This is a genomic window from Pseudomonas sp. BP11-1-1, from assembly GCF_052112105.1.
Lineage (GTDB): Bacteria > Pseudomonadota > Gammaproteobacteria > Pseudomonadales > Pseudomonadaceae > Aquipseudomonas > Aquipseudomonas alvandae.
Window position 1 is genome coordinate 283,543 of record NZ_JAUTYU010000004.1, and the last position, 115,343, is coordinate 398,885.

Below are 115,343 nucleotides of genomic sequence, written 5' to 3' on the forward strand. Positions count from 1 at the left end.
GCCGGGCTGCATATCTGCCACATGCTCGGCTACCGCAACCTGCAAAGTGCCCTGGACCTGGTCACCGACAACAGCGCCAAGGCCATGAACCTGGGCGAGCGCTACGGGCTGGAGCCTGGCCGTCCGGCGAACCTGCTGGTCCTCTCGGCCGACAGCGACTACGAAGTGATCCGCAGCCAGGGCCTGCCGCTCTACTCGATTCGCAACGGTGAAGTATTGATGAAGCGGCAGATGCCGGTGGTGGAGTTCGGGCCGCAGCTGGACTGAAATCACCAATACCTGCAGGAGCGAGCTTGCTCCGGGCGGCGATCCGACGATAGCGGTCTGTCCGTTGACAGCGATGTGACCGACCGGGCGCTATCGCGAGCAAGCTCGCTCCCACAGGGGACCTCAGTCGTGCACTGATTTTGCGCCCGCCGAATATCTACTGTGGGAGCGAGCTTGCTCGCGATGGGGTCATTGGCCGCGCCGCACCAAACAATCTGACCCGCACCAGCTCCCCCGCCTCTTCTTCCAGCAGAATCGGCGCAGTCCCGCCCGGCATCACGACCCTGACCACCCCGGCCTTCACCCAACCCACCCGCCACGCGGCACTGGCCACGGCGCTGGCGCTGGTGCCCGACGACGCGGTAGGGCCTTCGCCCCGCTCGAACACCCGGGCGGCGATTTGTCCTTCGGCTTCGAGCCGCGCCCATTGCAGATTGATCCCTGCCAGACAAGGAACTCCCGCCCCGCCCGGCGCCGCATAGGCAATGTCGGTCAGGACCCGCGACAGGGCCCGCGCGCGCATCTGCGCAAGGCTGGGCAACGCCGCCGCATCATCGAGCAAAGTCACACAGTGAGGATTGCCGATGCGCACGAACTGGCTGTAGCCCCACGCCGTGTTCAAGGCGTGAAGCGCTGGAACACGGCTCACTTCGCACGGGCCGAACATCACGTTTTCGACACCATGGGCGGCCACGGCCCGTGGTCCGAACAGCGGCGCGCCCAGGTCCAACCAAAAACCCTGGACACCTTCGAATTCAGCAGTGCGAACCGAGGTCTGCACCGGTGAGACGCCTTCAGTTTTGTCGTGATGAACCTGCAGCAGACATTCACCGTCGCCCACCAGCAAACCTCGCTCCTGCAAGGCCATGGAAAAAATCGTCAAGCCATTGCCGCTACGCTCGGCAAGCGTCCCGTCGGTATTGACGATCAACACGTCAAACGGCGGTGCGTCCTGAAACGGGCCGATCAGCAGGCCGTCACTGCGATGGGCCTTGGCATCCGGCGGCGCTTCGCCCGGCGCCCATGCACAAAAAGCCTGCACAGCGGCAGCGCTCCAGGTTTCTCGGGTTTGCGCAGCCTGGGCAGCAGACGATGGCAGGTCGATCCCCAGGGCACGGACTTGCCGTGGCGAAACGACGCCATAGATATTGCCGCGTGCATCGTAGAACTGTGCCATGGACAAACCCGGATCGATCAACAAGGGCCGTTACTGTATGCCGGCGAAGACTACGAGGGCAAAGCTTGCCGGACACCCTGGCATTCGCGTCGGCACCTTGAGGTCGCAGTGAGGTCAGTGGATATGCAAGCATAGGCGCCTGCTCGCAACACCGTACCGCACGAAAGCCAAGGACGTTTCATGACCGCGATTCCCCCTCCACCCACGTTTGCTCCAGGCCGCCTGGAACAGATGTCCACCCGCATCGCCTACCTCATCGCCGGGATCGGCATCGCCGCCTGGGCGCCGCTGGTGCCTTACGCCAAGGTGCGGGCGAACCTGGACGAAGGCACCCTGGGGTTGCTGTTGCTGTGCCTTGGGGTCGGGTCGATCCTGGCGATGCCGATTTCCGGCGCCCTGGCGGCACGGTTCGGCTGCCGTCGGGTGCTCTGTGGCGGCACGCTTTTGGTCTGCCTGGCATTGCCGCTGTTGGCAACGATGAGTTCCCTGCCATGGCTGGTGGCGGCGTTGTTTTTGTTCGGCGCCGGGCTCGGCACCGTGGACTCCACCGTGAACCTGCAAGCGGTCATCGTCGAGCGCGCCAGCGGCAAGACCATGATGTCGGGTTTCCACGGCATGTTCAGCCTCGGCGGGATCATCGGCGCGGCCGGCGTCAGTGCGCTGCTCGGCCTGGGGCTTTCACCGCTGGTGGCGACGCTGGCGGTCAATGCCGTGCTGTTGGTGGCGCTGTTCAAGGCGGCGCCGCACCTGCTGCCCTACGGCAGTGAAAGTTCAGGTCCGGCGTTTGCCATTCCCCACGGCGTGGTGCTGTTTATCGGCATCCTGTGCTTCATCGTATTCCTGGCCGAAGGCGCGGTGCTGGACTGGAGCGCCGTATTCCTGGCTAGCGAGCGCGCGGTGGATACCGCCTATGCCGGGTTGGGTTATGCCGCGTTTGCCTTGACCATGACCGTCGGCCGGCTGACCGGCGATTCGGTGGTGCATCGCCTGGGCGCCAAGCGCGTGATCATCTACGGCGGGTCGATCGCGGCGGCGGGTTTCCTGATCGCCACCGTCGCACCGATGTGGCAAGCGGCGCTGCTGGGTTATGCATTGGTCGGCGCCGGGTGTTCGAACATCGTGCCCGTGCTGTACACCGCCGTCGGCAAACAGACATTGATGCCCGAAGCCATCGCCGTGCCGGCCATCACCACCATCGGCTATGCCGGCATCCTCGCGGGGCCGGCATTGATCGGGTTTGTTGCCCATGGCAGTAGCCTGGGTATTGCGTTCGGGTTGATTGCACTGTCGTTGGTGGCGGTGGCGGCCAGTGGGAAGGTGTTGAAGGTCTGAGGTCTTGCAGATTTCCCCGTGGCGAGGGAGCTTGCTCCCGCTCGGCTGCGAAGCAGTCGTAAACCGATGTATGCGGTGTGCCTGAAGCTCCGCGTCCAGCAGGTTTTAGGGCCGCTTCGCGGCCCAGCGGGAGCAAGCTCCCTCGCCACAGGGGTACGCCTCAACCTTGGAGCTGGATCAAAACCCCACGCTCGCCTGCACGAAGAACGTACGCGGCGCGCCGACGTAGATGCCCGAGTTGTTGTCGCTGGAACGGGTGTAGTACTGGTGATCGAACAGGTTCTTGACCCCGGCGCCGACTTTCAGGTTCGACAATTGCTCGCCGAAGTCGTAACCGGCCCTTACGTTCCAGAGCATGTAGCCAGGCATGTCGCCATACCGACCATCGGCGTTACCGTCGGTGATGTAGTTGTCGCTGAAGCTGCCGTCAGGATTGACACTGTTGCCCGGTGAACGCTGCTTGGACTGGGCGAAGCCGTCGAGGTTGTAGGTCCAGCGATTGACGTCGTAGCGCAGGCCAACGGTGGCCACCTGGCGAGAGTAGAACGGCAGGTCGCGGCCCTTGAAGCTTGGGATATCCCCTTCATAAGTCGCGCGGGTGTAGGTAAAACCAGCACTGGCGGTCAGGCCCTCGAGGCGCGGGTCGAGCGCGGCCATGTCGTAGTGCACCGAAGCCTCCAGGCCCTGGTGCTTGGTGGCGCCCATGTTGGTCCAGCCGACGTCGTTGCTGATGTACTGCAATTCGTCATCGAAATCGATGTAGAACAGCGTCACCTCGCCGCCCCACACGTCATCGTTGTAGCGCGTGCCGATTTCGTAGGTCTTGGCCTTTTCCGGGCTCAGGCCATTGGCGGTGTTGTTGCCCTCACCACCCTGGCCCAATTGGAAATACTGCAGGCTGCCAAACGAGGTTTCGTAGTTGGCGAACAGCTTCCAGGCATCGGACAGGTGATACATCACGCTCAAGGCCGGCAGCGGTTCGTTGCTGTCGATGCTGCGGCGCTTTTCCTGCACGGGATTGCCAGCGGTGTCGAGCACCGGGCGGTCGTGCCATTCGGTGCTGATGCGTTCGAATCGGATGCCTGGGGTGATGGTCCATTTGCCGACGTCGATCTTGTCATCGATGTAGACCGCGTGGGCTTCGGTGCCACCGGTGCGGTCCTGGTAGACGTGGCCATCGGAACCCGGCCGCACCACCGGCTCGTTGTTGCGCAGCGCCAGGCGGCTGGCCTCTTCGTGCATGCCTTCCTTGAGGTAGCGGTAACCGACACTGGCTTCCTGGGTGGTGGGCCCGAAATCAAACACATGGGAAACCCGAGGCTCGATGCCGAAGGTGTAATACGTGCGCGGGTAGGACACCAGGTTGCGCTGGTCCCGGTTAGCGATTGTGCTGCCACGGTAGCTGTCGGAGTAGTAGGTCAGCACCTCGGCCTGGGTGCGATCGCTGATCTCGCGAATCCACTTGAAGGACACGTCCTTGCGCCGGCCGCTGAAGCTGTCCCAGTCGCGGTCGGACTGGTACGGGTCGGCGTCGTACTGGGCCTGGGTCAAGCCGCCAGGCATGTCGGCCTTGGCGTCGTAGTAATGGAAATTCAACGAGAAGTCATCGACATCGGTCGGCGCCCAATGGGTCTTGAGAATGACGTCGTCGATGTCGTTGCCGTTATTGCTTTTGCGAAAACCGTTGCCGTTGACGCCGGAATACAACAGCGCCACGCCCAGGCCGTTGTCAGCGGTGCCGCCGAGAAACGCCGTGTCGATGTGCTTCCAGCCGCCGCGCTGGGATGTTTCCAGGGTGCTGCCGATTTCCCCGGTGGCTTTTTCAGGAATGGCGCGGGTGACAAAATTGATCACCCCGCCGACGTTCTGCGGCCCATAGCGCACCGACCCGGCGCCGCGCACCACGTCGATGCTGTCCAGGTTGCCGGATGAAATCGGCGCCATGGACAGTTGCGGTTGGCCGTAGGGCGCGAACGCCGCAGGTACGCCGTCGATCAACACCGTGGAGCGTGGCGACAGGCGCGAGGTGAGGCCGCGCACGCCGACGTTCAGGGAAATATCACTGCCACCCGTGCCGTTGGCGTCCTGCACTTGCACACCGGGCACGCGACGCAGCACATCGCCAACGTTCATCGCGCCCTGCTCGACCATCGCCTCGCGACGGATCACCGTCCGCGCGCCGGCGTGGTTCTGCACCACTTCGGCATTGGCATCGCCGAGCCAGTCGCCAACCACCTGGATGTCGGTGGTGCCCAGTTCCAAAGGGCCCGCCGTGGGCGCCGGCAGAATGGTCACCGAGCCTTCATCGATCTGGTATTGCAGGCCGCTGCCCCGTAACAGTTGGCTGAGCGCCGCCTCCGGGGACAAGGTGCCTTCCACCGCCGGGGCTTGCTTGCCGGCCACCAGCTCCGGGCTGAAAAATACTTGCAACGAGGTCTGCTGGCCCAGCTGGCTCAGCGCCTGGCCCAAGGGTTGCGCCTGGATATGGATGGCTGTGGCGACCTGGTCGGCAAAGGCCTGGGGCAACCCGGCGCTGACAGCCAGGCTCAGGGCCAGCGGCAGCCAGCGTACGGGAAGGCGTTTGTTGTTTTTGGCGAAAGTTTTCACGTCGAACCTTGTCCTGTCGAATCGCAAGAATACGCGTCTGTTAATGCAAACCAGTTGCAGTTGGACAAGAAGACGAAGAACTCGAAAAAAACCTGAATCTATTTCGAAATTATTTCCTGGCTGCCGTCATCCAGCGTGCGCACGGCCACCGGCAGGATGTTTGGCAAGGCCTTGAGCAGCGCCTCGGGATTGTCCGAACGAAACACGCTGGTCAGGCGCAGGTTGCCCACCGATGCACTGGCAACCCGCAGGGGCTTGGCGCGATAACGGGACACTTCCTCGGCCACTTCACTTAACGGCGCATTGTTGAACACCAGTTTGCCGTTGCGCCATGCGGTGACTTCACCGGCATTGATCGCGTACGGCGCCGCGACCTTGCCCCGGGCATCGATCCGGGTGCCGAGGCCAGCCGTGAGGTTGACGGGCATGTCGCGACCCTGGACCCGGACGCTGCCCTGCTCCACCGCCACCCGGGAACCGTCGGCATCACGGCGCACATCGAAGCGCGTACCGGTAACCGTCACCTGGCCGTTGCCCGCGTCCACGGTGAACGGACGTCCCGTGTCATGCTCAACGCTGAACAGCGCCTCGCCCTCGACCAGTTCCACCCGGCGTTGGTGATGGGCGAACTGGACACGCACGTGGCTACGGCTGTTGAGGTCGATCGCCGAACCATCCGGCAAGGCGACATGCCGACGCTCACCGAGCGCGGTGGCAAATTCGCCGCTGTAATCGCCCGCAGCGTCCAGGCCACTGAACAGCCCCAACCCGACCGTCACCGCGAGCAACCCCGCGGCCACGGCAAAACGCAGCAGTGGTCGGCGCTTCGCACGTTCGGCGGGGCGTTCGCACAACGCTTGCAGACGCTCCTTGGGCAGCAGATCCGTCGCGCTCCAGATGCCTTGGAGCAGTTGAATCTCGTCGCGATGGTTGGGATGTTCGCTCAACCAGGCATCGAAACGCTGACGCTCCTCGACGCCCATCACCGGGTTTTGCAAACGCACGAACCATTGCGCCGCCTCGTCGCGAACCCTGCTCTGCCCGCACGGGCATTCACGGCTATCCATCATGGAAGGGTCCTGTGGCTCAGGTGGAAGAAGACGACGGGTCATTGTCCTGGCCCGTCCAGGCGATCCCGCAGATGGCGCAGGGTGCGGATCATATACTTTTCCACCATGTTTTTTGACAGCCCCAGGCGTTCGGCGATTTCCGCCTGGGTCAGGCCCTCGATCTTCTGCCAGACGAACACCGTGCGGCAGTTGGCCGGCAGTTCAGCCAGTGCTTGCTCGATGGAGTCCGCCAGTTGGATCGCGTGCATGTAGTGCTCCGGGTCGCTCGCAAGCGATGGGGTGTCGAACGCCACTTCCTCCAGGGCGCCCCGTCGATCTTCACGCCGATAGCCGTCCACCGCAATGTTGCGCGCCGTCTGGTGCAGGTAGGCCCGTGGCTGCTCCACTTGCGCCGAATCGGATTCGAGCACCCGCACGAAGGTGTCGTGGGCCAGGTCCTCGGCCTGCTGGCGATTGCGCAGGCGACGGGTCCAGGTGCCGATCAACTCTTCGTAATGCTCGAAAAAGCCGGGTCTGCGGGGCAGCTTGGGGATCATCGCGGCGCGCTGTGGGGACGGGATGTGAATAGTAATGGTTACTATTAATAGGAAGCAAACGCCGCCCGACCGGCTGGCACCAAAATAAAAGTGTGGGAGCGAGCCTGCTCGCGAAAGCGGTGTGTCAGTCAATAACTTTTATTGACGGTCGGTCCGCCTTCGCGAGCAAGCTCCCACAGGGCAGGTCAGAACCGGCACACCGCCGCCGCTCCCGTGTCGGTCGGCATGACATGCTCGGGCGGCACTACTACGACTTCGCCGCCTTGGCGGGTCACGGCCAGGATCAACTCATCAAGCACATCGGGTACCTGCTCATCGCCCGTCTCGTCGATCAGCAGCCGGCCTTTGTCCAGGTCGAGCTGCCCAGGAACCTGGCGCTCCGCCTCCACCAGCAACAGCGCGACGCGGCCTTCCCAGGCGGCCTTGGCGATCTCCGCCAGTTTGTCCAGCGAGCGCCCCTGCCCCACCGCGACGCCATAACGATTCAAGCTGTCGACAACGCGGTCAGCGTGGCTGTGGGCCATGAGTTTCGAGCAGTGGACACGCAACTCCTCCACACTCAATCGCGAAGGATCACCGTCGATGCCCTGCGCCAGTACGTTCGGGTTGTGACTGACGGCACGGAACACCGCCTGGTTTTCCGGCAGGGCCACCAGAATCATCGGCAGGCCCGACGGTTGCGAATGGTATTGCAGGATGGCTTTGTCCACGGCGCGGAAGAACCGTTCGCGGTCCAGGTTGATTTCGTCCTGCTTACCGCCGCCGGCGGCCTCATGCATCATCGCATCGCCGCGTTCGCCGCTGCGGCTGAAACCATTGGGAAAACCCTGCTGGTCACCCGGCGTCAGCTCGTCACCGAGCGCCTCGTTCTGGTTGCGCGGCACCTGTTCGGCCAGTTCGATTTTTTCCAACTGTTCCGAGGAGCCTTCATAGAGCCAGACCTCGTTGCGGGTCAGGCACAGCGCTTGATAACGCTCGGTAGACTGGACCAGGCGCAACAACGGCTTGAGGTAAGGATGGCTGTTGGCGAAGGCGCATTGCGGCACGCGCTGGCTCACCGAGATGACTTTGAAATAGTCACGGGCGCCAAACACTGCGATGCCGTCGCGGTTGGAATTCCAGAAACCCTGGTCCTCCACCAGCGCCAGGAATGGCTCGAGCAAAGGCGCGCAGTCCATGTCCGGGTGTTGCTGTTCCAGTTGGGTCTGCAGGTCGCGCACCAGGTTCTTGTAGCGGATCGGGTCCTGGCTGCGCTCGGGGAATGTGCGGTGGGTGGGCATGTACAGCGAAAGGCTCGGCTGTTCCTCGAACGCCAGGAGCTCGGCCAGTACTTGCCGGCTGAAGGGTTGATGAGCGGTCATGATCGCCTCCTTATTCTTTGCCACGAGCCTCTTGGTTTTCGAGGAAGTCTTCCTCCAGCATCGCGTCCACCATTTCGGGTGGCGCTTCATCGGTGGGTGCGGTCACACGTCCCATCGACTCGACGGCGGGGCTGAGCTTGCCGATCTGATGATCGAGCGCATGCAGCATCTTCTCGGCGGCGCCCTCCACGGCCAGTTCGAGGCTCTCGGCCTTGTGGCTGACCGACATCGGCGAAAGTCCTTGCATGCGCGCCTCGATCTGGCAGCGCTTGTCGGCGGCGCCGCCCTTCTGGGCGTTTTCGTCGCTGACGTGGATTTCGATGCGGGCCAGTTGGTCTTCGAAACGCTGCAGCGCCTCCACCACCGTACTGCCAACCCACTCCTGCAGACGGGCGCTGCCTTCGATATGGTTACTGTTGACTTGAACTTGCATGATCGACTCCTTTGCAAAAGACGGCTGGCGCCGCCTGTTGTAGGTAGAAGAAGATCAAACGGGCGAAGTTCCCGGCGCGGGATGACTGGAGCCTGAGCGGCTGATGATGACCTCTGTGGGAGCGAGCCTGCTCCCGCTCGGCTCTGTAGGAGCTGGCGAAGCCTGCGATCTTTTGATCTTTGATCTTTGATCTTTGATCTTTCGCTCCAGAATGCATTGGCAGTGAAAAGATCGCAGCCTTGCTTCGCTCGGCAGATCCTACAGCGCAACCCAGCGGGAGCAAGCTCCCTCGCCACGGGGGCTACGGTGCTGCGGCTAGCGTGGAGGCTGGGGCGGCTCGATGTCATCCAGTGCTCGATTGGCCAGTAGCGTTCCCAGCTCGATCAATTGCTGAAGCCCCAACGCCACATGCCGCCGCGACCCTTCCAGGTCGAAGGCCAGGTCGTTGGCCATGGCATTGGCTGAAGCCAGGGTTTCGCTGAGGGTGGTCAGTATGGATTCGGTGTTGAGCCCCTCGGCCACGGTAAAGATCTGGCCGTCCTGGGTGTCGGGCTTGACTGGCTTGTTGGGCGATAAGTGGATGTCGAGTGCTCGATCGGCCGCTTCGCGACGTTCTGCTGAGTCGAGGCGGGTGTAGGCGGAAAGATCTTCGGCTTTTCTTGGGGGGTTGGGGGTGTTCTTGACCATCTTGAAACTCCTGACTTGATAGTGAGCTCACCCACCTCGTGACCAAACGAGGGTGGTGGGCTATACGCAGGTTGGTCAACCGGGAAGTCAGGTACCCGGCGCACTCGAGAGTGCCCCGCGCACAGCCCGCCGCAAAGCATACCGACAAAAGCGCCGAGATGCTGAGTTGCGCATGTGCGCCTGACTTGGAACAGGTGACCAAACCCGGTCGCTGATTTTGCAGCGACGGACAAAGCCTATCCTCACCGCTTCCGAACCACCAACCGACACGACTTGTCAGAAATTTCCGGCTCGCCACATTTTTTGTAGGAACACCCTCCCCCGTGGCGAGGGAGCTTGCTCCCGCTCGGCTGCGCAGCAGACGCCGCTTCTCAGCTCAGAAACTCTGGGGTCGCTTCGCAACCCAGCGGGAGCAAGCTCCCCCGCCACGGGTTTGCGTGTTCAGCCAGGTTGATCTCATAAAAAAAGACCCGCACTAGGCGGGTCGTTTTTTTGTTTTGGAGGAGATCAGAACTGCGGCGTGTACTTCACCGTGAACATCAAGTTACGCGGATCGCCAAAGTTGTTGTTGCCATTGAGCTGGTTGTAGGCCGGCGTGATGTAGGTCTTGTCGAACAGGTTGTTGGCATTGAGCGCCAGATCGATCTCTGACGTCAGCTTGTAGCCGACACGGGCGTTCCATACGGTGTAGCCCGGTACGTCATAGTTGAGATCGTAGACCTGCGTATGGCTTTGGGTGGTGAAGCCCAGGCCGGTGCTGACACGGCTCCAGTCGCCGGTGAACTGGTAGTTGCCCCAAACGCGCAGCATATGTTTCGGCGTCCAGGTACTGAAGATGCTGCCTTCGTTGGTCGGATCTTCGAGGTATTTGGTCGTGTTGTAGGTATAGCCCGCGAACAACTGCAAGTTGTCTACCACTTCACCGCTGATTTCAGCCTCGATGCCCTGACTGCGCACCTTGCCCGAGGCTGTCGAGCAACCGAAGCCACCACACCCCGAACCGCCGTCATTGACGGCACGGTTTTCATGATCGTAGCGGAAGACAGCCAGGGAAGTATTGACCCGACCGTCCATCAACTCACCTTTAAGACCCACCTCGTAATTGGTGCCGACGACGGGCTTAAGCACGGAGCCGCTGGCATCAACGTTAGTCTGCGGCTGGAACACATCGGTATAGCTGGCGTACACCGCCCACTCGCGGCTCAGGTCATAGACGATACCGGCATAGGGCGTGACCACGCCGGTTTCGGTTGAGTAGCTTGGCGTGTTGCGTGTAATTCCGGCTGCGTTTTCATTTTTCGACTTGTAGCTGAAGTCGTACCAGCTGACCCGGGAACCCAGGATCAGCGTCAGGTCGTCTACCGGCTTGACGCGCCAGGTGCCGTACACGCCTTTCTGGCGCACGTCGTATTTGCTGAGGACGCCCAGGCCGCCCGCAGCGATCAAGCTGTCGTAGCTGATGTCCGGGCGATCATTATCAATGTCGAAGATCGAGTCGCTGGTGTTGTTGAAGGTACGGGCATATTTATCATCCGTCTCCAATTGCGAGAAGTTGCCCCCCAGCATGACCTCCTGTTCCATCGACAAGGCTTCGAACTTGCCGGTCAGGTTCATGTCGAGACCGGCCTTGGTGGACTGGAAGTCGGTCAGGAAGTCGGCATATTGCACGCCACTGCCATCGGGCAAGAGACCACCGCCTCGTTGGACCCGCTGGTTCTTCGCCTGGTTATCCTCGCTCATGTACACGCCCCCCACCTTGAAGGCCCAGTCCTCATTGAAGCGATGCTCCAGATCGGCATAGTAGGTGGTGACATCGATTTCAGAACGGTTCCAGCGCGCGCCAGTGTAGGTGGAGCGCGACACGTCCGGCATCGAGCCATCGGCGTAGCGCGGCAAACCACGGATGTTGCCGCGCGACTCGCCATTGGATTGGCTGACCGCCAAGCCCAGGGTGGTGTCTTCGCTCAGGTCAACGTCCAGCGCGCCGTACAGCGAATGGGTCTTGCTCCAGGCATGGTCAACGAAGGAATTGCTCTGGTCTTCGTCGAGGACGATGCGGCCACGGACATTGCCGGCGTCGTTCAGCGGGCCGCCAGCGTCCAGTTGCAGCCCGTAGTGATCCCAGGAGCCAGCCTTGCCGGTCAGGGTCACGGTCGGTGCGCTCTGGCCACGCTTGCGCACCAGGTTGACGGCGCCGCCGGGGCTGCCGGTGCCTTGCAGCAGGCCGGAGGCGCCACGGAGGATTTCCAGGCGGTCGTAGAAAATCAGGTCCTGGGTCGCCCAGTTGCCCAGCGAATAGGTGTTACGCGGGATCGGCACGCCGTCGTACTGCCAGTCGTCGATCTGGAAACCGCGCGACGACAGGATCATGCCCTGGCCGACGCCCTGCAGGCCGACGATGCCGGTGGTCTGGTTGACGGCGTCCTTGAGGTTGACCAGGTTCTGGTCATCCATCTGCTTGCGCGTCATCACGGTGATCGACTGGGGAATTTCCTTGAGGGTGTGGGTGCCCTTGCCGATCGTCACGGCATTGCTGGTGTACGAGTGGCTGCCTTCGGTCGTCGCATTCAACTGTTCGGCGTTGATCGTCGTCGCGCCCAGCTCCAGTCCCGCGCTGCCGGAACCCTTCACCAGCATCAAGGTGTTGCCCTCGAGGCTGTGGCGCACGCCGGTGCCCTTGAGCAACTCGGTGATGGCGGCCTGCGGGCTCATCTTGCCGCTGACGCGATTGCTTTTCAGGCCGGCCAATTCGTCGGCGTTGTAGATCACTTGCTGGTTGGTCTGTTGGCCGAACGCTTGCAGCGCCTGCGGCAGCGGCTGTGCAGGGATGTTGATGCTGACGGCCTCCGCCATCACCTGGGCGCTCAAGGACAATGCACCGACCAGACCCAGGCCCGACAACACCCGGCGCGAACGCAGGCCGCGAGACATGACAAGTGCCTTGAACAGCGGTTTCAACTCATGAATTGCCGACATCGTGCTCTCTATTATTGGTAGAAGTGAAAAGTCCATGGGGGCCGAATGGCCTGCCGTTCGCCAGCACGGTTTAGCGGCTGACCGGCCCCTCCCCGGGCACGGTCATCCGGCTGGACGACAGCGAAATTTTTCCTGGACACAACCGGCGCCTGGGCTGCCCTGCCCGAGCCGATTTGCCCGCATACCCTAGTAAGACGCAGCACCTGGGAAAAACCGGAATGAGTTTATTTATCATTCGCGAAAAAAAATAAAAAAAAGCCGGCGCTTGTTGGCGCCGGCCTTTTGTTCTTGCCCTGTCAACTACCTTGCGCCGCCTTGGCGGCTTGCAGTTGCCGAGCCTGCTCAGTCAGACGAGCCTTTTCCTCAGGGCTCATCGCCTCCATGCGCAGGCGTGCCTGGGCGATTTTCTCCAACTGCCCCGGGCTGCTCTCCTGCGACCGCAAGGCCGTCGCCAACGAAGCCACGGTCGGATGATCGAAGACCAGCCCCGGATGGATGTCGCACTGCAGCAGCTTGCGAATGCCGGCCACCAACTTGATCACCAGCAACGAATGACCGCCGGCGGCGAAGAAGTCGCGGTCAATGCCCAATCGTTCAATTCCGAGCAGTTGCGCCATGCGCGCAGCGAGCAATTGTTCGAGTCCGTCACGGGGTCCGGCGCCCTCTTCATCGCCCGTCGCGACTGCCAACTGCTGCAACGCCTGGCGATCGATCTTGCCGTTGGCCAACCGAGGGAAGCGTTCGATCAGGTGCCAATGCTGCGGCACCATCACGCTGGGCAAGCGTGCGTTCAGTTGCGCCCGCGCGGCATCCAGCACTTCCGAAGGCAAGCCTTGCGATGCCACGATAAATGCCAGCAAACCCTGCTCGGCCGGTAGCACCAGCGCCTCGCCCACCTGCGGCACGCGCAGCAGCTCGGCCTCGATCTCCGCCAGCTCGATGCGGAACCCGCGCACCTTGACCTGCTGATCGCGCCGCCCTTGCAGCTGAATCCCGCCGTCCGAGCGATAACGCGCCAGGTCGCCCGTGCGGTACAGGCGCTGCGCCGGATCGAACGGGCTCTGGATGAACGTCTGCCCGTCGGCCTCCGCATTCAGATAACCCCGGCACAACTGCGCGCCGCCCAGGTACACCTCGCCCAGCACGCCCACCGGCGCCAGCCGCCGCTCGGCGTCCAGTACGTAGACTTGGTTGTTGCCCAGCACCTGGGTCAGCGCCGAGCAGTCATCGTCGCCCTTCAATGACAACGGATGAATCATGACTCCGACGGTGGCCTCGGTCGGCCCGTAGTGGTTGAACACTCGGCAATCGCTGCGCAACCGGGCGATGCGGTCGATCAACGTCGGGGCAACCGGCTCGCCGCCGAGCACCAGGGTGCGCGGCAATATCGCTTGCTCGCTGTCGAGCAACGCCGCGAGGTGCGACGGCACGATCTTCAGGCAATCGATCTGTTGCTGGCGCATGAACGCGGCAAACAGCGCGCCGTCCTGCATCTGTTCGTCGCCAGCGACATGCAGGGTCGCGCCATTGAACAACGCGCCAAACAGCGCCGTGTTGCCCAGGTCCGCCGCCACGGTGGAGCTGAAGGCCACGTGTCGGCACTGATCCAGCGCCAACGCCTGGCTGGCCTGGGCGGTGTAGTTGAGCAATTGCCGATGCTCGATCACCACACCCTTGGGCACCCCGGTGGAGCCGGACGTGAACAACACATAGGCGATGTCGTTGCCCTTGGTCGCCAGCGCCGGCAACGTCGCGTTCGCCGGGCTGAGCCCGGCCAATGCCAGCGCTGTGTATGGCTGGTCCTGCCACGCCGGCAGATGCGCCGCATCGGTGAGCACCACCGCGGCGCCGGCCTGTTCCAGCATCAATGCCTGACGGGCCTGGGGCCATTGGGTATCCAGCGCCAGATACGCGGCGCCGATGCGCCAGCTCGCCAGCATGGCGATCACCAGCTCCGCCGAGCGCGGCAAGGCCAGGGCGACAATCGAACCTTCGCCCAGACCTTGGCCCCGGAGGCCGAGGGCCACGCGCTCGACCTGTGCGTTTAGCCGACCGTAGCTCAAGGACTGATGGGCGTCGGTCAGCGCGATGGTGTCCGGCGTATGGAGCGCCAGGTCGGCAATGCGCTGGGGTAGATAGCGGTTATCCGCCAGTGCCTGCATCGGCGGGTTGATCGACCGCAGGCGCGATTCCTCGCTGCGGCCCAGCAGGTTGAGCTGCGCCAGCGGCGTTTGCGCATCCGCAGCGATAGAGGCCATCAGCACATCGTATTGTTCCAGCACGGCGCTGGCGGCGGCTTGCGAGTAACGAGCGTCGGCGTAATGCAGGTCGATCGCGACCAGCTGCTGGGCATCGTCCAATTGAACCTTCAGCAGCAGCTCAAGCGGATCAGTCTGCACAAGCGAAGATCCCGTCCACTTCAGACCGCCGTCGCTGTGGACGAAACTTGCCCGAGCGACCGCGAAACCGTAGGCCGGATTCGCCGCGTCCGGCGCCAGCTCCGGCGTCCAGTATTCCTGCCAGGTACGATGCGATTCGAGCCGCGTGGCCAACTCCCCCAGCCACTCGCTGAACGGCGCAGTGGCGGGCAACGGTACGCAAAACGGCAAGGTTTTCTCGAACACGCCAATGCCACCGGCGAAGTAATCGTAATCGCTGCGGCTGTCGTGACGCACGGCTACAAGTGCCTGATCGGAGCCGCTCAAGCGTCCCAGGAGCAGCCACCACGCACCTTGCAACAACGTCGTCAACGGTTGCCCAAGCTCATCGGCCAAGCGCTGCAAAGCATCGCGCCGGGCCGGTTCCAAGGCCAATGACACACGCGCATCGGCGGTCCCGCTGCCGGCGCGGCGTGCCGCCAGCCACGGCGTGTCGATCTGCGTCTGCAAGCCTTGCAGATGCTGCTGCCAATAGGTCCTCGCGGTGGCGGCATCTTCATCCAGCACCACTTCGCTGCGCCATTCCAGGTACTGGGCGAACTCGCCCGGCGCTTCGTCTTCCGATACCTGGCCCGCGTAAGCCTGGCGTACCTGTCCAAGCAGCAGGTCCATCGATGGCGCATCGGCACTGTAGCGGGCGATGCCCAGCAGCAGTTGCCATTGCCGTGGCGCCAGACGATAAAGCACCGCCTGGACGCCGGCCGATTCGCCGACTACGAACGCCTGGCCCAGGGTTTCGTTGATCTGCGCCTGGACCTCTTCAGCAGGTTGCTCGCTTGGGTTTATCGTCAACGGGAAGCGCCCGGCCTGGGCCACCTGACGCAGGCCGTGGAAACCGGCGACCTTGACCAACCGTGCCAGCAACATCGGCTGCTGCGCCGCCAGTGTGTCGAAGGCGCCGTGCAATCGTTGCGGATCAAAGTCGCCATCGATGATCACGCTCACCCAGCGCAGGGCCTCGCCACAAGTCACCGTGCCCGACAATTGTTCAAGCGCCCGCTGCTGCTCGGGCGTCAGGGCGAAACCCGCGTCCTGCGTGTCCATCATCACCTCGTTCATGCTCCGGTTTCCTCGGTATTGAATGCGCCCCGGGCAGATTGCCCAACGGTCGCTGGCCGTTGCAGGCTGGCGTGGTCGTACATATCGCCCATAGCGACGACGATTTTGCGAGGTCCTTCGAATGGGTCGCGGGCGTGGGCCACCAGCATGTTGTCCAGCAGGATCACATCGCCTTTCTGCCAGTCGAAACGCACCGCGCAGGCTTCGTACAACTCGCCGATACGCGCCATCACCTCGTCTTCGATCGGTGTGCCGTCGCCGTAATAGACGTGCCTAGGCATGCGCTCCAGGCCGTACATCGACAACAGGTCTTGGCGCACGTCCGGCTCCAGCCAGTAGATGTGATGCAACTGCACTTGGTTGAAGAAGGATTTTTCCCCGGTGATCGGGTGTGTGATGATCGCCGGCCCCGGCGTGCGGGTCTGCAATTCGTCGTCGTCGAGCCAGCGCCACTGGATACCGCCGGCCCGGCATCGGGCTTCCACTTCGAGACGATTTTCGGTCTTGAAGAAGTGCTGCCACGACACGTCGAGCTTGTCGGTGAAGGTGCGCACGTACAGCAGCCCTTTGTCCTCGAACTTTTCGCGAAGGTCCGCCGGCAGTTTCTCGTACATCAGGCGGCAGTCCACCACCGGGGTCGCGCCGCCCACGGGCGCGGCCTGCTCGCAATAGAACATCTGCTTGCGCGGCCAACGGTCCTGGTGGGAGCTCTCGTTGTGGAACAGGATCATCTTGCGTTCCGGGTACGGCGTGGAGCGGTAGGTGTTCTTGCCCCCTTCCTTCTTCGGCAAGTCGCCGTACTGGCCGTACAGCCCCGGTTGAATCGCTTCGGCGAACGCTTCGAAGCCCTGGATGCCGTCCAGCGCGAATCCACGAAACAGAATGCCGGCGTGTTCGGCCAGTTTCTGTTCGATCAAGGGTCGGTTCTGCCGGATCCACTCGATGACGTCCAGGTGCGGCTCGCCGGGCTCCAGCATCAGCGGGAAACGTTGTGGCGCTGCCACCAGCGATTCACGCACCAGCGCCGGACGCGGCCGCGCGGCCGGTGTCGCCGAGCGCTTGAGGAACTTGCCCAGTTTGTCGGCCTTGGGCCCCGGGACGTTGGCCGGCGTGGCGGCTGTCGCCACGTTGTCGACTGGCATGCTGATAGCTCCCAATTGAATGTCCTGATCAGCGACGATCTGTTCCAGCAGGGTCGTCCAGGCCCGGATCAGGTACTGGACGCGCTCATGTCCGAACAAGCGTGTGGCGAACTGCCAATTACCGCGCAATTGCCCTTCTTCTTCGTCAACGAACAATGCCATGTCGAATTTAGAATGGTTCTGCAGCGCCGGCAGGAACTCCACGCTCAAGCCCGCCATGGAACGCGTGCGCACCGGCACGTTGTTCATCACGAACAACACCTGGAGCAACGGGTTCATGCCTTTGTGACGAGGCACGCCCGAGGCGTCGACGATCTGGTCGAACGGCAGGTCCTGATGCTCCAGCGCGCCGAGCAGATCGTCCTGGGCCTGGGCCAGGAATCGTGTGAACGTCACGCCCGCATCGAAGCGCGAACGCAGCGGCAGGACGTTGACGAAGAAGCCGATCAGGCGCTCCAGCTCAGGTTGCTCGCGTCCGGCTACGTCAGCACCCACCACCAGATCCTGCGCGTTGCAAAGGCGATGCAATAACACCTGGAACGACGCCAGCAGCGTGCTGTACAGCGTGACGCCGGCCTCACTCGCAATGCGCCGCAATGCCGCGCTGAGGTCGGCAGACAGTTCGAACTGCAACGCATCGCCCTCATACGACGAGGTCTGGCCGCGAGGATTGTCCAGCGGCAGGTCAAGCCGCCCGTTGTAGCCGTCGAGTCGCTGTTTCCAATAGTCGGCCTGGCGCGCCAGCACGCCCTGGTCTTCCAACGCCTGCTGCCACAGGGCGAAGTCATGGTATTGAACCTCCAGCGGCGCCAGCGGCATCGGTTCGTGGCGCGAAGCGGCTTCGTAGATCTGCACCAGTTCGTTGATCAACAACCCCATCGACCAGCCATCGGAAATGATGTGGTGCATGGCGTACAACAACACGTGCTCGGTCGGGCCCAGGCGCAGGATCCGCCCACGCAGCAGCGGCGCCTGTTCCAGGTCGATCGGAGTGCGCGCATTGTCCAGCGTCGCCTGGGCCACGTGTTCCTGCCGGGCACCGGGCGAAAGCTCGGACAGATCGACCAGCGGGAAATCCAGCTGGACTTCGTCGGCGATCACCGCCAGCGGGTCGCCTTCGTCGTCCTGGACATACGCGGTGCGCAGCACAGCGTGACGGCGCGTCACTTCGGCAAAACTGCTCATCAGCCGCTCGACCGACAACTCGCCGCTCAGGCGCAGGGCCATCGGCATGCCATACGCCGACGTGCCGCCGGACAACTGCTCGGCGATCCACAACCGCCGTTGCACCAGCGACAGCGGCGCCGATTGCCTTGGCCCATGGGCCTTGAGCCGGACCTTGCTGGAGTCGCCTGCGCGCACGGTTGCGTCAGCGGCCTCGCTCATCAGCGCTGCCAATGCGCTGAGCCGTGGATGATCGAACAGATCACGCAAGCTCAGCGGATAATCCGTGAGTTTGCGCAGCCGGGAGATCGCCTGGGTCGCCAGCAATGAGTGACCACCGCGTTCGAAGAAATGATCATTGCGGCCAACCTGTTCTACTTCCAGGACTTCTCGCCAGACGTCGGCGACCTGTTGCTCCAGTTCGCTTGCGGGTGGCGCGTAACCGTTTTGCGTCCCCCCGGTTTCCACGCCCGGCAACGCCTTGCGGTCGAGCTTGCCGTTGGGGGTCAGCGGCAGTTGGTCGAGGAACAGCCAGTGGGCCGGGATCATGTAGTCGGGCAGGTGTTCCTTGAGTCGGGCCTTGAGTGATTCGCGCAGTGTGTCGGCGTCCGCCGTGGCCACCACATAGGCGACCAACTGCTGCCCGCCCGGCCCTTCCTGGGCCAGCACCGCAACTTCGTTGACCTCGGGCTGCTGCAACAGCCGTGCCTCGATTTCTCCCAGCTCGATGCGGAAGCCGCGGATCTTCACCTGATGGTCGATACGGCCCTGGTATTCGAGCACGCCGTCGGCGCGATAACGGCACAGGTCGCCGGTGCGGTACAGGCGTTCGCCGGTGGTGGAGAACGGGTTGGGCACGTATTTCTCGGCGGTCATCGCCGCGCGGCCGAGGTAGCCCCGGGTGATACCGGCGCCGCTCAGGTACAGCTCAGCCGACACGCCTTGGGGCACCGGTTGCAGGTTGGCGTCCAGCAGGTAGCTGGCGGTGTGCTTGAGCGGGCGGCCGATGTTGGCCGTGCCGCCAGGGGTGCGGCGGGTCCAGGTGGAGTAGGTGGTGTCTTCGGACGGACCATAAAGGTCATAGACATGCTCAACCCCCTGTGGGAGCGGGCTTGCTCGCGAAGGCGTCCCCTCAGTTAGCCCATCATTGACTAACCCACCGCTTTCGCGAGCAAGCCCGCTCCCACAGGTGAGGGGTGTTGGGTAGAGAGAGTCCACCAGGCTTTGCTTCAGCGGCTCGCCGGCCAGGTTGATGATGCGCACGCTTTGCGGGATATCCCCGCTGCGCTGCAACGCGGCGATGGCCGAGGGCACGGTGTTGATCAGGCGCACCTGGTCGCGGGCCGGCAGGTGCGGCAGTTCCAGGGCGTTGCGGGCGATGATCAGCGAACCGCCGTTGGCCAGGGTCACGAAGAGCTCCCACACCGACAGGTCGAAGCACACCGAGGTTGAGGCGAGTACGCCTTGGATATCGTCGCGGCTGTAGACGGTTTTGGACCAGTCGATCAATGCCAGGACGTTGCGGTGGGCGATGGCCACGCCCTTGGGTTTGCCGGTGGAGCCGGAGGTGTAGATGACGTAGGCGAGGTTGCCTGGGGTGACCGCTGTGAACGGCTCGCTCAACGGATAACGTGAAAGGTCGAGCTGATCAAGCATCAGCACTTCGGTTTCAGTTGGAACCGTCAGCGTCTGCGCCACTGCCTGCTCGGTCAGCAACACCCGCGCCCGACTGTCATCAAGCATGTAGGCAACACGTTCGGCCGGGTAATCCGGATCCAACGGCACGTACGCACCGCCAGCCTTGAGCACCGCCAGCAGGGCGATCAGCAATTGCTCGGAACGCGGCATCGCCACGCCTACGCGCACTTCCGGGCCGACGCCCAGTTCGATGAGCTTGTGGGCCAGGCGATTAGCGCGGCCGTCGAGTTCGCTGTAGCTCAGACGAACATGATTAAACGTCACCGCCAAGGCATCCGGCGATGCTTCGGCCTGACGAGCGATCAGTTGGTGAACGCAGACGTCCTGTTCGAACGGCGCATCCACCGGATTCCAGTCATGGGTCAGGCATTGATGCTCATCGAATTCCAGCATCGACAGCTCACCCAACGGGCGCTCGCCCTGAGCGGTCATCTGCCCGAGCAACTGAGCCAAATGCGCCGCCAATCTTTCCACCGTGGCCGGGGCGAAGCTCGCCAGTTGATAACTCACGTGCACCGACAACTGCCGCTCCAACCCCACCAACAGCGTCAACGGATAGTTGGTCTGCTCCTGGGTGATTGGCGAACCAAAACGCAAACCGTCCGGCGCGCCCTGCTCCAAGGCCTCGGCGATCGGGTAGTTCTCGAACACCAGCAGACTGTCGAACAACGCGTCGCCGCCCTGCCCGGCCCAACGCTGGATATCCAGCAACGCGGTGTGCTCGAACTCCCGCAGGGCCAGGTTCTGCGCCTGCACCGCTTGCAACCAACTGTCCAGCGACTGCTCGGCTCGAGGGCTGGCGATCACCGGCAAGGTGTTGATGAACAGGCCGATCTGCTGCTCGATGCCAGGCAAGTCCGCTGGGCGACCGGCGACCGTCGCGCCAAACGCCACGGTGGATTTACCGGTGTAGCGCTGCAACAGCAGCAGCCATGCCGCCTGCACCAGCGTGTTCACGGTGACTTTCGAAGCCCGGGCGAAGGTTTCCAGGCGTCGGGTCAGCGACTCATCCAACACGTGCACATGATAGCCATAACCCACACCAGCGTCCGTAGGCTTACCCACCGCATCGGCCAACCGCGTTGGTGCTTCCAGGCGCATCAGCGAAGGCTTCCAGAACGCTTCGCTGGCCGCCGCATCCTGGCGTTGCAGCCACGCGATGTAGTCTCGATAACGTCCGCCGGACACGGCAATGGATTGCCCGCTGTAGCGCTGCAACACCTCACCAAGCAACTGCGAATTGCTCCAGCCGTCCATCAAGATGTGATGGCTGGTGTAGATCAAATGATAGCGATCATCCGCGACCCGCACGACCACCAACCGCAACAATGGCGCCGCTTCCAGGGCAAACCCTTCCTGGCGCTGGGCCGTTGCGAGGGTTTCCAGGTAGCGAGGCAAATCAGCCTCCGTGCGTGCGTCGTGCAACTGCAACGCAACCTCCACACGCTTGTGCACCACCTGCAACGCACGCTTGAAATCGCCGTCCCAGACAAAACCGCTGCGCAGCACGTCATGGGCGTCGGTCGCCGCTTGCCAAGCCTGGCGGAAGCGTTCGACATCCAACCCTTCGACCTCCACGCGCATCTGGTTGATGTAGTGGCCGGCCTGTTGCTCATACAGCGTGTGGAACAGCATGCCCTGCTGCATCGGCGACAGTGGATAGAGGTCCTCCACGTCTCGGGCCATCAGCGGCAAGGCGTCCAATTGCGCCTGGTCGAGCCCGGCCAGGGGGAAGTCCGACGGCGTGAAGCCGTGGCGCTGGGTCTCGCAACAGTGGTCGATCAAGTCCTGCAATTCGCGAGCGTAATCCACGGCCAGTGCCTGGATCGTCGCTTCGTCGAACATCTGCGTGCTGAAGGTCCAGTCGATGCTCAACTCGCCGGCATAGACGCTGCCATTGAGGGTCAACCAGTTGTCCAGCGGCGCCAACGGGCTCTGCGCGGCGCCCGCCGACTCGCTGGCCGGGACAAACAAGCCGTCGGCCTCTGTATTGAAGCCGCTGTCGAACTGCCCCAAATAATTGAACGTGATACGCGGCACCGGCAGTGCCGCGAGGGCACGACGCGTCGGTTCATCGCCCAGGTAGCGCAACACGCCAAAACCAAGCCCTTTGTCGGGGATGGCCCGCAGTTGCTCCTTGATCGCCTTGATCGAGCCTTCGGCGGTCGCCGTCGGGGTCAGGCGCACCGGGAACAGGCTGGTGAACCAACCCACGCTGCGGCTCAGGTCCAGATCATCGAACAGCGCCTCACGGCCATGGCCTTCCAATTGAATCAACGTCGAGGCCTGGGCAGTCCAACGGCCGATCACCCGCGCCAGCGCCGTCAACAGCAGGTCGTTGACCTGGGTGCGATAGGCCGCCGGTGCTTGCTGCAACAGTCGTCGGGTCAGTGCCTTGTCCAGCCGCGTCTGCACTTGCGCCCCATGGCACCTGCGCAAATCACTTCCCGGGTGGTCACAAGGCAGGTCGTGGCGAGCGCCTTCCAGTTGCGCCTGCCAGTACGCGACTTGGCCCTGCAACGTCGCGCTGCCGGCATGAATCTGCAACCGTTGCGCCCAGGCCTGTGCAGACGTGGTCTTGGCCGGCAATGTCGGCGTCTGGCCGGCCTGCAATTGGTCATAGGCCCGTTGCAAATCTTCCAGCAGAACCCGCCACGACACGCCGTCCACCACCAGGTGATGGATCACCAGCAACAGCCGCTGGCTGCCATCGGCCAGGGTCGCCAGAACACCGCGCAGCAGCGCGCCGCTGTCCAGTTCCAGGCTGCGCTGGGCGCGTTCGGCCAGGCCTTCGAGGGCCTGCGCATCCGCGACTTCGGCGGTCCACAGCAAGGGTGAGTGCTGCCAGAGTGAACGCTGCTCTATCAAAGTCTTATGGCGAGCGATCCAGGCGCCGTCCTCATGGGTGAAGGCCAGGCGCAAGGCATCGTGATGTTCGACCAAGGCCTGCAACGCCTGCTCCAGATGCCCGGCGTGCAACGCTCGCACGCCCTTGAGCAACACCGACTGGTTCCAGTGATGAGGCTCGGCCATGGCCTGTTCGAAGAACAACTGCTGGAACGGCAACAGCAGCGTCTCCCCTGTCACCGGGCCCTGGTCGATCACCAGCCCGCCGTCTCCGGTTGTCGCCACGCCGGTCAAACCCTGGATGGTCTGGTGCAGGAACAGGTCCTTGGGGCTGAAATGGATACCGGCCTGACGGGCCCGGCTCACGACCTGGATGGAGATGATCGAATCGCCGCCCAGCTCGAAGAAGTTGTCGGTCACGCCCACGCGCTCCCTGCCGAGCACGCTTTGCCAGATATCCACCAGCGTCTGTTCCTGCGCGGTCACGGCTGCGACGTAGGCCTGGGGATGGGCGCTCGGCTCGGCCTTGGGCAGCGCCTTGCGCTCGAGCTTGCCGTTGGGGCTGACCGGCATTTTTTCCAGCCACACCCAGTGTTGCGGCACCATGTAGTCGGGCAAGGATTGGCTCAGATGTTCCCTGAGGCGCGCTTGCAGCGCCTGGCGAACGGCGTCATCGGCGGCCAGCAGTTCCGCGCGCGCCGGCACCACATAGGCGACCAGCAGCGTGCCGTCCTGGGCCAGGACCACGGTTTCGCGCACCGCCTCGTGCTCGGCCAGGCGCGCTTCGATTTCGCCCAGTTCGATGCGCAGGCCACGGATCTTCACTTGATGGTCGATCCGCCCGGCATATTCGATCACACCGTCAGGGCGATAGCGCGCCAGGTCGCCGGTGCGATACAAGCGCTGGCCATGGCCGAACGGCCCGGTGACGAAGCGCTCGGCGGTCAACGCCGCGCGTCGGTGGTAACCCCGCGCCAGCCCCTCGCCCGCCAGATACAGTTCGCCAATCACGCCCACCGGCACCGGCGACAACTCATCGTCGAGGATGTAGGTGCCGAGGTTGGCGATCGGCTGGCCGATCGGCACGCTGTCGCGCGGCTCGTCGACACAGGTCCAGTGGGTCACGTCGATGGCCGCCTCGGTCGGGCCGTAGAGGTTGTACAGGTTGGCGTTGGACAGCTTGGCGAACACCTGCTGCTGGGCATCCACAGGCAGCGCTTCGCCGCTGCAGACGATTCGCTTGAGGCTGGTGCATTCGGCCACGCGCGGGTCCTGCACAAACGCCTGGAGCATCGACGGCACGAAGTGCAGCGTGGTGATGCCCTGGGCCGTGATCAATTCGATCAACAGCGCCGGGTCGCGATGGGCGCCCGGCGCAGCCACCACCAGCGTCGAACCGGTCAGCAGCGGCCAGAAGAACTCCCACACCGACACGTCGAAGCTGAACGGCGTCTTTTGCAGCACGCTGTCCGAGGCATCGAGGCCATACGCCTGTTGCATCCAGCACAGCCGGTTGACCAGTGCGCTGTGGCGATTGCCCGCGCCCTTGGGCTTGCCGGTGGAACCGGAGGTATAGATCACGTAAGCCAGGTTTTCGCCGTGGACTTCGACGTCGGGATTGCCGTCGCGGCTGGCGTACACACCGTCGTCGGGCAAGTCCAGCACCAGGCTGCGCAGCCCGTCCGGGATCGGCAAGACATCCAGCAAATGTTGCTGGGTCAGCAGCAAACCAATGCCGCTGTCTTCGAACATGTAGGCCAGGCGATCACGCGGGTACTCGGGGTCCAGCGGCACGTAGGCGCCGCCGGCCTTGAGGATCGCCAACAGCCCCAGCACCATCTCCACGGAACGCTCCACCGCGATGCCCACCAGCACGTCGGGACCGACGCCCTGGTCGATCAAGCGATGGGCCAGGCGGTTGGCCCGGGCATTGAGTTCGCGGTAGCTCAGGCGTTGCTCGCCGAAGACCAGCGCGGGCGCGTCCGGGGTCCGGCGCACCTGTTCCTCGATCAGGCTTTGCACGCTGCGCTCGAGCGGGTATTGCTGCGCCGTCGCGTTCCAGTCGATGAGCATGTGCCGGTGCTCGTCCGCGTCCAGCAGCGACCACTGCGCCACCGGGCGATGCAGGTCGTGCGTCATGTCATGCAACAGGTTGAGCCAATGCCGGGCCATGCGTTCGATGGTCACCGGCTCGAACAGATCCGTTGCGTAGGTCAGGGCCGCGTGCAGGCCTTGCGAGCTCTCGACGGTGTCCATGCTCAGGTCGAATTGCGCGGTGCGCTGCGTCCAGCCCAGGGGTTCGACGCACAGGTCCGGCAAGGCATTGGCGAACGCCGAATCGGCTTCATTGCGGTGGTTGAACATCGCCTGGAACAACGGGCTGTGGCTGAGGTTGCGCTGCGGTTGCAAGGCATCCACCAGTTGCTCGAAAGGCAGGTCCTGATGCATCTGCGCGGCCATCGCCGTTTGCTTGAGCTGTTGCAGCAGCGCGGCGCCGGTCAGCTCACTGTGGAACTCGCTGCGCAGGACCTGGGTGTTGACGAAGAAACCGATCAGTCGCTCGGTTTCCAGCCGTTGTCGGTTGGCGATCGGCACGCCGACGCGAATGTCGGCCTGGCCGCTGTAGCGGTGCAGCAGCGCCTGGAACGAACCGAGCAACAGCACGAACAACGTGACGTTTTCCCGTCGCGCCAGGGCCTTGAGACCGGCGCTCAACGCCGCGTCCAACACGATTGGCAAGCGTGCGCCGCGCAGGCTTTGCTGGGCTGGGCGCGGATGATCGGTGGGCAGTTCCAGCAACGGTTGCTCGCCACCCAGTTGCCCGGACCAATAGGCCAACTGACGATCCCGCTCACCGTCCGCCATCCATTGCCGCTGCCAGACGGCATAGTCGGCGTATTGCACCGCCAACGGTGGCAGATGCGCTTGCTGGCCTTGGACGAACGCCGAATACAGGCTCATCAGGTCATCGACCATCACCTGCAAGGACCAGCCATCGGAGACGATGTGATGCAGCGTCAGCACCAGGATGTGGTCCTGTTCGTCCACTTCCAGCAGCGCCACGCGCAGCAACGAATCAGTCAGCAGATCGAACGGGCGGTGGGTCAGCTGTTCGATCAAGGCCTGGATGTCACGCCCTGCCAGACGCTGCTCGACGAAATCGACCTGCCCCTGCCCGCGAATGACTTGGCAGGTGCGCCCATCCTCTTCGACGAACAAGGTGCGCAAGCTTTCGTGACGCGCCACCAGCGCGGCGAAACTCTTGCGCAACGCGTCCTTGTCCAGCGTGCCGCGCATCCGCAGGGCCGTGGGGATGTTATAGGCGGCGCTGTCCGGGTCCATTTTCCAGAGGAACCACTGGCGTTCCTGGGCAAACGACAGCGGCAGTGGCGCATCGCGAGGCACCGGCACCAGCGCCGGAGCCTGTTCGCCGGGCGCGGCCTCGAACGCCGCGACGAACGCCTGCAAGGTGCTGTGTTCGAACAGGCTGCGCAGCGGCACCTCGATGCCCAGCACTCGGCGGATCCGCGAAACCACTTGGGTCACCAGCAGCGAATGCCCGCCCAACTCGAAGAAATTGTCCTCCAGGCCCACGCGCTCAAGCTTGAGCACGTCCTGCCAGATCGCCGCGACTTGTTGCTCGGCCTCACTACGAGGCGCCACGTAGGCCTGTTGCACGTCGCTGGCGTCGGGCGCCGGCAGGGCCTTGCGATCGATCTTGCCGTTGGGCGTCAGCGGCAATCTTGCCAGGAACAACAGGTGCGCCGGGACCATGTAGTCCGGCAACTGCGCCTTGAGGGCGGCCTTGAGCGTGGCGCGCAGCGACGCATCGGGCTCCGGCACTTCGCCGCTGGCAGGCACGACGTAGCCCACCAGTTGCGCACCGGTCGGGCCGTCGTGGGCGACCACCACGGTTTCGCGCACACTGTCCTGGGCCAGCAAAGCGGCTTCGATCTCCCCGAGTTCAATGCGCAGGCCGCGGATCTTCACCTGATGGTCGATGCGGCCGAGGTATTCGACCACGCCTTCGGCGCGATAACGGGTCAGGTCGCCGGTGCGGTACAGCCGTTCGCCGCAGGTGGAAAACGGATCGGGCACGAAGCGTTCGGCGGTCAGCCCCGGGCGCTGGAAATAACCACGGGCCAGGCCGGCGCCACCGATCAGCAGCTCACCCGGCGCGCCGGGCGGGTTGAGGGTCAGGTCACTGCCGACGATGTACAGCGCGGTATTGTCCAGCGGCTGACCGAGGAAGGGCCGGTCGCGCTCGGGGCTCAACGGGTGCACCGCCGACCAGATGGTGGTTTCGGTCGGCCCGTAGAGGTTCCAGAGCTTCGGCGAAAGTGCCAGCAGTCGCTGGGCCAGTTCCTGGGGCAAGGCTTCGCCGCCGCACAGGAAAGTCCGGCCGGCCAGCACCGAGGCCTGCTCGTGATCGAGCAGCATGCGCCAGCTCGACGGCGTCGCTTGCAGCACCGTGACGTCGTGTTGTTCGACCAGCGCCAGCACCGCTTGCGGATCCTGGTGCACGTTCTGCCCGGTCAGCACGATGCTCGCCCCGGCGCAGAGTGGCCCGTAGATTTCCAGGCCGAAAATATCGAAGGAGAAGGTCGTCAGCGACAGCATGCGGTCGTTGGCCGCGAGGCCCGGCTGGGCGATCATGCTGGTGATGAAATTGCCCAGTGCGCCATGGCGAACCATCACGCCCTTGGGCTTGCCGGTGGAGCCGGAGGTGTAGATGACGTAGGCCAGGTGCTCGCCAGTCAGCGGCACCACCGGGCAGGTTTTCGGAGCGTCTTGCAGTGCGGCGTCCGGCTGGTCCAGCAGCAGGGTCCGGAGCGTTGGCGGGATCGGCAATCGCCCCTGCAAACGGGCCTGGGTCAGCAACAGCCCGATGCCGCTGTCCTCGATCATGTAGGCCAGGCGTTCCTCGGGATACGCCGGGTCCAGCGGCACGTAGGCGGCGCCGGCCTTGAGGATCGCCAGCAGGCCGACAATCATCTCGACGCTGCGCTCCACCGCGATGCCCACCCGCTCGCCAGCGGACACGCCCAGCTCGATCAAGCGGTGAGCCAGTTGATTGGCGCGGGCGTCCAGTTGTCGGTAGCTCAGGGATTGTCCATCGACGGTCAGCGCCAGTGCGTCAGGGGCTCGGTGCGCCTGGTCAGCGATGCGCTGGTGGACGCACACGGCTTCGGCGCCGTGATCGGCGACGCGCAGCCATTGCTGTTGCGTGAGGCGCTGTTGCGCCGGGTCAAGCAGCGGCAGTTCGCCGACTCGCTGGCGGGGCGCATCGACGATGCCTCGCAGCAGGTTTTGCCAGTGCTCGGCCAGGCGCTCGACGGTCCGCGGTTCGAAGAGATCAGTGGCGTAGGTCAGCTCTGCGGCGACGCCCTGCTCGGTTTCGTAGGTGCCCAGGGTCAAGTCGAACTGGGCGGTGCGCCCTTCCCATGTCAGGTCCTCGACCCGCAGTTGCGGCAGCTGCATCTGCCGACGGCCCGCAACATCGGCGTTCTGGTGGTTGAACATGACCTGGAAGATCGGGCTGTGGCTGAGGCTGCGCTCCGGTTGCAGGGCTTCGATCAGTTGCTCGAACGGCAGGTCCTGATGGGCCTGGGCCGCCATGGCCGCTTGCTTGACCTGGGCGAGCAATTCATCGAATGGCATCTGCCCATCGACGTGGGCATTGAGGACCTGGGTATTGACGAAAAAGCCGATCAGCCCTTCAGTCTCGACGCGATTGCGATTGGCCGTAGGCACGCCGACGCGGATCTGCGGTTGGCCGCTGTAGCGGTGCAGCAATGCCTGGAACGAGGCGAGCAGCACCATGAACAGGCTGGCGCCTTCACGCTGGGCCAGTTGCTTGAGGGCGCTGGCCAGTTCCGGCGCCAGCTTCACGTCCAGCCGCGCGCCACGAAGGCTTTGCACCGGGGGGCGCGGATGATCGAACGGCAGCTCCAGCACCGGTTGCTCGTCGCCGAGGGTCTGGACCCAATAGGCCAACTGGCGTTCGCGCTCGCCGGCTTCCAGCCAATGGCGCTGCCAGATGGCGTAGTCGGCGTATTGCACCGGCAGTTCCGGCAATGCCAGCGGCTGGCCGCCGGTGTCGGCGGCGTAACAGCGCACCAGTTCATCCACCAGCACGCGCATCGACCAGCCGTCGGCGATGATGTGGTGCTGGATCAACACCAGCACGTGGTCGTCCTCGGCGATTCTCAACAGCGAAACCCGCAGCAACGGTCCTTGGCGCAAATCGAACGGACGCGCGGTTTCGCCTTCGACGTAAGCCTTGATGCCCGCGTCCTCGCTGACCGATGAACCGATGGGCAGCGCCTCGACAGCGATGCTCAGGGGCAGGTGCCGGTGGATGACCTGTACGGCTTGCTCGCCATGCTCGGCGAACGTGGTGCGCAAGCTTTCGTGGCGCTCGACCAGGGTATTGAAGCTGCGCTCCAGGGCCGGCACGTCCAACTGGCCCTTGAGACGCAAGGCGCCGGGAATATGGTAGGCCGAACTGTGCGGGTCCATTTGCCAGAGGAACCACTGGCGCTCCTGGGCATAGGACAGCGGGATGTGCTCAAACCCGGAACGCACTTCGGGGATCGGCAGGTTGGCCGGCGAGACGCCCTCCTCCAGCATCTTCTCCAGGTACAGCCTGCGTTTGTCCAGCGGCAGAGTGATAAAGCGCTTGGCAACCCTCAAAGCAACACTCTTGTCCATCAGACTTCCTCCATTTCATCAAGCAGGGCGTCCAGCTTGTTCAGTTTTTCTTCATTGATTGGCCCGTCGGTGCTGTCGAATTGCGCGACGAAATCTTGCAGGACGGGGTGCTGGAACAGCAGTTGCGGGGTCAGGCTCAACCCCAGTTCGAGGGCCATGCGCGAGACGGCGGTGACCGCCAGCAGCGAGTGGCCGCCCAGCTCGAAGAAGTGATCGTTCAGGCCCACCCGCTCGACAATGAGCACCTGGGCCCAGATCGCCGCGACTTGCTGCGCCAGTTCGCTGACCGGCGCTTCGTATGCGCTTTGCGAGCGCCCGGCCTCGATGCCCGGCAGGGCCTTGCGGTCGAGCTTGCCGTTGGGAGTCAGCGGCAGGTGATCGAGGAACAGCCAGTGGGCCGGGATCATGTAGTCGGGCAGGTGTTCCTTGAGTCGGGCCTTGAGTGATTCGCGCAGTGTGTCGGCGTCCGCCGTGGCCACCACATAGGCGACCAACTGCTGCCCGCCCGGCCCTTCCTGGGCCAGCACCGCAACTTCGTTGACCTCGGGCTGCTGCAACAGCCGTGCCTCGATTTCTCCCAGCTCGATGCGGAAGCCGCGGATCTTCACCTGATGGTCGATACGGCCCTGGTATTCGAGCACGCCGTCGGCGCGATAACGGCACAGGTCGCCGGTGCGGTACAGGCGTTCGCCGGTGGTGGAGAACGGGTTGGGCACGTATTTTTCGGCGGTCATCGCGGCGCGACCGAGGTAGCCCCGGGTGATGCCGGCGCCGCTCAGGTACAGCTCAGCCGACACGCCTTGGGGCACCGGTTGCAGGTTGGCGTCCAGCAGGTAGCTGGCGGTGTGCTTGAGTGGGCGGCCGATGTTGGCCGTGCCGCCAGGGGTGCGGCGGGTCCAGGTGGAATAGGTGGTGTCTTCGGAGGGACCATAAAGGTCATAGACATGCTCAACCCCCTGTGGGAGCGGGCTTGCTCGCGAAGGCGTTCCCTCAGTTAGCCCATCATTGACTGACCCACCGCTTTCGCGAGCAAGCCCGCTCCCACAGGTGAGGGGTGTTGGGTAGAGAGCATCCACCAGGCTTTGCTTCAGCGGTTCACCGGCCAGGTTGATGATGCGCACGCTTTGCGGGATATCCCCGCTGCGCTGCAACGCGGCGATGGCCGAGGGCACGGTATTGATCAGGCGCACCTGGTCGCGGGCCGGCAGGTGCGGCAATTCCAGGGCGTTGCGGGCGATGATCAGCGAGCCGCCGTTGGCCAGGGTCACGAAGAGCTCCCATACCGACAGGTCGAAGCACACCGAAGTGGACGCGAGTACGCCTTGGATGTCGTCGCGGCTGTAGACGGTCTTGGACCAGTCGATCAGCGCCAGGACGTTGCGGTGGGCGATGGCCACGCCTTTGGGTTTGCCGGTGGAGCCGGAGGTGTAGATGACGTAGGCGAGGTTGTCTGGTTTGACCGCTGTGACCGGCTCGCTCAACGGATAGCGTGAAAGATCGAGCTGATCGAGCATCATCTGCTCGGTTCCAGCCGGAACCGTCAACGTCGCCGCCACGGCCTGCTCGGTCAGCAACACCCGCGCCCGACTGTCATCGAGCATGTAGGCCACGCGTTCGGCCGGGTAATCCGGGTCAAGCGGCACATACGCACCGCCAGCCTTGAGCACCGCCAGCAGGGCGATCAGCAATTGCTCGGAACGCGGCATCGCCACGCCCACGCGCACTTCCGGGCCGACGCCCAGTTCGATGAGCTTGTGGGCCAGGCGATTGGCGCGGCCGTCGAGTTCGCTGTAGCTCAGACGAACATGATTAAACGTCACCGCCAAGGCATCCGGCGATGCTTCGGCCTGACGAGCGATCAGTTGGTGAACGCAGACGTCCTGTTCGAACGGCGCATCCACCGGATTCCAGTCATGAGTCAGGCGCTGGTGTTCATCGAATTCCAGCATCGACAGTTCACCCAGCGGGCGCTCTCCCTGCGCGGTCATCTGCCCCAGCAACTGCACCAGATGCGCCGCCAATCGCTCCACGGTAACCGCCGAGAAACTCGCCCGCTGATAACTCATGTGCACCGACAACTGCCGCTCCACTCCCACCAGCAGCGTCAACGGATAGTTGGTCTGTTCCTGGGTGATTGGCGAACCAAAACGCAAACCGTCCGGCGCGCCCTGCTCCAAAGCCTCGGCTATCGGGTAGTTCTCAAACACCAGCAAACTGTCGAACAACGCGTCGCCGCCCTGCCCGGCCCAACGCTGGATATCCAGCAACGCGGTGTGCTCGAATTCGCGCAACGCGAGGTTCTGCGCTTGCACCGCTTGCAACCAACTGTCCAGCGACTGCTCTGCCCGAGGACTGGCGATCACCGGCAAGGTGTTGATGAACAGGCCGATCTGCTGCTCGATGCCAGGCAAGTCCCCTGGGCGACCGGCGACCGTCGCGCCAAACGCCACGGTGGGTTTACCGGTGTAGCGCTGCAACAGCAGCAGCCATGCCGCCTGCACCAGCGTGTTCACCGTGACTTTCGAAGCCCGGGCGAAGGCTTCCAGGCGTCGGGTCAGTGCTTCGTCCAGCACCTGCATATGATCGCCATAACCCACACCAGCGTCCGTAGGCTTACCCACCGCATCGGCCAACCGTGTCGGTGCTTCGAGGCGCATCAGCGCAGGCTTCCAGAACGCCTCGCTGGCCGCCGCGTCCTGGCGTTGCAGCCACGCGATGTAATCCCGATAACGTCCGCCGGACACAGCAACGGATTGCCCGCTGTAGCGCTGCAGCACCTCGCCAAGCAACTGCGAATTGCTCCAGCCGTCCATGAGGATGTGGTGGTGGCTGTAGATCAGGTGATAACGCTGCTCATCGAGACGTACGATCATCAGCCGCACCAGGGCCGGCGCGCTCAGGTGAAGTTGTTGGCGTTCAGCATCGGCCAGGGCCTGCAGGGTCTGGTCAGGCAGCGGATCATCGCGCAGATCGTGCAGGCTGTAAGGCAGTTCCAGATACTTGCTGACCACTTGCACCGGCGCCGGCAAATCGCCCTGCCAGACAAACCGCGTGCGCAGGATGTCATGGGCATCCACCGCCGCCTGCCAGGCCTGGCGGAAGCGTTCCGGGTCCAGCCCTTCAATGTCCAGGCGCAGTTGGTTGATGTAGTCGCCGCCCGCGTCGCCGTACACGCCATGGAACAGCATGCCTTGTTGCATCGGTGACAACGGATACAGGTCGACGATCTGCTCGGACGGCAGCGGCAGTCCATCCAGTTGTGGCTGGCTCAGGCTCGCCAGCGGGAAGTCCGACGGCGTCACACCGCTGTGCTCGCCCCGGCAGCAATGCTCGATCAGCCGCTGCAACTCCAGCGCATAATCGTCGGCCAGGGCCTGGATGGTGGATTCATTGAACTGCTCGCGGCTGAAGGTCCAGCCCAGGTTCAGTTCGCCGCCGAACACCTGGCCGTTCAAGGCCAGCGCATTGGCCAGCGGTGCTTCGGCGTCCAGCTCATCGCCGGCGCCTTCATCAGCCGGGATGAACAAGGCACCGTCGGCCTCGCTGAAGCTGGCGTCGAACTGGCCCAGGTAGTTGAAGGTCAGGCTCGGCGTCGGCAGCCCGGCCAGGATCGCCCGCGTCGCGTCATCTGCCAGATAAGCCAAGGCGCCGAAACCGAGGCCTTTGTCGGGCATCGCCCGCAGTTGCTCCTTGATCTGCTTGAGGCAATCGCCCAAGTCCGCCCGTGGCGTGAGCCGGGCCGGGTACAGGCTGGTGAACCAGCCGACGGTGCGGGTCAGGTCGACGTCGTCGAACAAGGCTTCGCGACCATGGCCTTCGAGCTGGATCAGCGCGCTGTCGTGGCCGGTCCAGCGCACCATCACCCGGGCCAGTGCCGTGAGCAGCAAGTCGTTGACCTGGGTGCGATAGGCCTTGGGCGCGTCTTGCAGCAGTTGCCGGGTCAACGCGGCGTCGAGTCGCGTACGCACCGTCACCGCCAGGCGGTTCTGCTGGCCGCCGGCAGGGTTATCCATCGGCAACGAAGCATCGACGTCTTCGAGCTGGGCCTGCCAGAACGCCAGTTCCTGCGCCAACCGGTTGCTGCGGGCATGCGCTTGCAGGCGCTCGGCCCAGACCTGCGCCGAGGTGGTTTTCAGCGGCAATCGCAGCACCGCTCCGCTGGACAACTGGCGATAGGCGCTTTGCAGATCCTCGAACAGGATTCGCCACGACACGCCGTCGATCACCAAGTGATGCATGGCCAGCAACAAACGTTGGCTGCCATCGGCCAGCGTCGCCAGGACCGCCCGCAGCAAGGGGCCCGCTTGCAGGTCCAGGCTGCGCTGGGCCTCGTTGGCGATGCCTTGCAAGGCCTGCGCATCAGGCGCGTCCACGGTCCAGAGCAAGTCTTCGGATTGAGTGTCCGCAGGACGGTAAACCGCCCTCCAGCCGTCGTCCTGCTCGGTGAAGCTCAAACGCAGGCCATCGTGATGTTGCAACAGCGCGCTCAACGCCTGGCTCAGGATCGGTGCGTCCAGGCGCTGGGTCGGCTTGAGCATCACCGCCTGGTTCCAGTGATGACGCTGCGGTATCGCCTGTTCGAAGAACACCCGCTGCACCGGCAACATCGCCAGCTCACCCGTCACCGGCCCCTGGTCGATGACTTGCGCGGCCTCGCCCTGGCGAACCACGGTCGCGAGCATTTCCAGGGTCTGGTGCTGGAACAGGTCCTTGGGCGTGAAATGCATGCCGGCCTGGCGAGCGCGGCTGACCACCTGGATCGAGACGATGGAATCGCCACCCAGCTCGAAGAAATTATCCCGCAGGCCGACGCGTTCAAGCTTGAGCACGTCCTGCCAGATCGCCGCCAGTTGCTGTTCCAGCGCAGTGCGCGGCGCCAGGTAGGCGTTCTGGGATTGGCTGGCATCAGGCTTGGGCAGGTTCTTGCGGTCGAGCTTGCCATTGGGGGTCAGCGGCAAGCGTTCGAGCAGCAGCAGATAAGCCGGGACCATGTGCGCCGGCAATGTCGCCTTGAGTTGCTCGCGCAGGTGCTCGGCGAAGTCTTCGCGGGAAGATTCTGCCGCCACCACATAGGCCACTAGACGCTTGCCGCTGCCGGCGGTGCCTTCCTGGGCCACGACCACCGCTTCGCGCACGCCATCAAGGGCTTGCAGGCTGGCTTCGATTTCACCCAGCTCAATGCGAAAGCCCCGGATCTTCACTTGGTTATCGATGCGATCCAAGTAATCGAACGTGCCGTCGACGCGCTGGCGCACCAGGTCTCCGGTGCGATACATCAGGCCGCCAGCGCTGAACGGATCGGCGACAAAGCGTTCGGCGGTCAGCCCCGGCCGGTTCAGGTAACCACGGGCCAATCCCGTGCCGCCCAGGTACAGCTCACCGGCCATGCCTTGGGGCAACAGGTTCAGGTCGGCATCGAGCACGTAGGCGCTGCGGTCGCCGATGCGGCTGCCGATGGGCGCGTAGGCAGCGCCACACGACACCTCGCGACCGGCCTTCCAGATCAGCGGTGTGACCACCGTTTCAGTCGGGCCATAACCGTTGATGATGTACTCGGGACGCAAGGCGCGCTTGACCCGTTCGAAACTGGCGTTGGGCACCGCGTCACCGCCGAAGCAGTAGATGCGCACCTTCGGCGGGTTGCCCTCGCGCTCGGCGTGTTCGGCCAGTTGTTGCAGGTACACCGGCGGGAACGCCACCACCGTCACGCCGTGCTCGTGCATGGCGTTGTATGTCTGTTCCGGGGTCCACAGGCTGTCATCGCGAATGAGCAGCGACGCACCGTGGGTCAGGCTGGTGAGCCAGCGCTCGTGGGCGCCGTCGAAAGCGAACGACATGAAATGGAATTCGCAATCGCTGTCGCGCATTTCATAACGCTCGCCAATGGCCTGGCAGTGCATCGCCAGCGGACCGTGGGCCACGCTGACGCCCTTGGGGTTGCCGGTGGAGCCGGAGGTGTAGATGACGTAGGCCAGGTTATGCGGGTCGAGTCGAACCGTTGGCGCGCTGGTCGGCAGCTCGCGCAGGTCGAGGCGGTCCAGCTCCAGCAACGGCAACGACTCATCCACGGGCAACTGCGCCGATACCGAGGAGTCGCTGATCAGCAGCGCCAACCCGGCGTCCTTCATCAAGTACGCCAGGCGTTCACGGGGGTAGCTGACGTCCAATGGCACGTAGGCACCGCCGGCCTTGAGCACCGCCAGTAGCGTGACGATCACCCCTTCGCTGCGCGGCAGGGCCACGCCAACGCGGGTTTCCGGGCCGACGCCGCGGCTGATCAAGGCGTGGGCCAGTTGGTTCGCGCGCCGGTCGATCTCGCCGTAGCTGAAATGTCGGCCATTGAAAATCACCGCCGTGCGCTGCGGGCGATCGGCCGCCAGCGTGGCGATCCGCTGGTGCACGGGAATGTCCACCGGGTACGACTGCGGGCGGTTGTCGGCCTGTTGCCGGGCGTGTTCGACGCCGTTGGCCAAGGCGATTTCACCCAGGTTGCGCCCGGCGTCCTGGCTGAATTGTTCGAGCAGGTGCAGCAGATGAGCACTGATGTGATCAATCATTTCGTCGGCGAACTGCCGGCGCTCGTAGCTGTAGTGCAGCGCCAGTTGTTCACCGAGGGTGACCGCGACGCTCAGGGCATAGTGCGTCTGCTCACGGTTGGCAACGTCGCCGAACGTGACAGCGCTGCCGGTGCCTTGCTGCAAGGCCTGGGCAATCGGGTAGTTCTCGAACACCAGGAGGTTGTCGAATAGCGCCTCGCCGCCCTGCCCGGCCCAGCGCTGGATGTCCGCCAACGGCGTGTGCTCGAAGTCCCGCAGGCTCAGGTTCTGTGCCTGCACCGCTTGCAACCATTGGCCGACCGTCTGGTCCGGACGCGGGCTGCCGATCACCGGCAAGGTGTTGATGAACAGGCCGACCTGCTGCTCGATGCCCGGCAGATCCGCCGGCCGACCGGCCACGGTCGCGCCAAACGCCACGGTCTGGTGACCGGTGTAGCGTTGCAGCAACAGCAGCCAGGCCGCTTGCACCAACGTGTTGACGGTGATTTTCTGCTGGCGGGCAAACGCTTCCAGCGCTTGGGTGCGCCGCGCGTCGAGCGTCAGGAAATGATCACCGTGGCCGCTCTCGCCACCGCCCGAGACGGCGCGGGCGAGTCGGGTCGGCTCCTGCAACGAGGCCAGTTGTGCGCGCCAGAAGTCCTGGCTGAGCTGGCCGTCCTGGCGTTGCAGCCAAGCGATGTAATCGCGATAACGTCCAACACTGCTGGCCGGCACGCGCCCGCTATAGCGCTGCATCACCTCGCCGAGCAACTGCGAATTGCTCCAGCCATCCATCAGGATATGGTGATGGGTGTAGATCAGGTGCCATTGTTCGGCGCCGGTCCGCACCAGCACCAGGCGCAACAGCGGCGCCTGGCTCAAGTCGAAACCTTGCGCGCGCTCGGCCTCGGCCAGTGCGGCGAGGGCCTGGGCCGGGTCGGCCTGCTCGCGCCAGTCCAGCACGGTGAACGGCAACTGCACCTGCTTGTGGACGATCTGCAGCGGTTGCGCCAATTCTCCCTGCCAGACAAAGCCGCTGCGCAAGATGTCTTGCGTCGCGACGGTGGCCTGCCACGCCGCACGGAACCGCTCGGCATCCAGGCCTTGCACGTCCACCCGCAACTGGTTGACGTATTCGCCGGCCGCCTGCTCGTACAGCGTATGGAACAACAAGCCCTGCTGCATCGGCGACAGCGGGTAGACATCGTCCAACTGACCGGCCGGCACCGGCAGATGATCGAGTTGCGACTGGGTGATCCGCGCCAGTGGGAAATCCGACGGCGTGGCTTGCGGTTCAGCCAGGTTGACGCAATGGTCGATCAGCGCCTTGAGCTCGACGGCGTATTGATCGGCCAGTTGCTGCACGGTCGCGCTGTCGAACATCTCACGGCTGAAGCCCCAGCTCATCGCCAGCTCGCCGCCATGCACCTGCCCTTCCACCGTCAGCCAGTTGGCCAACGGTGCCGTCGGGTCCTGGGCGACGCCACTGCCTTCGCCGGACGGCACGAACAGCGCCGCTTCATCGAACTGGCGGTCGAACTGGCCGAGGTAATTGAAAGTGATACGCGCAGGCGCCAGGTCCGCCCACTGCGCTCGCACCGACGGCGCCGCCAGATGACGCAGCACGCCGTAGCCCAGGCCCTTGTCCGGGACGCCGCGCAGTTGCTCCTTGATGGTCTTGATCGAGCCGCCGAGGTCGCCGGTGGCGGTCAGCTTGACCGGGAACAGGCTGGTCAGCCAACCCACCGTACGGGTCAGGTCGATGTCGTCGAAAAGGTCTTCGCGGCCATGGCCTTCGAGTTCGATCAATGTGCCCGGCTGCCCGCTCCAGCGGCTGATGGTGCGGGCCAACGCGGTGAGCAGCAAGTCATTGACCTGGGTGCGATAGGCCGCGGGGGCCTGTTGCAGCAATTGCCGGGTGAGTCCGGCCTCCAGGCGCCATTCGATCTTCGCTCCATGGACGTTCTGCAGGCTGCCCTGCGGGCGTTCACATGGCAGGTCCCGCGCGCCTTCGTGCTGGGCTTTCCAATAGGCCGACTGATCGTCGAAGCGCGAGGCTTCGGCATTCAGCCGCGCGGTCCAGCTCTGGAACGCGCTGGTCTTGGCCGGCAACGTCACGCCGCCTCCCGCCGCCAGTTGCTCGTAAGCTTGCTGCAAATCTTCCAGCAGCACCCGCCAGGACACGCCGTCCACCACCAGGTGATGGATGATCAGCGCCAGCCGCTGGCTGCCGTCGGCCAGGTTTACCAGCAGGGCGCGCACCAGCGGCCCGTCTTGCAGATTGAGGCTGCGCTGCGCCTCGTCGCACAGCGCGTTCAACTGCTCGATGGATCGGGCATCGCGTTGCCACAGATCGGCGCTTTGCAAAAGCGGTCCATGGCTCTGCCGCCAGCCGTCGGCGTCTTCGACAAAGCGCAGGCGCAAGGCATCGTGATGGTTGATGACGCAGGTCAGCGCCGCGTCGAGCCGTTGTGCGTCCAGCGGTTCCCGTGGGGTCAGCAACAGCGACTGGTTCCAGTGCGCGCGGTCCTGCATCGCCTGGGCGAAAAACTGCTGCTGGATCGGCCCGAGCACGGCATCGCCAGTGACCGGCCCTTGGTCCAAGGCACTGTGGCTGTCACGGCGAGCCACCGACGCCAGGCTGCGCACGGTCTGGTATTGGAACAGGTCACGGGGATGAAGATGGATACCGGCCTGTCGCGCGCGGCTCACCACTTGGATCGAGATGATGGAATCGCCGCCCAGTTCGAAGAAGTTGTCCTCGAGGCCGACACGCTCCACCCCGAGCACGTCCTGCCAGATTTCAGCCAGGGCGGTTTGCAGCCCCTCCTGCGGGGCGACGAACGCTTGCCGGGGCGCGGCGTCCGGTTGTGGCAGGGCCTTGCGATCGAGCTTGCCGTTGGCGGTCACCGGCAGGCAGGCCAACGGCATCAGGTAGGTCGGCACCATGTACTCCGGCAGACCGGCCAGCAGCCAGGCCTTGACGTCCTGTTGCCACTTCTCGTGCGGGTCGCTGTTTTCCAGCACCAGATAACCCACCAGATACTTGCCGTCCTGCACCAGCACCACGGCCTCGCGCACCCGCGGATGTTGCACGAGGCGGGTTTCGATTTCGCCGAGCTCGATGCGCAGGCCGCGCAGCTTGACCTGATGATCGAGGCGGCCGAGGTATTCGATCACGCCGTCGGCGCGTTGGCGCACGCGGTCGCCGGTGCGGTACAGGCGTGCGCAGTCGTGGAACGGGCACGGCACAAAACGCTCGGCGGTCAGCGCCGGACGCTGGTGATAACTGCGCGCCAGCCCCGCCCCGCCCAGGTACAACTCGCCCGCCACGCCCCACGGCACCGGCGACAGATCGGCATCGAGCACGTGGGTGCGCAGGTTGGCGATGGGCTGGCCGATCGGCACGCAATCGGCGCCTTCGTCGACGCAGGTCCAATGGGTCACGTCGATGGCCGCTTCGGTCGGACCGTACAGGTTGTAGAGCGCGGCGTCCGGCAGTTTGGCGAAGACCTGCTGCTGCGCATCCAGCGGCAACGCTTCACCGCTGCAGACGATGCGCTTCAAACCTTCGCAGGTTTCCACGCCCGGCTCATGGATGAACGCCTGCAACATCGACGGCACGAAGTGCAGCGTGCTGACGCCATGACGGTTGATGGTGTCGATCAGTTGCCGCGGATCACGATGGGCACCTGGCGCGGCAACCACCAATCGCGCCCCGGTCATCAGCGGCCAGAAAAACTCCCACACCGACACGTCGAAGCTGAACGGGGTTTTCTGCAGCACCGCGTCGCTGTCGTCCAGGCCATACGCTTGTTGCATCCAGCACAAGCGGTTGACCAGAGCCGCGTGGCTGTTGCCGGCGCCCTTGGGTTTGCCGGTGGAGCCGGAGGTGTAGATGACGTAGGCGAGATTCAGCGGATCGACCGTCACGTCGAGGCGACTGTCGTTGTAACCGTCGAGCCAACCGTCGGGCTGGTCAAGCGCGATGAGCTCGATTCCCTCGGTCGGCAACCCCGCCAACAGCGAACGCTGGGTCAGCAGCAAGCCGATGCCACTGTCCTGAATCATGTAGGCCAGGCGATCCTGCGGATATTCCGGGTCCAGCGGCACGTAGGCGCCGCCGGCCTTGTGGATCGCCAGCAGGCCGACCACCATTTCCACTGAACGCTCGACGCAGATGCCAACCAGGCTGTCGGGCCGCACACCGCGCCCGAGCAGCAGATGGGCCAGTCGGTTGGCGCGGGCATCGAGCGCTGCATAACTCAGGCTTTGTTCGCCGAACAGCAACGCCGGGGCGTCCGGGGTGCGCGCCACCTGGGCTTCGATCAGTTGGTGCATGCACAGCTCGGTCGGGTAGCGTTGGGTCGTGGCGTTCCAAGCGTGGACCAGCGTGGCATGCTCGTCGGCGTCGAGCAGCGGCAGCTCGCCGATACGTCGGGTCGGTTCGGCAATCATCGCCGTGAGCAATCGCAGCCAATGCCGCGCCATGCGCGCGATGGTCGGCGCTTCGAACAGGTCCTCGGAGTACGTCAGCGCGGCGTGCAACGTGCCGGCTTTTTCATAGGTGTCCAGGGTCAGATCGAATTGGGTGGTGCGGGTCTGCCACTCGATCATGCCCAATTCGAGGCCGGACGCCGTGCGGATCGTGGTGACATCCGCCACCTGGGGTTGATGGTTGTACATCACCTGGAACAGCGGCGTGTGGCTGAGGCTGCGCTCCAGCTTCAACGCGTCGACCAGGCGTTCGAACGGCAAGTCCTGATGAGCCTGGGCACCGAGCGCGGTCTCTTTGACCCTGCGCAGCAATTCGTCGACCCGGGTCTGGCCATCCAGTTCGGTGCGCAGCACTTGGGTGTTGACGAAAAAACCGATCAGGCCTTCGATTTCATCCCGGTTGCGGTTGGCGATGGGCACGCCGACACGGATGTCCGATTGGCCGCTGTAGCGATGCAGCAGCACGTTGAACGCGCCGAGCAACAGCATGAACAGCGTGACGCCCTGCTGCCGGGCGGAGCTGCGCAGTTGCTCCGCCAACCCGCTGTCGATAGCGAACTCATAACGGCTGCCACGGTAGCTCGGCACGGCCGGGCGTGAGTGATCGGTGGGCAACTCCAGGACGGGGTGCTCATCGCCCAATTGCGCCTGCCAATACGCCAGTTGCCGCGCCTGCTCACCGGCCTCCAGCCAACGGCGCTGCCACAAGGCATAGTCGCTGTACTGGATCGGCAAATCAGGCAGTTGCGGCGACACGCCGGCTTCATGGGCGTCATAGCAGCGGATGAACTCGTCGATCAGCACGCTCATCGACCAGCCATCGGAGACGATGTGGTGCAAAGTCAGCAGCAGCACGTGCTCCTGCGCATCGAGCTTGAGCAGTTCGACCCGCAGCAAGGGGCCATTCGACAGATCGAAGGGCCGCATCGATTGTGCTTGCGCAGCCTGGCGCACCGCTTGCTCGCGCTCGCCTGCCGGCAAGTCACTGAGGTCCTGTCGCTCGATCATCAGGGGCGCATCGGTGGGCACTTGCAGCAGGCTGTCGTCGGCCTGGCGCTGGAACACCGTGTGCAAGGTTTCATGCCGGGCCACCAGGCTGGCGAAGGCCTGTTCCAGCGCGGGCAGGCTCAACGCCCCCTTGAGCCGCACCGCCCCAGGCAGGTTGTAGGCGCCGCTTTCCGGGTCCAGTTGCCAGAGAAACCACATGCGCCGCTGGGCGTAGGACAGTGCCTGGCGATCCTCGGCTTCGACGCCCTGGGGAATGGGGAAACGGCTGAAGTCCACGCCCTCCTTGTCCAGCGCGGCGAGGAACATCTGGCGCTTGTCCAGGGGCAGCCCGATAAACCGGCGAGCAAGTTTCAAGGCGTCTTCAGCATTCATTTCTGGGTATCCGGAATCAGTGGGCACAAGGCACAAAGGCATGTCGTCCCTATGAAACGAACGCAAACCGGAAAAATTAGCGATTGGGAATAAGTGTCAGCAGGCGCTGATCGACCGGGATCCAGGCCCGTGCGCAATGCCCGCTCGCCTGCCATTACCAAGCCATCGGGCCCGACGCTCCATTACTGGGCAATACGCTTTGATTCGGTGCAATAAATCCCCCTGCACCTCGGCCAACCTGGGGATCGGCCAGTAGATCCAGGCGCCCGAGTCACTTGGCACAACCACTGCATAACGTCCATCAACATACATTTGGCAACGCCTTCAACGATGAGGGCGGTGCTTCCCGAGAGAACGGGACCAGGACAAAGGCGTCCTCGCTAGTTTTACTAGCGAGACGCCTTTTTTTGTTTTCGAAAAAATTGCCGAGCCAGCCTGACCGCCGTGATGAGACAGGCCTGAGCCCGCGGAGAACCCTGATGAAAAAACTCAAACTGGTGATGATCGGCAACGGCATGGCCGGGGTTCGAACCCTCGAGGAACTGCTCAAGCTGAGCAACGAGCTCTATGACATCACGGTGTTCGGTGCCGAGCCCCACACCAACTACAACCGCATCCTGCTCTCGCCCGTGCTGGCCGGTGAGCAGACGTTCGAAGAGATCGTGCTCAACGACCTGAGCTGGTACCTGGACAACAACATCAAGCTGCTGCTCAACCGCAAGGTCGTGGAGATCGACCGGGTCAAGCGCCGCGTCATCGCCGAAGACGGCAGCGAAGCCGAATACGACCGCTTGCTGATCGCCACCGGCTCCACGCCGTTCATCCTGCCGATCCCCGGAAATACCCTGGACGGCGTGATCGGCTACCGCGACATCGCCGACACCCAGGCCATGATCAACACCGCAAAGACCCACAAGCACGCGGTGGTGATCGGCGGTGGCCTGCTCGGCCTGGAAGCCGCCAACGGCTTGAAGCTGCGCGGCATGGACGTGACCGTCGTGCATATCGGCGAATGGCTGCTGGAACGGCAACTGGACAAGACCAGCGGCCAATTGCTGCAGACCGCCCTGGAAAGCCGTGGCCTGAAATTTCGTCTCAGCGAGCAGACCCAGGCCCTGCACGACGCCGGCAATGGCCGGGTCGGCTCGGTCCAGTTCAAGAACGGCGACATCATCCCCGCCGACCTGGTGGTGATGGCGGCCGGCATCCGCCCCAACACCGAACTGGCGGAAAAAGCCGGCCTCCCCTGCAACCGCGGGATCCTGGTCAACGACACCATGCAGACCTATGACCCGCGCATCTACGCCATCGGCGAATGCGCCAGCCACCGCGGCACCGCCTACGGCCTGGTGGCGCCGCTGTTCGAGCAAGCCAAGGTCTGCGCCAACCACCTCGCGCAACTGGGCTTCGCCACCTACAAGGGCTCGGTGACGTCGACCAAGTTGAAAGTCACCGGCATCGACCTGTTCTCCGCTGGCGACTTCATGGGCGGCGAAGGCACCGAGACCATCACCCTTTCCGACCCCATCGGCGGCGTCTACAAGAAGCTGGTGATCAAGGATGATGTGCTGGTCGGTGCCTGTCTGTACGGCGATACGGCGGATGGCGGCTGGTATTTCCGCCAGATCCGTGAGAATCACGCCATCAGCGAGATCCGCGATCACCTCATGTTCGGGGAAAACGCCCTGGGCGACGTAGGACACCAGGGCCAGGACAAAGCCATGAGCATGGCCGACACCGCCGAAGTCTGTGGCTGCAACGGCGTGTGCAAGGGCACCATCGTCAAGGCGATCCAGGAACACGGGTTGTTCAGCGTCGATGACGTGAAAAAACACACCAAGGCCGCCAGTTCCTGCGGCTCTTGCGCCGGCCTGGTGGAGCAGATCCTGATCAACACCGTGGGCGGCGCGGCGGACGTTAAGCCGAAAAGCGAAAAAGCCATCTGCGGTTGCAGCGACCTCAACCATGGCCAGATCCGCCAGGCGATCCGTGACCAGCACCTGCTGACCATCGCCGGGACCATGAGCTACCTGAACTGGCGCACCCCGAATGGCTGCGCCACCTGCCGTCCGGCCCTGAACTACTACCTGATTTCCACCTGGCCCGGTGAAGCCCACGACGATCCACAGTCGCGCCTGATCAACGAACGCGCCCACGCCAACATCCAGAAAGACGGCACCTATTCCGTGGTCCCGCGGATGTGGGGCGGCGTGACCAACCCGTCCGAACTGCGGCGCATTGCCGATGTGGCCGACAAGTACAACGTGCCCATGGTCAAGGTCACTGGCGGTCAGCGTATCGATTTGCTGGGCATCAAGAAGCAAGACCTGCCCGGCGTCTGGAAAGACCTCGACATGCCGTCCGGCCACGCCTACGGCAAATCCATCCGCACCGTGAAGACCTGTGTGGGCAGTGAGTTCTGCCGCTTCGGCACGCAGAACTCCACTCAGTTGGGGATCGAGCTGGAGCACGACCTGTTCAACATGTGGTCGCCGCACAAAGTGAAGCTGGCGGTCTCCGGTTGCCCACGCAACTGCTCGGAAGCGGGCATCAAGGATGTAGGAATCATCGGCGTCGATTCCGGCTGGGAGATGTACATCGGTGGCAACGGCGGGATCAAGACCGAGGTCGCCGAGTTTTTCGTCAAGCTCAAGACCGCCGAAGAAGTGCGCGAATACAACGGCGCTTTCCTGCAGCTCTACCGCGAGGAAGCCTTCTACCTCGAACGCACCGTGCATTACATGCAGCGGGTCGGCATGGAGCACATCAAGAAAGCCGTGCTGGAAGACCCGGAGCGGCGCAAGGCCCTTCACGAACGCCTGAAGTTTTCCCTGTCGCTGGAACAAGACCCTTGGAAACAGCGGCTGGAGCAACCCCAACTGAAAAAAGAGTTCGAGGTCATCCCCGTGAAGAACTTGGAGGTGCCAGCATGAATTGGCTGGATATCTGCGCGCTGGATGAAATCAACGCCCTGGGTTCACGCATCATCCAGGGGCCGAAAGGCGATATTGCGATTTTTCGTACCAGTGACGATGAAGTTTTCGCACTCGATGACCGCTGCCCACACAAGGGCGGTCCGCTGTCCCAGGGCCTGATCTACGGCAAGCGCGTGGCCTGCCCGCTGCATAACTGGCAGATCGACCTGGAAACCGGCCTGGCCCAGGCACCGGACGTGGGTTGCGCCCATCACCACTCGGCCCGGGTCGAGAACGGCCGGGTCATGCTGGCCCTGCGGGAAGCAAGCTCATGAGCCGCCAGACCACAGCCTCGACCTGCTGTTACTGCGGGGTCGGTTGCGGCGTGTTGATCGAGCATGACGGCGAGCGCATCCTCGGCGTCAGCGGTGATCCCGCCCATCCGGCCAACTTCGGCAAATTGTGCAGCAAGGGCTCGACCCTGCACTTGACCGGCGACCTCGCCGCCCGCGCCCTGTATCCGGAACTGCGCCTGGGCAAAAACCTGGCCCGTGGACGCACCGACTGGGACAGCGCGCTGGACCATGCCGCGCATGTTTTCGCCGAGACCATCGCCGAGCATGGCCCGGACAGCGTGGCGTTCTACATCTCCGGCCAATTGCTGACCGAGGATTACTACGCCTTCAACAAACTCGCCCGGGCCTTGGTCGGCACCAACAACATCGACAGCAACTCTCGGCTGTGCATGTCTTCTGCCGTGGTGGGCTACAAACGCAGCCTCGGCGCTGATGCCCCACCCTGCAGCTACGAAGACTTGGAACTGAGCGATTGCGTGATGATCGTCGGCAGTAACATGGCCTACGCCCATCCGATCCTGTTTCGTCGCCTCGAAGAAGCCAAATCCCGCCGTCAAGAGATGAAAATCATCGTCATCGACCCCCGGCGCACCGACACCTGCGACCTGGCGGACCTGCACCTGGCGATTCTGCCGGGCACCGATGTCGCGCTGTTCCATGGGATTTTGCATTTGTTGCTGTGGGAAGACTGGATCGACCGCAGCTTCATCAAGGCTCACACAGAAGGCCTCGCGGACCTGAAGAACCTGGTGCGCGACTACACGCCCGCCATGGTCGCCCAGCTCTGCGGCATCAGTGTCGAGCAACTGCACCAATGCGCCGAATGGATCGGCACCTCACCCAGTTTCCTGTCGCTGTGGTGCATGGGCCTGAACCAATCCACCGCCGGCAGCGCGAAAAACAGCGCGCTGATCAATCTGCACCTGGCCACCGGCCAGATCGGTCGGCCGGGTGCGGGACCGTTCTCGTTGACGGGCCAACCCAACGCCATGGGCGGTCGGGAAACCGGCAGCCTGTCGAACCTGCTGCCGGGCCATCGCGAAGCCGCCAACCCGGAACATCGCGCTGAAGTGGCCGATTACTGGGGCGTCGACCAACTGCCCGCGACCACCGGTTTGAGTGCGATCGAACTGTTCGATCAGGTGCGCAGCGGCAAGATCAAGGCCCTGTGGATCGCCTGCACCAACCCGGCGCAGTCGATGCCGGACCAGGCCGCCGTGCGCGAGGCCCTGCAAGCCTGCCCGTTCGTGGTGTTGCAAGAGGCCTTCCGCACCACCGAGACCGCCGCGTTCGCCGACCTGCTGCTGCCCGCAGCCAGCTGGGGCGAAAAAGAAGGTTCGGTGACCAACTCCGAACGGCGCATTTCCCACGTTCGCCGGGCAATCAACGCACCGGGAGAAGCGCGACCGGACTGGGCCATCACAGTGGATTTCGCACAACGCCTGGAGAAACGCCTGCGCCCGGGGCAATCCAGCCTGTTCGCCTTTGACGCTCCGGCCCAGTTATTCGATGAATACAAGCAACTGACCCGTGGTCGCGACCTGGACCTGTCCGGGATCAGCCACGCGCTGATCGATCAACTCGGCCCCCAGCAATGGCCCTTCCGCGAAGGCGCCACGGTCGGCACCGCCCGTTTGTACGTGGATGGAATTTTTCCTACCGAAAGCGGCCGCGCCCGATTTGTCGCCGACCCTTATCGCGCCGCCAAGGAATTGCGTGACGCCCGCTATCCGCTGACCCTGAACACCGGTCGCTTGCGTGACCAGTGGCACGGCATGAGCCGCACCGGTACCGCTGCGCAGTTGTTTGGCCATGTGAACGAAGCGGTGCTCAGCCTGCACCCCGACGAATTGACTCGCCATCGCCTGCAAGCCGGTGATCTGGTCAGCCTCAAGAGCCGTCGCGGCAGCCTGATCGTGGCCGTCGACAGCGACGACAGCGTGCGCCCCGGCCAGGCTTTCTTGCCGATGCACTGGGGCGATCGGTTTCTCAAGGGAGGGGTGAACACCCTGACCCAGCCGGCGTTCGATCCACTGTCCAAACAGCCAGAGCTCAAGCACAGCGGCGTACGCCTGGAAGCTGTAAACCTGCCCTGGCAACTTTTCGCGCTGGTCGAAGGCGATGTCCAACAACATTTGGAGACGTTGCGCCCGCTGTGTGAGGCGTTTGCCTACGTCAGCCTTAGCCTGACCGGTCGCGAACGTCCGGCGTTGCTGATTCGCGCCGCCAGTGCCGTTGCACCCGACCCACAACTGCTGAAGGCAATCGACGAACAACTGGGGCTGATCGAAGGGCCGGTATTGGCCTACGACGATCCGCGTCGCGCCATCGGAAAACGGGTGCGGATCGAAAACGGGCGTATCACCGCCATACGCCTGGCCGGCGAAACCCTGGCTCGGCATTGGCTGCAGAACCTGTGGCTGGAAGGTCGTGCCGACGAGCAACTGCGGCGTTGGCTGCTGGCGCCGTTGAGCGCGCCACCGGGCAACGCCGGCGCCGCCGTGGGCGGCGGGAAGACGCTGTGCAACTGCATGAACGTCAGCCAGCGCGCAGTGTGCGCGGGTATCGAGCGCGGCCTGGATTTGCAGGGCCTGAAAAAAGAACTGGGCTGCGGCACGCAGTGCGGTTCCTGCGTACCGGAAATCAAGCGCCTGCTGGTTGCCACCGCGCAACCGGTCGCCGCGATATCGTGAGGAAAACACTATGAACGCAAAAGTCTGGCTGGTCGGTGCGGGTCCCGGCGACCCTGAATTGCTGACTCTCAAAGCCGTGCGCGCCTTGGGCGAAGCCGACGTGGTGTTGATCGATGACCTGGTCAACGACGCGGTGCTGGAGCACTGCCCCGATGCGCGCATCATCGCCGTGGGCAAGCGCGGCGGTTGCCGCTCGACCCCCCAGGCGTTCATTCACCGGTTGATGCTGCGTTATGCCCGCCAAGGCAAATGCGTGGTACGCCTCAAGGGCGGCGACCCGTGCATTTTCGGCCGGGGCGGTGAAGAAGCGCAGTGGCTGCGCGAGCATGGCGTTGAAGTGGAACTGGTCAATGGCATCACCGCCGGCCTCGCGGGGGCGACCCAGTGTGACATTCCCCTGACGTTGCGCGGCGTTGCGCGGGGCGTGACGCTGGTCACCGCCCACACCCAGGATGGCAGCAGCCTGAACTGGCAAGCCCTTGCACAGGGCGGGACAACGCTGGTGGTGTACATGGGCGTGGCGAAACTGAGCGAGATCCGTGAGCAATTGCTGGCCGGTGGCCTCGCGGCGGATACGCCCGTGGCCATGATCGAAAACGCCTCCCTGCCCCATCAACGCGACTGCCGCAGCAACCTGGCCTCGATGGAAACCGATGCCGGTGCGTTTCAACTCAAGAGCCCGGCGATCCTGGTGATTGGCGCGGTGGCCGGTGCTGCCGAATTGGCCACCTCGCCTTCTGCCTTCGCGCAGGCTTCAATCCTCTAAAAGACAACCCCAAAACCTGTGGGAGCGAGCTTGCTCGCGATAGCGGTGGTTCAGTCACACATACATTGACTGACACACAGCCATCGCGAGCAAGCTCGCTCCCACAGTTGGATCTGCGTACGCCGGGGGAGATAAGTCGGCAGAATGGTCGCCTCCGCGAGCAGGCTTGCTCCCACAGGTTTTATGTTCCCTGTATAAATCCCAGGCAAAGAAAAACCCGGCCTAGGCCGGGTTTTTCCAAAGCTTCGGGCTAATTACTTAGCTTGGGCTTCAACCTGCGCTTCTACGCGACGGTTAACTGCACGACCAGCTTCAGTGGCGTTGTCAGCTACTGGGCGGGATTCGCCGTAGCCAACAGACTGAACGCGGGACGATTCAACACCGTACTGGTTGGTCAGAACTTGCTTGACGGCGTTTGCACGACGCTCAGACAGTTTCTGGTTGTAAGCGTCAGGACCGACGGAGTCAGTGTGACCTTCAACAGTGGTGCTGGTGGATGGGTACTGCTTCATGAAATCAGCCAGGTTCTTGATGTCGCCGTAGCTGTTTTCTTTAACAACAGACTTGTCGAAGTCGAACTTGACGTCCAGCTCAACACGTACGACTTCAGCAACAGCTGGGCAGCCATCAGCGTCAACGGTTACGTTGGCTGGGGTGTCAGGGCACTTGTCGACGTTGTCGCACACGCCATCGTTGTCGCTGTCGGAGCAGACTTCAGCCGGAGCTGGAACTGGAGCAGCAGCAGGCTTGGAGCCGCCACCGAAGTTCACACCGATACCGACGCTAGGAGCCCACTCGGTGTCGCCCTGGTCGATGTTGTACTGAGCTTCAACGCCGGCACGGGCGTAGAAGTTGTCGGTGAAATACAGCTTGGCGCCGCCACCAACGTTGGCGAAGGTAGAACGGTTACGACCGTTGCTGCCATTCTGGTCGATGCTCTGGTCCGAGAAACCGGCAGAGACGTAAGGACGCAGCATGTCGCCTGGGTTGTTGAAGTGGTACAGAGCGTCCAGAGCGGTGTTCGCGCCCTTGACGTTAGTGCCGTCTTCGGTACGTGCGTTGTGCACTTCGTCGTAGGCCAGACGCAGTTCAACGTCGTCGGTCAGGAAGTAACCAACCGAACCGCCGAACAGGTTGCCGTTGTTCTTGAAATCACGAGCGCTGTCGAACATTTCTTTCTTGGCGAAGCCTTCGATTTCAACTGCGCCTTGGCCTTGTGCCAGAGCGCCGAACGAAGTGGCAGCAATCAAAGAACCAATGGCAAAGCCCAAGGTGTTTTTCAGTTTCATCCGTTAAATCCCCATCTGGTGATTGTGAAGCAGTCCCGCAAACCGGGGGACAACTCGGCGGCAAGTCTATCAGAACTTGCCTACACGTAAGAGATATTTGCGCCGAACTAAGTTTCGGCAATGCCTGCAAATTTCTCACGCAGCTTGTCAAGAGCGCGCTTGTAACGCATTTTTGTCGCGCTCAAACCCATATGCATTATGTCTGCGATCTCCTGGAATTCCAGTTCTGCGACAAATCGTAGCACCAGAATTTCCCTGTCGATCGGGTTCACATAAACTAGCCAGCGATCGAGTCCACCCTTTTCCTCGGGCTTAGGCGCCTTTTCTTCAGACGCTTCCTCGAGAGGGTCAAGGCTCAACGCGTCCATCAACCGACGCTTTCGCCGTTCCTTGCGATACTGCGTGATGCATTCGTTGTAGGTGATGCTATATAGCCACGTCTTGAACTTCGATTTCCCCTCGAAGTTCTTCAAGCCGTACAGCACCTTCAACATCACCTCCTGACAGACATCATCAGCATCGCGATCGTTCCCAAGATACCGTGCACAAACGTTAAATAATGTTCTCTGGTAACGCCGCATCAGTTCTTCGTAAGCGCGTGTTACGTGGAACAGTTCCGTATGCGCGCGCGCAACCAACTCCTCATCGGAGAGATCACGGGGGTCGTAGCGCGTGGATAGCGATTGGGGTTTGTTCAAAACAAGTCGGGCCGACAGTCTAGGTCAATGTGCGCCGCAATCTGCGATGACAGGCATTTTGCGGCGGCATACATTAGCAGGATTTGCCGGGTTAGCGGCTACTCACATGCTGTTCCAGCAGGATCCGATTGGAAAGCGACACCAACTCGCCCTCCTCGGTCAGCAATGTGGTTTTCACCGTGCCGATCTCTTCGATCTGGCCTTCGACCTCGCCAACACGCACTTGTTGCCCAACCTCATACAATTCACGCACATAGATTCCCGCAAGAATCTGACCGGCAATTTCCCGGCTTCCCAACCCCATTGCCAGCGCGACCGCCAGACCAACGGTAATCAAGACAATCACGATCACATGGTTGAGCAGGTCTGTCTTGACCTCCAACTGACTGATCGCAACCGAAATACTGATGATGATCACCAGGCCCTGGGCGATTCGCCCGACGCCGGCGGCGTAATCCAGCCCAACCCCCTCGGCCGCGCCGCGTACCAGCCCATTGGCCAGTTGCGCCAGCAAGACACCGACCAGCAGCACCAGCGCGGCACCGAAGACCTTCGGCAAATACAGCGCCAGCATGTCGAGGGTCGCCGAAACGCGCTCCAGTCCAAGGGACTCAGCGGCGGAAACCAGGAATATAAGCAGGACAAACCAATAGACGATCTTGCCCACCAGCGTCGAGATTGGCACCTGGATGCCGCCACGGGACAACAGTTTGGTCAGGCCGGTGCCGCCCATCAGGCGATCGAGGCCCAATTTGGCGAGCAGCTTGGACAGCAGCGTGTCCAGCAGCTTGGCCACGACGAAGCCCAACAACAGCACCACCAGGGCGCCGAACAGATTGGGAATGAAATTAGCCACCTTGGTCCACAACGCGGTCATTGCCGTGACGAGGCTCTGGGTCCAGAGATCGAGTTCCATATTCAGTCAGCCTTATCAGCGGTGCGAGTAACAGGTTTGCGACGGGAAACCGGCGAGACGTGGGCCGACCCGTTGTTCAGGGCGATCATCAGCGCGGGCAGCCAACGGCCCAGCAGGCTGAACAGATCGCCAGCGCCGACCTGGCGGTTGGCGGTTTTGAGTACACGGCCCAGACAGGCGTCATCGTCACGGCTGGACGGCGAGGCCTTGAGCATGTCGCGCAGAGACTGTTCAAACGGATCGTGCATACGCACCTCTCGTGATGTCTGTGGAAGACGCGATCAAATTTCGCCGGGTCACATGAAATCCCATCACACCCAACGCAAACGGCGGAACAGCCACCATTGTCCCAGGGCCACGCAGGCCATCAGCAGGCAGGCGACGATGAAGCCGTAGGGGCTTTCGGAAAACGGAATGCCGCCGACATTGATGCCCAGCAGGCCGGTGAGAAAACTCATCGGCAGGAAAATCCCGGTGATGATGCCGAAGCGGTACATGGTGCGGTTCATGCGCACCGAAAGACGCCGGTCCTCGGCCTCCAGCACAAGCCCCACGCGCTCCCGGGTCAATTCCAGCTCTTCGAGGTAACGGGTCAGGCTGTTGTTCAATTCATTCCAGTAGTCGCCGTCGTCCTCGACAAACCAGGGCAACTTGATTCGCGACATCTGCCCGAAAATATCCCGTTGCGGCGCCAGGAATCGCTTCAGCCCGGCGGCCCTTCGGCGGATGTGCAGGATGGCGTCATGCTCGGGGGTATACCGTTCGTCGGTGTCGAGTTTTTCTTCCTCGCCATCGACGATTTCAGACAGGCACGTCACCAGGTCCTGCACTTTGTTGGTCAGGTATTGCGCCATATAAAGGATGAGTTCCGACGCCGTCCTGGGTCCCTTGCCCTCGGCCAGCTCCGCCAGCAGCTCGTCGGTGGCGCGCAACGGCCGCAGCCGCAGGGAAATCACCCGCTGGGCGGCGGCGAAGATGCGCACCGAGACCATGTCTTCCGGCTCGGCGCCCGGATTCAGGTTGATTCCGCGCAGAAACAGCAGCAGCTCGGCGTTGGGCAGCGGCAGCAGGCGGGGACGGGTGTTCTCCTCCAGCAGCAGGTCGCAGTTGAACTCACTCAAGCCACTGGACTTGCGCAACCACGTATGGGTCTGCGGATGACTGCGATCCCAATGCAGCCACAGGCTTTCGTGGGCCTGCAGTTGCAGATCGTCAAGTTCGGTCCGGGCTATCGAACGCGCGCCGCCTTTTCCATCCAGCACCAGGGCATGCACCAGCCCCCATTGCGCGTTTTCTTCCTCGAACATCCTCATCCCTTATGGTCAAGACGCTTATTCAGGCATTTTCAGCGGGCTCGGCGAGACGATCACGCCGTTGTTGTCCGCGTAGACGTATTCGCCCGGACGGAAGGTCACGCCAGCGAAGGTCACTGCCACGTTGAGCTCGCCGACGCCACGCCGATCAGTCTTCATCGGGTGGCTGGCCAGGGCCTGGACGCCAAGGTCGGTCTGGGCAATGACGTCGACGTCGCGGATGCAACCGTAGATCACCAGCCCTTCCCAGCCATTTTTCGCAGCCTTTTCGGCCAGCATGTCGCCCAGCAACGCCCGGCGCAGGGATCCACCGCCGTCGACTACCAACACCTTGCCCTTGCCGTCGAGTTCAACCTGTTCCTTGACCCGCGAGTTGTCTTCGAAGCATTTGATGGTGACGATTTCACCGCCAAAGGAATCGCGGCCACCGAAATTGCTGAACATCGGTTCCAGGACTTGCACCAGGTCCGGGTAGGCATCGCACAGGTCGGGCGTGAGGTAATGGTTCATCGAACAACTCCTGCTGGGCTTGAACGTCTGGCTGAATGAACAACCGTTTGTGACCGGAACAACGTAGCGCGTCATATCTTAGCCGCAAGCCGGCCAGAGCGAAATGCCCCTGGCCAGAGCCTCGGTATCAGACCGCTTCGGCCAGCCTGGGCTGGTCCGCCAGCAATGACGCCTGCTGGTCTTGCAACCAGCGCCCTACCAGCGGCCAGACCTCCGCTTGCGCGGCCTTGCTGACGAGCATCTCGACATGGCCAAAATCACCGGTGAAGCCCTGTTCCCGCCCCAGGCAGACAAACTGCTTGTGCTCGGAACCGATCTGCTCGAACAATTTTCGACAAGCCCAGGTGGGATCCTGGTGATCGCCGGCCGCACTCACCGCCATTACCGGCACCTGCACATCGGCCAGGCCTGCCCACCAATTTTTCTCGGCGTCGCCGAAACGCCCGAACAGGCCATACCAGCGCATGCTCTCCAGGGCCAGTCCGATGGGTTCATCTTCCGGGCCGCGCTTGAGCCTGGAGCCGGACAATTGTGCGAAACGCTTGAGAATGAAGCGCCCGCTCCATTCCACCGGCGGGATTTTCAACGGCCAATAGGTGCGGCTGACCTGGGTGCCGAAAAATGCCGCCGACGCCACGGCGGGCTCGCCCAGGTAATGGCCACCCAGGGCTGCCGCCAAGGTGATACCGCCCAGGGAATGGCCAATCCAGTGCGGCACTTGTCCACTTTGCTCGCGCACAAAGGCGCCAATCGCCGGCAGGTCATACCGGGCGTAGTCGGCCACGCGATTGTTGCGATAGCCCTGGTTGCGCTGGGACAAGCCATGGCCGCGCATCTCGGGAATCCAGACATCGAAGCCCAGGCGCGTCAGGTACGCCCCCAGGCCCAAGCCCTTGGGCGAATACCAGAAGCGTCGGTTGGAAAAACTGCCGTGCAACAGGATCACCGGGACACCACGGGTTTCGCCGGCATCGGCCATGCCCAGCCGGGTGACGGCCAGCTCGACACTGTAGTCCGGGCTGTTGCCGGGCTTGAGGCGATAGACATCTTCGCTCAGATCACCGCGCCGCTCGGCACTGATCAGGGCGACGGGAAATAGATTGCTGCTGCTTTGCATAATCTTCTTGCACAAAAAAGGGCGGCTTCCAGATGGAGCCCGCCCTACTTCAAATCAAAAGGGGCCAATGAACTGACAGCCATGGACCCTGTGGGAGCGAGCTTGCTCGCGATGGCGGTGGGTCAGCAACATCAATGCTGGCTGACACTCCGCAATCGCGAGCAAGCTCGCTCCCACAAGGTTACCCGGCTTACATTACCGGTGAGCTCCCTTCACTCGATCAGACCGCAGCCTGACCCTCAGCCAGGAAGAACCAGGTTTCCAGCACGGAGTCCGGGTTCAACGAAACGCTTTCGATACCCTGCTCCATCAGCCACTTGGCCAGGTCCGGGTGGTCCGAAGGGCCCTGGCCGCAGATGCCGATGTACTTGCCGGCCTTGTTGCAGGCAGCAATGGCGTTGGCCAGCAGCTTCTTGACCGCCGGGTTACGCTCGTCGAACAGGTGGGCGATGATCCCGGAATCCCGGTCCAGGCCCAGGGTCAGCTGGGTCAGGTCGTTGGAACCGATGGAGAAACCGTCGAAGAATTCGAGGAACTCGTCGGCCAGGATAGCGTTGGACGGCAGCTCGCACATCATGATCACGCGCAAGCCGTTTTCGCCACGGGCCAAGCCGTTTTCCGCCAGCAGGTCGACGACCTGGCTCGCTTCACCGAGGGTCCGCACGAACGGCACCATGATCTCGACGTTGCTCAGGCCCATCTCGTTGCGCACACGCTTGAGGGCGCGGCATTCGAGCTCGAAGCAATCGCGGAACGACTCGCTGATGTAGCGCGAAGCACCACGGAAGCCCAGCATCGGGTTCTCTTCTTCCGGCTCATAGAGCTTGCCGCCGATCAGGTTGGCGTATTCGTTGGACTTGAAGTCCGACAGGCGCACGATGACTTTCTTCGGCCAGAACGCCGCCGCCAGGGTGCTGATGCCTTCCACCAGTTTCTCGACATAGAAACCGACCGGATCGTCGTAGCCGGCAATGCGCTTGTCGACGCTGTCCTTGATTTCCTGCGGCAGGCCGTCGTAGTTCAGCAGTGCCTTGGGGTGCACGCCGATCATGCGGTTGATGATGAATTCCAGGCGGGCCAGGCCCACGCCGGCGTTCGGCAACTGCGCGAAGTCAAAGGCGCGGTCCGGGTTGCCGACGTTCATCATGATCTTGAACGGCAGCTCCGGCATGGCGTCCACGGAGTTCTTCTTGATGTCGAAGCCCAGCTCGCCTTCGAAGATATAGCCAGTGTCGCCTTCGGCGCAGGAAACGGTCACGCCCTGGCCGTCCTTGAGCAACTCGGTGGCATTGCCGCAACCGACCACGGCCGGGATGCCCAGCTCACGGGCGATGATCGCCGCGTGGCAGGTACGGCCGCCACGGTTGGTGACGATGGCGCTGGCGCGCTTCATCACCGGTTCCCAGTCCGGGTCGGTCATGTCGGAGACCAGTACGTCGCCGGCCTGGACCTTGTCCATCTCCGAGACGTCCTTGATGATCCGCACCTTGCCGGCGCCGATGCGCTGGCCGATGGCGCGGCCTTCCACCAGCACGGTGCCGGTTTCCTTGAGCAGGTAGCGCTCCATGACGTTGGCCTGGGTGCGGCTCTTCACGGTTTCCGGGCGGGCCTGCACGATGTACAGCTTGCCGTCGTCACCGTCCTTGGCCCATTCGATGTCCATCGGGCACTTGTAGTGCTTCTCGATGATCATCGCCTGCTTGGCCAGTTCGCTGACTTCGGCGTCGGTCAGGCAGAAGCGCGCGCGGTCGGCCTTGTCGACGTCGACGGTCTTGACCGAACGACCGGCCTTGGCTTCGTCGCCGTAGACCATCTTGATGGCCTTGCTGCCCAGGTTGCGGCGCAGGATGGCCGGGCGACCGGCTTCCAGCGTGCCCTTGTGGACATAGAATTCATCCGGGTTCACGGCGCCTTGCACGACGGTTTCACCCAGGCCGTAGGCGCCGGTGATGAACACGACGTCACGGAAGCCCGACTCGGTGTCGAGGGTGAACATCACGCCGGCGGTGCCGGTTTCGGAGCGGACCATGCGCTGCACGCCGGCGGACAGGGCGACCAGCTTGTGGTCGAAGCCCTGGTGCACGCGGTAGGAAATGGCACGGTCGTTGAAAAGGGAGGCGAAGACTTCCTTGGCGGCCCGGATGACGTTTTCCACGCCACGGATGTTCAGGAAGGTCTCCTGCTGGCCAGCGAACGAGGCGTCCGGCAAGTCTTCGGCGGTGGCCGAGGAGCGCACGGCGACGGCGATGTCGGGGTTGCCTTCGGAGAGCTTGGCGAAAGCGGTGCGGATCTCGGCGTTCAGTTTTTCGGGGAACTCGGCTTCCATGATCCACTGGCGGATCTGGGCGCCGGTCTTGGCGAGGGCATTGACGTCATCGACGTCCAGGGCATCGAGCGCATCGTGGATCTGCTGGTTCAGGCCGCTCAGTTCCAGGAAATCACGATAAGCCTGGGCGGTCGTGGCGAAGCCACCTGGCACCGAGACGCCGGCGCCGGCGAGGTTACTGATCATCTCGCCCAGGGATGCGTTCTTGCCCCCCACATGCTCTACATCATGGACGCCGAGCTTATCGAGGGAAACTACGTACTCTACCAAGGTGATCTCTCCACTAACTGTGTTGGAAAAGCTCAAGGCACCGACGGCTCCAGGGGAGCGCTAGCCGGCGATATGGCCTGGACCTGGAAAATAAGTGAGAATGCGGGCCACGGGCGGCCGGCAAATCGCGCCTATCATATCCAAGAATCGTGACTAGCTCACTAGCTTAAGGCCCAAGGCGCAAATGAAACGATCTGCTTTCTTTATCTCCGACGGCACCGGCATCACGGCCGAAACGCTAGGCCAAAGCCTGTTGGCACAGTTCGAAAACATTACCTTCGCCAAATTCATACGCCCGTACATCGACAGCGTCGACAAGGCGCGGGCCATGGTACAGCAAATCAATAAAGCCGCCGAAACCGACGGTTTCCGGCCGATCATCTTCGACACCATCGTCAATCAAGACATCCGTGAGATTCTTGCAACGTCGAATGGTTTCATGATCGACATTTTTTCCACGTTCCTGGCGCCCCTGGAGCAGGAGCTGAGCGAGCATTCTTCCTACTCGGTCGGCAAGTCCCACTCCATTGGCCACAACTCCAACTACATGGAGCGGATCGAGGCGGTCAACTTCGCGCTGGACAACGATGACGGTGCCCGCACGCATTATTACGACAAGGCCGACCTGATCCTAGTGGGTGTGTCGCGGTGTGGTAAGACGCCGACGTGCCTGTATATGGCGATGCAATTCGGCATCCGCGCGGCCAACTATCCGCTGACCGAAGACGACATGGAGCGCCTGCAACTGCCCAGCGCCCTGCGCGCCCACCAGCACAAGCTGTTCGGCCTGACCATCGACCCGGACCGCCTCACCGCGATCCGCAACGAGCGCAAGCCCAACAGCCGCTACTCAAGCTACGCCCAGTGCGAGTTCGAAGTGCGCGAAGTGGAAAACCTGTTCCGGCGGGAGAATATTCCCCATATCAACTCCACGCATTTTTCCGTGGAAGAGATTTCGGCGAAGATCCTGGTGGAGAAAGGGGTGGAGCGGCGGTTCAAATAAGGCAGCTATGAGCTGCAAGCTGCAAGCTGCAAGCTGCAAGCTGCAAGCTGCAAGCTGCAAGCCAGAGTGGCCGCTGTTAGCTTGTAGCTTGTAGCTTGTAGCTTGTAGCTTGTAGCTTGTAGCTTAAGGCTCTAGTCGCTTCACCAGCGCCTGCCCCACCTCCAGCGCCGACGCCGGGTTCTGGCCGGTGATCAACTCCCGGTCCATGACCACATGGGACGTCCACGGCGAGGTATTGCTGCTGTATTGGCCGCCCGCCTGCTCCAATGCAGTCTGTGGATAGAATTTCATGGCCCCGCCGCCCAACAGCCCCTTGGCCAATTCCTCTTCCTGATTGCTGATGACCGTCATCTTGTACCCGGCGTAAATCCAACCGGACTGGGCCGAGGCCTGGCCCTTGGTGGCCAGCTGCCGGACGAAGCCGTTGGCATCGGGTAGCGTCGACAACAGGGCGATCGGCCCGTGGCAGACCAGTGCGGTGGTTTTGCCTTTCTCATGGAAGTGCGTCAAGACCCGGCCCAGCGGCGCGCTGGTGAGCAGGTCCTGCATCGGCGCGTGCCCACCAGGAACGTACAGCGCATCGAACCGATCCAGGCCCATTTGTTCGGCACGGGTCAGGCTGATCACCGGTGAGTCTTCGGGCGAGGTGATTTTCAGTCGGGCCAGCAACGCCTGGTAGCGCTCAAGCTCCGCCGCGTCGTTATTGAAATACATCTTGTCCACCGAGGAGCGGTCCAGGGTCGGCGCCTTGCCCTCGGGCGTGGCGAAGGTCACGTGGTGACCGGCATCCAGCAACAGCTTCACCGGTTGTAGCAGCTCGTTGAGGTAGAACCCTGTGGAAAAGAACTGGCCATTTTTCAGATCCAGATGATCGGCATCCGACAGAACCACGAGCACGTTGTCGGCATGGGCCGCGGCACTGATACCGGCCAGAACGACAGACGTTGCCAAGGCAGTGAGCTTTTTCATGATGACTCCGCTTCGATAAAAGTTGTGCTCACTGTATTGATGCGCCTGCCGGCGATAAACTGGCTTCCAGGAACATCACTTGGCCTCTGGAGGCAATAATGGCCCGTCGATTCGATCATCTGGCCGATGTGGAAGCCTTCGTCACCGTCGTGGAAAAAGGCACCCTCAGCGCTGGCGCTATCGCCCTCGGCACCACGCCTTCGGTGCTGAGCCGCGCCATCTCGCGCCTCGAAGCCCGGCTCGGCGTGCAACTGTTGCGACGCACCACCCGGCGGCTGAACCTGACCGATGCGGGGACGTTGTACCTGGAACAGTCGCGCTCGGCCTTTGCCCTGATTGATGATGTCGAGCGACGAATCCAGGGCCAGGACGGCGTGTTGACCGGCCGCGTGCGCCTGAGCGTGCCAACCACTTATGGCCATTACCGCCTGCCGGCGCTGCTGTCGCGTTTCGCCCAGGCTTGCCCGCAGGTGCGGGTCGAACTGAGCATCACCAACCGCAACGTCGACCTGGTGGCCGAAGGGTATGACCTGGCGATCCGCCTCGGGCCGCTGCCGGACAGTGGATTGGTCGGCCGCAAATTGGAAGACGCCCGCCTCTGCCTGGTGGCCGCGCCGCGCTACCTGGAGCGTGCGGGTACGCCCACGCACTTCGACGAACTGGCCGCCCACGCCTGCCTGCCCTTCGTGATGCCCAGCAGCGGACGCATCGCGCCGTGGCTGTTTCGTGAACACCGGGAAGACCGGGAATGGTTGCCGGCGGGCAATGTGCAAGTGTCCGATGACGTGCTGGGCATCGTGTCCCTGGCCCAGGCCGGGATGGGGATCTGCCAGAGCTATGAATTCATCGTCCGGGAGCGAGTCGAGCGAGGGGAACTGGTGGAGTTGCTGGAGGACTTTGGCGGCCGCAGTCGAACGTTTTCCATCATCTACCCGCCCCATCGACAATTGCCGGCGGCGGCGCGGGCGTTGATTGATTTCATGGCGGAACAATAGGTGGTAAACGCCACCCCCTGTGTGTGCGAGCTTGCTCGCGATTGCGGAGTGTCAGTCAGCATCAATGTTGCTGATCCGCCGCTATCGCGAGCAAGCTCGCTCCCACATGGGGCCCGACGTGACTGCAAGATTTGTATTTCCCTACAGCCCTACTGGAAAATTTCCGTGCTGCCACAGCTTCAACAGTTAGTGAGCCGCTGCCGCCTGCTCTTCCATCTTCTTGCGCAAGCTCAACGGCCGCATGTCGGTCCAGACCTCTTCGATGTAGGCCAGGCATTCCTTCTTGAAGCCGCTCTTGCCGACGGTGCGCCAGCCCTCGGGAACGGCCTTGTAGTCCGGCCAGATCGAATACTGTTCTTCGTGGTTGACCACGACCTGGAAGAGGATGTCCTCGCGGTCGAATACTGAAGTCATGGTGTTTCTCCGTCGTTGCTCAAGGTTCGCCGCGCCACGGGCGCAGCCAAGGTATGAAAAGGAACGTACCGGGCCGGATGAAAATTAGGCTTCGGCGACGGCGGCCTCCAGGGCGCGCCGGAAAATCTCGGCGACCCGATCGATTTCCGCCGCGGTAATGATCAACGGCGGCAGGAAACGCACCACGCCGCCCTGGCGGCCACCCAGCTCGAGGATCAATCCGCGCTTGAGGCATTCACGCTGCAACCGCGGCGCCAGGCGTGCATGCACCGGCGGATGCCCCAAGGCGTCCGGCTTGCCGGTCGGGTCCACCAGCTCGACGCCGAGCATCAGGCCGCGACCGCGAATGTCACCCAACTCCGCGAAATCCCGCTGCAGGATGTGCAAGTGCTCGCTCAAGCGCTCGCCCATGGCGGCGGCGTGGGCCGACACGTTGTGCTCCACCAGGTAGCGCATCACCGCAGAACCGGCGGCCATGGCCATCTGGTTGCCGCGGAAAGTCCCGGCATGGGCTCCCGGCAGCCAGGTATCGAGCCAATCGCGATAAACCACAACCGCCAACGGCAGGCTGCCACCGATGGCCTTGGACAGTACGACCACGTCCGGAATGATGCCGGCGTGCTCGAACGCGAACATCTTGCCGGTCCGGCCAAAGCCACTCTGGATTTCATCGACGATCAGCGCCACCCCGGCCTGCTCGGTGATCCGCCGCAGGCCGCGCAGCCAATCCAGATCGGCCGGTATGACACCGCCCTCGCCCTGCACCACTTCGACGATGACCGCTGCTGGCAATTGCACGCCGGCCTCCGGATCGTTCAGCAGGTTTTCCAGGTAATGCAGATTGGCCTTGATCCCCTCCGCGCCGCCCAGTCCGAACGGGCAGCGGTATCCGTAGGGATACGGCATGAACTGCACGCCGTTGCTGAGCAACGCCCCCAAAGGCTTCTTCGGTCCCAGGCTGCCCATCAGGCTCAACGCGCCCTGGCTCATCCCGTGATAACCGCCCTGGAACGACAAGACCGTGCTACGCCCCGTCGCGGTGCGGACCAACTTGAGCGCGGCTTCCACCGCGTCCGTGCCGGTAGGGCCGCAGAACTGGATTTTCGCTTCAGCGGCGAGGGCCGCCGGCAACAGGCCGAACAGGTCCTGGACAAAGCGGTCCTTGACCGGCGTGGTCAGATCCAGGGTGTGCAGGGGCAGCTCATCGGCAAGCACTTGCTGGATCGCTTCGATCACCACCGGGTGGTTGTGCCCGAGCGCCAGCGTGCCGGCGCCGGCCAGGCAATCGATGAACGTGCGGCCCTCGACATCTTCTACGTACAGACCCTTGGCGCGCTTGAGGGCCAAGGGGATTCGTCGTGGATAGCTGCGGGCATTGGATTCCTGGCGACTCTGGCGGGCCAGCAAGGGTGATTCGTTGAATTGATAAAGCGTCTCGACCGGCGCAGGGCTGACCCGTGCTGGCGGTGCTTGGATAGGACTGGTGACTGGCATGTTCTCGACCCCGGGATGAATGACCAAAAGGCGCACCGGGCAGGTGCGCATTCCGAAGCGCACATGCAGGTTTCCTGTTGTGGAAACGCATCAGCGAGGCAAGGATTTACTGCCGGATAAAGACCGTGGCGAGGGAGCTTGCTCCCGCTGGGCTGCGCAGCAGCCCCTCAAGCCAGGACACGCGGACCGTCAGATGAATCAAGCCCACAGGTTTGAGCCCGCTGCGCGGTCCAGCGGGAGCAAGCTCCCTCGCTACAGGTTATCTACGGACCGGGCGATAGTTGCACCGGCACGGTCAGCTCGACACGCAACCCGTCCGGGCGGCTGTCGAACTGCAGGCCGCAGCCGCAACGCTGGACGATGGCCTGGACAATCGCCAGCCCGAGTCCGCAGCCGTTGCTCTGGCCATTGCGCCAGAAGCGCTGGGTCAGGTGCTGGATATCGTCGGCTGCGATGCCAGGACCGTGGTCGCGCACCTGGAACCGCACACGCTGGCCGATCGTTTCCAGGTTCAATTCGATCTCGGTGTCGTCCGGGGTATGGCGCACGGCGTTCTCCAGCAGGTTGCGCAGCGCGGCGATGGACAGCACGGCCGGCATCTGCACCGGCGCATCGGTCAGTTGAGGCGACAGCTGCAATTTGATCCGCCGGGGTGCGCCGCCGGTCGCGTCCTGGATGGCCAGCCGCGCAACCTGCTCGGCGTTGCATTGCACCCCGTCATCGAACGACAGGCTGCCCTCCACCCGGGCCAGCAGCAACAGTTGCTCCAGCGTGCGATGCAATCGGTCGGCGCCCTCTTCCGCCCGGGCCAGGGACTGGTCACGGGCGGCGCCCTCGGTCATGCGCGCCACCTGCAGGTGTGTCTTGATGGCGGTCAACGGGCTGCGCAGTTCATGGGCGGCATCGCCGGTCAGCCGTCGCTCGCGCTCGATGGTCTTGCCGATGCGCTGGAGCAACTGGTTCTGGGTCTCCAGCAAAGGCCGCAATTCGCTGGGCAATGGGTGAATCTGCAACGGCTCGAGGGAATCCGCGTTGCGCCGCGTCAGTGCATCGCGCATGCGGTTGAGCGGCGCCAAGCCCTGGCCGATGCCCAGCCACAGCAGGCACAGGCAACCGAGCAAGGCCACGCCGACCGGCACCGAGGCCGCCAGCAGCACCGACAGGTTCAACGCCTCGCGTTCGATCTGGCGGTCCGCGGTGGTAATGCGCAAGTCGCCTCGGGCCAGGGTAAAACTGCGCCATGGCGCGCCGTCGATCATCTGGTCGTGGAAACCCATTTTCTCGGCTTCCAGTGGCTGCCCCGGGGTGTCATGGCTACGCGCCAGAATCTCCCCGCGCAGCGAGCTGACCTGGCAGGCCATGCCACCTGGGACGCTCAATTGTTCCGCGCTGAAATGCGTGCCCTCCCCCTTGCTGGGTACCGGCGGCAACTGCTCCAGCAAGCCGGCGACCATCCGCGCCGAAGCCACCAGGCGCTGGTCGAGGGAAAACATCATCTGGTTGCGCAGGTCGCTGAGCATCCAGGCAGCGGCCAAGGCCCAGATCAGGGCAAAGGCCGCGCCGAGGGTCAGGCTCAGGCGCAGTCGCAGGCTGATCACTTGGCCGATTCCCCGCCATCGGCCGGCCCCAGGCGATAGCCCAGGCCGCGCACCGTCTCGACAATCCCGTTGCCCAACTTGCGCCGCAAATGGTGGATATGGACGTTCAAGGCGTTGCTTTCCAGCTCGTCGTTGAAGCCATAGACGCTGTCCTTGAGTTGCTCGGTGGAGAGCACCCGGCCACGACTGTGCAGCAGCGCCTGCAACAGCGACTGCTCGCGGCGGGACAGGTCCACCGGTTGGCCGTCCAAGGTGGTTTCCCGGCTGCTCGGGTCATAAGTCAGGCGACCATGCTCGATCAGGTTGACACTGCGCCCGGCCACGCGCCGCAGCAACGTGTGCAAGCGCGCCGCCAGTTCGCGCAGGTCGAAGGGCTTGAGCAAGTAGTCATCGGCCCCGGCCTGCAAGCCATCGACCCGGTCGGTCACCGAATCCCGCGCGGTGAGGATCAGCACAGGCATTTCCAGGCCTTGCTGGCGTAGCTGCTTGAGCAACTTGAGGCCGTCTTCATCCGGCAGGCCCAGGTCCAACACCATGACGTCGAATGTCGCCACGCCGACCATCGCCCGCGCCGCCGATGCGGTGGCGACGTGCTCGACGGTCAGGCCTTGAGCCGTGAGCCCGGCAACGATGCCGCTGGCAATCAACTCATCGTCTTCGCAGACCAGTACGTGCATGGTGAGCCCCACGGAAAAAGGTAGATTAGGCGGGTGGCCGATTAAGCCGACATTATGCGACGAGTCGGGCAAATATGGGCGATCATTGGCGCCTGCCGGTATCGCCGGGTTAATCGACGGTTAATCGCCGGTCGCCACTGTGCCCTTCACTTGCTTCGTTAAGGCTTTGTCCATGCGTCGATTGTTTTTGCTGTGGCTGTTCCTGATCTCGGGCCTGGCCCAGGCCGCCAATCCCTTCGAAACCAAACCCGATTTCCTGCCGGTGGAGAAGGCATTCGTCTTCACTTCCGAACGCCTGGACTCCGGTGAAACCCAATTGTTCTGGCAGATCGCCGACGGGTACTACCTGTATCAGCAGCGACTCAAGTTCGATGGCCTGGCCGACGCGCAAAAACCCAAGCTGCCCGAGGGCGAAGCACACAGCGACGAATTCTTCGGCGACCAGCAAGTGTATCGCCAGGCCCTGGAGCTGAAGATTCCCGCCGGGGCGACCGGCAAGATCAAGGTCGGCTTCCAGGGCTGCGCCGATGCGGGCCTGTGCTATCCGCCCCAGACCCAAGTCGTCGACCTGGGCGGCAACACGCCGGTGGCAGCCACTGGCGAAGCGCAGGACCAGGCCCTGGCCAGCGGCTTGCAACAGCGTGCGCTGGGCTGGAGCCTGCTGGTGTTCTTTGGTTTGGGACTGTTGCTGGCGTTTACCCCCTGCTCGCTACCGATGCTGCCGATCCTGGCGGGATTGGTGGTGGGCAGCGGCGCCGGCCCCCGGCGCGGCCTGGCATTGGCTGGCAGCTACGTGATCAGCATGGCCTTGGTCTATGCCGCCATGGGTGTGCTCGCGGCGCTGCTGGGCGCCAATCTCCAGGCAGTGCTGCAGCAACCTTGGTTGCTGGGGACTTTCGCGGCAGTGTTCGTGGTGTTGGCGCTGCCGATGTTCGGCTTTTTCGAATTGCAACTGCCCGCCGCCCTGCGTGATCGCTTGGAAAACGCCGGCCGCCAGCGCCGCGGTGGCAGCCTGGTGGGCGCTGGCATTCTCGGGGCGTTGTCCGGCCTGTTGGTCGGCCCCTGCATGACCGCCCCCTTGGCGGGCGCGCTGCTGTACATCGCCCAGAGCGGCAATGCGCTGCACGGCGGCCTGATCCTGTTCACCATGGGCATCGGCATGGGCTTGCCGCTGTTGCTGCTGGTGACCGTGGGCAATCGCTTCCTGCCCAAGCCCGGCGCCTGGATGAACCTGCTCAAAGGTGTATTCGGCTTTCTGTTCCTGGGTACCGCGCTGCTGATGATCCGCCCGGTCATCGATGGCTCGCTGTGGATCGGCCTGTGGGGCGCGCTGCTGGTGATCGCCGCCTACTGCGCCTGGCGCCAGACCGAAGGGTTCGGCCGCGCTGCCTATCTGTGGGGCAGCGTATCGCTGCTGTTCGGCCTGTGGGGCAGCCTGTTGGTGATCGGGGCAGCGGGCGGCAGCGATGATCTGTTCAAGCCGCTGGAGGTCTACAGCGGTGCCCGCGCCACTGCGACCGCCGAGACCCGGGACGCATTCACCACGGTCAGCGAGCCCGCCGCCCTGCAACGCGAACTGGACGCCGCCAAGGCCAGGGGCCAGTGGGTCTTGCTGGACTACTACGCCGACTGGTGCGTGTCCTGCAAGATCATGGAAAAACAGGTATTCGGCCGCACAGAGGTGCTGGACGCCTTGAAAGGCGTGCGCCTGCTGCGCCTTGACGTCACCGCCGACACACCGGCCAGCCGCGAACTGCTCAGCCGCTATCAGGTACCGGGGCCACCCAGCCTGTTGTGGATCGGCACAGACGGTGAAGAACGTCGCAACCAGCGGATTACCGGCGAAGTCGACGCCAAGGGTTTCCTGGAGCGCTGGAACACGACGCGGAACGCGCCCTGATGTTGACGTTGACCTTGGGCACCTTTGCCATCGCCCTCAATCATCTGCTGTTGATCAGCGCATTGGCGTTGGCGACTTTCGTCGGCTGGCGAGTGGCAAGGCGCGGCGGCGAAAACCCCGAATCGGTGCTGTTCGGACTGTTCCTGCTGGGACTCCTTGCCGCAAGGATCGGGTTTGTCGTCGCTTACTGGAAACATTATCGGGATGACCCATGGCAGATCGTCGATCTGCGCGACGGCGGCTTCCTCGCCTGGCCGGGCATCATCGCGCTGCTGGTCGGCGCCCTGCTATGGGCACGGCGCCGTCCGGGCCTGCGTCGACCGTTGGCTTTCAGTGTCACCGGCGGCCTGCTGTTCTGGCTCGTGGGAACAATGTCGCTGACGATCTATGAACAAGGCACCCGCTTGCCGGAGATCGACCTGCGCACCGCCGACGGCGAAACCGTGAGCCTCATCGATTATCAGGGCGGCCCGCTGGTGATCAATCTCTGGGCCACCTGGTGCCCGCCCTGCCGACGTGAAATGCCGGTGCTGGAAGAAGCCCAGAAACAGCGTCCGGACCTGACGTTCCTGTTCGTCAACCAGGCCGAAAGCATGCAAAGCGTGAGCACCTATCTCGCCACGCAGGGCTTGAGCCTCACCAACGTGCTGTTCGACGGCAGCGGTCGCCTTGGCCAGGCCGTCGGCTCGATGGCGCTGCCGACGACACTGTTCTACAGCGCCGACGGCCGCCTGCTCGGCAGTCACCTGGGCGAATTATCCGAAGCGAGCCTGGCCCGGGCACTGGAATACTTCGAAACGCCGGGTTCGACCACGGCGGCCCACCCCGCGACAAGGAAACTGCCATGCCCCGCCTCCACCACCTGCTGACACTGGCCTTCGCCGGCGCGCTGCTGCAAGCGCCGCTGCTCCAGGCCGAAGAACTGCCTGCGGCCATCCAGAAGATCGAAGCGAAGGGCGCGAAAATCGTCGGCACCTTCGAGGCGCCGAACGGCTTGCGCGGTTATGCCGCGCAATACCAGAACCGTGGCATGGCCCTGTACCTGACGCCGGATGGCAAGCATGTGTTGCTGGGCAACCTATATGACGCGGACGGCAAGGACCTGAGCGCCGAGCCGCTGCAAAAACTGGTCTACGCCCCGATGGCCAAGGCCATCTGGGCGAAGATGGAGACCAGCAACTGGATCGCCGACGGCAACAAGGACGCACCGCGCACCGTATACCTGTTCAGCGATCCGAATTGCCCGTATTGCAACATGTTCTGGGAACAGGCCCGGCCCTGGGTCAGGGCCGGCAAGGTGCAGTTGCGCCACATCATGGTGGGCATCATTCGCGAAGACAGCCCGGGCAAATCGGCCGCGCTGCTCGCCGCCAAGGAGCCGGAGAAAGCCCTGGCGGACCATGAGAAGGCCGGCAAGGCCAGTCCGCTCAAGCCGCTCAAGGAGATACCGCCGGCCATCCAGGCAAAACTGGACGCCAACCAGGCGTTGATGGACGAGCTGGAGCTCTCCGCCACCCCGGCGATTTTCTATCTGGATGACCAGGGCGAGCTGCAACAACAGCAAGGCGCGCCGTCTCCGGACAAACTGCTGAAAATCCTCGGACCTAAATGATCCGGGCAGCAACCTGTGGCGAGGGGATTTATCCCCGCTGGGTCGCGAAGCGGCCCCAATACTGTCGACTTGGTTTGTCAGCTTCACCGAGGTATCTGGTTTTGGGGCGGCTGCGCAGCCCAGCGGGGATAAATCCCCTCGCCACAAAGTCAGTGCATCCGTTTCAGGAATTTCAACAACGCCTCCGTCACAAACTGCGGATTCTCCAGGTTGGAAATATGTCCCGCCTGCGGAATCAGCACATGATCGCAGCCAATCAGCTCGGCCATTTCCAACGCCTCGGACGGTGGCCGAGGCTTGTCCTGATCACCGTACATCACCAGCGTGCGCTTGGCGTCCAATCCAGGCAGGCGCGGCAGGATGTCGTCCCGACCAAAAATGATCCGCCCCAACGGCACGATGCTGTCCTTCAGGCGGTCAGTCGGCAGCGCGGCCAAGGTGGCGCGGAACTGTTGATAAAGCGAGGACTGCGGATCGATGCCCGGCCGGAAGAAAATCGGCACGATGATGTCCAGCAAAGGCTCGGGAATTGCGCCGCTGGCTTCGATCTTGTCGAACAGCGAAAAGTAATACAGCCGGGTCGGCTCCGGCTCGACGCCGACGTAGGTGTCCATCAACACCAGCGACTTCACGCGCTCGGGCGCGGCCAGCGCCAGCCGCGCGCCCCACATCCCGCCCACCGACAACCCGACCAGGTTGAAGCAGTCGATCTCCAGGTGATCCATCAACGCCAGCGTTTGACGGGACAGGTCGTCCAGCGAATTCATGCCCTCAGGCAAACGTCCTGACTGCCCATGGCCCCACAGCTCCGGGACGATGACTCGATAGTGCTCCGATAACGCATCAATCTGCGGCGCCCACATGCTCTGGTCCCACAGATAACTGCTGCCCAGCACCACCACCGGGCCATGGCCCTGGTCCAGGTAATGGAGCGGTTGTCCGTCAATCGTTGCAAAGGGCATCGGTGGCCTCCTTGTTTGGGAATGAAAAAACCTTGGGGAGACTGGGCCGCGAAGCGCCAGACGTCAACCTTGGGTCCCTGAGGTGCTGTCAATGGCCTCATCGCGAGCAAGCTCGCTCCCACAGGGAGTGATCGACACAAATCCCATGTGGGAGCGAGCTTGCTCGCGATGGGGCCGTTACACGCACCGCAAAACTAAAGCCCTTCCAACTCCGCCATCAAATCATTCAACCGATCCACCTTCTCCTCGGTGATTTCACTGGCCTCCAACCCACCGATGTATTCAGCCAATTCCCGCACGGTGCTGCACTCGAACATGGCCCTGAGCGGCACGTCCCGTTGCAAGGCTTTTTGCACGCGCGAGGCGATTTGTGTCGCCAGCAACGAGTGCCCGCCCAGTTCGAAGAAATTGTCTTGTACGCCCACCCGTTCGGCCTTCAACACCTCGGTCCAGATATCGGCCAGGGTTTGTTCAAGATCGCTGCTGGGCGCCTGGTAGTCCTGACTCTGCAGTTGACCGATTTCCAGCGCCGGCAGCGCCTTGCGATCGAGTTTGCCGTTGGCATTGAGGGGCAGGCGATCGAGCCACAGCCAGTGCAGCGGCACCATGTATTCCGGTAATTCGCTGCGCAGGCGCTGTTTGATTCGATCCAGGCGTTCGCTCGGGCTCAGCGTGGCGTCGGCGGCAACCAGATAGCCCACCAAGTGCTTGCCATTGACGCCTTCCTGCACACCGACGGCCGCGTCGCGGACTTCGGGCTGCTCGTGCAGCCGTGCTTCGATTTCCCCCAGTTCGATGCGGTAGCCACGAATCTTCACCTGATGGTCGATGCGACCGACGTATTCCAGCACGCCATCGCTGCGCCGACGTGCCAGGTCGCCGGTGCGGTACAGCCGCTCGCCCGGTGCGCTGAACGGGTTGGGCACGAACACCGGCGCGGTACGCAGCGGATCGCCGACATAACCACGCCCCACCCCGGTGCCGGCGACGCACAGCTCGCCCACCGCGCCCACTGGCACCAGTTCCAGGGCGCCGTCGAGCAGGTACAAACGGTTATTGTCGGTCGGCGTACCGATGGGCAGGTAGGTGCCACGGGTCGAGGCCATGTCGACTCGGAAGAACGCCACGTCATCGGAACATTCGGCCGGGCCGTAGGCATTCACCAGGCCGATGTCCGGGTAACGCGCCAGCCACTGATGGGCGAGTTCCGGTGGCATCGCTTCGCCAGTGGGCAGCATCCAGCGCAAGCCATCCAGGCCGATGCGCTCCTGGGCAAGCATGCCCTGGATCAACGACGGCACGCTCTCCAGCACGGTAATGCCCTGGCGTCCGACATGGTCCAGCAGTCCTTGCGGATCGTGGGCGATCACATTGGGCACGATGTCCACCCGAGCCCCGAACAACGGCGCGGCCAGGAACTGCCACACCGAAATATCGAAGCTCTGGGACGCGGTCTGGGCAATCACATCGGCCTCATCCAGCGCCAGGTACGGCACTTTGCTGAGCTGGTTGTTGAGCATGCCGCGCTGCTGGACCATCACACCTTTGGGCAACCCGGTGGAGCCAGAGGTGTAGATCACGTAGGCGAGGTTGTCCGGCCCGCTGTAAACGCCGGGATTTTCCACGGCCTTATCACTGGCCTGGACGTCTTCCCAGACCAGCAGCTTCGGCCGCCCGGCACAGGCGAACGCTTCCAGCAAGGCCAGCGCCTGCTCGTGACAAGCCCGCGTGCACACCAGCAACGGCGTGCGGCTCAATTCGATGATGCGACTCAGGCGCTGGCTCGGCAGGCCCGGGTCCAGCGGCAGGTAACCGCCGCCGGCCTTGAAGCTGCCGATGATCATGCCGAGTAAATCCAGGTCGCGCTCAGCGAGCAGCGCCACTGGCTGGTCGAGACCGACGCCCGCCTCCACCAGCGCGTGACCGAGGCGGTTGCTGCGCTCGTTCAACTCGGCATACGTCCAGGTGTCGTCCTGGCAACTGGCGGCAATACGTTGCGGATGAGCCGCCACCCGGGCCTCGAACAGCTCGACGTAACTCGGCTCCAGCGGATAGCTCCGCGCGCTCTGGTTGCAACCTTCGATGAGGAAATCCTTCTCTTCAGATCCGATCAGCGCCAACTCGGCCATGTCGCCGTGGAAACCTTCCATCAACGCCAGCAGCAATCGCTTGAACTCGCCCAGCAGCCCTTGGACCGTCGACTCATCGAAGTAACGCTGGTCGTAGGACAGGTGCAGCCCCAGATCGTCGCCCGGATAACACACCGCCGTCAGCGGGAAGTTGGTGTGGGTGCGGCCTGAATCCGAGGTGGCGTTGAGACTCTGGGCGCGGTCCAGCACCGAAACCTCCACCGGCGCGTTCTCGAACACGAACAGGCTGTCGAACAACGGCTGGCCCTTGGGCAGCTCGCTGACTTCCTGGATGCTCACCAGCGGCAGGTATTCGTACTCGCGCAGTTGCATGTTGCTGTCCAACAAGCCGTTGAGCCATTGGCGCACGCTGCAGGGCTGGTCGTCCGCCGGGATCCGCACCCGCAAGGCAACGCTGTTGATGAACAGCCCCACCGTGCGCTGCATCTGCGGCAGCTCCACCGGACGCCCGGCCACGGTGACGCCGAACAATACGTCGCGATCACCGCTGATACGGCGCAGCACCAGGGCCCACGCCGCCTGGGCGAAGGTGTTGACGGTCAATTGATGGGCCTGGGCCAGCTCGCGCAGGCGCGCACCGTCCCGGGCGTCGAGGCGGGTGTAGCAATCGCCGACGACCATGCCGCCGCTGTCACCGGCGTGTTCGCGCAGGAACGGCCGGTCACCCGGGATCGGCGTGGTCCGCTCGAAGCCTTGCAGGTTCTGTTGCCACCACTGCCGGGCTTCGGCCAGGCCCTGGCGTTGCAGCCAGCCGATGTAGTCGCGATAGCGCGGCGGCACGGCCAGGCGAGGCTCGCGCTGTTCACCGAGGGCGGTGTAGATCTCGAAGAAATCATCCATCAGCAACGAACGGCACCACGCATCGATGAGGATGTGGTGGTTGCTCATCATGAACCAGTAGCGCGCCGCGCCGACCCGGATCAGGCGCAAGTGGAACGGGGCCTCGTTCAACAGATCGAAACCGGCCTCGCGCTCGCGCTTGAGCAGCGCCTGGAGCTTGGGCTCCTGGGCGTCCTCTGGCACGTGCGTCCAGTCGAGGTATTCCACGGGTGTGCGGCCGGGCTTGTGGATGACCTGCAGCATGTCTTCGCCGACGTTCCAGCAGAACGAGGCGCGCAACGCTTCGTGACGGGCAATCACCGCTTGCCAGGCCTGGGCGAAACGCTGGGGGTCGAGTTCGCTGTTGATGCGGTAGCGGTCCTGCATGTAATACAAGCCCGTACCGGGCTCCAGCAACGTATGCAGCAGCATGCCTTCCTGCATCGGCGTCAGTGGGTAGACGTCTTCGATCTCCGTTGCCGGCACCGGCAGGTTGTCCAGCTGTGCCTGGGTCAGTTTCGCCAGCGGGAAGTCCGACGGCGTCAGGCCGCCCGCCTCGTCCGTGAGGCAATGTTCGATCAGGTGCTGCAATTCCTCGAGGTAGGCGTCGGCCAGCGCGGCGATGGCCTGGCGATCATGGCGCTCGGCGCTGAAGGTCCAGCGCAGCGCCAGTTCGCCGCCACTGACCTGGCAGTCGAGGCTCAGTTCGTTGGGCAGCGGTGCGTCAGGGTCATGGATCGCGCCAAGCGCTTCGTCCAGCGGGCGGAACAACGCCTCCTGGCCGAGGGCATGGTCGAGCTGGCCGAGGTAGTTGAAGGTGATCGTCGCTTGCGGCAGGCAGGCCATGGCCTCGCGGGTGCCGATGTCTGCGAGGTAACGCAGCACGCCATAGCCGAGGCCCTTGTGCGGCACCGCGCGCAGCTGTTCCTTGATGGCTTTGATCGAGTTGCCGATGTCAGCGGCCGACGGGCTCAGGCGCAGCGGATAGACGCTGGTGAACCAACCCACGGTGCGGGTCAGGTCGATGTCATCGAACAGCGCCTCGCGGCCATGTCCTTCGAGCTGGACCAGCACCGATTCATGCTGGCTCCAACGGCACAGCACGCGGGCCAGCGCGGTGAGCAACAGATCATTGACCTGGGTTCGATAGGCGCTGGGAGCTTGTTGCAGAAGTTGCCGGGTGCGCTCGGCGTCCAGGCGCAGGCTGACGATGTCGGCGTGCCGTTCCTGCCGCCCGCCGTCGGGACGGGCGCAAGGCAGCGTCACGTCCGGGCCACTCAACTGGCCTTGCCACCAGCTCAACTCTTCGCGCAGGGACTCACTGCCGGCGTAAGCCTGCAAACGCGCGGCCCAGTCACGGAACGGGCTGGTCTTGGCCGGCAACTGCAGCGTTTGTCTGTCGATGCATTGGCGGTAGGCCGTTTGCAGGTCGTCCATCAACACCCGCCACGACACACCGTCCACCACCAAGTGGTGAATCGCGATCAGCAGGCGCTGCCGACCGTCAGGCAACTCTGCCAACATGGCCCGCAGCAGCGGCCCGCTCGACAGCTCGAAGCCTCGCTGCGCCTGGGCAAACACGGCTTCGCAGGCTTGCGGCGAATCCACCGACACAGCCTCCAGCAGCGCCCCTTCGAACACTGGCTGATGCTCGGCGCGCCAGTGCCCGGCGCGGTTGCCGAAGCCCAGGCGCAAGGCGTCGTGCTGCTCGAACACCGCGCGCAACGCTTGCTCCAGGTAACCCGGCTGCAAGCGCAGGGTCGGCTCCAGCAACAGCGCCTGGTTCCAGTGATGACGGCTGGGTATTTCACCGGCGAAGAACCAATGCTGGATCGGCGTCAGCCCCGACTCGCCGCTCAACAATCCTTGCTCGGCGCTCACCTGTTCGCTGCGCGTGGCGACGGCCGCCAGGGCCTGCACGGTCTGGTGCTGGAACAAATCCCTCGGCGTGAAATGCAGGCCCTGTTGCCGGGCCCGGCTGACGACCTGGATCGACAGGATCGAATCGCCGCCCAGCTCGAAGAAGTTGTCGTTGAGGCCGACCTGCCTGACGTTCAAAACGTCGCACCAGATCGTCGCCAACGCTTGCTCCAAGGCACTGCTCGGGGCCACGTACTGTTGGCGATTGAGTTCGGGATCGGGCATCGGCAAGGCGCGGCGGTCGAGCTTGCCGTTGGCGGTCAGCGGCATGCTCGGCAACAGGATCAAGTGCGCGGGCACCATGTAGTCCGGCAGTTGCGCCTTGAGGTGATGCTTCAGCGCTTCGCGCAGCGCCGCTTGCCCGGCGGCATCCTCTTCGGCGATGTCGCTGACCAGGTAACCGGCCAACTGCTTGCCACCCGGCATATCCAAGGCCAAGACCACGGCCTCGCGCACGGCGTCGTGTTCCAGCAGGCGGGTTTCGATTTCCCCCAGTTCGATACGGAAACCGCGAATCTTCACCTGATGGTCGATCCGCCCCAAATACTCCACCTGACCGTCGCCGCGCTGGCGCACCAGGTCCCCGGTGCGGTACAGCCGTCCGCCGTCAGCGCTGAACGGATCGGCGACGAAGCGCTCGGCGGTGATGCCCGGACGCTGGTGATAACCCTGGGCCAACCCGGCGCCGCCGACATACAGCTCACCCGTCGCGCCTTGGGGCACCAAGGCCAGGTCGGCGTCGAGAATATAAGCGACGCGAGCGCCGATCACGTTGCCGATCGGTACGCTGCCGGCGCCCTCTTCCAGTTGCTCCGGGGCGAGGCTCGCCAGGGGCATGACCACGGTTTCGGTCGGGCCATAGGCGTTGAAGAACAGGTTCGGGCTGAACGCGGCGCGGATGCGCTGCAAATGTTCGCCGGTCAGGGCTTCGCCACCGGTGATGCACATGCGCACCGGCAGCGTCTGGCCCTGGGTTGCCAGCCATTGCGCCAATTGGCTGCCATAGCTGGGGGTGAAACCGAGGATGTTGATGCAGTGTTGGCGAATCAGGCCGCAGATTTCCTCGGCATCCCACTGGCCCTGGGCGCGCAGCACCACCTGGGCGCCACTGAGCAACGGCACCAGCAAGCGCTCGGTGGCGGCGTCGAAATTGATCGAGTAGAAATGCAGTTCGCAGTCATCAAAGCGCATGCCGAAGCGCTGGATGACCGCCCGGCAATGCATGGCGATTTCACCGTGGGACACCACCACCCCCTTGGGTTTGCCGGTGGAGCCGGAGGTATAGATCAAGTAGGCCTGATGTTGCGGCAGGTTGATCAGCGGCGGCGACTGCTCGGGATAATCCACCAGGGCCGGACGGTCGTCTTCCAGGCACCAGCGCTGCACGCCTTCCGGCAGTTCGCCGAGGGCCTGGAACATGGCCCGATCGCTGAGCAGCAAGCCGACGCCGCTGTCCTCGATCATGTAGAGCAAGCGGTCCAGCGGGTATTCCGGGTCCAGCGGCACGTAGGCGCCACCCGCCTTGAGGATCGCCAGCAGGCCGACGACCATGTCCAGCGAGCGCTCCAGAGCCAGCCCTACCCGGACCTGCGGCCCGACGCCACGTTCGCGCAACATCCAGGCCAGGCGATTGGCCCTGCGTTCGAGTTCGGCATAGGTCAGGGTCTGCCCGGCGAACGTCAGCGCCGGCGCGTCCGGGCGCAGCCGGGCCTGTGCTTCGAACAATGAATGGATGCATTGATCGAGGCGATGCTCGCCTGGCTCTTCGCCGAGGCTGTCGAGCAACTGCTGCTGTTCACTGGCGTCCAGCAGCGGCAGCTCGCTCAGCCGCCGAGCCGGATCCACCAGCAGCGCTTCCAACAGGTTGCGCCAATGCCCGGCCATGCGGGCGATGCGCGGTTCGTCGAACAGGTCGGTGCTGTAGGTCAGGCAGCAGCCCAGGCGTTGGTCCAGGTCAGTGACTTCCAGGTTGAGGTCGAACTTGGTCGCCCGCGCATCGTTGACCAGATAATCGACGCTCATACCGGCCAGCGTGCGGCTCTGCTGGAACTCCCAGCGCTGCACGTTGCACATCACTTGGAACAGCGGGTTGTACGCCGCACTGCGCGGCGGTTGCAGGGCTTCGACCAAATGATCGAAAGGCAGGTCCTGGTGGGACTGCCCCTCGATGACCGTGTGGCGCACCTGCTCGAACAACTCGCCCACCGACATCTGCCCGTCGAGTTGGCAACGCAGCACTTGGGTATTGAGGAACGCGCCGATCAGCCCTTCGCTTTCCGGACGGATGCGATTGGCCACCGGCGCGCCGATGCGCAGGTCGGTCTGGCCGCTGTAGCGATAGAGCAGCACGGCCAGGGCGGCGGTCATGGTCATGAACAGGGTCAAGCCATGCTCGGCGTTGAAGGCATGGACCCGCGCGGCCAAGTCGTCGCCGAGGTCGAAACGGAACAGCTCGCCGCGATGACTTTGTACCGCCGGACGCGGGCGGTCCGCCGGCAATTCCAGCAAGGGATGTTCGCGGCCCAGTTGCGCGGTCCAGTAATCGAGCTGGCGCTGGCGCTCGCCGGACTCCAGCCATTGGCGCTGCCAGGCGCTGTAGTCGAGGTATTGCACCGGCAACGGCTCCAGCGGTGACTCGCGGTCATCGATGAAGGCTTCGTACAGCGCACTGAGCTCGCGGGCGAAAATGTCCATCGCCCAGCCTTCGGTGACGATGTGGTGCAGCGTCAGCACCAGGTAATGTTCGCGCTCGGCGGTCTTGACCAGGCAGGCCCGCAGCAGCGGCCCGGTTTCCAGATCGAAGGGTTCGTGGGCCTCGCTGTCCGCCAGTTGCTGCACGCGTTGTTGGCGAAGGTCGGCATCGAGCATGGAAAAATCTTTCCAGTCCATGCGCAGGCCCGTCTCGTCGTGTACCTGTTGGCGAGGCACGCCGTCGATGCTTGGGAACGTGGTGCGCAAGGGTTCATGGCGCAGGATCAAGGCCTGCAACGCCGCTTCGAAGCGCCCCACATCCAGCACTCCGCGCAACCGGGCCATGCCGCCGACGTTATAGGCCGGGCTGTCCGGCTCCATTTGCCAGAGGAACCACATGCGCTGCTGGGAATAGGACAGCGGCACCGGTTGGCTGCGGTCGACTTTCTCGATCGGCGGCTGGCGGTTGGTCCGACCGCTGGCCTGGATCAGCCGCACCTGCTCGGCGAAGGCACCCAGCTCGCTGGCTTCGAACAACGCACGCAACGGCAGCTCGACGTCGCAGGCCTGGCGCGTGCGGGAAATGATCTGGGTCGCCAGCAACGAATGGCCGCCCAGGGCAAAAAAATCATCCCGCAGGCCGATGCGGGCAAGACCGAGTACGTCGCGCCAGATTCCGGCGATGTGCTGTTCGAGGGCGGTGGCCGGCTCGACGTGTTCGCGCACCTGCCATTGCGGCTCCGGCAAGGCGCGACGGTCGAGCTTGCCGCTCGGGCTCAAGGGCATGGCGTCCAGGCGCAACAATTGCGCGGGCACCATGTAGTCAGGCAGCTCGCTGGCGAGGGCGTTTTTCAAGCGAGCGGCTTGGTCGGCCGCCTCTTCATCGGGCGTTGCTGCGGTGTAATAGCCGATCAACTGCGGACCGGCCGCCGTGTCGCGCACCAGCACCGCCGCCTGGGCGACGCCGTCCTGGGCCAGCAAGCGCGCCTCGATTTCCTGTGGTTCGACACGGAAACCGCGCAACTTGACCTGTTGATCGAGGCGGCCGAGGTATTCGATCACGCCGTCGGCATCCCAGCGCGCCAGGTCGCCAGTGCGGTACAGGCGTGCGCCAGCCGATCCTTGGGGATCGGCGATAAAACGTTCAGCCGTCAGCGCGGGACGCCCGAGGTAACCCCGGGCCAGGCCCAGGCCACCGATGCACAGCTCACCCGGCACGCCGACGGGCACGGGATTGAGTTCGCTGTCGAGGATGCGGCACAGCACGTTGGCCAAGGGACGCCCGATGGGCGAGCGCTCGCCATCGCCTGTGGTGCAATGCCAATGGGTGACGTTGATGGCGGTTTCGGTCGGGCCGTAGCGATTGTGCAACTGCGCCGTCGGCAGTTGCGCGAGCACTCGGTTGCGCAACTCGGCCGGCAAGGCTTCGCCGCCGGAGAAAATCTGCCGCAGGCTCGTGCAACGGGCACTCAAGGGCTCGTCGATAAACAGGCTGAGCAGCGGCGGGACGAAGTGCAGCGTGGTCACGCCGAACCGCTCGACCAGTTGCGCGATGCGGTGCGGGTCGCGGTGCTCGCCCGGGCCCGCCAGGACCAATTGGCTGCCGGTGATCAGCGGCCAGAAGCATTCCCAGACCGACACGTCGAAACTGATCGGCGCCTTTTGCATCAACACGTCGGTCTCATCCAGCCCATAGGCGGCCTGCATCCATTGCAGGCGCTCGGCCAGGGCCGCGTGAGTATTGCCGACACCCTTGGGTTGGCCGGTCGAGCCGGAGGTGTAGATCACGTAGGCCAGATGATCGCCGTGCAGGTGCAGCCCCGGCGGATTGCTCGGCCATTGCTCCAGGTGCAGCGCGTCCATGGCGATGACGCTGACGCCCTCGCAGGCCGGCAAGCGTTCGAGCAGTGCGGTTTGGGTCAGGAGCAGATCGACACCGCTGTCGTGGAGCATGTAGGCCAGGCGTTCGCTCGGGTAATCGACATCCAGCGGCACGTAGGCGCCGCCGGCCTTGATGATCGCCAGCACGCCGATAAGCAACTGCGGCGAGCGTTCGGCGGCAATCGCCACGCACACGTCCGGGCCGACACCTTTGTCGCGAAGATAATGGGCCAGCCGATTGGCCTGGGCGTGCAGCTCGGCGTAGTCCAGCGCACCACCGTCCCACTGTAATGCAGTGCGTTGCGGGGTGCGGCGGGCCTGCTCATTGAGCAGTTCCGGGAGCCATTGCGTGGCGGGCTCGCAGGGTGCCGCCGCCCAACGCTGCTGCTGGGCGCGTTCTTCGACGCTCAGCAGAGGCAAGTCGCCGAGGGCCTGTCGTGGATCAGCGCAGACCGCCCGCAGCAAGCTGCAAAAATGCTCGGCCAGGCGTGCGATGGTCGCCGCCTCGAACAGCTCGTCCGCGTAGTCGAACGACAGTGTCAGCCGGCCGTTACGGTCTTCTTCGCTGTGCAATTGCAGGTCGAACTTGGCTTCGCGGCTGTGCCATGGCAATTCATCGGCCAACAGCCCCGGCAGGCGCCGCAACGCGCCAAGGTCGCGCTGCTGGTGGTTGAACATCACTTGGAACAGGCCTTGTTCGCGAGCCTGGGGGAAAGCTTCCAGCAGTTGTTCGAAGGGCAGGTCCTGATGAGCCTGGGCGCCGAGCGTCGCCTCCCGGGCCTGGGCCAGCAGCGCGGCGAAGGGCTGGCGCGAATCGGTTTGCGCGCGCAGCACCTGGGTGTTGATGAAGAAGCCGATCAGCCCTTGGGTTTCCAGGCGCGGGCGGTTGGCGTTGGGCACGCCGATGCGCAGGTCGGATTGGCCGGTGTAGCGCTGCAGCAAGGCCTGGAACGCCGCCAGCAACAGCATGAATACCGTGGCGTCGTGCGCCTGGGCGACCTGGCGCAGGGCATCACCGAGCGTCTTGTCCAGGCGCAGGCTATGGCGCGCGGCGCTGCGATGCCGCTGGGCACTGCGCGGATGGTCGGTGCTCAGCGCCAGGGTCGGGTGCTCGTCGCCCAACTGCTCTTTCCAGTAGCGCAGTTGGCGCTCGGCTTCGCCCTGGGCGAGCCATTGTCGCTGCCAACTGCCGTAATCGGCGTATTGCAGGGGCAGCGGTGCCAGTTCGGCGGTGCGTCCTTGGGACGCGGCGGCATATAGCCGCGAGAACTCGTCGATCAAGACGTTCATCGACCAGCCATCGGCGATGATGTGATGCATCGTCACCAGCAACTGATGATCGTCTTCAGCCAGGCGCAACAAGGTGACCCACAGCAGCGGTCCCTTTTCCAGATCGAACTGAGTGGCCGCTTCGTCTTCGCGGATCTGCCGCGCCCGGGCTTCGCGCTCGTAGGCAGGCATGTCGCTGAGGTCGATCACCTGAAGATTGAACTCACCGGCTGGATCAATCTGTTGCAGGGCCACGCCATCGCGCTCCAGGAAGCGCGTGCGCAAGGATTCGTGGCGCTCGATCAATTGCTGGAAGCTCTGGCGCAGCGCTTGTTCGTCCAGCTCGCCACGCAGGCGCAGGGCGCCGGGGATGTTGTAGGCGCGGCTAGCAGGGTCCAGTTGCCAGGTCAGCCACAAACGGTTCTGGGCCAGGGACTGCGGCAGGGCTTCATCGCGGGCCAACGAATTGATAACGCCCTGGGGCTGGCCGCCGTCTTGTTGCAGATTCGCCACCGCCGTCGCGAAAGCGCCCAGGGTCGGCGCTTCGAAGAGCAGGCGCAGGTTGAGTTCCACACCCAGCACGTCACGCAGCCGCGCAATGACTTGGGTGGCTGCGATGGAGTTGCCACCCAGCAGGAAGAAATGGTCAGCGCTGCGTACCCTATCGACCTGCAAGTGCTCGCACCAGAGTTGGCCGATCAGGTCTTGCAGCTCGGATGACGGCGCGAACTCGTCGACAGTCCCAGCCTTTGCCGAGGGAAACAATGCATAGCTGTCGAGGCTGCCGTCCGCCAATCGCGCGCGGCACGCCGAACGTTGCAGTTTGCCGCTGGACGTCTTCGGCAGCGCCCCCGGATTGAGCAACACCACCACGCTCGGCGCTTGCTGGCAGGCGTCGGCCACGGCTTGGCGAATCGCGTTGATCAAGGCTTCGGGAGGCAGGATCTTTTGCACGCTGCGGCTGACCTCGGCGGCAATCCCGATACCCTCTTCGCCCGCCTCATTGACGGCGAACGCGGCGACGCGTCCTTTGCGCACCACCTCCACTTCCCGTTCGACGGTTTTCTCGATGTCCTGCGGATAAAGGTTATGCCCGCGCACGATCAGCATGTCCTTCAAGCGCCCAGTGATGAACAGCTCACCTTCGCGCATAAAGCCCAGGTCGCCGGTGCGCAGCCAAGTGCGGCCGTCATGCTCGACGAAGGTCTTGGCGCTCGCTTCGGGGTTGCGCCAGTAACCGTGGGCGATGCTCGGCCCGGCGGCCCAGACTTCGCCGACCTGATTGTCGGCCAACGGTTGCAAGGCGTTGGGCTCCACGATCAACACCGCGTGGCCCGGCTGGCTTACACCGCAGCTCATCACCGCGCTGCCCTGCCCCGGTTCGGCACGGTTCTGCGTCAAGGCCGCGTCGTCCATGCGCATCGAGGGAATGCCCTGGCCACGTGGCGTGCCGGCGACGAACAACGTCGCCTCAGCGAGCCCGTATGAGGCCATGAAACTGTCAGCCGTGAAGCCGCATGCCGCGAACTTCTCGGCGAAGCGCTCCAGGCTGTCGAGGCGGATCGGCTCGGAGCCGGAATAAGCGACGCGCCAGCCGCTCAGGTCGAGGCGGCCCAGGGCAGACTCACTGACCCGTTCGCTGCACAGGCGATAGGCGAAGTCCGGGCCGCCGCTGATGGTGCCGCCGTATTCGCTGATCGCTTCGAGCCAGCGCAACGGCCGGGCGAGGAAATAGGCCGGTGACATCAGCACGCAAGGCACGCCGCTGAAGATCGGCTGCAGCAACCCGCCGATCAGCCCCATGTCGTGATACAGCGGCAGCCAGCTGACGATGACATCGTCAGGATTCACATCGATGCCGAAACCATGACGAATCAACAGCTCATTGGCGACGAGGTTGCCGTGGCTGACCTGCACGCCCTTTGGCAATGCAGTGGAGCCGGAGGTGTATTGCAGGAAAGCGATGTCATTGTCTTGCAGGTCCGGTGCCTGCCATTGCTCGGCGCGGGCCGGATCGAGCGTATCGACGCACAGCACTGGCGGCGCCGATTCGATGGCCTGCAAGGTGTCCCGCAAGTCAGCGGTGGTCAGCAACAACCGGGGTTCGGCGTCGGCGATGATCGACAGCAAGCGCTCCTGATGATGCCGACGGGTGGACTCCGGCGGATAGGCCGGTACAGCGATCACACCGGCGTACAGGCAGCCGAAGAACGCCGCGACGTAATCCGGGCCGCTGGGGAACAGCAGCACCGCTCGATCGCCGATTTTCGCTTCGCCCTGCAACGCCGCCGCGATCGTCCGGGCGCGCAGGTCCAGGTCGCAATAACTCAGTACCACGCCCTGCTGCGGACTGTCGGCAAGGAAGCGCAAGGCGACCCGATCCGGAGTCAACGCGGCGCGGCGCTGGAGGGCATGGGCCAGGGTGCTGGGGAGTTCGAACGCGTCGGTCATGAGGGGTTCCTGCCTGAAATTCGGCTTGCAAGTAGTCACCCATGGGGACGGATAACACCGCCAGATAATTAGTCGCTGCTCCCAGGCAACGCGCGCGCAGCGGCGCTCAGGCCCGTAGCCCCCCGTGACAACGAGTCGCAGCGCTCAGTCTGGACTTCCTTTCATCAATAATTCTTCTTCTCAATTGACAATAATTATCATTAAGCCTAATTTGGCCCCCGATGTGTAGGACGGATCCGCTGGCCCGACCGTCCTGCTAACTAATTGCAGCAAGGTGAATTCCATGACGGAACAAGTATCCACAAGCAGGTGCGACTCACCGCTACTTCAGGCATTCGTCGATAACCGAACCATCCTGGTCAAGATCGCAGCGCGCATCACCGGGTGCCGGTCCCGCGCGGAAGATGTGGTCCAAGACGCGTTTTTCAGGCTGCAATCGGCGCCGCAGATCACCTCCTCCATCAAGGCCCAGCTCAGCTATCTGTTCCAGATCGTGCGCAACCTGGCGATCGACCATTACCGCAAGCAAGCGCTGGAACAGAAGTACTCGGGCCCTGAAGAGGAAGGCTTGAACGTGGTGATCCAGGGAGCTTCGCCGGAAACGTCGCATATCAACTTTTCCACGCTCGAGCACATCGCCGACGCATTGACCGAGCTGCCCAGCCGTACTCGCTACGCCTTCGAGATGTACCGCCTGCACGGCGTGCCGCAGAAGGACATCGCCAAGGAGTTGGGCGTCTCGCCAACCCTGGTGAATTTCATGATCCGCGACGCCCTGGTGCATTGCCGCAAGGTGTCGGGGGTGCGCGGGGATACGTTTGCGCGGCGGTGATCTTGCGGTGGACTGACAGGCCTCATCGCGAGCAAGCTCGCTCCCACACAAGGGTCGCAGCAGTCCATGTGGGAGCGAGCTTGCTCGCGATGGGGCAATGAAGGCCGCCATGCCTTCACATCAACGAACACCGATCAAAAAACCGCTCCCGCCCCAGGATCATCAACGCCGCCCGCTTATGCGGGAAATCGAATTCCTTCTCACAATGGAAGCATTGGTTATGCAAATGCCCGATCATCCGGGCGTTGTCGGCCCGAGGCTCGGCCACCACGCGCTGGGTGCGTGGATCGTCGAGAAACAGGTAGTGCACCAGCGCTGATAGCCAGCTCGCGACTTTATGCGGGCCCCGATGTTGTTCCTCGCCCACCAGCATGTGGATACCGCGGTCATAATCGTGGGCGTCATAGAACGGCGCGATTCGATCTTCCTTGGCCCAATAGGCTTCGAAATAGGCGAATGGCTGGTCGTCGAAACAGCCGATCAACGTCAAGACCCGAGGGTCGTGCTGCAGCTTGCCCAGATACTCGCGATGCTGCTCCAGGCTGCCCTCCTCTTGCCAGAAGCTGGCGACCCGAGGGCTGTTCTGCCAGCGATTGAAGCGTGTCAGGTCCTGCTCGATTTCGAGGGTTCGCAGGGACACCCAAGCCCCCAGCCGCGCATCGAAACGTCGATACACCTCGCCTCGTGGCTTGATCGGTCGACGAGGATGGCGCTTGCCATCGGTGATGATCATTTGCTGCGGATAACTGCCGTTGAATGCTTCCCCCAGCCAAGGTTGCGGCAATTGCCAGAACAAGACGCGCTCACAGACGTATTCGTTCACCTCGGGCGTGCCCGCCAGCAAGCCACTGAGCAAGGCTTCGCCGGGGCGTTCGTCAAGGTGCCAGACCAATTGCTGGCAATCGGGATCCCTGGCAAACAACCAATAGCAGGCGGCCCACAGCGCCGGCCCTACAGGCCGGTCGTTGGGTTCTTGAAGATGCACATGAAGTTGAGGGCCGCGCTCCAGGCGCAGACGAATCAAGGGCGCGCCTTCGAGCATCAGGCTCAGATGACGCTCGGTTTCATCAGCGCCGAGGTGACGGCCACCCGGCAAGGGCAGCGTTGTTGAAGGCTTGGAGATGGACATTGGAGCGGCTCACGTATTCGTCGATGGTCAACGTGTGACGTGAGCCGGAATGGGAAATTTAGTCTGGCTCAATGAGCGTGTGGTGGCACCAACTCGATCCGGTAGGGCTGGAAGATCTCCAACATTTGCCCATTGTCCCGCAGTTTCTGCAGCAACCGTTGGAACACATCGGCACTGATGGGCGCCTGGGGTCGGATCAGCGCGTAATGGTGATAGATCTGATCGATGCGCTCGGAAACCAGCAACTGGGGGCCTACCTCAAGATTGCGCAACAGGTAGTCGCTGAGGTACGAGCGGGTCACCAAGGCAATATCCGCGCGCCCGCGCACCACCATTTGCAAATTGCTGTCGTGGGAATAGGTCAGCGTGGCGTTGTACTGCCCGATAAGGAACTTGGGGTCGGGGTTGAACTCGGCAAAGGCGTAGTGATAACCGCTGAACAACGCCAGGCGCTTGCCCCTCAGGTCAGCGAAATATGATTGCTGGCGATCTGGCTGGCGCTGGGTCACAAAGATCTCGGCGTCTTCCAGCCCCATGTCGACTGCGGTATGTGGCACATCCTGCCAGCCCCAGTCCGGGTTCTCGAAGATCGCCATGTCGACGCGTCCCTGCTTGAAATCATTGAAACGGCGCGGAATCGAAGTGGGCACCAGGACGAACTGGTAATCGGCCTGCGATCGATTCAGGGCCTCCACCAGTTGCGGCAGCAGGCCGGTGTCGGCGCCGTTTTCGGGCCGAACGGTATAGGGTGGAAAATGTGCCGCGCCAATCCGCACCAGCTGCGCCGCCTCAAGGGAGGACGTCAGGAAAAGAGCCAGAGCGGCCAGCAAAACACGCGAGGTCATCCCCATCGGCAATAACGTCAAGATACCCCACTCCCCAAAAGACCCATCAATACAGTGACGCTAGGCGGTTTCAGCCGCTTAGCCAGCCATGCGGCCAATTTTAAGCGGTCGCTTGCTTATTGTTTTTCTGCCAACACAAGGATCAGGGCCTGCTCGGCCAGTTCATCGAGACTCAGGCTGCCTTCGGTGCGAAACCAGGTGGTGGTCCAGGACAACGCACCGGTCAGGAAGCGCCGGGTAATGGACGCGTCCCCGCGAATATACCCGGCCTCCTTGGCCTGCCCCAAGACTTCAAGCCAGACTTCTTCATAAATATTGCGCAAGGCCAGGATTTGGCGCTGCCCCTCCATGGAAAGGGAACGCCACTCATAGAACAACACCGCCATCGCCTCGCCGGTGCCGCCCATGATCGACTGCAATTCGCAGCGGATCAGCGCCAGCACCTGCTCGCGCACGCCGCGGGCCTCGGCCAGGGCCGCGCGCATCAACGCAGTGTTGTAGCGGATGGTTTCCTCCATCACCGCCCGAAGGATTTCGTCCTTGCTCTTGAAGTGATGAAAAATGCTCCCCGACTGGATGCCCACGGCACTCGCCAGGTCGCGCACAGTGGTGCGCTCGAAGCCTTTGTTACGAAACAGGTGAGCCGCGGTCTGGAGCAGTTTGCCGCGAGCACTATCCGGGTCGGTCAGTTGACCGTTGTCGACCAGCTCGCGCATCACGCCCTGGGTTTTTTGCTCGTCCACCTGCGTTCTCCCACAGTCGATCAACCCATGCACGGCTATTTCATCAAATCGGCGTGGGCAATTTAAGCTGGCCGGGGCAACCTAGCAAGCGCTCGGGGCCAGGACTAGGCGGATGCGCCGGGTTTGACTACGCTCAAACCCATCAGCACGCCGATACCGGGAACCTTAGCGATGCCTCACTGGCTGGTGATTGATCTGGAGGCCACCACCGATGAAGGTGGCTGGCCGGTAAGCGAAATGGAAATTATCGAAATCGGCGCCAGCCTGGTGAACCGAGACGGCCGGGAGGTGGATCATTTCCAGCGGTTTGTCCGGCCACTGCGGCGGCCGCTGCTCACCCCTTTTTGTCGCCAGCTGACTCACATCAGCCAGGCCAACATCGACAGCGCTGCCCCGCTGACCGAGGTCTGGCCTGTGTTCGAGCGTTGGTTGGCGCCCTATCACGCCAATCTTGAGGGCTGGATCAGCTGGGGTGACTACGATCGCAAGCAATTGTTGCAGGAATGGCAGCAACAACAACTGCAAAGCGTACTTGGCCAGGTTCAGCACATGAATCTCAAGCAACGCTTCGCCAAGGCGCGTCGGCTGGAGCGCCCCCTGGGGCTCAATGCAGCGTTGCAATTGGCCGGGCTGCAGTTCTGTGGGCAACAGCACCGCGCACTGGAGGACGCCCGCAACACGGCGCGATTATTGCCTCTTGTGCTGACAGGCTGAGCGGTTGCCGGGCGCGACAGATGACGACTGTTGTGGCCTTGTGCATACTGGCCGGCCTTTTTCAGCCCTTTCTCGAGGAATCGCCCATGTTTAAAGTCAACGAGTACTTCGACGGCACCGTCAAGTCGATCGCGTTCGGCACTGCCGAAGGCCCAGCGACCATTGGCGTCATGGCACCGGGCGAATATGAATTCGGCACCGCCCAGCGGGAAATCATGCACGTCGTGTCTGGCGCCCTGAGCGTAAAGCTGCCTGACAGCACCCATTGGGAAACCTTCGAGGCCGGCAGCCAGTTCAACGTCCCGGCCAACAGCAAGTTCCAGCTCAAGGTCGCCGTTGACACGGCTTACCTGTGTGAATATCGCGCCTGATATTTTCGTGGCGAAAACGGTTGTCCGGTAAATAGAAATGCCCGTGTCGTTGGACACGGGCATTTTTGTTCTTGAGAGTTTTATTCCAGCACTTCGACCGGCATCCCCACTTCAAGCCTGCCGTTGCCGTCATTCACCAGGTTCTGCCCGAACATCGCGCCGTCAGGCGTCGAACGGTACTGCTGCAACGTCGCGAAAGGCTCGCGATTCGGATCGCGCTCACCGGTTTGCGGATCGACGGTGGTCATGATGCATCTTGAGCATGGCTTGACCACCCGGAATTCCACGTCGCCGATACGAATCCGCTTCCAGCCGTCTTCGGCAAATGCCTCGCTGCCCTCGATCACCAGGTTGGGACGGAAGCGCAGCATTTCCAGGGGGCGGCCGACCTTGCCAGACAGATCCTGCAAAGAGGCCTGTCCAATCAACAACAAAGGAAAACCATCGGCGAAAGCGACCTTGTCGTCGTCCCGGCCATAGCCGGCTGCCGTGGTACGGGCCAATTCCACCGGGACATGGACCAGCCGGGTGCGCTGGCCGATGAATTCGCTGACCCAGGCCGCCGCCTCGTCCCCGGCATCCGGCACCCGCAAGGTGTCGCGCCAGATGATCACGCCGCGTCGTTGTTCTTCGATGACTGGCGGCAACGCCGCTTCGAAGGTGCCGTAGCCCGGCGCACTGAGCGTCAGGCCGCCCGCCTCGTTCCACAAGGCCGATAGCTGGCTCATTTTCGCCACGGCCCGCTGGGTCAGGAATCGCCCGCTGCCTTCATCGACGAGCATCCAGCGGCGGTCACCGTCCAACCCCAGCTTGTCCAGGCCAGTCCCTTGCAGCGATTGGCCCTTGCCGGATTTCAACGGATAACGGTACAGCGCGCTCAGCCGCAACATGGTCAGCTCCCCAGGCGAAAAAAAGCCACCTTATACGAGCCGGCCACCGAAGCAAACCGGGATCGGTATCAGTCGAGCATCAGCCGCTGGCGCACCACGTCTACCAGCTTGTCCGGCTGGAATTTGGAAAGGAAATTGTCACAGCCGACCTTCTTGACCATCGACTCGTTGAAGCTGCCGGAGAGCGAGGTATGCAGCACCACATAGAGTCCACGCAAGCGCGGATCGTTGCGAATCTCGGTGGTCAGGCGATAGCCGTCCATTTCCGGCATTTCGGCATCGGTGAAGATCATCAGCAACTTGTCGGTCATCACCTCGCCGAAGTCCGCCCAGGCCTTGAGCATGTTCAGCGCCTTCAGGCCGTCGCTGGCGATGTGCATCTTCACGCCCAACTGGCCCAGGGTGTCACGCAATTGCGAGAGCGCGACGTTGGAGTCGTCCACCAGCAGGACCTCACGGCCACGGGCGCGCTCCAACACCGGGTCTTCGAGCTTGTCGCGGGAAACCTTGGCGTTGTAAGGGACGATTTCGGCCAGGACTTTTTCCACGTCGATGATTTCCACCAACTGGTCGTCCACCTTGCTGATGGCGGTCAGGTAATGCTCGCGGCCGGCGCTGGTCGGGGGTGGCAGGATGGCTTCCCAGTTCATGTTGACGATGCGGTCCACGCCACCCACCAGGAACGCCTGTACGGAGCGGTTGTACTCGGTGACGATGATGGTACTGTTCGGCCCCGGCACCAACGGACGCATGCCGATGGCCTGGGACAGGTCGATGACCGGCAGCGTCTGGCCACGCAGGTTGACCACGCCGCAGACGAATGGATGGCGCTGGGGCATCAAGGTCAGCTTCGGCAGTTGCAACACTTCCTGGACCTTGAATACGTTGATGGCGAACAATTGCCGCCCGGCCAGCCGAAACATGAGAATTTCCAGGCGATTCTCACCCACCAGTTGGGTTCGTTGATCTACTGTGTCGAGAATGCCGGCCATCGATGACTCCTGGGCTTGTTCGGATGAATCCTGTAATGGCGCTATCGGCGTCCTGCGCCAAATCTTGACCCTGAAATGAAATATCAAGGCGAGAGATTGATATCACATTAACATCATGTTTTACTGGCCTCCTGCTTTTTTCATCCCCCTGCTCCCCGCCGCGCGACTTCGGTTTGCGGACAAAGTTCCCCTGCCTAAGGGTTTCCCCTAGGCACAATCAGGTCCAACCTGATATTCCCGCTATTCAATAGCCATTAATGTGACGCCATTCTCATTGCTGAACGGAGTCAGGCTTTTGTGCGCGACCACAGGACATCGACCTTCCCGCCATTCGGCCGATCCCGCGCGTGCAATCGTTTGCGCGCCGGACTCTGCCAAGCGGCGGGGATGCGCGAGGCGCCGTCGTTCGTTCACGGCCATGGGATCCAGCGTTCGCCACACGCGATTTACTTTCGCCTGACATGATGTTGTGGAGATAAGCATGCCGAACGATCGCAAGAACTGGAGCCAGCGCCTTCCAGAGTTCCTGACCGAAGCCGAGACGCTCTTGGCCAAGTCGGAGGAATGCCTGAGCCACCTGCAACTGATCAACAACGACAAGGACGCCATTGATTGCATGCTCAGCACGTTGCTGAAATTGGCAAACAAGGCCGATGCCCTTGCGTTGGAGGCCGTTTCGGATTTTTCATTGCACATCCATGGCCTGCTCACCCATGCGCAAAATCGCATGGAGTTGCACGACCAGGCGTTGGGCGCATTGAAAGACTGCTTCACACTGATGGCCTGGCAACTCGAACTGGTTGACCACACCACCGGAAAATTGAGCCTGGACAGCAGCGAACAAACCTCCCTGATCGAAGCGTTTGCGTTCCAGGTGGGCCAGAATCCTTGCCAGGCACTGCAAACTCCACGCCCGCTGGCGCTGGTACCCTACGCTCAGAAACAAGCATGAAACCGCCCGTCATGGCAGCCAGCCAAGTGCCCGGCTCACCGAGCTTTGCTACCACCAAGCCGAGCGCGACCAACGATATTTGAAGTGGTACTATGTCTTCCGTCAGTCACTTCGAACCGCCGCGCCAAAAGCCGCCAACCGAAGCCGTCCTGGACCTGAACCTTTTACCCGACCCGGCCCGTCAGATTCGCTGACTGGCCTGCCCGCAGCGAACATCCATTGGCTCCATCCGTTATGTACGCCAGCTTCAAGTCATTTACCTCCTGGCCACCCTCCCGAGAAAACGCCCGTCGGCTCACACTTTTGCTGTGCATCTGCTCGACCGTCGGCAGTCTGTTGGCCTACTGGTCGGCCATGACGGTGCCGCTGAGCTTGCTGGCACTAAACATGGCGGTCCTGGCCTGCGTCTGGATCCAGTATCGACTGTCGCGCAAGTCGATCAAGTTCCAGCCGCAGGAACTGGCCGATCGACTTCTGGAAGTCCAGGAAAACGAACGCCATCGACTCAGTCGCGAATTGCACGATGACATTGGCCAGTTGCTGACCGCGGCCAAGCTGCAGAGCGAATGGCTCAAGCGCCGCATGCCGCAAGAGCTGCAAGACCAATGCTCTGTCCTCAGCGAAACGCTCGACGAGACCCTGAACAAGGTGCGCGATGTGTCGGCGATTCTCAATCCGAGGCAATTGACCAGCCTGGGCCTGGAAGCCAGCCTGCGTGCGCATTTGCTCAAGACGCTGGCCAATACGTCCGTGAACTGGAGCCTCGATTGCCAGCAGCGCATGACCGGCATACCGGAAGAGATGACCGTCGCCGCCTTTCGCATCACCCAGGAAGCGATCACCAACATTCTGCGCCACGCCCAGGCAAAGAATCTCCTCGTGCGCCTGCAACGGCTGCCCGAAGGTTTGACATTAGTGATCAGCGACGACGGCCAGGGATTTGTCCCAGCCGACCACCCTGCCCGCGAAGGACAACGCGGCATGGCCGGCATGTCGGAGCGGGTCGAGCAACTGGGCGGCACGCTCAAAATAGTCAGCGAGGCCGGCAAAGGCACGCATATCGAAGCTCGTTTTCCCTGGGCGCCCCGCGCCCTGGAGCGGGCCAGCAAGAATAAGGTTCTCCATTGACTTGTAATTTGCTTTTGGTAGATGACCATTCGCTTATCCGTGCGGGTGTGCGCGCCCTGGTCCTGGACCTGCCTGGCTACGCCGTTGTCGGCGAAGCCAATGACGGCTCGCAGTTGCTGGAGCTGGTGGAACGGCTCAACCCCGACATCGTGCTGCTGGATATTTCCATGAAAGACACCAGCGGCCTGCAAGCCTTGCAGCAACTCAAGCGAGTACGTCCCCACAGCAAGGTCCTGATCCTGTCCATGCACACCGACCCCGCACTCATCATGCAGGCGCTGGAATCAGGAGCGCACGGCTACCTGCTCAAGGACACGACCCCCACCGAACTGGGCCACGCGCTGGAAGCCCTGCGCAACGACGAACGCTACCTGAGCCCGGCCATTGCCCACACCGTGATCAACCAGGCCCTGACCCGCGTTCAAAAATATCAGCCCGATCCTGCCCAGACCCACAACCTGACGGCACGCCAGCTGGAAATCCTGCGACTGATCGTTCGCGGCAAGTCCACCCGGGAAATCGCCAACGGCCTGAGCCTGAGCATCAAGACGGTGGAAACCCATCGGGCTCAGATCATGAAGCGCCTGCAGATCCACGACGTGGCCGGGTTGGTCTTGTTTGCCGTGCGCGAGCAGATCATCAGCCTGGACGATTGAGCTTCGTCGAGCCGCCCAGCAGAGGCGAATCGGCGGGCAGATGTACACGTAGCGCTTGCGGGCGAACCGTAAAACGCAGGTCGTCTACTTGCAACGGTTCGCCGTCCAGATTGATGTCGAGGCCTTGGGCCACCTTGATTTCCACCCACGGCAAGCGTGCTCGCACGAACATGTTGTCGATGCCCAGCCCACCGGCCAGCAAATCCTTGAGCGTACTCACCACTTCCTGAGGCGCCGGCAAAATACTGATATCGAGCAAGCCATCGTCCGCCAGCGCCTCCGGACACAGCAAATGCCCTCCTCCGGCCTGCCTACCATTGCCAATGCCCAGCGCCAACAGATCGCCCCGCCAATGAAAACCGGGCCCCTGCAGCTCGCCATAGGCTGCGCTCAATTCGCTGAAGCGCGATAGGCCGGTGAACAGATAGGCAGCGCCGCCAAGGATTTTTTTCAGGTCCTCGGAGGTGTTCGCCGTCACCTGGCTACCGAAACCACCCGTAGCCATGTTCAGAAATATCTGCCCGCCAACTTCACCAAGATCGACCGCCCGCGGCGTGATATCCAGCAAGTCCAAGGCGCGATCCGGTTCCAGCGACACACCGGCGGCCCGGGCAAAATCATTCGCGGTACCCAAAGGCAGCAATACCAGGCTGGCGTCGCCGGATTGCTGGGCAATGGCTTCGGCAATATCGCGCAAGGTCCCGTCCCCGCCGCCAGCGATCAATCGGCTATAACCCGCGTCCAGGGCCTCATCCACACACCGCCGGGCATCGCCCGCTTCCCACGTCAACCGCACTGCCAAGTCCCAGCCTTGTTTGCGCTTGAGCATCACTGCCGCGCGAACCTCTTCGTTGAGCGCTTGCTTGCCGTGCAGGATCAATAGCGCCTTGCCTTTGCTCATCGTTGTCTCCGTCATTGGAAGGTTCAGGAAATGGGACCGCTCATTCGCTGGAAATAGCCCCGGACATGGGCAATATCCGCAAAAAACCTGATCAATTTCTCGATTCCAAGAATTTTCTTACAAGACTTGGCGAATCAGCTCAATTGACCCTCTAACCGTATTGAGACACCTTGACAGGGTGTTGTGCTGAACCTCTAAACAACCATCAGACAAGGATGTGTAACCCATGGATGGATATCTCACGGCCCCCTGGGGCCCGCTCACGCGCTCAAGAAATCATGGCGACAGGGGGGAAATGCCCCATGCATAGCCATGAATACAAGCTGTCACCCCGCCACCTCGCATCCTTCGGGAACGAACCGGCCGATCTCAAAAGCGAATGCAAACGTTGCAGTAATCCCGTTGGAGGAATTGATTTGGAACCGCGCGTCGTTGAATTGGAAACCCACCTCAAATACATCCGAAGGGACATGGATGAAATCCGTATCGACGTGAAGGCCGTACGACACCGCCTTGCCTATCTGGCGGGTGCGGCGGCAGTCGTGGTCGGGCTGCTGGGGTGGGTCGCGAACAATCGTTTCGACCAGTTGGTGATGCTGCTGTCGCGATAAAGGCAACAGCGCGTAGAGACCCGATACAGAATCAGGCCGCAGCACGTTGGCGATTGCCGGGCTAGTCCAGGACTTCGCTCAAGGGGATGAAACTGACGATATCGCCTTCAGCCAGCGTCCTTCCTTCAAGGACCTCCACCAGCCCTTCGGCCCAGGCGGCACTACGCAGGACACCGGAGCTCTGGTTGCGATAAATGATGGCTCGACCATTTTCGATGCGTCCTCTCAAGAACTCGCGCCGATTGCCTGCCTTCGTCCAGACGAAACCGGCGGGCACCTGGAACTTGAGAGGCGACACCGCCTGAACACCTTGGCGACGCAACAGATAAGGCCGCGCCAACAGGGCGAAGGTCACCAGGGTCGAGGCAGGGTTTCCAGGCAGGCCAATCACCGGCACGCCGCGAAAATGCCCGAACGTCAGCGGTTTTCCCGGCTTGATGGCGAGCTTCCAGAGCGTCAACTCCCCTTCTTCACGCAACGCAATGCCCAGGAAATCCGCCTCCCCCACCGATACACCGCCCGTGGAAAGAATCAGGTCCACGTCCGATAGTTGAGCCAGGCAGGTGCGAGTCGTGGCCAGGTCATCAGGCAGGATACCCGCATCGACCACATCACAACCCAGGCGTTGCAACCAACCACAGAGCAATACGCGATTACTGTTATAAATCTGCCCCGGCCCCAGGGGCTGGCCGGGCTCTACCAGCTCATCACCTGTGGACAGCACAGCAACTCGCACCCTGCGTATCACGCCCAGCGATGCACGCCCCAAGGATGCCGCAAGCCCCAACTCAATCGGCCCCAGGCGAGTGCCGGCGCCGAGAACCTGCTCTCCAACGGTTGTTTCCTGTCCTTGGGGACGGATGTTCTGACCGCAGGCCATGGGCTGGGTAAACCGCACCCGCTGGTCGTCTTCGACGATGACGTTTTCCTGCATCTCGACGCAATCGGCGCCCATCGGGATCGGCGCCCCCGTAAAGATCCGCGCACAGGTGCCAGCGGCAAGGGGGTCCGGAGATTGCCCGGCAAAAATCCGCTGGCTGATCACCAGCGGTGTTTCACCATCCCAGTCAGCCAGGCGCAAGGCGTAACCGTCCATGGCGCTGTTGGGCCATGGCGGGAGGTCGAGCGTCGAGACCAGATCCTCCGCCAGCACCCTTCCCTGGGCCTCGGCCAATGACACTCGCTCGTGCTGGACGATGGGCGTGGCGGCCGCCATCTCGAGCAAGCGCTCCAAGGCGACCTCGACGGCCATCAAGGCCCCCGTCTTGCCCGGCTTACCCACGGGATTCACAAGGGGCCGCCTGTTTCAAATGGGCCACGAAATTGCACGGCCTGTGCCGCGCGTCGAGCTGCTCGGCCAGGATTCCGTCCCATCCCGTGCGCACCGCATTGGTCGACCCGGGCAGGCAACATACCAGCGTCCCGTTGGCCAGGCCGGCCAGTGCCCGCGACTGGACAGTGGAGGTACCGATGTCCGCGACGGAAATCTGCCGGAACAGCTCGCCGAAACCATCGACCTGCTTGTCCAACAGACACGCAACGGCTTCCGGCGTGCTGTCACGCCCGGTAAAGCCGGTACCGCCAGTGATCAACACAACTTGCACGACATCGTCGGCGATCCAGGCGGCAACTTGCGCCCTGATCTTGTACAAATCATCTTTGAGCAACACCCGTGCCGCGAGGTTGTGCCCTGCCTCCCTGAGGCGATCGACAAAGACCTGGCCCGAGGTGTCGGTTTCCAGGGTACGGGTATCACTGACAGTCAGCACCGCGACATTGAGCGGCACGAAAGGTACATCAGCCTTGGCTTTCATAGGCTCGTCCAGTTGTAGGGGAAACAGCCTGGTGTTATATCACAGCGTCCCATTTTTTCGCCCGTGCGGAGACACCCGATGACCTCGAATAATGCCCTGCCACCTTGCTCCGTGCTGCTCCTCGCTGGCGGACGCGGTCAACGCATGGGTGGGCAGGACAAGGGCTTGCTGGAGTGGCGAGGTGAACCGTTGATTGCCCACCTTCATCGGCAAACCCGCACCCTGAGCGACGACCTGATCATTTCCTGCAACCGCAACCTGGAGCGCTACGCATCGTATGCCGACCAGTTGGTTCATGACGATGAAGGTGACTTTCCGGGCCCGCTGGCTGGAATCAGGGCTGGTCTCAAGGCAGCGAAGCATCCTTATCTGCTGGTGTTGCCGTGCGACGTACCGCAAATCGACTCGAGTCTGCTGGACAGCATGCGCGAAACGGCCAGCAAACATCCTGACAAACCACTGATGGTGCGTCACGGCGAACATTGGGAGCCGCTGCTTTGCATCATTCCCCGCGCCTTGTCAGCCACTTTCGAACAAGCCTGGAGCGATGGAGAACGCAGCCCCGGTCGCATCATGCGCACGCTGCAAGCAGTCGCCTTGCAATGCCCGTCCAACGATCCCCGACTGGCCAATCTCAACACGCCGGAACTCCTCGCCCAGCACAAAGGCGTGTCAGATTGACACTAGCCAGGAACTTGCGCGCGATGTATACGTCTGAAGGTCAGTAACTTGAAGAATCCATTTCGGAGAAACACCATGAACCAACGGACCCTCGCTACTTTCATGCTCGCGCTGGGCCTCGCCACTCTCGCCGGGTGTGCATCGCCAACAGTGATCACCTTGAATGACGGTCGCGAAATCCAGGCCGTCGACACGCCTAAATACGATGAAGAGAGCGGCTTCTACGAATTCGAGCAACTGGACGGCAAGCAGACTCGCGTGAACAAGGACCAGGTTCGTACCGTTAAAGATCTGTAATCTTCAACGTCACAGCCAGATACAGAAAAGCCCGCATTGATTGCGGGCTTTTTGTTGCCTGTCGAAAACGCAATGGCTACCACTGCAGCGTAATGTTGCTTTCAAAAAACCGATCCTGATTCGTGACCGGATCGACGAAACGCAATTCTTGGGCCAGCAACTTGAGCGGATTGGAGTAGTCATCCTGGGCATCCCGAATCACATCGGGGTAGAACGGATCGTTACAGATAGGTGCGCCCAAGGCATTCATATGCACGCGCAACTGATGTTTTTTACCGGTGACCGGATACAGTCCATAGCGCCACAGGTCACCGTTTTTTTCCAGCACGTCGATGGCCGTCTCGGTATTGGGTGCGCCCGCCCCCTCCTGCATTCGGAAAAACGGCTCGCCATCGACCAACCGGCTCTCATGCACGCGGGGAAAACTCAATCCAGGCAACGCGGGCGCAATCGCCTGGTAGCTTTTTTCGATTCGGCGTGTCGGAAACAACGATTGATAGATCGAACGGGTCTGCGGGTTGGCTGAAAACAGCACAAGCCCGGCCGTGTGCCGATCAATACGGTGCAGGGGCACCAGATGCGGGTTATCCAGCCGACGGATCAATCGCCGCAACAAGGTCTGCTCGACATATTCGCCCGCCGGAGTGACAGGGAGATAATGCGGCTTGTCTGCCACCACCAGGTGCTCGTCGGCATAGAGGATCGACTCGAGCACTGGGATCGGTTTTTCATCGGGCACTTCACGAAAATAGTGGATGCGAAGGCCTTCACGGTATGGCAGATCGGCACGGATCGCCTTCCCCTCCCCGTCCAGCACCCGGCCCCGTGCAATCCGGTCCAGCCATTGCTCACGGCTGATCGCGCTGAAATGCTCGCAGAGGCATTCCAGCACAGTCTGCCAGGCACCGGGCGGCAGGTACAAAGTGCTGGCCTGCTGATGAGCTGCGGAAAACGATGAACCGGGCATTGAAGACTCTTTACCTTTTTGCTGGGGCCGGCATTATCCGACAGTCATCTACGCCAGCCCAGCGATACTTGGCTCAGGCGGAGACCGTTGTCCGCCTTGCAGCGGCTTCGGTGAATTCCTTCAACCAGCGCAGCACTTCGACCGCCTCCCAGCGCCCCGGATCGTACAAGGCATACAAGAGGCCCTGATATCCCACCACATCCAGTTGCTTGTGGTAGCCGGCGCGCTGGAACAGCGCTTCTATCTCGGCGAAACAGGTATTGAAGTGCAGCTTGTTGAAAGGTGTCTTGCCCTCCGTGACCAGACCGTCCAGACGCAACTCCAGTACCGCTTCGCGTACAACGTCCACGGACATCCGGTTCACGCTGTTTTTCAATTGCTCGACATTGACCAAGGGTTGCACTCCAGTAGCTGTATGGACATACAGTAACCGAAGAACACCCTTTCGCCAATGGCGGCATGCAGGTCCAGCCGATGGAAGGCGTCAACGCAGGAATGAAGCAACCCGGTCGGGATCGTCGAACGGCCAATCCAGTTCCGCACCCGTGTCGATCCTGCGCAACACGGGAATGCGCAGCCCGTAGGCTTCGGACAAGACATCGCTCTCGGCAATATCAACCAGTTCCACCAACAATCCATGTTCGACGAAAGGCATCAACACCCCCTCGGCGACTTCACACAGATGGCAACCCAGGGTGCCGAACAGCTGGCATTCCGGTGTCATGGCAGGTACCCCAAAAAGACAGATCGCCATTCTAGGCCCGCCCCACGCAACCGTCGAGCCGGGTACCATGTCGCAGTTTGTTTCGGTAAAACGCTGACGCAAATCACTGAGCCCAAATGCTTTTCCAGTGATGCTCGATGTTTTATCTGTTCTACGCTGGGTCTCGTAAACCTTGAAACGGAGTTTCTCTTGTTCGCCAACCTGCTGATCATTCTCGCCTCGTCCCTGGTGGTCATTGCCCTGTTCAGGCGCCTGCGCCTGCCACCGGTGCTGGGCTATCTGTGCGTCGGCCTGGCTGTCGGGCCCACCGCGCTGGACTGGGTGAATGACAGCGAAGAGCTGCCAGACCTGGCCGAGCTTGGGGTGGTTTTCCTGTTGTTTTCGTTGGGGCTGGAGTTCTCGCTGTCGAAGATGCTCGAACTGCGTCGGGTCGTATTTGGCCTTGGAAGCCTGCAAGTCCTCTGCTCAGCCGCGCTGCTGGGCGTGCTGCTGGCAGGCAGCGGCGCTCCGCTGGCGGCGGCACTGCTACTCGGCGCAGGACTGGCACTGTCTTCTACGGCCATTGTCAGCAAGGAGCTGTCCAGCCTGGGAGAGATCTTCAGCAGCCACGGCCAGAACGCGATCGGGGTGCTGCTGTTCCAGGACGTCGTCGCGGTATTGCTTTTGACCCTGGTGCCTGTGTTTGCAGGTAACAGTGACGACGCCTGGTATTGGGCGTTGCCCTTGACCCTGGGCAAGACGCTGGTGCTGTTCGGCGGCCTGTTGCTGGCCAGCCGGCTGCTGCTGCCGCGCCTGTTCCATGAAGTGGCGGCATCCCGCTCCGCCGAGCTCTTCGTTTTGCTGGCCCTGGTGATCGTGCTGCTCACGGCGTGGCTTACCCACCTGCTCGGCCTGTCACCGGCCCTGGGAGCGTTCCTGGCTGGGATGCTTTTGGGTGAAAGCCATTACCGGCACCAGATCGAGGCGGACATACGCCCGTTCCGCGACATCCTGCTCGGGTTGTTCTTCGTCAGCATCGGCATGCTGATCGACCTGCAATTGTTCATGGACGATGGCCTGCTGATCCTCGGATTGACCCTCGGCCTGATGACCATCAAGGGCTGCGTGGTGGCCGCACTGGTAAAATGGCGCGGCAGCGATGGCGAAACGGCCTGGCGCAGCGGCCTGGCCCTGGCCCAGGGTGGCGAGTTCTGTTTCGCCCTGATGGCCCTGATGCAACAGAACCACTTCATGCCCGCCGATATCGGTGGCCTGCTACTGGCCGCGACATTCTGCTCGATGCTGGTGACTCCATTATTCCTCCGCGCCGCGCCAGGCATAGCTGCCCGGCTGCACCGCAAACCCAACGAAGAAGCGCAACTGGAGCAGATCAGCGAACGCAATGCAGGCCTGTCAGGCCACGTGGTGATTTGCGGGTATGGTCGCGTCGGCCAGTCCATTGGGCGTTTCCTACGCCGCGAGGGGCTGGAATTCGTCGCCCTGGACGACGACCCGGTCATCATCCGGGAAGCCACTGCGGGCGAACATTGCGTGCATTATGGCGATTCACGCCGAGCGGACCTGCTTACCGCGGTCGGGCTCGGTCGCGCGCGATTGGTGGTGATCGCGGTGGACAAGACAGACATCGCGATGACGGTACTCAAGGAGGTCCGGCGGGTGAATTCGCACGTACCTGTCCTGGTGCGCACCCGCGACGACAGTCAACTGGCCGAATTGCAGGCCGCCGGAGCCACCGAAGTGGTCCCGGAACTGCTGGAGTCCAGCCTGATGCTGGCGTCCCACGCGCTGATCATGCTCGGGTTGCCTGAACAGCGAGTCCGGCATCATGTCGATCAAGTCCGCCACGAGCGTTATGGGCTCCTGCACGGATTTTATCCGGGCAACCAGGACAAGGAGCCGTGATACCGATCAGTCCAGGTTCACCGCGCCGATCTTGTGGATCGACAGGTCGGCGCCGTAATACTCTTCTTCCTGGGTCAGACGCAGCCCCAACAAAGCCTTGATCGCCCCGTACACCGCGAACCCGCCGACCAGGGCAATACCCACGCCTAGTGCCGTACCGATCAGTTGGCTGGCCAGGCTCACCCCGCCCAGGCCGCCCAAGGCCTGCTGGCCAAAGATCCCGCAGGCGATACCGCCCCAGACACCGCATAGCCCATGCAACGGCCAGACACCCAGTACGTCGTCGATTCTCCATTTGCCCTGGGCCGCTGTGAAACACCACACAAACAGAGCGCCGGCAATCGCGCCGGTCGCCAGCGCTCCAATCGGATGCATCAGGTCGGAGCCCGCGCAAACCGCCACCAAGCCAGCCAACGGTCCGTTGTGCAGGAAGCCCGGGTCGTTGCGCCCGACAATCAACGCCGCCACGGTCCCGCCCACCATCGCCATCAAGGAATTGACCGCCACCAACCCGCTCACACCGGGCAAGGTCTGGGCGCTCATCACGTTGAAGCCGAACCAGCCGACGATCAGGATCCACGAACCCAACGCCAGGAACGGAATGCTCGACGGGGCGAATGCCACCAGTCGCCCGTCCCGGTAACGCCCGTTACGCGGTCCGAGCAGAAGTACAGCGGCCAACGCCAGCCAGCCACCCATGGCATGGACCACCACAGAACCGGCAAAATCGTGGAAACCGGCACCGAAATGGCTCTGCAGCCAAGCTTGCAAGCCGAAGTTGCCGTTCCAGGCCACGCCTTCGAAAAAGGGATAGACAAACGCCACGATCAGCACCGTGGCGCACAGTTGCGGCGCGAAGCGGGCTCGCTCGGCTATTCCACCGGAGATAATGGCCGGGATCGCAGCGGCAAATGTCAGCAAGAAGAAAAACTTCACCAGGCCATAGCCGTGGTCCGCAGCAAGGGCCGCCGCCGGTTGCACAAACGTCACGCCATAGGAAACCCAATAACCGATGAAAAAATAGGCCAGGGTCGAGACAGCAAAATCACTGAGGATCTTTGATAGCGCGTTGACCTGGTTTTTTTGCCGGACCGTCCCGACTTCCAGGAACGCAAACCCGGCATGCATGGCCAAGACCATGACAGCACCAAGCAGGATGAACAGCGTGTTGGAACTATGGACCAGACTGTCCACGGCGCTTTGCATATTTTCCATGGTGATTGGCAGACCTGAAAAAGTTGAAAAAGCACCGAAGCGGTTCATTTCGCGCCATCAGCGCACCAAATTAAAACAATCCGCCAGCCTGTCGAAGGCGGTCGAACCGCTTTGGTGCATGACAATGAGCGAACCGATGCCCTGCTTCGTCGTGCTTTGCGTTTTTTGATTTTCTGGATCAAGGTTTTAGGGCGCTCGCCCAGCTTCAGCGCACTGGCGCGGGCTCACGCACCAGTACATGGCAAAAAGCCGAGCAAAAGTTGTACCAGTCAGTTTCACTGAACCTTCCTGCATGGCTCATACTCGAACGCTTCAGACGTCACCTACGGAGATCCACCCATGGCCAGAACCCAGGCAAAGACTGCTCAAGAAACGCTGATGGAAGACTTTCAGACGCTGGTCAGCGATACCGAGCGACTGCTGGATCACACCGCGACGCTGGCGGGCGACCAGGCTGACGAACTGCGCAGCCAGATCCACGAAACCCTGCTGCGCGCCCGCGAGACGCTCAAGCTGACCGAAGAATCCGTGCGCGAGCGCGGCCAGGCCGCCGTGATCGCCACCGAAGAATATGTACAGGCCAATCCCTGGCAATCGGTTGGTATTGCCGCAGGCGTTGGCTTTTTGATCGGATTGCTGGCGACACGGCGCTAATGATGGGTATCGACGAATCCGGCTCGCCCGAAACGGGCACAAGACCTACCGCACGACGCCTGGGCGCGGCGTTCCTCGGCTTGCTGCACAGCCACGTCGAATTGTTCGGCATCGAATTGCAGGAACAGAAGGCCCGTACCGTCAGCCTGTTGTTATTTGCCGGCCTGGCGCTGGTCTTTGCCTTGTTGTTGTTGGTTGGACTGTCCGCGCTCGTGCTGATTCTGGTGTGGGACACCTACCGCCTGGCGGGGATCATTGGCCTTTGCCTGTTCTACCTGCTGGCGGCATTGTTCTGCGGGCTTCGGCTCAAGGCTGCGATCTACGACGAGTCCTCGCCTTTCCATGCCACCCTCGAAGAACTGGCCAATGACCGGGAGCGCCTGTTGCCATGAGCCTGCCCGATATTCCTCAAGCCCGTACCCGACAGGAGATGCGCAAGGCGCTGGTGCGTTTGCGCATGGAGATGCACCGCCAGGAAATTCGCCAGGAAACGCGGCAACTGCTGCACCCCCTGCAACGGGTGCGGGGGTTTACGCAAAGTTGGCATGAGGGCTTCGGGCTCAAGCATGCCTCGCTTTGGGGCGTGGCCGCGGTCACCTTGCTGGGTTTCCTCGGCGGCAAGCGAACCCGGCGCGGGCGCTCCGGGGGCTTGTCGCGCCTGATCCGGCTGGCAACGACATTGCTTCCGCTGATCAAGCTCGCCAAGAGTACGCGTAAACCCTGATACTGCTCGACGGGCCCTTCTCATCGAACGGCCCGCTTCGACTGTCAATGCAACACCCTGGCACAACTGATCGCATCCCTCAGGCCTTGCAGGACACCGCGCGAACCGGGAAGCTAGGGCATCGACTCAACAAACGGAGCAACCGGCCTTGGATTGGCACACCCTGCTGACTCGCGAACGCCTGGGAAAAACGCTGCACAGTCCGGAAGAACTGGGCCGCAGTCCATTTCACAAAGACCATGACCGCATTATCTTCTCCGGTGCATTCCGTCGCCTTGGGCGCAAGACCCAGGTGCACCCGGTGTCCAGCAACGATCATATCCATACGCGCCTGACCCATTCGCTCGAGGTCAGCTGCGTCGGACGTTCGCTCGGCATGCGCGTCGGAGAGACCATCCGCAGCGCCCTGCCAGACTGGTGTGAACCCAGCGACCTGGGCATGGTCGTGCAATCGGCCTGCCTGGCCCACGATATCGGCAACCCGCCGTTCGGTCATTCCGGCGAGGACGCCATCCGCTATTGGTTCCAACAGGCCGCAGGGCGTGGCTGGCTTGATGCGATGAGCGAGGCCGAGCGTAACGACTTCCTCAATTTCGAAGGCAACGCCCAGGGATTCCGGGTTCTCACCCAGCTTGAATATCATCAGTTCGACGGTGGCACCCGGCTCACCTATGCAACCTTGGGCACTTACCTGAAATACCCTTGGACAGCCCGTCACGCCGACTCACTGGGCTACAAGAAGCACAAGTTCGGCTGCTATCAGAGCGAATTGCCGCTTCTGGAGCAAATCGCCCACAAACTTGGCCTGCCGCAGATCGAGGATCAGCGCTGGGCAAGGCATCCGCTGGTCTACCTGATGGAGGCCGCCGATGACATCTGTTACGCGCTGATCGACCTGGAAGACGGCGTGGAAATGGACCTGCTGGAATATTCGCAGGTGGAATCGCTGCTGCTGGACCTGGTCGGAGACGATCTGCCGGAAACCTATCGCCAGCTTGGACCATTGGATTCCAGGCGACGAAAGCTGGCTATCCTGCGCGGCAAGGCCATCGAACACCTGACCAACGCCGCCGCCCGTGCGTTCGTCGAACAACAGGATGCGCTGCTTGCCGGCACACTGCAGGGCGACCTCGTGGAACACATGCACGGGCCGGCCAAGCGCTGCGTGTTGAATGCCAAGGACATGGCCCGCAAGAAAATATTCCAGGACAAGCGCAAGACGCTCAACGAGATCGGTGCCTACACCACGCTGGAAATCCTGCTCAACGGTTTTTGCGGCGCCGCCCTGGAACAACACGGTGGTCGAACGCCCTCATTCAAGAATCGCCGAATCCTCGATTTGCTGGGCAACAACGCCCCCGATCCTGACGGGCCGCTGCATGGCGCTTTCCTGCGGATGATTGATTTCATCGCAGGCATGACCGACAGCTATGCCAGCGAAATGGCCCAGGAAATGACGGGGCGCACCCGCCAGTGAACTGACCCGGCAACGACCGGAATCCTGCGGGAGCGAGCGGCTGCGCTCCCGCAATCGGTGGTTTGACTGCTTCTTCAATAAACATTTTCCAATGGCTTGGAAAACGCTGGCGAGTGGCTGGAAATAGCTGAAAACTGCAGCCCTGCTTAGTTTCACAACTTGAAAATACATACACATGCTAGAAGATAAACATCCCCTTCCCACGCTACCCGCCTACTAATTGGCTAAGTACATCGTGGTATCTCGCGTCTTTTTTTGTAGGAAAGTTCTGAAATTGATCACGCGTGCCCCGTCTCCTCGTACGAGCTGGCCTTAACTGGGCTAAGGTGCGCGCTTTATTTAAGCTTGCAGGGGACTTTATTCATGAACTCCGTTTTCATTGTCGACGATCATCCGGTCATCCGCCTCGCCGTTCGAATGCTGCTGGAGCATGAAGGTTATAAAGTCGTAGGGGAAACTGACAACGGCGTCGATGCGATGCAAATGGTGCGCGAGTGCATGCCCGACTTGGTCATCCTGGATATCAGCATTCCCAAACTTGACGGACTGGAAATTCTTTCACGCTTCAATGCCATGACCACGCCGCTCAAGACATTGGTGCTGACGGCTCAATCCCCTACGCTCTTTGGCATTCGCTGCATGCAATCCGGCGCCTCCGGCTACGTTTGCAAACAGGAAGATCTCAGCGAACTCGTCAGCGCAATAAAAGCCGTACTGTCCGGCTATAACTATTTTCCCAGCCAGGCGCTGACGCCCGTCGCTCATGACGATCCCCGCAGTATCGAGCTGGATCTTTTCAAGAGTGTCAATGACCGCGAGTTGATGGTTCTGCAACTTTTTGCCCAAGGCCGCACCAACAAGGAAATAGCCAAGGGCATGTTCCTGAGCAATAAAACAGTCAGCACCTATAAAAAACGGCTCATGCAAAAACTTAAAGTTAAGTCGTTGGTAGACCTGATTGAAATGGCAAAGCGAAACTCGCTGGTGTGAGAAACAATCGGATGTTCAATCGCATAAGCAACTATCTTCTGCTGTTAGGCGCAGGGTTATATGCGCAGATGCTCATGGCGACGCCGAATATGCCCCAGCGCTACGCGCTATTGAGTCGCGCGACGACGGATCCTATCGAAATCCGTCTCGACGAGACCCAACGAACCTGGCTGCAAGGTCGCCAGGAATTGGTCCTCGGAACTTCCGCGCCGGATTACCCGCCCTTCGACCTTTCCACCAGCGGGCGCGACTATGAAGGCATGACCGCCGATTATGCGGGCCTCATCGCCAAAGCGACCGGCCTGCCAATGAAAGTCCTGCGCTTCGCCTCCCGCGAGGCGGCCATTACCGCGCTCAAGCAGGGGCAAATCGACCTGCTCGGCAGTGCCAACGGTTTCGAAGCCCGAACCACCGGCATCGTCCTGTCGACTCCCTATGCCGTGGATCAACCGGTCCTGGTCACCCGGACGAGTGAAAACCGGCCCCTGACCGACGATCTCGAAGGGCTGCGGTTGAGCATGGTCTATCACTACCTGCCCCTGCACGAAATCGAAAAGCTGTACCCCAAAGCGTCTGTCATCGCCTACCCCTCCTACCAGAACGCCATCAACGCAGTCGCCTTCGGGCAGGCCGATGTATTTCTCGGCGACACCATTTCCACCCATTACATGATCAACAAGGGGTACTTGGGCAACATCCGCATGGCCAGCTTCGCCAAACATGAGTCGTCCGGATTCGCCTTCGCGCTGCGACACGACGACACCCGATTGCTGGACATCATCAACGCCACGCTCAACCAGACCCCCATCGCTGAACAAGCGGCAATTTCCAAGCGCTGGAGTGCCGGCAGCGATCTGTACCTCACGGATCACAAGATACAACTGACCGACCGCGAACAGCGCTGGCTGGCCCAGCACCCCACAGTGCGAGTGGCCGTGAACGAAACGTTCGCCCCGTTTACCTTTTTCGATCCGGACGGCGATTTTCGCGGCATCAGCGCCGACTTGCTGGAACGGGTCAGGCTGCGTACCGGCCTGCGCCTGGACATCCAGCGCCACGGGACAGACGACGGCATGATCGCCGCAGTCCTGAACGGCCAGGCGGACGTCATTGCCGCGCTCTCGCCCAGCCGCGAACGGCAACGACTGCTGAGATTCAGCCGTCCCTACATGGACAGTTCCTTCGTCCTGTTGACGCGCAAGCAGTCCGATACCCCGGCGACACTGGACCAGTTCGCGGGCAAGCGCCTGGCGATCGCCAAAGGCAACCCCGTCATCGATTGGCTACGCAGCCAGTACCCGGGCCTGCAAATAATCGAAACCATCGACTCGCTGCACGCCGTCCAGTTAGTCGCCCAAGGGCAAGCCGATGGCAGCGTGAACTCCCTGGTCATGGCCAATTACTTCATGTCCTCCCATACCTTGCGGGACACCTTGCAAATCAGCAGCACCGTGGGCACCCAGCAGGCAATGTTTTCCCTGGCCGTTGGAAAAAATGCCACGGAGCTCAATTCCATCCTCGACAAAGCCTTGACCAGCATCGACCCGGACGAGTTGGGCGTCATCAACAACCGTTGGCGTGGCTACGTCCCGGCGTCGGAAGTGGCCTGGCGCACCTATAACCGCGTGTTCCTGCAGGTCGCCGCAGGCGCTGGCCTGTTACTCCTGCTCTCCCTGGCCTGGAATGCCTACATGCAGCGCCAGATCAGGCAACGTCAACAGGCAGAGCTGGCGCTCAATGACCAGCTGGAATTCATGCACGCCCTGCTCAACGGCACGCCCCACCCGATCTATGTGCGGGACCGCAACGGTTTCCTGCAAAGCTGCAACGACAGCTACCTTGAAACATTCAATGCAAGACGCGAGGACGTCATCGGCAAGAACGTCATGCCCGGCGCCATGAGCAACGCCTTCGAGGCGCAGGAATACCAGGCGGACTATCAACGGGTGATGACCGAAGGCATTCCCCTGATCGTTGATCGGCCGCTGCACATCGGTGACAGGAAGCTCACGGTCTACCACTGGATCCTCCCCTACCGAAATTCGACCGCTCAAGTACAAGGCATCATCGGCGGCTGGATCGATATCAGCGAACGGCGAGAGCTGTTCGACGAACTGTGTGCCGCCAAGGAACAGGCCGAGAATGCCAACCGGGCCAAAAGTACCTTCCTGGCGACCATGAGCCATGAAATCCGCACACCGATGAACGCCGTGATCGGCATACTCGAGCTCGCCCTCAAGCACGCCGACAAAGGCCAGGTGGACCGCTCGGCAATAGAGGTCGCGTACGAGTCGGCCTCCGGCATGCTGGAGCTGATCGGCGATATCCTCGACATCGCCCGTATCGAATCAGGCCATCTGAGCCTGGCGCCCGAACGTGTCGACCTGAGAGCCCTCTTGCAGTCGGTCATTCGCGTGTTCGCGGGATTGGCCCGGCAGAAGAACCTGGCGTTGTCATTGCACTTCGAGCCTGCCGAAGGCAATCCGAACGTGCACATCGATCCATTGCGATTCAAGCAGGTCATCTCGAACCTGATCAGCAACGCCCTGAAATTCACCGAGCAAGGAGAGGTCAAGGTGAGCGTGAAGCTGTCGCCAACCGTCCGCGAAGAAAAGCTGCACATGCAACTGGAGGTCAGCGACAGCGGCATCGGTATCAGCCCGGCGGACCTGGGGCGGCTGTTCGAGCCGTTCGCCCAGGCCGATAACAGCAGCCGGATGGCGCGCAAGGGCGCGGGCCTGGGCTTGGTGATCAGCCGCCACCTCTGTCGGATGATGGGGGGCAATCTGCAAATGGACAGCCAGCCAGGCGTTGGCACCCAGGTCCGGGTCTCCTTGCAATTGACCGCCTTGCCCGGTGCTCCGGCGCGCCCCGACGCCGAACCCATCGTCGAAACCGCCGCCTGTGCATTGAGCGTCCTGGTCGTGGACGATCATCCGGCGAATCGCCTGCTGATGTCCCAGCAATTGGAATACCTCGGCCATCACCACCACCTCAGCCACGACGGCGAGCAAGGGCTCAAGGCCTGGCTGGACGGGGATTTCGACCTGGTGATCGCTGATTGCAACATGCCTATCATGAGCGGCTACGAACTCGCCACGGCGATCCGTCTGCGCGAGACGGAACATCAGCTACCGCCCTGCACCATCCTGGGATTCACGGCCAACGCACAACCCGAGGAAAGACAGCGTTGCAAGGATGCCGGCATGAACGATTGCCTGTTCAAGCCGATCAGTCTGAGCGCGCTGAATCAATGGATGAACCAGATCAAACCCGCCAAGCGTCCCCACGCATTCAACGCGCAATGCCTGCACGCCCTGACCGGAGGCAACCCCGTGTCGACGCGACGCCTGCTGGCGGAACTGCTCAGCAGCAACCGTTCGGACCGGCAGGAGTTGCTTGACGCCGCTGAAAACGGAGACAGGCGAGCATTGGCCGAGACAGCCCATAAAATCAAAGGCGTCGCCCGCATCGTACAGGCGACTTCGTTGGTTCAACTCTGCGAGGCATTGGAGCTGGCCTGTCATCAAGCGCCAGAACGAATCGAAGGGCATGCCCAGACCCTCGAACAGGCAATGACAGAACTGGAGCAGGCCCTGCAAACGGAGATCATCAAGGCAGAATAACCCAGTGTTTACTATGCTGTTCGCTCAGCAGTGCGTAGCGGGGGCGATCCCCCCGAACACTTGGAGTGACGGAAATGCCCAGCGCACCGCGTCCGGAAAAACGCCGGTTTCCCCTGCACGTCCATATCAGCGTGATGTTCACGCTGCTCTTGCTCCTGACGGGCGTGGTGCTGGGTGTATTCAATTACCAGCAAACCACCCAGATCATCCTGTCCAGCAGCGAAAAACTGTTCAATCGCGTCGAACAGGATGTGCGCGTGGACCTGTACGACACCTACGAACCGATCCGTCATCTGTTGGGCCTGCTGGCTGATTACCCGGCCACCCGCGAGCCCCGGATGGCGGAACGATTGGCCCTGCTCGCGCCTTTCAGCCGGGCACTGAGGGACAACCCGAACCTGGCGTCGTTGTACCTGGGCGATCGCAATGGCGACTTTCTGATGGTTCGGCCATTACGCACCGGGACCTTGAGAACCGCCCTCAAGGCCCCGGCCGACGCGACGTATCAGGTCTGGACCGTGGAACGTACGAGCGATGGCCAGGTTCACTCCCGATCGCTGTTCTATGACCAGGCCCTGACGCTCGTCGGCCAGCAAGACAATCCCGACGAAACCTTTGATCCACGCAGCCGGGGCTGGTTTCGCAGCGCAATGGAAACGGCGGAGCAGATTACAACCGAGCCCTATGTGTTCTTTTCCACCCGGAACATCGGCACGACCCTCGCCCGCCGCAGCGGCGAGCGTGCGGTCATCGGTGCCGACCTGACCCTGGCCGCCCTGTCCCAGACGCTGGCCAAGCACAAGGTCACCCCTGGCACCGAGATCGTCCTGCTCGACCCTCAAGGCAACGCGGTGGGCTATCCAGACAGCGGCCGACTGATCGTTGATACGGAATCATCAAGGCTGATCAAGGCCCGCGACCTGAACCCGGCGATTGCCGCCGCGCTCGATGAAAACAGCGACACGCCGCGCCTGGAGGCGGCGGGTCGCCAATGGATCGTTTCCCGCAGCCACATGCAGGAGGGCGGGCCACAAGGCCTGGAACTGGCGTTGCTGGTGCCGGAAGACGAGTTATTGGCCGATGCCTATCGCATGCGCTGGCAAGGCGCCCTGATTACCCTCGCCACCTTGCTGCTGTGCTTGCCCTTGGGCTGGCTGACCTCAAGGATCCTGGTCAAGCCGTTACGGTCCTTGGTGCAGGAGGCCGATGCGATTCGCAGCTTCGACTTCGATTACCCGGCGTCCCGTCGCTCCCCGGTGCTGGAAGTCGATCAGTTGGGCGTTTCCATGGCCCGCATGAAAGAGACCCTGGCGAGCTTTTTCGAGATCACCGCCAGCCTGCGTGCCGAAACCCGCTTCGCCCCGCTTTTGGAACGGGTGCTGTTCGAGACCGTGAAAATCGGCCAGGCCCAGGCCGGGCTGATCTATCTGCGCGAAAACGATGGCGAGCAAGTCAAGCCGTATGGACTGGTCATCGACGGAACCCCTCGGGACCTGCAAACGCTCGAACTGCAAAGCTATACGCTGAATGCTCCGAGCGGCCCCCATTGGTTTCAACGATTGACCGTCGCGGAAACACTGGTGTGCTCCCTTGGCTTCGAACAGGCCGGCGATCTGCGCGGTGTCCTGCTGGCTATGGACGCACCACGCGTCCACCTGATCGGCATTCACCTGCGCAACCGTCACCAAGAAACCGTCGGCGTGCTGGTGCTGTTGATCAGCGACAGCGGCACCGACGCCGACCTGGAAAAACTCCAGCCAGACCGCATCGCGTTCCTGCAGGCTGTCTCCGGCGCCGCGACGGTGAGCATCGAAAGCCAACGCTTGCAAGCCAGGCAGAAGCAACTGCTGGACTCGTTCATTCAACTGCTCGCCGGTGCGATCGATGCGAAAAGCCCTTACACCGGCGGCCATTGCCAGCGAGTACCCGCGCTGACGCTGATGCTCGCCCAAGCGGCAGCCGCCAGCCAGGCGCCCGCGTTCGAAGGGTATCGACCGACGGAAGACGAATGGGAGGCGCTGCACATAGCGGCCTGGCTGCACGACTGCGGCAAGGTCACTACACCTGAGTACGTGGTGGACAAAGCCACCAAGCTGGAAACCTTGAACGACCGCATCCACGAGGTCCGTACCCGCTTCGAAGTCCTCAAGCGCGACGCCTGGATCGATTACTGGCAGGCGGTGGCAAGCGGTGGCGAAGCGTCATCCCTGGCCCGGCAACGCGATGCGGCATTGGCGGCCCTGGATGATGACTTCGCCTTCGTCGCACGTTGCAACCTGGGCTCCGAAGCCATGGCCGACGATGACTTGCAACGCCTGCAACACATCGCCCAGCGCACCTGGACCCGCACCCTGGATGATCGCCTGGGCGTTTCCTGGGAGGAAAACCGCCGCCAGGCACGCGTCCCCAAACCGACGCTGCCCGTCACCGAATCATTGTTGGCGGACAAACCCGAACACCTGTTCGAGCGGCATGAGGCCGAGCTGATTCCGGCGGACAATCCGTGGGGCTTCCAGCTCGACGTGCCCACCTGGAAATACAACCGCGGCGAACTCTACAACCTCTGCGTCACGCGCGGCACCCTGACCCGCGAAGAGCGTTATGTGATCAATCACCACATGGTCCAGACCATCCTGATGCTCAGCCAGTTGCCCTTCCCCAGCCACTTGGAAAACGTCGCGGAGATAGCCGGCGGCCATCACGAGAAAATGGACGGCACCGGTTATCCCAAGCGACTCAAGCGCGAACAGATGAGCCTGCCGGCTCGAATGATGGCGATAGCCGATATCTTCGAAGCCCTGACAGCGGCCGACCGACCATATAAAAAAGCCAAGAAACTGAGCGAGGCCCTGGGCATCATGGCCACCATGTGCCGTGACGCCCATATCGATTGCGAGCTCTTCAAGCTGTTCATCGACGAGCGGATCTACTTGCGTTACGCCGAGGAATATCTTGATCCGCGCCAGATCGATGATATCGATCCGGGCAGCCTGTTGGCCAAGGCAGGATTGAACGCGTGATCAGCACTCGGTCAAACGCAGGAATATCGCCGCCAATTGCTCGATGCCGGCCTGGTCATGCTCGGTAAAACGCGCCAGTTTCGGACTGTCCAGGTCCAGCACGCCGATCAGGCGCCCGTCCTTGACCAGCGGCACGACCAATTCGCTGTTCGAGGCGCTGTCGCAGGCGATGTGCCCGGGGAAGGCGTGGACATCTTCGACGCGCTGGGTCTGGAGCGTCGCGGCGGCGGCACCACACACGCCGCGACCGAAGGGAATCCGTACACAGGCGATCTGCCCCTGGAACGGGCCCAGCACCAGTTCTTCGTTGCGATTAAGGTAAAAACCGGCCCAGTTCAAGTCGTCCAGCTGATTGAACAGGAACGCCGAGAACTGCGCCGCGTTGGCGATGAAATCGCGCTCATCCGCCAGCAACGATTGCAGCTGCGCCGACAGCAGTCCGTAGCCTTCGAGACCTGCGCCGGTGTTCGTCAAATCGATCATGCGTTGTGCTCCAGAAGCTTGAGGCCCACCCAATAACGGGCAAATTGATAGGCGCACCGTCCATTGCGGTTGCCGCGCCCGGTCGCCCAGCGGACCGCCTCTATGTCCAACGCTTCGTCACGTTGCCAGGCCAGCCCGGCCTTGGCGGCGAGTGTGCCGATCCAATGCTCTACCACGTCGAGGAAATGCTCTTGGGTAAAGGGATAGAACGACAACCACAAGCCGAAACGGTCGGACAAGGCGATCTTGTCTTCGACGGCCTCGCTGGGGTGAAGCTCGCCGTCGACCCGCTTCCAGTTCTCGTTGTCGCTTTCCTTTTCAGGCACCAGGTGACGCCGGTTGGACGTCGCATACAGCAGCACGTTATCCGGCGCCTGTTCGAGGGAACCGTCCAATACGCTCTTGAGGACGCGATAATCGCCTTCACCGGACTCGAACGACAGATCGTCGCAGAACACCACGAAGCGCTGGGGCAACTGGGCGACCTGTTCGACCACCCGGGGCAGATCGGCCAGGTGATCACGCTCGATCTCGATCAGCCGCAGGCCATGCCCGGCGTGTTCAGCCAGCAAGGCTCGTATCAGGGAGGACTTGCCCGTGCCACGCGATCCCCACAGCAGCGCATGGTTGGCTGGCATGCCGTCGATGAACTGCCGGGTATTGCGGCCCAACTGCTCAACCTGGCGATCCACGCCAATCAGGTCCGACAACCGCATATCGAGACTGACTTCAAGCGGCAGCAGGAAACCGCTGCGCCCGTCACGCTGCCAGCGCGCGGCCAGGGTCTGCGTCCAATCGATGGCGGGCCGTGGCGCCGGCAAGAACGGCTCTATGCGAGCCAGCACCGCATCGGCGCGGTCAAGAAAAGCAATTAATCGAGCGTCCACGTCTTCTCCTCGGACAGGTTCACGGTAATGATGACGCTACAGCGACGAAACGACGAAGCCGATGGCGGGTCTGTTTCACACGACACTACTCACCGGTCGCACCGGTATTCAGAGATGATCAGCTATGCTTGACCGGCGAAGGGAAACGTAAGTGGTTCACCATTCCATGGATATCAGGTTCACCCAACGGCTGTCGTACAAGCAGGCCCGACTGACCGTCCTGGTGGGTTTCGTGCTGGGCACGTTGTTAAGCCTGGTGCAGATCGGCATCGATTATGCCAGCGAAGACGCGTCGATCAACCGTGAAATCCTGTCCCTGTTGGAAATCAGCCACAACCCGGCATCGCGCATCGCCTATAACATTGACGCCGAACTCGCCCAGGAACTGGCCTTGGGCCTGTTGCGTTCACCGGCCATCATTGGCGCCGAACTGATCGATAACAACAATACGGTGCTGGCGAGCGTCAAGCGCCCTGAACTGCAAAGCAACTACCGCTTTATCAGCGACTTTCTTTTCGGCGCCCAACGCCAGTTCGAAGACCGACTCTATTTGAACCATCTGCCTGACGAGTCCCTGGGTATCCTGCGACTGGATGTCGATACGTATTCCTTCGGCAGTCGCTTCCTGCGCCGGGCCGAGGTCACCCTGCTCAACGGTTTCGCCCGCAGCCTGATCCTGACCGGCCTGCTGCTCGCCTTGTTCTACGTCATGCTGACCAAGCCACTGGTACGGGTCATCCGCGAGCTGAGCAGCCGCGACCCGAGCAGCAGCGAGCAAAGTCCCCTGGAATGCCCTACCGGCCACCAATACGACGAAATCGGCGTGCTGGTGTCGGTTGCCAACCAGCAGTTTGAAAACATCTCGACCGAAATACAGCAACGGCGCACGGCTGAAAATCGCCTCACCGATTACCTGGCGCAACTGGAAAACATCGTTTCGGCGCGCACCGCCGAGCTCAAGGCCATCAATGCCCGCCTCAGCCAGTCCAACGATGAACTGGAGATTGCCCGGCGTACCGCCCTGGACATGGCCGAAGCCCGCTCCGCGTTCCTGGCCAACATGAGCCATGAAATCCGAACGCCACTCAACGGACTGCTCGGGATGATCGCGTTGTCCCTGGACGGTCCATTGACCGCCGAACAACAGCAACAGCTCTCGATTGCCCATGACTCGGGCAAGGTATTGGTGGAGCTGCTCAACGATATCCTCGACCTGTCCAAGTTCGACGCCGGCCAACTGGAACTCGAACGCATACCGTTCGACCTCGGCTCGCTGATCGAGGACACCGCCAACCTGCTGTCACAAAATGCCGCGCCGAGCGTCGAACTGGCGTGCCTGATCGAACCGCAGTTCCCCGCCCAGGTATTGGGCGATCCGACCCGCGTTCGCCAGATCGTCAGCAACCTGCTGTCCAACGCCTTGAAGTTCACCCGCTTCGGCCGGGTCGACGTGCGCTTGAGCCAACACGAAGGCGGCGTGCGGATCGAGGTCTGCGACACGGGCATCGGCATACCCCAGGAAGCCCAGGCACGGATCCTCCAGCCGTTCACCCAGGCTGGCGCCGGCATCACGCGCCAGTTCGGCGGCACCGGGCTCGGGCTGGCACTGACCTACAACCTCTGTGAAGCCATGCAAGGTCGGTTGACGATCAGCTCCGAGGCGGGCTTCGGCAGCCAATTCTGCGCAGACCTGCCACTGCCTTGTCACACGCCCGCAGCGCCCATCGAGCCCTTGCGTGGCAATGTCGTCGCCATTACCACTGCCAATAGCGGATTGGCCGAATTGTTGGGAATGCTGGTGCCCGGCTGGGGATTGGACTATGTACAACGTTCCGTGGATGACGGGCTGCTGGGGCTCAAGCCCGACATCCTGATCACCGATTGCCCGGAATGCCTGTTCAATCTGCGGCCGACTTTCGCGGCGCCGATCCTGCTGGTGACCGCCTACGGCAGCTTCATGCCCAGCGAAGAGGCGGCCGCCCTCGCCCCCTTGCTGCAACAAGCCCGGCCGCTGGCGCGCCATGCGCTTTATCAGATATTGCGGCGCGCCCTGCAAAGCGAGGCGACCACCATCAACGACGCGCAGATCGAAGCGCTGGCGCCTTCGCGCCGCGGGCGAGTGCTGTTGGTGGAAGACAACCCCGTCAACCAATTGGTGGCCAAGGGCATGCTGGTGAAACTGGGCTGCGAGGTCGTCGTCGCGGCCCACGGCATCGAGGCCCTTGACCAGCTCGAACAGCAGGATTTCGATCTGGTGTTGATGGACTGCAACATGCCGGTCATGGACGGTTATGAAGCCAGCCGGCAGATTCGTCGCAGCGGGCGCTGGCTCAACCTGCCAATTGTCGCGCTGACTGCCAATGCGATGCCCGAGGAACGCGAACGCTGCCGCGCCGCCGGCATGAGCGATTATCTGTCCAAGCCGTTCCGACGCGAAGAGCTCGCGGCATTGTTGGATCAGTGGGTGCCCACTACGTCAGCGCTTTGATCTGGGCTAACAAATGATCCAGGCTGTCTCGCAGGTCCCCTACGCGATCCAGGTCGATGCCGCTGTCGCAGAGCAGACGGGCCTTGAGCGGGCCGACCTGCTCGCGCAAGGCCTTTCCGCTGTCCGACAGGCTCAAATGAACCTCGCGTTCATCACGGGCTGAACGCTGCCGCTGGACCAACTCCAGTTGCTCCAAACGCTTGAGCAACGGCGTCAGCGTGCCGGAATCAAGCAGTAGACGCTCCCCCAGTGCCTTGACCGTGGGTTGTTCCGGAGCGTTTTCCTGCCATTCCCACAGCACCAGCATCGCCAGATACTGCGGGTAGGTCAGGCCGAGCTGATCCAGCATCGGCTTGTAGCCGCGAATCACCGCCCGCGACGCGGCATACAGCTTGAAGCACAGCTGGCTGTCGAGCTTCAGCGAATCGACTGACAGATCGTTCATTTGAGCAGGGCTTCGATCTCGGCGGTGAGGTCCTGGGGCTTGGTGGTCGGGGCGAAGCGCTTGACCACCTGGCCATCCTTGCCGATCAGGAACTTGGTGAAATTCCATTTGATGCCTTTGGACCCCAGCACGCCAGGCGCCCGCTGCTTGAGCTGGACGAACAGCGGATGGGCATTGGCACCGTTGACCTCGATTTTCTTGAACAATGGAAAGCTCACGCCGAAGTTGAGTTCGCAAAACTCGGAAATCGCCCCCTCATTGCCCGGCTCCTGCTTGCCAAATTGGTTGCA

71 protein-coding genes (2 of these 71 only partly in view) are annotated in these 115,343 nt (G+C 62.5%); 29 read left to right on the forward strand and 42 right to left on the reverse strand.

Annotated features, from left to right (window positions below; genetic code table 11):
* A protein-coding gene (gene codA / locus Q7C33_RS11075) for a cytosine deaminase (RefSeq protein ID WP_407683385.1) crosses the window boundary here: on the forward strand, positions 1–267 show its end. Its footprint begins 981 nt before the window's first position; only the last 267 of its 1,248 coding nucleotides appear in the window; its start codon lies off the left edge, out of view; the stop codon is at positions 265–267.
* Between the two features lie 157 nt (positions 268–424).
* On the opposite strand, the gene Q7C33_RS11080 is transcribed toward codA, so the two are convergent.
* Positions 425–1,444, reverse strand: a complete 1,020-nt coding sequence (locus tag Q7C33_RS11080) for a diaminopimelate epimerase (protein WP_407683386.1) — start codon at positions 1,442–1,444, stop codon at positions 425–427.
* 180 nt (positions 1,445–1,624) lie between these two features.
* On the opposite strand from Q7C33_RS11080, the gene Q7C33_RS11085 reads away from it, so the two are divergent.
* The gene (locus tag Q7C33_RS11085; RefSeq protein ID WP_407683387.1) at positions 1,625–2,776 is read left to right on the forward strand and encodes an MFS transporter; all 1,152 of its coding nucleotides are present in this window, start codon (positions 1,625–1,627) and stop codon (positions 2,774–2,776) included.
* 177 nt (positions 2,777–2,953) lie between these two features.
* On the opposite strand, the gene Q7C33_RS11090 is transcribed toward Q7C33_RS11085, so the two are convergent.
* The 10 genes from Q7C33_RS11090 to Q7C33_RS11135 all read right to left on the reverse strand — a co-directional run bounded on the left by Q7C33_RS11090 (position 2,954) and on the right by Q7C33_RS11135 (position 41,921).
* Complete coding sequence (locus tag Q7C33_RS11090) at positions 2,954–5,383, reverse strand: TonB-dependent siderophore receptor (protein ID WP_407683388.1); 2,430 nt, start codon at positions 5,381–5,383, stop codon at positions 2,954–2,956.
* Between the two features lie 98 nt (positions 5,384–5,481).
* Positions 5,482–6,453 carry a FecR family protein gene (locus Q7C33_RS11095; protein ID WP_030142059.1) on the reverse strand — a complete coding sequence of 324 codons (972 nt, stop codon included), beginning with the start codon at positions 6,451–6,453 and terminating at the stop codon, positions 5,482–5,484.
* Positions 6,454–6,491: 38 nt separating this feature from the next.
* Positions 6,492–6,989, reverse strand: coding sequence for a sigma-70 family RNA polymerase sigma factor (locus tag Q7C33_RS11100; RefSeq protein ID WP_198795917.1), 498 nt, complete (start codon positions 6,987–6,989; stop codon positions 6,492–6,494).
* A gap of 185 nt (positions 6,990–7,174) precedes the next feature.
* Entirely contained in the window at positions 7,175–8,350 is a 1,176-nt protein-coding gene (locus Q7C33_RS11105) for a baeRF3 domain-containing protein (protein WP_407683389.1), read from the reverse strand.
* A 10-nt stretch (positions 8,351–8,360) separates the two neighbouring features.
* On the reverse strand, positions 8,361–8,783 hold the full coding sequence (locus tag Q7C33_RS11110; protein ID WP_323155700.1) for an HPF/RaiA family ribosome-associated protein: 423 nt from the start codon (positions 8,781–8,783) through the stop codon (positions 8,361–8,363).
* Positions 8,784–9,098: 315 nt separating this feature from the next.
* Positions 9,099–9,470 (reverse strand): DUF6124 family protein, encoded by a 372-nt coding sequence (locus tag Q7C33_RS11115; protein ID WP_217859988.1) that lies wholly within the window; start codon positions 9,468–9,470, stop codon positions 9,099–9,101.
* Positions 9,471–9,977: 507 nt separating this feature from the next.
* Positions 9,978–12,446 carry a TonB-dependent siderophore receptor gene (locus Q7C33_RS11120; RefSeq protein WP_407683390.1) on the reverse strand — a complete coding sequence of 823 codons (2,469 nt, stop codon included), beginning with the start codon at positions 12,444–12,446 and terminating at the stop codon, positions 9,978–9,980.
* A 296-nt stretch (positions 12,447–12,742) separates the two neighbouring features.
* Positions 12,743–15,943, reverse strand: a complete 3,201-nt coding sequence (locus Q7C33_RS11125) for a non-ribosomal peptide synthetase (protein WP_407683391.1) — start codon at positions 15,941–15,943, stop codon at positions 12,743–12,745.
* Complete coding sequence (locus Q7C33_RS11130; protein ID WP_407683392.1) at positions 15,940–29,508, reverse strand: non-ribosomal peptide synthase/polyketide synthase; 13,569 nt, start codon at positions 29,506–29,508, stop codon at positions 15,940–15,942. The genes Q7C33_RS11125 and Q7C33_RS11130 overlap by 4 nt, the downstream gene beginning before the upstream one ends.
* On the reverse strand, positions 29,508–41,921 hold the full coding sequence (locus tag Q7C33_RS11135; RefSeq protein ID WP_407683393.1) for a non-ribosomal peptide synthase/polyketide synthase: 12,414 nt from the start codon (positions 41,919–41,921) through the stop codon (positions 29,508–29,510). Before Q7C33_RS11135 ends, Q7C33_RS11130 begins: the two co-directional genes overlap by 1 nt.
* Before the next feature lie 479 nt (positions 41,922–42,400).
* Here Q7C33_RS11135 and nirB point away from each other — a divergent pair, with 479 nt between their 5' ends.
* The 4 genes from nirB to cobA are packed head-to-tail and all read left to right on the forward strand — an operon-like array spanning position 42,401 to position 48,651.
* Positions 42,401–44,854: a nitrite reductase large subunit NirB gene (gene nirB / locus Q7C33_RS11140; protein ID WP_407683394.1), complete on the forward strand. Its 2,454-nt coding sequence runs from the start codon at positions 42,401–42,403 to the stop codon at positions 44,852–44,854.
* The gene (nirD, locus tag Q7C33_RS11145; protein ID WP_030141942.1) at positions 44,851–45,171 is read left to right on the forward strand and encodes a nitrite reductase small subunit NirD; all 321 of its coding nucleotides are present in this window, start codon (positions 44,851–44,853) and stop codon (positions 45,169–45,171) included. Before nirB ends, nirD begins: the two co-directional genes overlap by 4 nt.
* Complete coding sequence (locus Q7C33_RS11150) at positions 45,168–47,885, forward strand: nitrate reductase (protein WP_323154568.1); 2,718 nt, start codon at positions 45,168–45,170, stop codon at positions 47,883–47,885. The genes nirD and Q7C33_RS11150 overlap by 4 nt, the downstream gene beginning before the upstream one ends.
* A gap of 10 nt (positions 47,886–47,895) precedes the next feature.
* Positions 47,896–48,651, forward strand: coding sequence for a uroporphyrinogen-III C-methyltransferase (cobA, locus tag Q7C33_RS11155; protein WP_198797255.1), 756 nt, complete (start codon positions 47,896–47,898; stop codon positions 48,649–48,651).
* A gap of 254 nt (positions 48,652–48,905) precedes the next feature.
* Here cobA and Q7C33_RS11160 read toward each other — a convergent pair whose 3' ends face one another.
* The 8 genes from Q7C33_RS11160 to ppsA form a co-directional block, all read right to left on the reverse strand.
* Positions 48,906–49,940, reverse strand: coding sequence for an OmpA family protein (locus tag Q7C33_RS11160; RefSeq protein ID WP_030141939.1), 1,035 nt, complete (start codon positions 49,938–49,940; stop codon positions 48,906–48,908).
* Between the two features lie 107 nt (positions 49,941–50,047).
* Positions 50,048–50,638: an RNA polymerase sigma factor SigX gene (sigX, locus tag Q7C33_RS11165; protein WP_025212681.1), complete on the reverse strand. Its 591-nt coding sequence runs from the start codon at positions 50,636–50,638 to the stop codon at positions 50,048–50,050.
* A 91-nt stretch (positions 50,639–50,729) separates the two neighbouring features.
* A complete protein-coding gene (locus tag Q7C33_RS11170) occupies positions 50,730–51,554 on the reverse strand; it encodes a mechanosensitive ion channel family protein (protein WP_003199523.1) in 825 nt (274 codons plus the stop codon).
* Positions 51,555–51,556: 2 nt separating this feature from the next.
* Entirely contained in the window at positions 51,557–51,802 is a 246-nt protein-coding gene (locus tag Q7C33_RS11175; RefSeq protein ID WP_014337331.1) for a hypothetical protein, read from the reverse strand.
* A gap of 63 nt (positions 51,803–51,865) precedes the next feature.
* Entirely contained in the window at positions 51,866–52,861 is a 996-nt protein-coding gene (locus Q7C33_RS11180; RefSeq protein WP_217859994.1) for a zinc transporter ZntB, read from the reverse strand.
* Between the two features lie 24 nt (positions 52,862–52,885).
* Positions 52,886–53,377: a ribonuclease E activity regulator RraA gene (gene rraA, locus Q7C33_RS11185; RefSeq protein ID WP_030141937.1), complete on the reverse strand. Its 492-nt coding sequence runs from the start codon at positions 53,375–53,377 to the stop codon at positions 52,886–52,888.
* Positions 53,378–53,504: 127 nt separating this feature from the next.
* Positions 53,505–54,494, reverse strand: a complete 990-nt coding sequence (locus Q7C33_RS11190; RefSeq protein WP_030141936.1) for an alpha/beta fold hydrolase — start codon at positions 54,492–54,494, stop codon at positions 53,505–53,507.
* A 220-nt stretch (positions 54,495–54,714) separates the two neighbouring features.
* Positions 54,715–57,090: a phosphoenolpyruvate synthase gene (gene ppsA / locus Q7C33_RS11195; RefSeq protein ID WP_030141935.1), complete on the reverse strand. Its 2,376-nt coding sequence runs from the start codon at positions 57,088–57,090 to the stop codon at positions 54,715–54,717.
* A gap of 184 nt (positions 57,091–57,274) precedes the next feature.
* Between ppsA and ppsR the strand changes: the two genes are divergently transcribed.
* The gene (ppsR, locus tag Q7C33_RS11200) at positions 57,275–58,093 is read left to right on the forward strand and encodes a posphoenolpyruvate synthetase regulatory kinase/phosphorylase PpsR (RefSeq protein ID WP_003199510.1); all 819 of its coding nucleotides are present in this window, start codon (positions 57,275–57,277) and stop codon (positions 58,091–58,093) included.
* A 123-nt stretch (positions 58,094–58,216) separates the two neighbouring features.
* Here ppsR and Q7C33_RS11205 read toward each other — a convergent pair whose 3' ends face one another.
* Positions 58,217–59,062 carry a type 1 glutamine amidotransferase domain-containing protein gene (locus Q7C33_RS11205; protein ID WP_030141933.1) on the reverse strand — a complete coding sequence of 282 codons (846 nt, stop codon included), beginning with the start codon at positions 59,060–59,062 and terminating at the stop codon, positions 58,217–58,219.
* A 98-nt stretch (positions 59,063–59,160) separates the two neighbouring features.
* Here Q7C33_RS11205 and Q7C33_RS11210 point away from each other — a divergent pair, with 98 nt between their 5' ends.
* The gene (locus Q7C33_RS11210; protein WP_407683395.1) at positions 59,161–60,057 is read left to right on the forward strand and encodes a LysR family transcriptional regulator; all 897 of its coding nucleotides are present in this window, start codon (positions 59,161–59,163) and stop codon (positions 60,055–60,057) included.
* A gap of 186 nt (positions 60,058–60,243) precedes the next feature.
* Here Q7C33_RS11210 and Q7C33_RS11215 read toward each other — a convergent pair whose 3' ends face one another.
* The 4 genes from Q7C33_RS11215 to Q7C33_RS11230 form a co-directional block, all read right to left on the reverse strand.
* Positions 60,244–60,471 carry an MbtH family protein gene (locus Q7C33_RS11215; protein ID WP_030141931.1) on the reverse strand — a complete coding sequence of 76 codons (228 nt, stop codon included), beginning with the start codon at positions 60,469–60,471 and terminating at the stop codon, positions 60,244–60,246.
* A gap of 84 nt (positions 60,472–60,555) precedes the next feature.
* A complete protein-coding gene (locus Q7C33_RS11220) occupies positions 60,556–61,965 on the reverse strand; it encodes an aspartate aminotransferase family protein (RefSeq protein ID WP_407683464.1) in 1,410 nt (469 codons plus the stop codon).
* Positions 61,966–62,228: 263 nt separating this feature from the next.
* Entirely contained in the window at positions 62,229–63,563 is a 1,335-nt protein-coding gene (locus tag Q7C33_RS11225; protein ID WP_334598043.1) for a sensor histidine kinase, read from the reverse strand.
* Complete coding sequence (locus tag Q7C33_RS11230; protein ID WP_030141928.1) at positions 63,560–64,240, reverse strand: response regulator; 681 nt, start codon at positions 64,238–64,240, stop codon at positions 63,560–63,562. Before Q7C33_RS11230 ends, Q7C33_RS11225 begins: the two co-directional genes overlap by 4 nt.
* A 172-nt stretch (positions 64,241–64,412) precedes the next feature.
* Here Q7C33_RS11230 and dsbD point away from each other — a divergent pair, with 172 nt between their 5' ends.
* Genes dsbD through dsbG form a run of 3 tightly spaced genes read left to right on the forward strand, consistent with a single transcriptional unit; the run spans position 64,413 to position 67,752 of the window.
* The gene (dsbD, locus tag Q7C33_RS11235) at positions 64,413–66,140 is read left to right on the forward strand and encodes a protein-disulfide reductase DsbD (protein WP_407683396.1); all 1,728 of its coding nucleotides are present in this window, start codon (positions 64,413–64,415) and stop codon (positions 66,138–66,140) included.
* Positions 66,140–67,009, forward strand: coding sequence for a TlpA family protein disulfide reductase (locus Q7C33_RS11240; RefSeq protein ID WP_407683397.1), 870 nt, complete (start codon positions 66,140–66,142; stop codon positions 67,007–67,009). Before dsbD ends, Q7C33_RS11240 begins: the two co-directional genes overlap by 1 nt.
* On the forward strand, positions 66,985–67,752 hold the full coding sequence (dsbG, locus tag Q7C33_RS11245) for a thiol:disulfide interchange protein DsbG (protein ID WP_407683398.1): 768 nt from the start codon (positions 66,985–66,987) through the stop codon (positions 67,750–67,752). The genes Q7C33_RS11240 and dsbG overlap by 25 nt, the downstream gene beginning before the upstream one ends.
* A 149-nt stretch (positions 67,753–67,901) precedes the next feature.
* Here the strand turns inward: dsbG and Q7C33_RS11250 are convergent, their stop codons facing one another.
* The gene (locus Q7C33_RS11250) at positions 67,902–68,714 is read right to left on the reverse strand and encodes an alpha/beta fold hydrolase (RefSeq protein ID WP_407683399.1); all 813 of its coding nucleotides are present in this window, start codon (positions 68,712–68,714) and stop codon (positions 67,902–67,904) included.
* 194 nt (positions 68,715–68,908) lie between these two features.
* A complete protein-coding gene (locus Q7C33_RS11255) occupies positions 68,909–81,895 on the reverse strand; it encodes a non-ribosomal peptide synthetase (protein WP_407683400.1) in 12,987 nt (4,328 codons plus the stop codon).
* A gap of 283 nt (positions 81,896–82,178) precedes the next feature.
* Here Q7C33_RS11255 and Q7C33_RS11260 point away from each other — a divergent pair, with 283 nt between their 5' ends.
* The gene (locus Q7C33_RS11260) at positions 82,179–82,727 is read left to right on the forward strand and encodes an RNA polymerase factor sigma-70 (RefSeq protein ID WP_030141922.1); all 549 of its coding nucleotides are present in this window, start codon (positions 82,179–82,181) and stop codon (positions 82,725–82,727) included.
* Between the two features lie 115 nt (positions 82,728–82,842).
* Here the strand turns inward: Q7C33_RS11260 and Q7C33_RS11265 are convergent, their stop codons facing one another.
* The 3 genes from Q7C33_RS11265 to Q7C33_RS11275 all read right to left on the reverse strand — a co-directional run bounded on the left by Q7C33_RS11265 (position 82,843) and on the right by Q7C33_RS11275 (position 85,444).
* Complete coding sequence (locus tag Q7C33_RS11265; protein ID WP_407683401.1) at positions 82,843–83,856, reverse strand: GNAT family N-acetyltransferase; 1,014 nt, start codon at positions 83,854–83,856, stop codon at positions 82,843–82,845.
* Positions 83,857–83,924: 68 nt separating this feature from the next.
* Positions 83,925–84,701, reverse strand: a complete 777-nt coding sequence (locus Q7C33_RS11270; protein WP_198797265.1) for a substrate-binding periplasmic protein — start codon at positions 84,699–84,701, stop codon at positions 83,925–83,927.
* A gap of 116 nt (positions 84,702–84,817) precedes the next feature.
* Entirely contained in the window at positions 84,818–85,444 is a 627-nt protein-coding gene (locus Q7C33_RS11275) for a TetR/AcrR family transcriptional regulator (protein ID WP_030141919.1), read from the reverse strand.
* A 171-nt stretch (positions 85,445–85,615) separates the two neighbouring features.
* Between Q7C33_RS11275 and Q7C33_RS11280 the strand changes: the two genes are divergently transcribed.
* Together Q7C33_RS11280 and ppnP are read left to right on the forward strand one after the other, a co-directional pair.
* A complete protein-coding gene (locus Q7C33_RS11280; RefSeq protein WP_030141918.1) occupies positions 85,616–86,158 on the forward strand; it encodes an exonuclease domain-containing protein in 543 nt (180 codons plus the stop codon).
* A gap of 86 nt (positions 86,159–86,244) precedes the next feature.
* Positions 86,245–86,529, forward strand: a complete 285-nt coding sequence (gene ppnP / locus Q7C33_RS11285) for a pyrimidine/purine nucleoside phosphorylase (RefSeq protein ID WP_030141917.1) — start codon at positions 86,245–86,247, stop codon at positions 86,527–86,529.
* Positions 86,530–86,609: 80 nt separating this feature from the next.
* Here the strand turns inward: ppnP and Q7C33_RS11290 are convergent, their stop codons facing one another.
* A complete protein-coding gene (locus Q7C33_RS11290) occupies positions 86,610–87,419 on the reverse strand; it encodes an MOSC domain-containing protein (protein WP_407683402.1) in 810 nt (269 codons plus the stop codon).
* A 68-nt stretch (positions 87,420–87,487) separates the two neighbouring features.
* Positions 87,488–88,411, reverse strand: a complete 924-nt coding sequence (locus Q7C33_RS11295) for a chemotaxis protein CheV (protein ID WP_030141915.1) — start codon at positions 88,409–88,411, stop codon at positions 87,488–87,490.
* 481 nt (positions 88,412–88,892) lie between these two features.
* Here Q7C33_RS11295 and Q7C33_RS11300 point away from each other — a divergent pair, with 481 nt between their 5' ends.
* The 3 genes from Q7C33_RS11300 to Q7C33_RS11310 all read left to right on the forward strand — a co-directional run bounded on the left by Q7C33_RS11300 (position 88,893) and on the right by Q7C33_RS11310 (position 91,147).
* Entirely contained in the window at positions 88,893–89,363 is a 471-nt protein-coding gene (locus tag Q7C33_RS11300; RefSeq protein WP_217860008.1) for a hypothetical protein, read from the forward strand.
* Positions 89,364–89,597: 234 nt separating this feature from the next.
* Entirely contained in the window at positions 89,598–90,491 is an 894-nt protein-coding gene (locus Q7C33_RS11305) for a sensor histidine kinase (protein ID WP_407683465.1), read from the forward strand.
* Positions 90,488–91,147, forward strand: coding sequence for a response regulator (locus Q7C33_RS11310; RefSeq protein WP_030141912.1), 660 nt, complete (start codon positions 90,488–90,490; stop codon positions 91,145–91,147). The genes Q7C33_RS11305 and Q7C33_RS11310 overlap by 4 nt, the downstream gene beginning before the upstream one ends.
* Here Q7C33_RS11310 and yegS read toward each other — a convergent pair.
* Entirely contained in the window at positions 91,131–92,048 is a 918-nt protein-coding gene (gene yegS, locus Q7C33_RS11315) for a lipid kinase YegS (protein ID WP_407683403.1), read from the reverse strand. The genes Q7C33_RS11310 and yegS overlap by 17 nt on opposite strands.
* Before the next feature lie 302 nt (positions 92,049–92,350).
* Here yegS and Q7C33_RS11320 point away from each other — a divergent pair, with 302 nt between their 5' ends.
* On the forward strand, positions 92,351–92,659 hold the full coding sequence (locus tag Q7C33_RS11320; RefSeq protein ID WP_030141910.1) for a hypothetical protein: 309 nt from the start codon (positions 92,351–92,353) through the stop codon (positions 92,657–92,659).
* A gap of 61 nt (positions 92,660–92,720) precedes the next feature.
* Here the strand turns inward: Q7C33_RS11320 and Q7C33_RS11325 are convergent, their stop codons facing one another.
* Positions 92,721–93,911: a molybdopterin molybdotransferase MoeA gene (locus tag Q7C33_RS11325; protein WP_407683466.1), complete on the reverse strand. Its 1,191-nt coding sequence runs from the start codon at positions 93,909–93,911 to the stop codon at positions 92,721–92,723.
* A gap of 22 nt (positions 93,912–93,933) precedes the next feature.
* Positions 93,934–94,473 (reverse strand): molybdenum cofactor biosynthesis protein B, encoded by a 540-nt coding sequence (gene moaB, locus Q7C33_RS11330; RefSeq protein WP_198797268.1) that lies wholly within the window; start codon positions 94,471–94,473, stop codon positions 93,934–93,936.
* 78 nt (positions 94,474–94,551) lie between these two features.
* Here moaB and mobA point away from each other — a divergent pair, with 78 nt between their 5' ends.
* Together mobA and Q7C33_RS11340 are read left to right on the forward strand one after the other, a co-directional pair.
* Positions 94,552–95,154 (forward strand): molybdenum cofactor guanylyltransferase MobA, encoded by a 603-nt coding sequence (mobA, locus tag Q7C33_RS11335; RefSeq protein WP_030141907.1) that lies wholly within the window; start codon positions 94,552–94,554, stop codon positions 95,152–95,154.
* 75 nt (positions 95,155–95,229) lie between these two features.
* Entirely contained in the window at positions 95,230–95,451 is a 222-nt protein-coding gene (locus Q7C33_RS11340; RefSeq protein ID WP_030141906.1) for a YgdI/YgdR family lipoprotein, read from the forward strand.
* Between the two features lie 76 nt (positions 95,452–95,527).
* Here Q7C33_RS11340 and Q7C33_RS11345 read toward each other — a convergent pair whose 3' ends face one another.
* The 3 genes from Q7C33_RS11345 to Q7C33_RS11355 all read right to left on the reverse strand — a co-directional run bounded on the left by Q7C33_RS11345 (position 95,528) and on the right by Q7C33_RS11355 (position 97,142).
* The gene (locus Q7C33_RS11345; RefSeq protein WP_217860009.1) at positions 95,528–96,418 is read right to left on the reverse strand and encodes a pseudouridine synthase; all 891 of its coding nucleotides are present in this window, start codon (positions 96,416–96,418) and stop codon (positions 95,528–95,530) included.
* Positions 96,419–96,491: 73 nt separating this feature from the next.
* Positions 96,492–96,812: a transcriptional regulator gene (locus tag Q7C33_RS11350; RefSeq protein WP_030141904.1), complete on the reverse strand. Its 321-nt coding sequence runs from the start codon at positions 96,810–96,812 to the stop codon at positions 96,492–96,494.
* 90 nt (positions 96,813–96,902) lie between these two features.
* The gene (locus Q7C33_RS11355; RefSeq protein WP_030141903.1) at positions 96,903–97,142 is read right to left on the reverse strand and encodes a glutaredoxin family protein; all 240 of its coding nucleotides are present in this window, start codon (positions 97,140–97,142) and stop codon (positions 96,903–96,905) included.
* A gap of 189 nt (positions 97,143–97,331) precedes the next feature.
* Between Q7C33_RS11355 and Q7C33_RS11360 the strand changes: the two genes are divergently transcribed.
* Entirely contained in the window at positions 97,332–99,044 is a 1,713-nt protein-coding gene (locus tag Q7C33_RS11360) for a cation:proton antiporter (RefSeq protein WP_198797270.1), read from the forward strand.
* Between the two features lie 6 nt (positions 99,045–99,050).
* Here the strand turns inward: Q7C33_RS11360 and Q7C33_RS11365 are convergent, their stop codons facing one another.
* Complete coding sequence (locus tag Q7C33_RS11365) at positions 99,051–100,259, reverse strand: ammonium transporter (protein ID WP_407683404.1); 1,209 nt, start codon at positions 100,257–100,259, stop codon at positions 99,051–99,053.
* Between the two features lie 339 nt (positions 100,260–100,598).
* On the opposite strand from Q7C33_RS11365, the gene Q7C33_RS11370 reads away from it, so the two are divergent.
* The 7 genes from Q7C33_RS11370 to Q7C33_RS11400 all read left to right on the forward strand — a co-directional run bounded on the left by Q7C33_RS11370 (position 100,599) and on the right by Q7C33_RS11400 (position 110,750).
* A complete protein-coding gene (locus tag Q7C33_RS11370; RefSeq protein ID WP_030141900.1) occupies positions 100,599–100,913 on the forward strand; it encodes a DUF883 family protein in 315 nt (104 codons plus the stop codon).
* Between the two features lie 2 nt (positions 100,914–100,915).
* Complete coding sequence (locus Q7C33_RS11375) at positions 100,916–101,305, forward strand: phage holin family protein (protein ID WP_030141899.1); 390 nt, start codon at positions 100,916–100,918, stop codon at positions 101,303–101,305.
* A complete protein-coding gene (locus tag Q7C33_RS11380) occupies positions 101,302–101,637 on the forward strand; it encodes a hypothetical protein (RefSeq protein WP_030141898.1) in 336 nt (111 codons plus the stop codon). The genes Q7C33_RS11375 and Q7C33_RS11380 overlap by 4 nt, the downstream gene beginning before the upstream one ends.
* Before the next feature lie 148 nt (positions 101,638–101,785).
* Positions 101,786–103,114, forward strand: coding sequence for a deoxyguanosinetriphosphate triphosphohydrolase (locus Q7C33_RS11385; protein ID WP_030141897.1), 1,329 nt, complete (start codon positions 101,786–101,788; stop codon positions 103,112–103,114).
* Positions 103,115–103,477: 363 nt separating this feature from the next.
* Positions 103,478–104,104 (forward strand): response regulator transcription factor, encoded by a 627-nt coding sequence (locus tag Q7C33_RS11390; protein WP_030141896.1) that lies wholly within the window; start codon positions 103,478–103,480, stop codon positions 104,102–104,104.
* A gap of 11 nt (positions 104,105–104,115) precedes the next feature.
* Positions 104,116–107,730 carry a transporter substrate-binding domain-containing protein gene (locus Q7C33_RS11395; protein ID WP_407683405.1) on the forward strand — a complete coding sequence of 1,205 codons (3,615 nt, stop codon included), beginning with the start codon at positions 104,116–104,118 and terminating at the stop codon, positions 107,728–107,730.
* Between the two features lie 74 nt (positions 107,731–107,804).
* A complete protein-coding gene (locus Q7C33_RS11400; RefSeq protein ID WP_407683406.1) occupies positions 107,805–110,750 on the forward strand; it encodes an HD domain-containing phosphohydrolase in 2,946 nt (981 codons plus the stop codon).
* Here the strand turns inward: Q7C33_RS11400 and Q7C33_RS11405 are convergent, their stop codons facing one another.
* Both Q7C33_RS11405 and Q7C33_RS11410 read right to left on the reverse strand, forming a co-directional pair.
* Positions 110,751–111,233: a GAF domain-containing protein gene (locus tag Q7C33_RS11405; RefSeq protein WP_030141893.1), complete on the reverse strand. Its 483-nt coding sequence runs from the start codon at positions 111,231–111,233 to the stop codon at positions 110,751–110,753.
* Positions 111,230–112,120: an ATP-binding protein gene (locus Q7C33_RS11410; RefSeq protein WP_198797274.1), complete on the reverse strand. Its 891-nt coding sequence runs from the start codon at positions 112,118–112,120 to the stop codon at positions 111,230–111,232. The genes Q7C33_RS11405 and Q7C33_RS11410 overlap by 4 nt, the downstream gene beginning before the upstream one ends.
* Before the next feature lie 166 nt (positions 112,121–112,286).
* Here Q7C33_RS11410 and Q7C33_RS11415 point away from each other — a divergent pair, with 166 nt between their 5' ends.
* Positions 112,287–114,608, forward strand: coding sequence for a hybrid sensor histidine kinase/response regulator (locus Q7C33_RS11415; protein ID WP_198797275.1), 2,322 nt, complete (start codon positions 112,287–112,289; stop codon positions 114,606–114,608).
* Here Q7C33_RS11415 and Q7C33_RS11420 read toward each other — a convergent pair.
* Entirely contained in the window at positions 114,592–115,053 is a 462-nt protein-coding gene (locus Q7C33_RS11420; protein ID WP_198797276.1) for a MarR family winged helix-turn-helix transcriptional regulator, read from the reverse strand. The two genes, Q7C33_RS11415 and Q7C33_RS11420, sit on opposite strands and share 17 nt — an antisense overlap.
* Positions 115,050–115,343 carry the 3' portion of a glutathione peroxidase gene (locus Q7C33_RS11425; protein WP_030141888.1) on the reverse strand. It continues 192 nt past the right edge of the window, so only the last 294 of its 486 coding nucleotides appear in the window; its start codon lies beyond the right edge, outside the window; it ends in the stop codon at positions 115,050–115,052. The genes Q7C33_RS11420 and Q7C33_RS11425 overlap by 4 nt, the downstream gene beginning before the upstream one ends.

Coding starts and splice junctions, on each gene's coding strand:
- Q7C33_RS11080 (WP_407683386.1), bottom strand. CDS start 1,444: ATGGCACAGTTCTACGATGCACGCGGCAATATCTATGGCGTCGTTTCG.
- Q7C33_RS11085 (WP_407683387.1), top strand. CDS start 1,625: ATGACCGCGATTCCCCCTCCACCCACGTTTGCTCCAGGCCGCCTGGAA.
- Q7C33_RS11095 (WP_030142059.1), bottom strand. CDS start 6,453: ATGATGGATAGCCGTGAATGCCCGTGCGGGCAGAGCAGGGTTCGCGAC.
- Q7C33_RS11100 (WP_198795917.1), bottom strand. CDS start 6,989: ATGATCCCCAAGCTGCCCCGCAGACCCGGCTTTTTCGAGCATTACGAA.
- Q7C33_RS11105 (WP_407683389.1), bottom strand. CDS start 8,350: ATGACCGCTCATCAACCCTTCAGCCGGCAAGTACTGGCCGAGCTCCTG.
- Q7C33_RS11110 (WP_323155700.1), bottom strand. CDS start 8,783: ATGCAAGTTCAAGTCAACAGTAACCATATCGAAGGCAGCGCCCGTCTG.
- Q7C33_RS11115 (WP_217859988.1), bottom strand. CDS start 9,470: ATGGTCAAGAACACCCCCAACCCCCCAAGAAAAGCCGAAGATCTTTCC.
- Q7C33_RS11120 (WP_407683390.1), bottom strand. CDS start 12,446: ATGTCGGCAATTCATGAGTTGAAACCGCTGTTCAAGGCACTTGTCATG.
- Q7C33_RS11125 (WP_407683391.1), bottom strand. CDS start 15,943: ATGAACGAGGTGATGATGGACACGCAGGACGCGGGTTTCGCCCTGACG.
- Q7C33_RS11130 (WP_407683392.1), bottom strand. CDS start 29,508: ATGGACAAGAGTGTTGCTTTGAGGGTTGCCAAGCGCTTTATCACTCTG.
- Q7C33_RS11135 (WP_407683393.1), bottom strand. CDS start 41,921: ATGAATGCTGAAGACGCCTTGAAACTTGCTCGCCGGTTTATCGGGCTG.
- nirB (WP_407683394.1), top strand. CDS start 42,401: ATGAAAAAACTCAAACTGGTGATGATCGGCAACGGCATGGCCGGGGTT.
- nirD (WP_030141942.1), top strand. CDS start 44,851: ATGAATTGGCTGGATATCTGCGCGCTGGATGAAATCAACGCCCTGGGT.
- Q7C33_RS11150 (WP_323154568.1), top strand. CDS start 45,168: ATGAGCCGCCAGACCACAGCCTCGACCTGCTGTTACTGCGGGGTCGGT.
- cobA (WP_198797255.1), top strand. CDS start 47,896: ATGAACGCAAAAGTCTGGCTGGTCGGTGCGGGTCCCGGCGACCCTGAA.
- Q7C33_RS11160 (WP_030141939.1), bottom strand. CDS start 49,940: ATGAAACTGAAAAACACCTTGGGCTTTGCCATTGGTTCTTTGATTGCT.
- Q7C33_RS11170 (WP_003199523.1), bottom strand. CDS start 51,554: ATGGAACTCGATCTCTGGACCCAGAGCCTCGTCACGGCAATGACCGCG.
- Q7C33_RS11175 (WP_014337331.1), bottom strand. CDS start 51,802: ATGCACGATCCGTTTGAACAGTCTCTGCGCGACATGCTCAAGGCCTCG.
- Q7C33_RS11180 (WP_217859994.1), bottom strand. CDS start 52,861: ATGTTCGAGGAAGAAAACGCGCAATGGGGGCTGGTGCATGCCCTGGTG.
- rraA (WP_030141937.1), bottom strand. CDS start 53,377: ATGAACCATTACCTCACGCCCGACCTGTGCGATGCCTACCCGGACCTG.
- Q7C33_RS11190 (WP_030141936.1), bottom strand. CDS start 54,494: ATGCAAAGCAGCAGCAATCTATTTCCCGTCGCCCTGATCAGTGCCGAG.
- ppsR (WP_003199510.1), top strand. CDS start 57,275: ATGAAACGATCTGCTTTCTTTATCTCCGACGGCACCGGCATCACGGCC.
- Q7C33_RS11205 (WP_030141933.1), bottom strand. CDS start 59,062: ATGAAAAAGCTCACTGCCTTGGCAACGTCTGTCGTTCTGGCCGGTATC.
- Q7C33_RS11210 (WP_407683395.1), top strand. CDS start 59,161: ATGGCCCGTCGATTCGATCATCTGGCCGATGTGGAAGCCTTCGTCACC.
- Q7C33_RS11215 (WP_030141931.1), bottom strand. CDS start 60,471: ATGACTTCAGTATTCGACCGCGAGGACATCCTCTTCCAGGTCGTGGTC.
- Q7C33_RS11220 (WP_407683464.1), bottom strand. CDS start 61,965: ATGCCAGTCACCAGTCCTATCCAAGCACCGCCAGCACGGGTCAGCCCT.
- Q7C33_RS11230 (WP_030141928.1), bottom strand. CDS start 64,240: ATGCACGTACTGGTCTGCGAAGACGATGAGTTGATTGCCAGCGGCATC.
- dsbD (WP_407683396.1), top strand. CDS start 64,413: ATGCGTCGATTGTTTTTGCTGTGGCTGTTCCTGATCTCGGGCCTGGCC.
- Q7C33_RS11240 (WP_407683397.1), top strand. CDS start 66,140: ATGTTGACGTTGACCTTGGGCACCTTTGCCATCGCCCTCAATCATCTG.
- dsbG (WP_407683398.1), top strand. CDS start 66,985: ATGCCCCGCCTCCACCACCTGCTGACACTGGCCTTCGCCGGCGCGCTG.
- Q7C33_RS11250 (WP_407683399.1), bottom strand. CDS start 68,714: ATGCCCTTTGCAACGATTGACGGACAACCGCTCCATTACCTGGACCAG.
- Q7C33_RS11255 (WP_407683400.1), bottom strand. CDS start 81,895: ATGACCGACGCGTTCGAACTCCCCAGCACCCTGGCCCATGCCCTCCAG.
- Q7C33_RS11260 (WP_030141922.1), top strand. CDS start 82,179: ATGACGGAACAAGTATCCACAAGCAGGTGCGACTCACCGCTACTTCAG.
- Q7C33_RS11265 (WP_407683401.1), bottom strand. CDS start 83,856: ATGTCCATCTCCAAGCCTTCAACAACGCTGCCCTTGCCGGGTGGCCGT.
- Q7C33_RS11270 (WP_198797265.1), bottom strand. CDS start 84,701: ATGACCTCGCGTGTTTTGCTGGCCGCTCTGGCTCTTTTCCTGACGTCC.
- Q7C33_RS11280 (WP_030141918.1), top strand. CDS start 85,616: ATGCCTCACTGGCTGGTGATTGATCTGGAGGCCACCACCGATGAAGGT.
- ppnP (WP_030141917.1), top strand. CDS start 86,245: ATGTTTAAAGTCAACGAGTACTTCGACGGCACCGTCAAGTCGATCGCG.
- Q7C33_RS11290 (WP_407683402.1), bottom strand. CDS start 87,419: ATGTTGCGGCTGAGCGCGCTGTACCGTTATCCGTTGAAATCCGGCAAG.
- Q7C33_RS11295 (WP_030141915.1), bottom strand. CDS start 88,411: ATGGCCGGCATTCTCGACACAGTAGATCAACGAACCCAACTGGTGGGT.
- Q7C33_RS11300 (WP_217860008.1), top strand. CDS start 88,893: ATGCCGAACGATCGCAAGAACTGGAGCCAGCGCCTTCCAGAGTTCCTG.
- Q7C33_RS11305 (WP_407683465.1), top strand. CDS start 89,598: ATGTACGCCAGCTTCAAGTCATTTACCTCCTGGCCACCCTCCCGAGAA.
- yegS (WP_407683403.1), bottom strand. CDS start 92,048: ATGAGCAAAGGCAAGGCGCTATTGATCCTGCACGGCAAGCAAGCGCTC.
- Q7C33_RS11320 (WP_030141910.1), top strand. CDS start 92,351: ATGCATAGCCATGAATACAAGCTGTCACCCCGCCACCTCGCATCCTTC.
- Q7C33_RS11325 (WP_407683466.1), bottom strand. CDS start 93,911: ATGGCCGTCGAGGTCGCCTTGGAGCGCTTGCTCGAGATGGCGGCCGCC.
- moaB (WP_198797268.1), bottom strand. CDS start 94,473: ATGAAAGCCAAGGCTGATGTACCTTTCGTGCCGCTCAATGTCGCGGTG.
- mobA (WP_030141907.1), top strand. CDS start 94,552: ATGACCTCGAATAATGCCCTGCCACCTTGCTCCGTGCTGCTCCTCGCT.
- Q7C33_RS11340 (WP_030141906.1), top strand. CDS start 95,230: ATGAACCAACGGACCCTCGCTACTTTCATGCTCGCGCTGGGCCTCGCC.
- Q7C33_RS11345 (WP_217860009.1), bottom strand. CDS start 96,418: ATGCCCGGTTCATCGTTTTCCGCAGCTCATCAGCAGGCCAGCACTTTG.
- Q7C33_RS11355 (WP_030141903.1), bottom strand. CDS start 97,142: ATGACACCGGAATGCCAGCTGTTCGGCACCCTGGGTTGCCATCTGTGT.
- Q7C33_RS11365 (WP_407683404.1), bottom strand. CDS start 100,259: ATGGAAAATATGCAAAGCGCCGTGGACAGTCTGGTCCATAGTTCCAAC.
- Q7C33_RS11370 (WP_030141900.1), top strand. CDS start 100,599: ATGGCCAGAACCCAGGCAAAGACTGCTCAAGAAACGCTGATGGAAGAC.
- Q7C33_RS11375 (WP_030141899.1), top strand. CDS start 100,916: ATGGGTATCGACGAATCCGGCTCGCCCGAAACGGGCACAAGACCTACC.
- Q7C33_RS11380 (WP_030141898.1), top strand. CDS start 101,302: ATGAGCCTGCCCGATATTCCTCAAGCCCGTACCCGACAGGAGATGCGC.
- Q7C33_RS11390 (WP_030141896.1), top strand. CDS start 103,478: ATGAACTCCGTTTTCATTGTCGACGATCATCCGGTCATCCGCCTCGCC.
- Q7C33_RS11395 (WP_407683405.1), top strand. CDS start 104,116: ATGTTCAATCGCATAAGCAACTATCTTCTGCTGTTAGGCGCAGGGTTA.
- Q7C33_RS11400 (WP_407683406.1), top strand. CDS start 107,805: ATGCCCAGCGCACCGCGTCCGGAAAAACGCCGGTTTCCCCTGCACGTC.
- Q7C33_RS11405 (WP_030141893.1), bottom strand. CDS start 111,233: ATGATCGATTTGACGAACACCGGCGCAGGTCTCGAAGGCTACGGACTG.
- Q7C33_RS11415 (WP_198797275.1), top strand. CDS start 112,287: ATGGATATCAGGTTCACCCAACGGCTGTCGTACAAGCAGGCCCGACTG.
- Q7C33_RS11420 (WP_198797276.1), bottom strand. CDS start 115,053: ATGAACGATCTGTCAGTCGATTCGCTGAAGCTCGACAGCCAGCTGTGC.